109 protein-coding genes (1 of these 109 running past the window's edge) are annotated in these 115343 nt (G+C 42.0%); 56 read left to right on the top strand and 53 right to left on the bottom strand.

Translation table 11 applies throughout. The features are described 5' to 3' along the window. Positions 1 to 217 precede the first annotated feature (217 nt). From aspA to FTU44_RS03275, 5 genes are all read left to right on the top strand, one after another. The gene (aspA, locus tag FTU44_RS03295; protein ID WP_180049508.1) at positions 218 to 1660 is read left to right on the top strand and encodes an aspartate ammonia-lyase; all 1443 of its coding nucleotides are present in this window, start codon (positions 218 to 220) and stop codon (positions 1658 to 1660) included. Positions 1661 to 1790: 130 nt separating this feature from the next. Beyond that, on the top strand, positions 1791 to 2156 hold the full coding sequence (locus FTU44_RS03290) for a hypothetical protein (RefSeq protein ID WP_005171129.1): 366 nt from the start codon (positions 1791 to 1793) through the stop codon (positions 2154 to 2156). A 123-nt stretch (positions 2157 to 2279) separates the two neighbouring features. Further along, entirely contained in the window at positions 2280 to 5738 is a 3459-nt protein-coding gene (gene mfd / locus FTU44_RS03285) for a transcription-repair coupling factor (RefSeq protein ID WP_180049491.1), read from the top strand. A gap of 229 nt (positions 5739 to 5967) precedes the next feature. Continuing rightward, the gene (locus tag FTU44_RS03280) at positions 5968 to 6402 is read left to right on the top strand and encodes an HIT domain-containing protein (protein ID WP_004646760.1); all 435 of its coding nucleotides are present in this window, start codon (positions 5968 to 5970) and stop codon (positions 6400 to 6402) included. A gap of 56 nt (positions 6403 to 6458) precedes the next feature. Then, complete coding sequence (locus FTU44_RS03275; RefSeq protein WP_179999929.1) at positions 6459 to 7949, top strand: adenylate/guanylate cyclase domain-containing protein; 1491 nt, start codon at positions 6459 to 6461, stop codon at positions 7947 to 7949. A 66-nt stretch (positions 7950 to 8015) separates the two neighbouring features. Here the strand turns inward: FTU44_RS03275 and fdx are convergent, their stop codons facing one another. The 8 genes from fdx to FTU44_RS03235 all read right to left on the bottom strand — a co-directional run bounded on the left by fdx (position 8016) and on the right by FTU44_RS03235 (position 14187). Continuing rightward, entirely contained in the window at positions 8016 to 8354 is a 339-nt protein-coding gene (gene fdx / locus FTU44_RS03270; protein ID WP_005171126.1) for an ISC system 2Fe-2S type ferredoxin, read from the bottom strand. A 15-nt stretch (positions 8355 to 8369) separates the two neighbouring features. Beyond that, positions 8370 to 10229 carry a Fe-S protein assembly chaperone HscA gene (gene hscA / locus FTU44_RS03265; RefSeq protein ID WP_100355018.1) on the bottom strand — a complete coding sequence of 620 codons (1860 nt, stop codon included), beginning with the start codon at positions 10227 to 10229 and terminating at the stop codon, positions 8370 to 8372. Between the two features lie 34 nt (positions 10230 to 10263). Beyond that, on the bottom strand, positions 10264 to 10779 hold the full coding sequence (gene hscB / locus FTU44_RS03260) for a Fe-S protein assembly co-chaperone HscB (RefSeq protein WP_100328683.1): 516 nt from the start codon (positions 10777 to 10779) through the stop codon (positions 10264 to 10266). A 103-nt stretch (positions 10780 to 10882) separates the two neighbouring features. Beyond that, complete coding sequence (gene iscA, locus FTU44_RS03255) at positions 10883 to 11203, bottom strand: iron-sulfur cluster assembly protein IscA (RefSeq protein WP_005096766.1); 321 nt, start codon at positions 11201 to 11203, stop codon at positions 10883 to 10885. A 34-nt stretch (positions 11204 to 11237) separates the two neighbouring features. Next, a complete protein-coding gene (iscU, locus tag FTU44_RS03250) occupies positions 11238 to 11624 on the bottom strand; it encodes a Fe-S cluster assembly scaffold IscU (RefSeq protein ID WP_005096767.1) in 387 nt (128 codons plus the stop codon). Positions 11625 to 11731: 107 nt separating this feature from the next. After that, the gene (locus FTU44_RS03245; protein WP_100535016.1) at positions 11732 to 12949 is read right to left on the bottom strand and encodes an IscS subfamily cysteine desulfurase; all 1218 of its coding nucleotides are present in this window, start codon (positions 12947 to 12949) and stop codon (positions 11732 to 11734) included. A gap of 1 nt (position 12950) precedes the next feature. Further along, entirely contained in the window at positions 12951 to 13424 is a 474-nt protein-coding gene (locus tag FTU44_RS03240) for an Rrf2 family transcriptional regulator (protein WP_005096769.1), read from the bottom strand. Between the two features lie 112 nt (positions 13425 to 13536). Beyond that, positions 13537 to 14187 (bottom strand): hypothetical protein, encoded by a 651-nt coding sequence (locus tag FTU44_RS03235; protein ID WP_005171121.1) that lies wholly within the window; start codon positions 14185 to 14187, stop codon positions 13537 to 13539. Between the two features lie 203 nt (positions 14188 to 14390). Here FTU44_RS03235 and FTU44_RS03230 point away from each other — a divergent pair, with 203 nt between their 5' ends. From FTU44_RS03230 to FTU44_RS03220, 3 genes are all read left to right on the top strand, one after another. Further along, positions 14391 to 14870: a phasin family protein gene (locus FTU44_RS03230; RefSeq protein WP_180049489.1), complete on the top strand. Its 480-nt coding sequence runs from the start codon at positions 14391 to 14393 to the stop codon at positions 14868 to 14870. A 157-nt stretch (positions 14871 to 15027) separates the two neighbouring features. After that, the gene (locus FTU44_RS03225) at positions 15028 to 15300 is read left to right on the top strand and encodes an HU family DNA-binding protein (protein WP_004786051.1); all 273 of its coding nucleotides are present in this window, start codon (positions 15028 to 15030) and stop codon (positions 15298 to 15300) included. A 130-nt stretch (positions 15301 to 15430) separates the two neighbouring features. Then, on the top strand, positions 15431 to 17296 hold the full coding sequence (locus FTU44_RS03220; RefSeq protein ID WP_180049487.1) for a SurA N-terminal domain-containing protein: 1866 nt from the start codon (positions 15431 to 15433) through the stop codon (positions 17294 to 17296). Between the two features lie 63 nt (positions 17297 to 17359). Here the strand turns inward: FTU44_RS03220 and FTU44_RS03215 are convergent, their stop codons facing one another. Continuing rightward, on the bottom strand, positions 17360 to 18229 hold the full coding sequence (locus FTU44_RS03215) for a DUF2797 domain-containing protein (protein WP_005096774.1): 870 nt from the start codon (positions 18227 to 18229) through the stop codon (positions 17360 to 17362). Between the two features lie 34 nt (positions 18230 to 18263). Between FTU44_RS03215 and FTU44_RS03210 the strand changes: the two genes are divergently transcribed. Next, positions 18264 to 18734 (top strand): DUF6231 family protein, encoded by a 471-nt coding sequence (locus tag FTU44_RS03210; protein ID WP_180049485.1) that lies wholly within the window; start codon positions 18264 to 18266, stop codon positions 18732 to 18734. Between the two features lie 98 nt (positions 18735 to 18832). Then, complete coding sequence (locus tag FTU44_RS03205; RefSeq protein WP_180049483.1) at positions 18833 to 19513, top strand: YidB family protein; 681 nt, start codon at positions 18833 to 18835, stop codon at positions 19511 to 19513. A 64-nt stretch (positions 19514 to 19577) separates the two neighbouring features. On the opposite strand, the gene FTU44_RS03200 is transcribed toward FTU44_RS03205, so the two are convergent. From FTU44_RS03200 to FTU44_RS03190, 3 genes are read right to left on the bottom strand one after another with little or no spacing between them, the layout of a single operon-like run. Next, complete coding sequence (locus FTU44_RS03200; protein WP_180049481.1) at positions 19578 to 20192, bottom strand: OB-fold-containig protein; 615 nt, start codon at positions 20190 to 20192, stop codon at positions 19578 to 19580. 20 nt (positions 20193 to 20212) lie between these two features. Further along, positions 20213 to 20521, bottom strand: coding sequence for a Rieske (2Fe-2S) protein (locus FTU44_RS03195; RefSeq protein ID WP_171063348.1), 309 nt, complete (start codon positions 20519 to 20521; stop codon positions 20213 to 20215). Between the two features lie 14 nt (positions 20522 to 20535). After that, on the bottom strand, positions 20536 to 21540 hold the full coding sequence (locus FTU44_RS03190) for an adenosine kinase (RefSeq protein WP_005171110.1): 1005 nt from the start codon (positions 21538 to 21540) through the stop codon (positions 20536 to 20538). Positions 21541 to 21817: 277 nt separating this feature from the next. Here FTU44_RS03190 and FTU44_RS03185 point away from each other — a divergent pair, with 277 nt between their 5' ends. From FTU44_RS03185 to FTU44_RS03175, 3 genes are all read left to right on the top strand, one after another. Continuing rightward, the gene (locus FTU44_RS03185; RefSeq protein WP_005096782.1) at positions 21818 to 22270 is read left to right on the top strand and encodes a GNAT family N-acetyltransferase; all 453 of its coding nucleotides are present in this window, start codon (positions 21818 to 21820) and stop codon (positions 22268 to 22270) included. A 165-nt stretch (positions 22271 to 22435) separates the two neighbouring features. Beyond that, entirely contained in the window at positions 22436 to 25375 is a 2940-nt protein-coding gene (locus tag FTU44_RS03180) for an insulinase family protein (protein ID WP_005171109.1), read from the top strand. Positions 25376 to 25396: 21 nt separating this feature from the next. Next, positions 25397 to 26539: a phospholipase A gene (locus FTU44_RS03175; RefSeq protein WP_180049479.1), complete on the top strand. Its 1143-nt coding sequence runs from the start codon at positions 25397 to 25399 to the stop codon at positions 26537 to 26539. Between the two features lie 73 nt (positions 26540 to 26612). Here the strand turns inward: FTU44_RS03175 and FTU44_RS03170 are convergent, their stop codons facing one another. From FTU44_RS03170 to ilvA, 3 genes are all read right to left on the bottom strand, one after another. Then, entirely contained in the window at positions 26613 to 27953 is a 1341-nt protein-coding gene (locus tag FTU44_RS03170) for a TrkH family potassium uptake protein (protein ID WP_074382832.1), read from the bottom strand. After that, positions 27950 to 28606 (bottom strand): TrkA family potassium uptake protein, encoded by a 657-nt coding sequence (locus tag FTU44_RS03165; protein ID WP_005171105.1) that lies wholly within the window; start codon positions 28604 to 28606, stop codon positions 27950 to 27952. Before FTU44_RS03165 ends, FTU44_RS03170 begins: the two co-directional genes overlap by 4 nt. A gap of 162 nt (positions 28607 to 28768) precedes the next feature. After that, entirely contained in the window at positions 28769 to 30307 is a 1539-nt protein-coding gene (ilvA, locus tag FTU44_RS03160) for a threonine ammonia-lyase, biosynthetic (protein ID WP_180049477.1), read from the bottom strand. A 104-nt stretch (positions 30308 to 30411) separates the two neighbouring features. Between ilvA and rpiA the strand changes: the two genes are divergently transcribed. The 7 genes from rpiA (at position 30412) to FTU44_RS03125 (ending at position 37163) form a co-directional block, all read left to right on the top strand. Next, complete coding sequence (rpiA, locus tag FTU44_RS03155; protein ID WP_005096791.1) at positions 30412 to 31083, top strand: ribose-5-phosphate isomerase RpiA; 672 nt, start codon at positions 30412 to 30414, stop codon at positions 31081 to 31083. Between the two features lie 149 nt (positions 31084 to 31232). After that, positions 31233 to 31910, top strand: coding sequence for a M48 family metallopeptidase (locus FTU44_RS03150; protein WP_074382831.1), 678 nt, complete (start codon positions 31233 to 31235; stop codon positions 31908 to 31910). A 202-nt stretch (positions 31911 to 32112) separates the two neighbouring features. Next, entirely contained in the window at positions 32113 to 33168 is a 1056-nt protein-coding gene (argC, locus tag FTU44_RS03145; RefSeq protein WP_171304333.1) for an N-acetyl-gamma-glutamyl-phosphate reductase, read from the top strand. A gap of 77 nt (positions 33169 to 33245) precedes the next feature. After that, a complete protein-coding gene (locus FTU44_RS03140) occupies positions 33246 to 33995 on the top strand; it encodes a DUF6776 family protein (protein ID WP_180049476.1) in 750 nt (249 codons plus the stop codon). An 18-nt stretch (positions 33996 to 34013) separates the two neighbouring features. Further along, positions 34014 to 34427, top strand: a complete 414-nt coding sequence (clpS, locus tag FTU44_RS03135; RefSeq protein WP_180049474.1) for an ATP-dependent Clp protease adapter ClpS — start codon at positions 34014 to 34016, stop codon at positions 34425 to 34427. Between the two features lie 9 nt (positions 34428 to 34436). Further along, positions 34437 to 36713 (top strand): ATP-dependent Clp protease ATP-binding subunit ClpA, encoded by a 2277-nt coding sequence (gene clpA / locus FTU44_RS03130; RefSeq protein ID WP_005171089.1) that lies wholly within the window; start codon positions 34437 to 34439, stop codon positions 36711 to 36713. Positions 36714 to 36809: 96 nt separating this feature from the next. After that, a complete protein-coding gene (locus tag FTU44_RS03125; RefSeq protein WP_005096798.1) occupies positions 36810 to 37163 on the top strand; it encodes a YnfA family protein in 354 nt (117 codons plus the stop codon). Positions 37164 to 37267: 104 nt separating this feature from the next. Here FTU44_RS03125 and FTU44_RS03120 read toward each other — a convergent pair whose 3' ends face one another. The 3 genes from FTU44_RS03120 to FTU44_RS03110 all read right to left on the bottom strand — a co-directional run bounded on the left by FTU44_RS03120 (position 37268) and on the right by FTU44_RS03110 (position 39526). Beyond that, positions 37268 to 37741, bottom strand: coding sequence for a hypothetical protein (locus FTU44_RS03120; protein WP_005171087.1), 474 nt, complete (start codon positions 37739 to 37741; stop codon positions 37268 to 37270). A gap of 103 nt (positions 37742 to 37844) precedes the next feature. Next, a complete protein-coding gene (gene argF / locus FTU44_RS03115; protein ID WP_005171086.1) occupies positions 37845 to 38765 on the bottom strand; it encodes an ornithine carbamoyltransferase in 921 nt (306 codons plus the stop codon). Positions 38766 to 38878: 113 nt separating this feature from the next. Continuing rightward, complete coding sequence (locus tag FTU44_RS03110; protein ID WP_005171084.1) at positions 38879 to 39526, bottom strand: TetR/AcrR family transcriptional regulator; 648 nt, start codon at positions 39524 to 39526, stop codon at positions 38879 to 38881. A gap of 231 nt (positions 39527 to 39757) precedes the next feature. Between FTU44_RS03110 and prpB the strand changes: the two genes are divergently transcribed. Next, positions 39758 to 40642: a methylisocitrate lyase gene (gene prpB, locus FTU44_RS03105; protein ID WP_005096803.1), complete on the top strand. Its 885-nt coding sequence runs from the start codon at positions 39758 to 39760 to the stop codon at positions 40640 to 40642. A 4-nt stretch (positions 40643 to 40646) separates the two neighbouring features. Further along, on the top strand, positions 40647 to 41786 hold the full coding sequence (gene prpC, locus FTU44_RS03100) for a 2-methylcitrate synthase (protein ID WP_180049472.1): 1140 nt from the start codon (positions 40647 to 40649) through the stop codon (positions 41784 to 41786). 52 nt (positions 41787 to 41838) lie between these two features. Here the strand turns inward: prpC and FTU44_RS03095 are convergent, their stop codons facing one another. Together FTU44_RS03095 and FTU44_RS03090 are read right to left on the bottom strand one after the other, a co-directional pair. After that, positions 41839 to 42459 (bottom strand): aminotransferase, encoded by a 621-nt coding sequence (locus tag FTU44_RS03095; RefSeq protein WP_220387178.1) that lies wholly within the window; start codon positions 42457 to 42459, stop codon positions 41839 to 41841. 98 nt (positions 42460 to 42557) lie between these two features. Beyond that, positions 42558 to 43031, bottom strand: coding sequence for a CinA family protein (locus tag FTU44_RS03090; protein WP_005171076.1), 474 nt, complete (start codon positions 43029 to 43031; stop codon positions 42558 to 42560). A 259-nt stretch (positions 43032 to 43290) separates the two neighbouring features. Between FTU44_RS03090 and FTU44_RS03085 the strand changes: the two genes are divergently transcribed. Together FTU44_RS03085 and FTU44_RS03080 are read left to right on the top strand one after the other, a co-directional pair. Continuing rightward, positions 43291 to 43521, top strand: a complete 231-nt coding sequence (locus FTU44_RS03085) for a hypothetical protein (RefSeq protein ID WP_004280185.1) — start codon at positions 43291 to 43293, stop codon at positions 43519 to 43521. A gap of 646 nt (positions 43522 to 44167) precedes the next feature. Continuing rightward, positions 44168 to 44404 carry a hypothetical protein gene (locus tag FTU44_RS03080; RefSeq protein WP_005096808.1) on the top strand — a complete coding sequence of 79 codons (237 nt, stop codon included), beginning with the start codon at positions 44168 to 44170 and terminating at the stop codon, positions 44402 to 44404. A 172-nt stretch (positions 44405 to 44576) separates the two neighbouring features. Here FTU44_RS03080 and FTU44_RS03075 read toward each other — a convergent pair whose 3' ends face one another. Then, on the bottom strand, positions 44577 to 44918 hold the full coding sequence (locus FTU44_RS03075; protein WP_159138137.1) for a hypothetical protein: 342 nt from the start codon (positions 44916 to 44918) through the stop codon (positions 44577 to 44579). Between the two features lie 1292 nt (positions 44919 to 46210). Between FTU44_RS03075 and FTU44_RS03070 the strand changes: the two genes are divergently transcribed. The 3 genes from FTU44_RS03070 to FTU44_RS03060 all read left to right on the top strand — a co-directional run bounded on the left by FTU44_RS03070 (position 46211) and on the right by FTU44_RS03060 (position 47256). After that, complete coding sequence (locus tag FTU44_RS03070; protein ID WP_180001698.1) at positions 46211 to 46501, top strand: type II toxin-antitoxin system HigB family toxin; 291 nt, start codon at positions 46211 to 46213, stop codon at positions 46499 to 46501. 1 nt (position 46502) lies between these two features. Then, the gene (locus tag FTU44_RS03065; protein ID WP_005096813.1) at positions 46503 to 46904 is read left to right on the top strand and encodes a type II toxin-antitoxin system HigA family antitoxin; all 402 of its coding nucleotides are present in this window, start codon (positions 46503 to 46505) and stop codon (positions 46902 to 46904) included. Between the two features lie 211 nt (positions 46905 to 47115). Beyond that, positions 47116 to 47256, top strand: coding sequence for a hypothetical protein (locus FTU44_RS03060; RefSeq protein WP_005096816.1), 141 nt, complete (start codon positions 47116 to 47118; stop codon positions 47254 to 47256). 40 nt (positions 47257 to 47296) lie between these two features. Here the strand turns inward: FTU44_RS03060 and FTU44_RS03055 are convergent, their stop codons facing one another. Beyond that, the gene (locus FTU44_RS03055; RefSeq protein WP_005096817.1) at positions 47297 to 47932 is read right to left on the bottom strand and encodes an SOS response-associated peptidase; all 636 of its coding nucleotides are present in this window, start codon (positions 47930 to 47932) and stop codon (positions 47297 to 47299) included. Between the two features lie 458 nt (positions 47933 to 48390). On the opposite strand from FTU44_RS03055, the gene FTU44_RS03050 reads away from it, so the two are divergent. Continuing rightward, a complete protein-coding gene (locus FTU44_RS03050; RefSeq protein WP_100357158.1) occupies positions 48391 to 48660 on the top strand; it encodes a hypothetical protein in 270 nt (89 codons plus the stop codon). A 438-nt stretch (positions 48661 to 49098) separates the two neighbouring features. On the opposite strand, the gene FTU44_RS03045 is transcribed toward FTU44_RS03050, so the two are convergent. Next, positions 49099 to 49275, bottom strand: a complete 177-nt coding sequence (locus tag FTU44_RS03045) for a hypothetical protein (protein WP_005096822.1) — start codon at positions 49273 to 49275, stop codon at positions 49099 to 49101. Between the two features lie 679 nt (positions 49276 to 49954). Here FTU44_RS03045 and FTU44_RS03040 point away from each other — a divergent pair. Continuing rightward, complete coding sequence (locus FTU44_RS03040; RefSeq protein ID WP_074382824.1) at positions 49955 to 51124, top strand: MFS transporter; 1170 nt, start codon at positions 49955 to 49957, stop codon at positions 51122 to 51124. A gap of 19 nt (positions 51125 to 51143) precedes the next feature. On the opposite strand, the gene FTU44_RS03035 is transcribed toward FTU44_RS03040, so the two are convergent. Both FTU44_RS03035 and FTU44_RS03030 read right to left on the bottom strand, forming a co-directional pair. Continuing rightward, complete coding sequence (locus tag FTU44_RS03035) at positions 51144 to 52634, bottom strand: amidase (RefSeq protein WP_005171060.1); 1491 nt, start codon at positions 52632 to 52634, stop codon at positions 51144 to 51146. 48 nt (positions 52635 to 52682) lie between these two features. Continuing rightward, on the bottom strand, positions 52683 to 54113 hold the full coding sequence (locus FTU44_RS03030; protein WP_180049470.1) for a diguanylate cyclase: 1431 nt from the start codon (positions 54111 to 54113) through the stop codon (positions 52683 to 52685). A gap of 315 nt (positions 54114 to 54428) precedes the next feature. Here FTU44_RS03030 and FTU44_RS03025 point away from each other — a divergent pair, with 315 nt between their 5' ends. Then, positions 54429 to 54872, top strand: a complete 444-nt coding sequence (locus FTU44_RS03025) for a hypothetical protein (protein WP_005096827.1) — start codon at positions 54429 to 54431, stop codon at positions 54870 to 54872. Between the two features lie 59 nt (positions 54873 to 54931). Here the strand turns inward: FTU44_RS03025 and accC are convergent, their stop codons facing one another. The 3 genes from accC to aroQ are packed head-to-tail and all read right to left on the bottom strand — an operon-like array spanning position 54932 to position 57206. Beyond that, positions 54932 to 56299: an acetyl-CoA carboxylase biotin carboxylase subunit gene (gene accC, locus FTU44_RS03020; RefSeq protein WP_100535033.1), complete on the bottom strand. Its 1368-nt coding sequence runs from the start codon at positions 56297 to 56299 to the stop codon at positions 54932 to 54934. Between the two features lie 18 nt (positions 56300 to 56317). Continuing rightward, on the bottom strand, positions 56318 to 56734 hold the full coding sequence (gene accB / locus FTU44_RS03015) for an acetyl-CoA carboxylase biotin carboxyl carrier protein (RefSeq protein ID WP_005096830.1): 417 nt from the start codon (positions 56732 to 56734) through the stop codon (positions 56318 to 56320). A 16-nt stretch (positions 56735 to 56750) separates the two neighbouring features. Next, complete coding sequence (gene aroQ, locus FTU44_RS03010; protein ID WP_005096831.1) at positions 56751 to 57206, bottom strand: type II 3-dehydroquinate dehydratase; 456 nt, start codon at positions 57204 to 57206, stop codon at positions 56751 to 56753. Positions 57207 to 58120: 914 nt separating this feature from the next. Between aroQ and ybaK the strand changes: the two genes are divergently transcribed. The 3 genes from ybaK (at position 58121) to FTU44_RS02995 (ending at position 60562) form a co-directional block, all read left to right on the top strand. Continuing rightward, a complete protein-coding gene (gene ybaK / locus FTU44_RS03005; RefSeq protein ID WP_074382819.1) occupies positions 58121 to 58588 on the top strand; it encodes a Cys-tRNA(Pro) deacylase in 468 nt (155 codons plus the stop codon). 172 nt (positions 58589 to 58760) lie between these two features. Beyond that, entirely contained in the window at positions 58761 to 60014 is a 1254-nt protein-coding gene (locus FTU44_RS03000; protein ID WP_180049468.1) for a YncE family protein, read from the top strand. A gap of 62 nt (positions 60015 to 60076) precedes the next feature. Beyond that, positions 60077 to 60562, top strand: a complete 486-nt coding sequence (locus tag FTU44_RS02995; RefSeq protein ID WP_100535036.1) for a hypothetical protein — start codon at positions 60077 to 60079, stop codon at positions 60560 to 60562. 130 nt (positions 60563 to 60692) lie between these two features. Here the strand turns inward: FTU44_RS02995 and FTU44_RS02990 are convergent, their stop codons facing one another. Genes FTU44_RS02990 through tusD form a run of 4 tightly spaced genes read right to left on the bottom strand, consistent with a single transcriptional unit; the run spans position 60693 to position 62086 of the window. Then, entirely contained in the window at positions 60693 to 61004 is a 312-nt protein-coding gene (locus FTU44_RS02990; RefSeq protein WP_005171043.1) for a TusE/DsrC/DsvC family sulfur relay protein, read from the bottom strand. A gap of 14 nt (positions 61005 to 61018) precedes the next feature. Further along, complete coding sequence (locus FTU44_RS02985; RefSeq protein ID WP_005171040.1) at positions 61019 to 61303, bottom strand: DsrH/TusB family sulfur metabolism protein; 285 nt, start codon at positions 61301 to 61303, stop codon at positions 61019 to 61021. Between the two features lie 19 nt (positions 61304 to 61322). Then, entirely contained in the window at positions 61323 to 61673 is a 351-nt protein-coding gene (locus FTU44_RS02980) for a hypothetical protein (RefSeq protein ID WP_005096837.1), read from the bottom strand. Positions 61674 to 61717: 44 nt separating this feature from the next. Further along, positions 61718 to 62086 (bottom strand): sulfurtransferase complex subunit TusD, encoded by a 369-nt coding sequence (gene tusD / locus FTU44_RS02975; RefSeq protein ID WP_005096839.1) that lies wholly within the window; start codon positions 62084 to 62086, stop codon positions 61718 to 61720. 71 nt (positions 62087 to 62157) lie between these two features. Between tusD and FTU44_RS02970 the strand changes: the two genes are divergently transcribed. The 7 genes from FTU44_RS02970 (at position 62158) to FTU44_RS02940 (ending at position 68888) form a co-directional block, all read left to right on the top strand. Continuing rightward, positions 62158 to 63168 carry an NAD-dependent epimerase/dehydratase family protein gene (locus tag FTU44_RS02970; protein WP_159138133.1) on the top strand — a complete coding sequence of 337 codons (1011 nt, stop codon included), beginning with the start codon at positions 62158 to 62160 and terminating at the stop codon, positions 63166 to 63168. 135 nt (positions 63169 to 63303) lie between these two features. Further along, on the top strand, positions 63304 to 64698 hold the full coding sequence (gene fumC / locus FTU44_RS02965; RefSeq protein ID WP_100357163.1) for a class II fumarate hydratase: 1395 nt from the start codon (positions 63304 to 63306) through the stop codon (positions 64696 to 64698). Positions 64699 to 64824: 126 nt separating this feature from the next. After that, positions 64825 to 65316: a hypothetical protein gene (locus FTU44_RS02960; RefSeq protein ID WP_100357164.1), complete on the top strand. Its 492-nt coding sequence runs from the start codon at positions 64825 to 64827 to the stop codon at positions 65314 to 65316. Positions 65317 to 65778: 462 nt separating this feature from the next. Continuing rightward, the gene (locus tag FTU44_RS02955) at positions 65779 to 66381 is read left to right on the top strand and encodes a nitroreductase family protein (RefSeq protein WP_180000770.1); all 603 of its coding nucleotides are present in this window, start codon (positions 65779 to 65781) and stop codon (positions 66379 to 66381) included. A 131-nt stretch (positions 66382 to 66512) separates the two neighbouring features. Next, entirely contained in the window at positions 66513 to 66875 is a 363-nt protein-coding gene (locus tag FTU44_RS02950) for a hypothetical protein (RefSeq protein ID WP_005171032.1), read from the top strand. After that, positions 66876 to 67244: a hypothetical protein gene (locus FTU44_RS02945; protein WP_005096846.1), complete on the top strand. Its 369-nt coding sequence runs from the start codon at positions 66876 to 66878 to the stop codon at positions 67242 to 67244. It abuts the gene before it with no gap. 882 nt (positions 67245 to 68126) lie between these two features. Next, positions 68127 to 68888, top strand: a complete 762-nt coding sequence (locus FTU44_RS02940) for an alpha/beta fold hydrolase (protein ID WP_180049466.1) — start codon at positions 68127 to 68129, stop codon at positions 68886 to 68888. A 7-nt stretch (positions 68889 to 68895) separates the two neighbouring features. Here FTU44_RS02940 and FTU44_RS02935 read toward each other — a convergent pair whose 3' ends face one another. From FTU44_RS02935 to tssH, 5 genes are all read right to left on the bottom strand, one after another. Next, entirely contained in the window at positions 68896 to 69852 is a 957-nt protein-coding gene (locus FTU44_RS02935; RefSeq protein ID WP_051064991.1) for a M15 family metallopeptidase, read from the bottom strand. 167 nt (positions 69853 to 70019) lie between these two features. Beyond that, positions 70020 to 70832, bottom strand: coding sequence for a type IVB secretion system protein IcmH/DotU (icmH, locus tag FTU44_RS02930; protein ID WP_035337934.1), 813 nt, complete (start codon positions 70830 to 70832; stop codon positions 70020 to 70022). Positions 70833 to 70840: 8 nt separating this feature from the next. Then, positions 70841 to 72205, bottom strand: a complete 1365-nt coding sequence (gene tssK / locus FTU44_RS02925; RefSeq protein ID WP_180039987.1) for a type VI secretion system baseplate subunit TssK — start codon at positions 72203 to 72205, stop codon at positions 70841 to 70843. A gap of 8 nt (positions 72206 to 72213) precedes the next feature. Next, positions 72214 to 73323 (bottom strand): type VI secretion system protein TssA, encoded by a 1110-nt coding sequence (gene tssA, locus FTU44_RS02920; protein ID WP_180049464.1) that lies wholly within the window; start codon positions 73321 to 73323, stop codon positions 72214 to 72216. 46 nt (positions 73324 to 73369) lie between these two features. Further along, complete coding sequence (tssH, locus tag FTU44_RS02915; protein WP_180049462.1) at positions 73370 to 76036, bottom strand: type VI secretion system ATPase TssH; 2667 nt, start codon at positions 76034 to 76036, stop codon at positions 73370 to 73372. A 347-nt stretch (positions 76037 to 76383) separates the two neighbouring features. Here tssH and FTU44_RS02910 point away from each other — a divergent pair, with 347 nt between their 5' ends. The 12 genes from FTU44_RS02910 (at position 76384) to FTU44_RS02855 (ending at position 91088) form a co-directional block, all read left to right on the top strand. Beyond that, positions 76384 to 77067: a hypothetical protein gene (locus tag FTU44_RS02910; RefSeq protein ID WP_180049460.1), complete on the top strand. Its 684-nt coding sequence runs from the start codon at positions 76384 to 76386 to the stop codon at positions 77065 to 77067. 14 nt (positions 77068 to 77081) lie between these two features. Continuing rightward, positions 77082 to 77591 (top strand): type VI secretion system contractile sheath small subunit, encoded by a 510-nt coding sequence (gene tssB / locus FTU44_RS02905; RefSeq protein ID WP_180049458.1) that lies wholly within the window; start codon positions 77082 to 77084, stop codon positions 77589 to 77591. Continuing rightward, the gene (gene tssC, locus FTU44_RS02900) at positions 77578 to 79059 is read left to right on the top strand and encodes a type VI secretion system contractile sheath large subunit (protein ID WP_005096859.1); all 1482 of its coding nucleotides are present in this window, start codon (positions 77578 to 77580) and stop codon (positions 79057 to 79059) included. The genes tssB and tssC overlap by 14 nt, the downstream gene beginning before the upstream one ends. Positions 79060 to 79111: 52 nt before the next feature. Continuing rightward, complete coding sequence (locus FTU44_RS02895; protein ID WP_005096861.1) at positions 79112 to 79615, top strand: type VI secretion system tube protein Hcp; 504 nt, start codon at positions 79112 to 79114, stop codon at positions 79613 to 79615. 78 nt (positions 79616 to 79693) lie between these two features. Next, positions 79694 to 80185, top strand: a complete 492-nt coding sequence (tssE, locus tag FTU44_RS02890) for a type VI secretion system baseplate subunit TssE (protein WP_005096862.1) — start codon at positions 79694 to 79696, stop codon at positions 80183 to 80185. Beyond that, entirely contained in the window at positions 80182 to 81987 is a 1806-nt protein-coding gene (gene tssF, locus FTU44_RS02885) for a type VI secretion system baseplate subunit TssF (protein WP_005096863.1), read from the top strand. The genes tssE and tssF overlap by 4 nt, the downstream gene beginning before the upstream one ends. After that, positions 81951 to 82946, top strand: coding sequence for a type VI secretion system baseplate subunit TssG (tssG, locus tag FTU44_RS02880; protein WP_100354989.1), 996 nt, complete (start codon positions 81951 to 81953; stop codon positions 82944 to 82946). Before tssF ends, tssG begins: the two co-directional genes overlap by 37 nt. Further along, positions 82943 to 84385 (top strand): hypothetical protein, encoded by a 1443-nt coding sequence (locus FTU44_RS02875; protein WP_180049456.1) that lies wholly within the window; start codon positions 82943 to 82945, stop codon positions 84383 to 84385. Before tssG ends, FTU44_RS02875 begins: the two co-directional genes overlap by 4 nt. Before the next feature lie 31 nt (positions 84386 to 84416). Next, the gene (gene tssM / locus FTU44_RS02870) at positions 84417 to 88244 is read left to right on the top strand and encodes a type VI secretion system membrane subunit TssM (protein WP_180049454.1); all 3828 of its coding nucleotides are present in this window, start codon (positions 84417 to 84419) and stop codon (positions 88242 to 88244) included. Between the two features lie 93 nt (positions 88245 to 88337). Continuing rightward, on the top strand, positions 88338 to 89114 hold the full coding sequence (locus FTU44_RS02865; protein ID WP_180049452.1) for an OmpA family protein: 777 nt from the start codon (positions 88338 to 88340) through the stop codon (positions 89112 to 89114). 749 nt (positions 89115 to 89863) lie between these two features. Continuing rightward, entirely contained in the window at positions 89864 to 90733 is an 870-nt protein-coding gene (locus FTU44_RS02860; protein ID WP_074382801.1) for an SDR family oxidoreductase, read from the top strand. A gap of 184 nt (positions 90734 to 90917) precedes the next feature. Beyond that, entirely contained in the window at positions 90918 to 91088 is a 171-nt protein-coding gene (locus FTU44_RS02855; protein ID WP_180049450.1) for a hypothetical protein, read from the top strand. Positions 91089 to 91177: 89 nt separating this feature from the next. Here the strand turns inward: FTU44_RS02855 and FTU44_RS02850 are convergent, their stop codons facing one another. The 6 genes from FTU44_RS02850 to FTU44_RS02825 form a co-directional block, all read right to left on the bottom strand. Continuing rightward, a complete protein-coding gene (locus FTU44_RS02850; RefSeq protein ID WP_005096872.1) occupies positions 91178 to 92239 on the bottom strand; it encodes an enoyl-CoA hydratase/isomerase family protein in 1062 nt (353 codons plus the stop codon). Positions 92240 to 92259: 20 nt separating this feature from the next. Further along, positions 92260 to 93033: an enoyl-CoA hydratase gene (locus FTU44_RS02845; protein WP_005096874.1), complete on the bottom strand. Its 774-nt coding sequence runs from the start codon at positions 93031 to 93033 to the stop codon at positions 92260 to 92262. A gap of 19 nt (positions 93034 to 93052) precedes the next feature. Continuing rightward, positions 93053 to 94180 carry an acyl-CoA dehydrogenase family protein gene (locus FTU44_RS02840; protein WP_180049448.1) on the bottom strand — a complete coding sequence of 376 codons (1128 nt, stop codon included), beginning with the start codon at positions 94178 to 94180 and terminating at the stop codon, positions 93053 to 93055. A gap of 59 nt (positions 94181 to 94239) precedes the next feature. Next, a complete protein-coding gene (locus tag FTU44_RS02835) occupies positions 94240 to 95889 on the bottom strand; it encodes an AMP-binding protein (RefSeq protein WP_159515782.1) in 1650 nt (549 codons plus the stop codon). 86 nt (positions 95890 to 95975) lie between these two features. After that, on the bottom strand, positions 95976 to 96866 hold the full coding sequence (mmsB, locus tag FTU44_RS02830) for a 3-hydroxyisobutyrate dehydrogenase (RefSeq protein WP_180049446.1): 891 nt from the start codon (positions 96864 to 96866) through the stop codon (positions 95976 to 95978). Positions 96867 to 96877: 11 nt separating this feature from the next. Beyond that, positions 96878 to 98407 (bottom strand): CoA-acylating methylmalonate-semialdehyde dehydrogenase, encoded by a 1530-nt coding sequence (locus tag FTU44_RS02825; protein ID WP_180049444.1) that lies wholly within the window; start codon positions 98405 to 98407, stop codon positions 96878 to 96880. Positions 98408 to 98583: 176 nt separating this feature from the next. Here FTU44_RS02825 and FTU44_RS02820 point away from each other — a divergent pair, with 176 nt between their 5' ends. Together FTU44_RS02820 and FTU44_RS02815 are read left to right on the top strand one after the other, a co-directional pair. Continuing rightward, positions 98584 to 99468 carry a LysR family transcriptional regulator gene (locus FTU44_RS02820; protein WP_005096883.1) on the top strand — a complete coding sequence of 295 codons (885 nt, stop codon included), beginning with the start codon at positions 98584 to 98586 and terminating at the stop codon, positions 99466 to 99468. Between the two features lie 168 nt (positions 99469 to 99636). Next, positions 99637 to 100314 (top strand): type 1 glutamine amidotransferase domain-containing protein, encoded by a 678-nt coding sequence (locus FTU44_RS02815; protein WP_180049442.1) that lies wholly within the window; start codon positions 99637 to 99639, stop codon positions 100312 to 100314. A gap of 86 nt (positions 100315 to 100400) precedes the next feature. On the opposite strand, the gene aliA is transcribed toward FTU44_RS02815, so the two are convergent. The 4 genes from aliA to badH form a co-directional block, all read right to left on the bottom strand. After that, positions 100401 to 102056, bottom strand: a complete 1656-nt coding sequence (gene aliA, locus FTU44_RS02810) for a cyclohexanecarboxylate-CoA ligase (protein WP_180049440.1) — start codon at positions 102054 to 102056, stop codon at positions 100401 to 100403. A gap of 52 nt (positions 102057 to 102108) precedes the next feature. After that, a complete protein-coding gene (gene aliB, locus FTU44_RS02805) occupies positions 102109 to 103266 on the bottom strand; it encodes a cyclohexanecarboxyl-CoA dehydrogenase (protein ID WP_100357179.1) in 1158 nt (385 codons plus the stop codon). A gap of 12 nt (positions 103267 to 103278) precedes the next feature. Then, complete coding sequence (gene badI, locus FTU44_RS02800) at positions 103279 to 104061, bottom strand: 2-ketocyclohexanecarboxyl-CoA hydrolase (RefSeq protein WP_180049438.1); 783 nt, start codon at positions 104059 to 104061, stop codon at positions 103279 to 103281. Between the two features lie 62 nt (positions 104062 to 104123). After that, the gene (gene badH, locus FTU44_RS02795; protein WP_005096889.1) at positions 104124 to 104891 is read right to left on the bottom strand and encodes a 2-hydroxycyclohexanecarboxyl-CoA dehydrogenase; all 768 of its coding nucleotides are present in this window, start codon (positions 104889 to 104891) and stop codon (positions 104124 to 104126) included. Positions 104892 to 105338: 447 nt separating this feature from the next. Between badH and FTU44_RS02790 the strand changes: the two genes are divergently transcribed. Next, entirely contained in the window at positions 105339 to 105830 is a 492-nt protein-coding gene (locus FTU44_RS02790) for a MarR family winged helix-turn-helix transcriptional regulator (RefSeq protein ID WP_005170960.1), read from the top strand. A gap of 81 nt (positions 105831 to 105911) precedes the next feature. Here FTU44_RS02790 and FTU44_RS02785 read toward each other — a convergent pair whose 3' ends face one another. Further along, positions 105912 to 107183: an MFS transporter gene (locus FTU44_RS02785; protein WP_180049436.1), complete on the bottom strand. Its 1272-nt coding sequence runs from the start codon at positions 107181 to 107183 to the stop codon at positions 105912 to 105914. A 332-nt stretch (positions 107184 to 107515) separates the two neighbouring features. On the opposite strand from FTU44_RS02785, the gene FTU44_RS02780 reads away from it, so the two are divergent. Then, positions 107516 to 108739 carry a CaiB/BaiF CoA-transferase family protein gene (locus tag FTU44_RS02780; RefSeq protein ID WP_005096893.1) on the top strand — a complete coding sequence of 408 codons (1224 nt, stop codon included), beginning with the start codon at positions 107516 to 107518 and terminating at the stop codon, positions 108737 to 108739. A 78-nt stretch (positions 108740 to 108817) separates the two neighbouring features. On the opposite strand, the gene FTU44_RS02775 is transcribed toward FTU44_RS02780, so the two are convergent. From FTU44_RS02775 to FTU44_RS02755, 5 genes are all read right to left on the bottom strand, one after another. Beyond that, positions 108818 to 110500, bottom strand: a complete 1683-nt coding sequence (locus tag FTU44_RS02775) for an AMP-binding protein (RefSeq protein ID WP_100357182.1) — start codon at positions 110498 to 110500, stop codon at positions 108818 to 108820. A 76-nt stretch (positions 110501 to 110576) separates the two neighbouring features. Beyond that, complete coding sequence (locus FTU44_RS02770; RefSeq protein ID WP_180049434.1) at positions 110577 to 112073, bottom strand: NAD(P)/FAD-dependent oxidoreductase; 1497 nt, start codon at positions 112071 to 112073, stop codon at positions 110577 to 110579. Between the two features lie 12 nt (positions 112074 to 112085). Then, positions 112086 to 112925 carry an alpha/beta fold hydrolase gene (locus FTU44_RS02765; protein ID WP_064096781.1) on the bottom strand — a complete coding sequence of 280 codons (840 nt, stop codon included), beginning with the start codon at positions 112923 to 112925 and terminating at the stop codon, positions 112086 to 112088. Positions 112926 to 113054: 129 nt separating this feature from the next. Beyond that, positions 113055 to 114857 carry an acyl-CoA dehydrogenase C-terminal domain-containing protein gene (locus FTU44_RS02760; protein WP_180049432.1) on the bottom strand — a complete coding sequence of 601 codons (1803 nt, stop codon included), beginning with the start codon at positions 114855 to 114857 and terminating at the stop codon, positions 113055 to 113057. Positions 114858 to 115067: 210 nt separating this feature from the next. Beyond that, positions 115068 to 115343 carry the final stretch of a nitronate monooxygenase family protein gene (locus FTU44_RS02755; RefSeq protein ID WP_180049431.1) on the bottom strand. 705 nt of this gene lie beyond the right edge of the window, so the window shows 276 of its 981 coding nt (coding positions 706-981); its start codon lies beyond the right edge, outside the window; its stop codon occupies positions 115068 to 115070.

The following is a 115343-nucleotide window of genomic DNA, read 5'->3' as shown; positions in this document are numbered from 1 at the left end:
GGATTGAGGCAAAACAAGCTAATTCAGGATAAGCGATTAAAAGATTTAAATTTTAGCTTTTTATTTACATGATCTTACAAAACTCACAGCTTTACTGTATTGGTAATAAATCGTAGCAAATTTAGGTTAAAGTCCTCCTATTCGCTCTGTATTTGTTTGCTCATATTGAGACCACACCAAATACGGTGCATCGCCAAGGTATTTTTTAGTGGACAATATGCTGCAAATCGAACCGACCCGCATTGAACGTGACTTATTGGGGGAAAAACAGATCCCATTACACAGCTATTATGGGATTCACACTTTACGTGCCATCGAAAATTTCCAGATTTCAGGATTGGCGATAGGGCAACAATCACATTTTATTTGTGCATTGGCCCAGGTCAAAAAAGCTTCGGCACAGACCAACCTGCATTTTCAAAAAATATCCGAGCAAACCAGTACTGCGATTCAAAAAGCATGTAATGAATTGATTCAGCATCCTGAAAACTGGCAAGCTGCATTTCCGCTCGATCCTTATCAGGGTGGTGCCGGAACATCAATCAATATGAATGCCAATGAAGTCATTGCCAATATTGCCTTAGAGATTTTAGGTCATCATAAAGGCGAATATCACATCCTGCATCCAAATGATCACGTCAATACTTCGCAATCGACCAATGATGTTTATCCGACGGCTTTGCGTTTGGCAACTTATAGCAGTCTGAATGACTTATTGGCCGTACTCAAAGCATTGATTGACTGTTTATATACGAAGGCAGCCGAATTTCAGTATGTGATCAAGATGGGGCGTACCCAGTTGCAAGATGCCGTCCCGATGACCATGGAGCAGGAATTCCGGGCTTTTGCGACTTTATTAAAGGAAGATTTAAAACTGATTGAGCAGATGCGCCAGTTATTGCTGGAAGTCAATTTAGGTGCAACAGCGATCGGGACTGGGGTAAACACGCCGCCGGGTTATGCCAAGCGCGTTGTAGAAACGCTGGCTCAACTCACAGGACTGCCTTTAAAAGGTGCAGAAGATTATGTCGAGGCCACCAGTGATTGTGGTGTCTTTATTATCTTGTCGAGCAGTTTAAAACGCCTGGCAGTGAAACTGTCCAAAATCTGTAATGACTTGCGCTTGCTTAGCTCGGGACCACGTACAGGTCTGGCTGAAATTCGCTTACCGGAATTGCAAGCAGGCTCATCAATTATGCCGGCAAAAATCAATCCTGTGATTCCGGAAGTGGTCAATCAGATTGCCTTCCGGGTCATCGGTAATGATTTGACCATTACTATGGCAGCGGAAGCTGGGCAGTTACAACTGAATGTGATGGAACCTGTGATTGCCCTGACCATGAATGAGTCGATTCAATTGTTGACTCAAGGCATGCAAACCCTGAATCAGAAATGTATTGCTGGCATTCAGGCCAATGAAGAAATCTGTTTAAGTTCGGTCATGCGCAGTGTCGGGATTGTGACCTTACTTGAGCCGATTCTGGGGCATGCCAAATGTGATGAAATTGGTAAACAATGTATGCGTGAAAATAAAACCGTGCCGCAAGTGGTATTGGAACTCGGTTTATTAAGCGAAACACAATTAGAAGAAATCTTTGCATTTGAAAATCTGGTGTCTGAAATACCTGTAGCAGAGAGTCAGCTCGAACAGGTTTCTTGATAGCATAAATTGTCTTGAAACAGCTCAACTCAACTGATTGTTGTGATTTTGACAATTTGCCTCAAGTTCGATATGTGGATTTGAGGCATTTTCATCTAGACTAGGGTCTGAACTTTATTTGGCTGGGTAAATGGCGATGTTTGATAAAATCAGTGCATTATTTAAAACTAATAAACCGACTGCTGCACAGTTATATTTAGACGAGCAGAATATCCAGCATGTCGAAGGCACAGGTTATATCGTGGATGGCATTGACTTAAATCAGGAACTGGCCGCACGCTTAGAATATTTGTCCAATCGCCGTCTAAAACAGTTTGATGATTTAAAAGCTTTATACGACACCGCGATGCTGATCAATGAAAAGATTGATCTGGAAATTGCCCATCAGCGTTTTAATGTGACTTTGGGAAATACCGAAGAGAACCTGCTGCAATTTAAAATGATCCTCAAGAAGTTAAATGATTATTATCGTAACTTTCTGCGAGAGAAAAAATAAGTGTTAAAAGTGGCTTGAAATCGAAGCGTATGGATGTGGCAAGACTGCATAAAAATAACAAAATATCCTGAGATCATCGTGCTAGTATAAGCCTCAGGTTATTTAGACTTTAAAGCTATATCCATGTTCCAACAAGAAATTTCCCAACTCAATTTACCACAACTCAAAGCAGGCGAGAAACGCTGGTTAGGCAATCTGCAAGGTTCCTCGACGGCATTGTTGCTCAAAGAAATCGTGCAGCAGCAATCGCGTTTATTTATTGTGATTGCACGCAATAACCAGCATTTGGGTCAACTGGAAAGTGAACTGGAATTTTATGGGATTAAACCCACGATTTTTCCAGATTGGGAAATTTTGCCTTATGACCGCCTGTCTCCGCACCAGGATATTGTCTCGGAACGTCTGGCGATTTTATCCAATATGCCAAAAACTGGCGTACTGTTACTTTCTGCCTCAACCTTGGCACAGCGTGTCGCACCGACTTCATGGATTTTGGGTGAACATTTTGATATTCACGTCGGACAGAAATTCGATCTGGAACAACAGAAGAAAAAGCTGATTCAGGCCGGTTATTATCTGGTCGATACGGTTTATGATCCGGGTGAATTTGCGGTACGCGGCAGTATCATGGATATTTATGCCTCGGGGCAGGAAGCACCGATTCGGATCGACCTGTTTGATGACGAAATTGAAAGCCTGAAATTTTTTGATTCCGAAACTCAGCGCACCACGCAAAGTTTGCAGCAGTTTACCGTATTGCCGGCACAAGAATTTCCGCTCAAGGAAGGCCGTGCGACGTTCCGTGACCGCTATGCCGAATTTTTCCCGACTGCCAATCCAAAGAAAAACCCGATCTATCTGGATGTGATGGAGGGCATTGTTTCACCGGGAATCGAGTTCTATTTGCCCTTGTTTTTTAGCGCTGAAGCCATGCAAGGTCAAAGTTCGCTGATTTCGTACTTACCTAAGAATGGCATTGTCATTACAGATCGGGCTTTAGATGAGAGTTTGACCCAATTCTGGCAAGATGTGGTGCGCCGTTATGAAGATCGTCGCCACAATGTCGATCAGCCGATCATGCCGCCTGAAAGCCTGTTCTTTCAGACCAATCAGGTTCTGGAGCAGCTGAATCAATTTGCACGTATTATTGCCGCCCAAACGCCTTTTGACCAAAAAGCCGGCGTATTGAACCTCGATACCCAGTTGCCACCACGTCTGCCTGTCGATCCAAAACGTGAAAAACCATTTATTGAAGTCAAAAAATATATCGATCAGGCCAATCATCCGGTGCTGCTGGTGGCCGAAAGTGCCGGACGCCGTGAAAGCTTAAAAGATGCGTTACGACCAAGTCTGGGTGATATTCCGACGGTTGATAACTTTGAGAGCTTTATCACCTCCCTGTATGCGATTGCGATTACCAATGCGCCATTAGAGCGTGGTCTGGTGCTGACCGATCGTGTCAGTATCATTTCTGAAAACCAGCTCTATGAACATCGCGTGGTACAACGCCGCCGTAAACGTCAGCAGGAAGTTTCAGAAGAATTTCTGATCCGCAGTCTGACTGAACTGACCATGGGCGCGCCTGTGGTGCATATCGATTATGGAGTGGGGCGTTATGCCGGTCTGGTCACTTTAAGTATTGATGATCAGGATCATGAATTCTTGCAGCTGGATTATGCCGATGCGGCCAAAGTCTATGTGCCGGTGACCAATCTGCATTTAATCAGCCGATATAGCGGTGGTGATCCGGATCTGGCACCATTGCATAAGCTCGGGACAGATGCATGGAATAAAGCCAAACATAAAGCGCTGGAACAGATTCATGATGTTGCGGCCGAGTTGCTGCATATTCAGGCACGCCGTGTCTCTAAACCCGGCATCAGTTTTGAAATTGATCAAAGTCTGTATATGCAGTTTGCCAGTGGCTTTGCCTATGAAGAAACGCTGGATCAGGCCAATGCGATTGAAGCCACGCTGCATGACATGCAACAAGCCAAGCCGATGGATCGTCTGGTCTGTGGTGATGTCGGCTTTGGTAAAACGGAAGTGGCGATGCGTGCTGCATTTGTTGCGGTACAGAATAACCGGCAGGTGGCGATTCTGGTGCCGACCACCTTGCTGGCACAACAGCACTATGATTCATTCAAAGACCGCTTTGCCGACTGGCCGGTCCGGATTGAAGTGCTGTCACGTTTCGGTTCTTCCAAAGCACATAGCAAGACCATTGACGACCTGATCGAAGGGAAAGTGGATATCGTGATTGGTACGCATAAAATTTTGCAGGAAAATGTCCAGTTTAAAAATCTTGGCCTGATGATTGTCGATGAAGAACATCGCTTCGGAGTACGTGACAAGGAGCGGATCAAGGCGATGCGTGCCGATGTCGATATGTTGACCCTGACAGCCACTCCAATTCCGCGTACACTAAATATGGCCTTTAGTGGCATGCGTGATCTATCGATTATTGCCACACCGCCGGCACGCCGTCTTGCGGTGAAAACCTTTGTGCAAGAACATACCGATGACACCATTAAAGAAGCGATTCTGCGTGAACTGTTGCGTGGTGGTCAGGTCTATTTCCTGCACAATGAAGTCGATACGATTGACCGTGCCGCAGCGCATATTCGTACATTGGTGCCGGAAGCCCGGGTGATTGTGGCACATGGCCAGATGCGTGAACGTGAACTGGAGCAGGTGATGCAGCAGTTCTATCACAAGGAATACAATGTTCTGGTCTGTTCGACCATTATTGAAACCGGGATTGATGTCCCAAATGCCAATACCATTTTGATTGAACGTGCTGACAAACTGGGCCTGGCACAATTACATCAGCTCCGTGGCCGAGTCGGGCGCTCGCATCATCAGGCCTATGCCTATTTAATGGTGCCGTCTTTAAAAGCCTTAAAAGGCGATGCCGAAAAACGTCTGGATGCGATCCAGCGTGCTTCGACCTTGGGGGCCGGATTTATGCTGGCCACCGAAGATCTGGAAATTCGCGGGGCAGGTGAATTACTCGGCGAACAGCAGAGCGGTTCAATGCAGGCGATTGGTTATAGCCTGTATATGGAAATGCTGGAAAAAGCCACCAAAGCCATTCAAAAAGGTAAAACCCCAAACTTCGATGCACCCTTGTCATTGACCGCAGAAATTACCCTGCATATGCCAGCGCTCATTCCGGATGATTATCTCGGAGATGTGCATCAGCGTCTGTTGTTCTATAAGCGTATCAGTAATACTGATACTCAGGAGAAGCTGGACAATATTCGGATGGAATTGATCGACCGTTTTGGCATACCGCCACAACCGGTCAAACAGCTCTTTGCCGTGCATCAGATTCGTCTCAAAGCCGAGCAGCTTGGCATCACCAAAATTGATATTAGTGCTCAAGGTGGGCATGTGGAATTCGCGCCAGATACCCCGGTTCAGGCCATGACCATTATCCAGATGATGCAGAAACATCCAACCTATTTCCGGATGAATGGCGGGCAACGTCTTAAGGTCATGGTCATGCTGGAAGATTACCAAAAGCGGATTCAGTTTATTCAGGATTTGCTGGACAGTCTATTGAAAGAAGTGGGCTAATTTGATTTAGACTAAATCAGTTTGAAAGTTCATGATACATTTCATTTTCATTGAAATTTTCAGGAATGATAAACCAGCTTTTTTTAATGAAATGTTCGAACAAATTCTCGTGATGCGCCTTGCAACAAATCATGAGAATTTGTCTTTAAACCCATTGCTTTCAATATTCAGCTTCGGTTGGATATGTTAGTATTAGCCATCATTCTAATTTTGCATCATTTATAAAGATATGTTTAGTTTGCATCCACAACTTGCTCAAGATACTTTTTTTGTAGGCGACTTTCCTTTGTCAACATGTCGTTTGATGAATGATATGCAATTTCCCTGGCTGATCCTGATTCCACGTGTGCCGGGTGTCTCTGAATTATATGAATTGAGCCAAGCTGACCAAGAGCAGTTTTTACGTGAATCAAGCTGGTTATCAAGCCAGCTGGCACGTGTTTTCCGTGCGGATAAAATGAATGTCGCGGCATTGGGCAATATGGTTCCGCAATTGCATTTTCATCATGTGGTTCGTTATCAGAACGATGTAGCATGGCCGAAGCCTGTTTGGGGTACACCAGCTGTTCCTTATAGCAGTGAAGTATTAGCACATATGCGTCAAACACTCATGCTGGCGCTACGTGGTCAAGGCGATATGCCATTTGACTGGCGTATGGACTGATTAGCCCCAAGTATTCCGAGATCTATGAACGATTGCGGATTTCAGGGAGTGACTGAATGCAATTAGACGACTGGATTCAAAAAGAACCACAACAGTTTGAATATTTTCATCGCTTGATGGGCTATATCATGCTGTCTCTGGTTCTGGTCGTCTTTCATTACACTGAACCGGATACCCAGTATCAGCTCTTTGTTCCTGTATTTTTATTCCTGATTTTATTGATTAGCTCGAAACTGTCGCGCTGGTTAATCTATCGCCATGATTATCGTATTCGGCGCAATGTTCTTTTTCTGATTGATGTTATTGTCATTGTAGTGGTTTTAGCCGCAGTACAGCTGGATCTGGTATTGTCCTTGCTGGGTTTGGTGGCAATACTCTATACCGCAATCAGTAATAAAATTTCATTGATGATGGCTTCTCTGGCCAGTCTGGTCGGGATCACCGTTTTTTATCTGGCCAATATTCTGGTCTTTGGTTTTGGAACTTATTTTGAACCGACCAGCAGTGAACTGACGGTTTTAGGCTTCATCTGCCTGATTACCTATTTTGGTGTCGGAAGTTTTTATCAGAGTGGTCGTGTGCAGTATATGACCCAGAAGAAAAATCATTATTTTGAACAGATGAACCGTTATATGGAATTTGCCAATCAGCTGAGCCGTTATGCGCCTGTGCAGTTGTGGCAATCCATCATGAAAGGTGAATCTGAAGCGAAAATTGAATATAAACGTAAAAAGTTAACAATTTTCTTCTCGGATATTCAAGGCTTCACAGAACTGTCTGAAACGCTTATTCCAGATGATTTAGCATTCTTGCTCAATGATTATTTGCGGCATATGACCGAAATCGCCAAAAATTATGAAGCGACTGTCGATAAATTTATGGGTGATGCCATCCTGATTTTCTTTGGTGATCCAAACTCTGAAGGCGTAGAGCAGGATGCCAAGAACTGTATGGAAATGGCGATTGCCATGCGTCAGCAAATGAAACTGCTGCGTGAGCGTTGGATTAAAATGGGTTATCCGCCACTGCATATCCGTATGGGTATTTCGACCGGTTATTGCCACGTTGGGAATTATGGTGCGACGCATCGGATGGCCTATACCATTGTAGGACGGGATGCCAATCTGGCAGCGCGCTTACAGAGCGCAGCTGAAGTGGATGAAATCCTGATTTCAGAAGATACTCATAATCTGATCAAAAATGATTATTTATGTGCGCCGAAGAAACCAATTTTCTTGAAAGGCATTAAAGCACCGGTAAGAACCTGGCAGCTAATGGAAAAATATGCATCGCAGAAAGTTGAGTATCAACGTTGGTTCGACTATGAATATAAAGGCTTTCATTTACTGCTCAATCTGGACGAAGTACAAAACTTTGAATATCCAGAATTGATTCATGTACTGGAAAAAATGATTAAACGCATTGAAACTCAGCAGAAATTGACCAACTCTCAGGGCATCGTCAAGCTTAAACTTGAAGATGAAGTGATTGAGCATCTTCAACCACAAGACGAATTTGAATCACTCAAAGACTCCAAAATAATTTAATCATTCTCATAAATATAAAAAACCACGTCTAAGCGTGGTTTTTTATATGATCTTTCAAGAAAAATCTTAATGATTTTCCGAAGCGTGATTGATGGTGTATTTTGGAATTTCAATTTCCAGATCTTCATCGACCAGTGTGACCTGACAAGAAAGACGCGAATCAGGTTCCAGACCCCAAGCGCGATCCAGTAAATCTGCTTCTACATCATCCATTTCTTCGAGGCTGTCGAAGCCTTGACGTACCACAACGTGGCACGTTGTACATGCAGCTGACATATCGCAGGCATGTTCGATTTTAATGCCATTTTTGAGCAGGCTTTCGCACAGGTTGGCATTGTGTTCGACTTCAAACTCAGCACCTTCGGGGCAAATCTGCGCATGTGGAAGAACTTTAATACGTGGCATAGTCGTTACCTTAAATTAGTTTGAGTTTGACCAGTCGTCGAGTTTAGTGCCCTTAAGAGCGGCATCAATATGTTGATTCATACGTGCTGCTGCAAAAGCATCACTATGTATTTTAAGCTGTTCAACTGCAGATTCAATCGCTTTGATGTCTGAACCTTGAAGCTCGGTTTCAAGTTGTGCCTGTGCAGTTTGCAGTGCTGCCAGTTGCTCTTCAGTCAACAGAGCGGCATCTACTTTTAGTGCCTGAACCAGTGCTTCCAGCTCACGCTGGGCTTCAACTTTGGTTTCATTCAAATGACGCAGATTTTTATCTTCCTCGGCAAATTTATAACCGTCAAGCAACAGGCGCTCGGTATCTTCACCAGATAAGCCATAAGATGGCTTAATATCAATTTGCGCATGCACGCCAGATGTTGTTTCTTTGGCAGATACCGTCAACAAACCATCAGCATCGACCTGGAAAGTTACTTCGATACGTGCCTGACCGGCTGTCATTGGTGGAATGCCATGCAAGACAAAACGACCCAGACTACGACAATGTTCAACCAGATCACGTTCACCTTGAACTACATGGATCAACATGGCAGTCTGGCCATCTTGATAGGTAGTAAATTCCTGACGACGTGCTACAGGAATGGCAGTATTACGTGAAATCAGACGTTCCACCAGTCCGCCCATGGTTTCTAAACCTAAAGACAGTGGGGTAACATCCAGTAATAAGGAACCATCAGTCGAGTTGCCAATCAGTTGGTTTGCTGTAATCGATGCGCCAATGGCAACCACTTCATCCGGGTTAATCGTGCACAGCGGTTCTTGGCTAAATACGTCACCAACTGCTTTTTGTACGGCATAAGAACGAGTTGAGCCACCCACCAGAACCACATTTTGAATGTCATCCAGTTCAAGCTTGGCATCACGCATCACACGTTTACATACGCTGATGGTTTTGTCCAAAGCAACTTTAATGATTTCTTCAAAGGTTGAACGGTCAAGGTTTAAAACTTGATCGAGTAATTGAATCTGAACAGTTTCAGCATCTGAAAGTGCTTCTTTGGCCTTACGTGCTGCCACAATAAAATGTGCATATTCAGCATCATCTAAGGTTTCGATGTTTAGCTGTTTCTTGGCCCATTTCAGAATTAAACGGTCCAGATCATCACCACCGAGGGCAGTGTGGCCGCCAGTCGCCAGCACTTCAAACACGCCTTGAGAGAAGCGCAGAATCGAAACGTCGAAAGTACCGCCACCCAAGTCATAAATCACATAGTTGCGATCTGTACTCAAGTTGCTTTCCTGATCGAGGCCATAAGCCACAGCAGCAGCGGTTGGCTCATTCAATAAACGTAAAACATTCAAACCGGCAAGCTGGGCAGCATCTCGGGTTGCCTGACGCTGTGCTTCATCAAAATACGCTGGAACGGTAATCACTGCACCATTCACCGGATTTTTCAGACTTGCTTCAGCACGATCTTTGAGCTGCTTTAAAATTTCTGCAGAAATTTCAACCGGAGTTTTACGACCTTGTGCGGTTTCAAAAGCCGGCATTTCATTCGCTTCGCCGACCAAGGCATAAGGATGCTGGAATTTGATATCCGCTTGAGAGCGACCCATGAAACGCTTGACTGAAACGATGGTATTTTTAGGATCGCTGGTAATAAAAGGCGCGGCTTCATTACCATATTGAGTCTGCTGTTCTGCATAATGCACGATAGAAGGAAGTAGCACACGACCTTGTTCGTCATTCAGCACTTTGGCTTTACCTGAAAGAACCGTGGCAACCAAAGAGTGGGTGGTGCCTAAATCGATACCAATCGCAATGCGGTGTTCATGTGGTGCACTTGATTGACCTGGTTCTGCAATTTGCAAGAGAGCCATAGTGTTACATCCTTTGCACGTTAAATATTAAAAATTAGAAATCATCATCAAGGTCAAAGCTGTCATCGTCCAGGAAGCGGTCTTCCGCCTTGTCGATATCTGCCATGACTTTGACAAAGAAGCGTAGTTTACGCACTGTATCGCGTGCTTCAGCCCAGTCTTCATCGGTATAGTCAATTTTAAACTCACGAACCAGACCGTCAATCCATTGCTGTACTTCAACTTTCAGTGAAGTTAAATCTTCAGCAGAGGTGGCATCGTCGAGTTGTTCACGAATTTCCAGAGCGTCCTGCAAGAATTCAAAATCACTGATCGATTGATCTAAGTGATAATCCTGTTTCTTGAGGGATAATAAATACGCTGCACGGCTATCGACCGCTGACAAAACTTTAAAAGCCTGATTGATATCACTTGATTTAATCAGGGCCTGATCTTTGTCTTCAGCTTTATCGGGATGATATTGTTGCTGTAACTTTAAAAATTCAGTTTTTAAAGTTGTCAAATCAATATCGAGTGCTACTGGAAGATTGAACAGCTCAAAATGATTCATGGGAGATGGGGTCCGCGATTAATGTGCAAAAATAACTGTATAAATGCAATTAAAACAGTGTGAAACACACTGTTTTAATGTCAAAAGAGAATAACTGCCGGGTTTATACAGTGAAGGATTCACCACAACCGCATTCGCCTTTTTTGTTGGGGTTGTTAAATTCAAAGCCTTCGTTCAAGCCGTTTTTAACATAGTCCATCTCCATACCTTCAAGATAAACCAGACTTTTCGGATCAATGAATACTTTAACCCCAAACTGCTCAAATGCTTGGTCATGTGTATCGACTTCATCAACAAACTCGAGTACATAAGCCAGACCAGAACAGCCTGAAGTTTTCACACCAACGCGAATGCCTTCACCCTTACCGCGATTTTTTAAATAATTGCTGATATGAGTTGCAGCATTTTCAGTTAAATGGATCATGAAAACTCCGTTAAAATTTCAAAACGTGGAACAATTAAGCTTTAACTTTCTTGCTACGGTAGTCTTCTACAGCTGCTTTGATTGCATCTTCTGCAAGAACAGAGCAGTGTACTTTTACTGGTGGAAGTGCCAGTTCAGTTGCAATATCGATATTCTTGATTGCTTGAGCTTGATCCAAAGTTTTACCTTTGAGCCATTCAGTCACCAAAGAACTTGATGCGATTGCTGAACCACAACCATAGGTTTTAAAACGTGCTTCTTCAATCACGCCTGCATCGTTGACTTGAATCTGTAAACGCATCACGTCACCACATGCGGGTGCACCAACCATACCGGTACCAACGTTTTCAGCATTTTTATCTAAAACGCCAACATTACGAGGGTTTTCGTAATGATCAATTACTTTTTCGCTATAAGCCATGTTGCTTCTCCAAACCTCGGGGTCAGCCTTAGTATTATTAAATATGGGGGTTAAAAAACTTTTCTCAATGAGATAGTAACCGATTGGTCACTATCTCAGAATGAAGATTAGTGCTCAGCCCATTCAACTTTAGAAAGGTCGATACCTTCTTTAAACATATCCCAAAGCGGAGAAAGTTCACGTAACTTCTCAACAGCAGCTTTAGTGATACTCAATACATGATCGATATCTTCTTCAGTGGTGTATTTACCAAAGCTGAAGCGGATCGAACTGTGTGCAAGCTCGTCTGAAAGACCCAATGCACGAAGTACATAAGAGGGTTCAAGTGTTGCAGAGGTACATGCTGAACCTGAAGATACCGCAGCATCTTTCAAGGCCATCATCAGTGATTCACCTTCAACAAAGTTGAAGCTGACATTCAAGTAGTTTGCTACGTTTTGTGTAGGATGACCATTCAAGAACACCTGTTCAAGGTCTTGTACGCCATTCCAAAGCTTGTCGCGAAGTACACGTAAGCGGGTTTGTTCAGCTTCCAGATTCTTGCCTGCAAGTTCGAATGCTTCACCCATCCCCACGATTTGATGCGTTGCCAGCGTACCTGAACGCATACCACGTTCATGACCGCCACCATGCATTTCAGCTTTAAGGCGTACACGTGGGCTACGACGTACAAACAGGGCACCAATACCTTTAGGGCCGTAGATCTTGTGCGCAGAGAAGCTCATCAGGTCTACTTTTAAAGTTGAAAGATCAATTTCAACTTTACCTGCCGCTTGTGCTGCATCGACATGGAAGAAAATTTTGTTGGCACGAGTGATTTCGCCAATCGCTGCAACATCAGTAATCGTACCGATTTCGTTGTTCACCATCATCAGTGAAACCAGAATCGTATCTGGACGAATTTCTGCTTGAACCATTTCCGGAGTAATTAAACCGGTTTGAGGTTGTGGTTCAATATAGGTAATCTCAAAACCTTCAGACTCTAACTCACGGCACGTATCTAAAATTGCCTTGTGTTCGATTTTAGAGGTAATGATATGTTTACCTTTCGATGCATAGAAATGAGCCACACCTTTAAGCGCAAGGTTGTCTGATTCGGTTGCACCTGAAGTCCATACGATTTCACGTGGATCAGCTTTAATTAAATTAGCGACCTGTTCACGTGCATATTCAACTTTTTCTTCTGCTTGCCAGCCATAAGCATGTGAACGAGATGCAGCATTACCGAAGGTACCTTCGAATGTTAAACATTCCATCATACGTTCAGCAACCTGAGGATCTACCGGAGTCGTAGCTGCATAATCAAGATAAATCGGACGTTTCATGTCAAATACCTGTAACCGATAAAAGGGCTGAATCAAAGGGTGCTGAATTTTGGCGTAATGACACTGTTTGTACATTGTCACGTGCAACCAGATCAGCAAGCGAGATTTTTGCTAAATAATCGGCAATGTGGTGGGAGAGTTCCTGCCATAAATCATGAGTCAAGCACATCGCACCATTCTGGCAGTTGCCTTTATGGTCACAGCGAGTCGCATCAACTGTTTCGTTTACAGCTTCGATAATTGCTAACACAGTAATTTCATCTGCATTACGTGCTAAATGGTATCCACCATTTGCTCCACGAACACTTGAAACTAAGCCATGGCGCTTGAGTTTCGCAAATAACTGCTCAAGATACGCAACAGAAATAGTTTGACGTGCCGCAATTTCGGCGAGCGTAATCGTTTTTTCAGAAGGCTGCAAAGCTAGATCAAGTAGAGCAGTCACAGCGTAGCGACCGCGAGTGGTTAGGCGCATGATTCGATACACATGGTTAGACTAGATGTGTCGATTTTAAGAATCCCGACTAAATTAGTCAAGTTATTTTTAGTAGACCTTAGTGGGATTTAATTTTTTCATAATGAAAGATTTAGATACTGAGCCAATTATACACTAATAACGTAATCAAAAGTATGCTACTCAGGCCAAAAACAATATTAATGCGCTTTTGACGGCGTTCGATCCGTTTCAGGCGGTTTTTATACTGTTTGACTTCTACTTGCAAGGTATTGATCTTGGAACGCTGCTCTTCAATTTTCTTTAAGAGTGGTGCTATACGCTTTTTGGACGCAATAATTTCCGTTTCATCCGTAGGTGTTTCAGACAGCCAGTGTTTCCAGTCGGCTAATACTTTTGGCAAGCTGAATACGGTTAATAAATCACGAAATTCGTCTTTCAAAACCTGATGACCATCAATGCGCATACTACGAATGCTACGACGATTGCCAAAAATAAAAATTTTGATCAGATCGGGAAGTGTGGTACGCACATCCAGATCTACAATGCGACCCGGTGCTTTATGGTCAAATAAAAGACCATTTGTGGTGAATTGCACATAAAAGTCGAAATATGGAATATAGCTATTGATTTTAATCGAGATATTTTCATCTACAAACTTCTTGGCTTGTAATGCAACGACACGATCATGCTTGAGAATGAAGGTAAATATTGTTTCTAAAACAATTAACGTCATCGTAAGCAACAAATGCGGTTGATTTTGACTTTGTTGCGATTCGCTCATATACAACCAATCCTTACCTGAAATATAAAGTGAAAAAGCTTCCTGCCTGTGAAGAGATTTCAGGGTTAAATCAAATTAGACTTGAAATAAATTGCTTTGTAGAACAGTTTAGCAAATCTATCAAGTACTAAATTTGCTATTATGCAGTGATTTTGTAGAATAATTTATAATAATTGCGCAGAAAACAAACAGGAGCCGTGCACATGGACAAGTCAAAAACAGCACAAGACTCAGCTGAAGCTTTAAACCAGAAAACAATGAAAGCCAAGTCCAAATCTGCTTCGGAGCGCAAATCGGCTCTTGATTTTCGTAAATATACCAAACAGATCTGGCTGGCTGGACTGGGAGCATTTTCACGTGCCGAAGAAGAAGGCAATAAACTGTTTGACTCACTGGTCAAGGTTGGAGAAGAACTGGAGTCTAAAACTGCAGATATTGCAGATCAAACTGTAGAAAAGGTCTCAGAAAAGGCCAAAGAGTCGGTCATAGAGACCAAAGATAAAGTGGAAAAGCTGATCGACAACTCTGTTCATCACTCATTGAATCGTATAGGATTAGTCACACTCAAGGATGTACAACATTTGGAACGTTTAATCCTTCAGTTACATGCCAAAGTTGATCAGTTGACTGCGGAACAAGAAAAAATGCAGGAAGAATTGTCGAAAAAAACACAAATAAAATGACTTTATTTATTATTCAATGTTTTTTTCGCATATTTTTTGAAAAAAAAGAGGTTCTTAAGTATTGCGTTTATACCTAAAGCATTGCTATAAAGGCGTTATGGCATGTTAAACAAATTCTTGAACCTTAAATAAACGATATTAAGAGGACGTAATCTTCATGAATAAATCAGAATTAATTGATGCAATTGCAGAGAAAGGGGGATTATCTAAGGCTGACGCAGGTAAAGCTTTAGATGCTACAATTGCTTCTGTTACTGAAGCTTTAAAAGCGGGTGATACAGTTACTTTGGTCGGTTTTGGTACTTTCGGTGTAAAAGAACGTGCTGCACGTACTGGCCGTAACCCACAGACTGGCGCTACTCTTGAGATCAAAGCAAGCAAAGTGCCTAGCTTCAAAGCGGGTAAAGGCTTAAAAGACGCTGTAGCTTAAGCTTACCCAGCGATGAAACGCGCCTTCTTTGGCGCGTTTTTTATTGATAAAATAAATTGTGATGATTAACACATTCATTCAATGGGTATTTTCGGTTAAAATCCTTTGCAAATAAAATATTGGAATACTTATGGAAGCTTTTCGTAAAGTTATTAAGGGTTGGTTGGGTAAAGTTTTACTCGTTCTGTTTTTGACCCCGTTAGCGCTTGTAGGTATTGAAGGATATTTTAGCGGCGGGAGCTCTGATGCGGCAAAATCCGTGAACGGAACTGAAATATCTCAAAAAGAATTAGAGTCACTGACGAAATCATTTAAAGAACAATATCTCAGTTATGCCAATGGTGATGAAACCTTGCTGAATCAAAGCTTCATTGACCAGAAAGCCATGGATACTTTGGTTTCACGTACCTTATTGCTACAACAGGCAGAAGAATTAGGCATCAGCCTGAGTGACCAGCAAATTGTACAGATGATTGCCCAGCAGCCGACTTTCCAGCAAGATGGTAAGTTCTCTGATGCTTTATATGAGAACTATCTTAAATCAATTGGCATGACCAATCGTGCTTTAGTCGAAAGTTTGCGTAAAGATCATGCGCTGAAAATGCTGTCTTCGACATTCTTGGACTATCCACTGGTGAGTCCGGTCGAAATGCAGCAAATTGCCGATTTACAGACTGAACAACGTCATATTCATATTTCCAGTATTAATCTGGACAGTTATAAACAAGATGTCAAAGTCAGCGATGCTGAAGTCGCTGCCTATTATGAACAGCACAAGGCATCGTTTACACAGCCGACCAGTGTAGATGTGGACTATGTGGTGTTGAAGCCAAATGATATTCAAGCACAGGGTTTGGCAGTGACAGATGCTGAACTTCAGGAAGCGTATACAGCCTTTGTTGCGACACAAAAACAGGCAGTTAAACCAGAGGTGAAGCATATTTTGATTACGGCGGACAGTCGTAGTGATGCTGAAGCACAAAAACTGGCTGCAGAAGTGGCAGCGAAAATTAAAGCCGGTAACACTTTTGCACAGGCTGCAGCACAATATTCTGAAGATCCTGAATCCAAGTCTAAAGGCGGAGCAATTGCAGTCTATGAAACTGGCGTATTTGGTAGCACATTTGACCAGACTGTTAGCTCTTTAAAATCAGGTCAGGTCTCTGCTCCTGTGAAAACAGATTATGGCTATCATATTATTTCTGTGCAATCACCTGATGTGGCTGTGCCATCTTTTGAGTCACAAAAAGCACCTTTATCTGAAGAGGTTTTGGCTGCTAAAAAATCCAATGCATTCTCCGATACGGTGAATAGCTTGAATGATATGGTGGTGGGAAGTGATTCTCTGGATGTTGTTACACAAGAAGTGAAAGGCGTGCAGGTTCAGAAAGCCCAAGGAGTAAAACTTTCAACCCGTGACCCAGTGTTGAGCGATGCCAACCTTAAAGTCAAACTGTTTAATGATGATGTCAAAAATGGTGATCGTAATGCTTCATCAAGCATTCAGTTGGCCAATGGTGATGTGGCCTGGATCAAGGTGCGTGACTATCATGCAGCTGGTGAACAAACACTGGCAGAAGCGAAACCGCGTGTTCAGGCTCAATTGATTAAAGACAAAGCCGCTGCTTTGGCAAAAGCAAAAATTCAGAAAGCTCTGGATGAGTTCAAAACCAAACCTGCTGCATCAGTCGCCAAAGGTGCTTTGATTTTTGAAGATGCTGGCGTGTATACCCGTGCTGAAGGTTTGCTAAAACGTGATGTACAACGTGCCGCTTTTAGTCTTCCGACACCAAAAGCAGGCCATTGGTCAGTGACCACAGCGAAAATGCCAAATGAGCTGGTCGTGGTTGCGGTATCAGAAGTAAAGAAAAACCCGGTGGATGTATTGAGTGCAGAGCAACGTAGTGAGTTGGTGAAGTTGTATCAGCAACTTCGTGGTCAGCAAGAATTTGATGACTATACGCGCTACCTGAAATCTCAGGCAAAAATCAAATAAGACGCTCTTAAATAAAAAAACCAGCCTGCGGGCTGGTTTTTTATGCTCTAGCCAAATGAGGGTTTAAGCACGAATAATCAGTTCATAACCGGTATATTTACGCATATTGATTACACCGGTATCCAGAATTAAATACTGACCTTTAATACCCTGTAATTTGCCACGAATCACCGGAGTTTTATCCAGATTATGTGATTTAATCTTTTCTGGATATTGCTCGACCGGATAAATAAACTCGCGTGCCAATTCCTGCTCAAGCACTTCAATATTTTCATTAAACTCAAGATTCTGATTAAATTCTTCACGAATGCTTTGAATTTTAGGTGCAAATTCTTCTAACAGCTGTTCACGGACTTCAATCAGATTCAGTGGTTCTGCTTCACCTTTGAGCAGCTTGCGCCAGTCTGTTTTGTCTGCGACCTGCGTACCAAACATGACTTCCAATTTGCCAGAGAGGCGACGTGAGCCAACTTTCATAATCGGCAGGGCTTGGGTTGCGCCCTGATCCAGCCAGCGGGTCGGCATTTGGCTGGTACGGGTAATCCCGACCTTTAATGCACTGGAATTGGCTAGATAGACAATATGCGGTTGAAAGCAGACATTCTGGGCAAATTCATCTTCGCGGCAAGTGCCTAAATGATAATGACAGGTTTCTGGCTTCATGATGCACATATCACATGAAGCATTGGTCTTAAAACATTTAAAACAGTGACCTTGCGAGAAAGATTTTGAGGTTTTATTGCCACAAGATACGCAATAAATTTTCCCTGTCCATTCAATCTCGATGTCTTGGCCCAAATTAAATGGAAGATCGATTTCTGCACGATCCAGAATTAATTTATACTCAACATTTGCCCGCTGTATCTGTTGATCAGTTACACTAAGGTCTTTGAGGCCGACATGCATTTTATGGCAAATGCCCTGAAGTTCCATAAAGATTACTCACTTAAATCATAAGGATGCAGTTATGGCTGAGCAGAATGTCATTACTTCAATGCTAGACGATTTCGCACAGGAACAGCCAATTCATACTGCTATTTGTATTGGGCAGGACTTAAGGCAAGTCCAGTTTCAGCCATCTATTCAATGGCACTATTTTAGCGTATCTGGCTTTTTAAGTCTGCCTTTTCAACAACGTTATGACCTGGCTGTGGTAATGCTAGATACGATAGAAACCGAAAACTTGTCTGAACAGATCATGAGTCGAATCTTGGTGAAATTGCGTGATTTATTTGCTAAACGTCTGGTGGTGATCAGTCGGCTGCAAGATGAAAAACTATTGAGAGCTTTGGGATTTACCCAGCTGATTGACAAGACCACGCACGGGGCGGATTTTGCGCTGTGGCAGTTTAATATTTTAACCTATAAGCATGTGCCCGACTGGTTTAATTCCAAGTTCTGGGCCAATCCGGAAAACTGGGATAAATTTCGCTGGTAAGCCTATGCCTGCTTAATTGCAAATATTAACACAATCCTGCCTAGACAATATGAGGACAGACCGTATTCTGTAACTATGATGCATACAGGATATAGAGCATGACGAATCTGAGTAATATCGTGGAAATATTGGCCAAGCAGGCATTGGGTGGCGGGCAGTCTCAAAAGCAATCTTCACAGCAGGGTGGTCTGGCAGATATCCTGGGATCGGTACTGGGTCATTTGAATAAATCTCAGACTCAACAAGATCAGAGTCAACACAATCAGTATCAGCAGAATCAAGCCGGCCAGCAGACCCGACAAAATGGTTTGGGTGCAATTTTAGGTTCAGTTCTCAGTCAGTTAGGTGGGGCAAATCGTCAAAGTACTGCTCAACCCCGTTCAGGATTGGGAGGAGGTTCGACTGGCAAAACCTTATTGATTGCGGTGCTACCTCTGGTACTGGCCTGGATTCAAAAACAGGGTGGTTTACAGGGTGCATTGGATAAGCTTAAAGGACAGGGGTTGAATAGTCAGGTTGATGACTGGGTGTCGACTGGCCCGGGTGAAAATGCCAATGTCGATCCGCAGCAGGTGCAAAACCTGTTTGATGATCATGAGGTGGAACAGGTAGCAGAGCAAACACATGTTCCTAAACAGGATGTGTATAGTGCCATTTCACAAGTCTTACCGCAGATTATTGACTCACTGACACCACAGGGTGAAAAAACCAGTAAGCAGGAAGCCAATAATGATATTCAAAATGTTCTGAGTATGGTCTCGGGCCTGCTGAAAAAATAAATTCCATGATGTAAAAATCCCGATCTCAGTCGGGATTTTTAAGCTTATACCGACTTGCAAATTTCTAATCCAGTTTCAGGCTAAACAGCTGGTTAGAGTCGCAGATTTTTTTGGCAATATAATGAGATTTTCGGGTGCGAATTAAAATAATTTGCGATTGAAAACCCAGTTCACCAAATTCCGGTTCTACCTGTACATAATGCAGTTGTCCATATTCATCTCGAACCCGCGCTTGAGCAGAAAATCCAGGGCGGGCATTGCCACTTGAAATCGTTGCCAGTCGGCCGAGCAAATTGACATTGTTCTTTTTATATTTGGGTGGAATGACCTGATCGAGACAGTGAATCATAAAAATCGTGAAAAAGGTCGCAATGATCAAAGCGGGAATAATCAGGTAATAAGCGGGGAGAAACTTGAATTCCTGAGAATAAATCAGAAATTGCAAGACATAGCCGGCAAAGCTGAAATTCATCAGGAAAAAAAATACAATCAATGTTTTTGAAAATTTCACATTTAACAGATCAACATGCTGAAAATCATAGGGTGAAATTTTTTGCAGAATTTTACTGGGTCTCAGCCCAAAATAGAAACCAATGGTTTTCACCACGCCGAATAAAATAATCGCCAATAAACTGAGATGAAAAGGCATCAGATTATAGTCTAGAAAAAATGCAGGCATGGTGAAGTCCGTTTTAGGTCTTATTCTGTGAGGTAAATTCCACCATCAGAATGCACGGTAATTTCTACTTTTTCAAGTGACTGACCTTGGCAAGGCCCGGAAATACATTCACCGCTTTCTACCAAAAATAGTGCACCATGCGTTGAACATTCAATAAATTCCTGATCACGATCCAAAAACTGGTTTTCCAGAAATTCCAGCTCGACTTGCAAATGCGGACACAGGTTTTGATAGGCATAAAAAGCTCCATCGCGCTGGGTAATAAAAATAATATCCCCATTGTCCAGTTCAAAAGAGCGTGCTTCACGCTCTGGAACATCTTCGGTCATACAAATTTTAAACATTAAGCACATTCCTTCTGAAAGTCTTGTAATAATGCCGCATAGTCTTCAATCGCTAAACGTGGGCCAAATTGCGAAACCACCTGACTGGAAATTAAAATCGCCAGTTCAGCCGCAGTTTTAAGACCTAGGTTGGCATTCAAGGCATACAGGAAAGCCCCGGCAAATGCATCACCGGCACCATTCGCATCTACTGCAGTAACTTTGCGGCCAGGCACTTTAAATGTATTGTCGTGATCCGAAATAAGTGCACCCTCGGCTGACAATGTAATGACAACGTGTTGACTGAGTGTTTTTAATTTAACTAGAGCCGCGTCAATATTATCGGTCTCTGTATACATCAGGGCTTCTTGCTGGTTACACAGCAACAGGTCGACACCTTCTGCAATCATTTCATCCAGACCGGCACGCGCATATTGCACCATGGCAGGATCCGATAAAGTTAAAGCAATTTTAACTCCGTTAGCGCGGGCAATTGCACGTGCCTGTTTGACGGCATGGCGTGCTGTTTCAGAAGTCGATAAATAACCTTCGATATATAGCCATTTCGCAGTATTTAGCGCACTAAAATCAATTTGTTGATCCGTGAGTTCAGCAGTAATACCTAGATAAGTATGCATGGTACGTTCAGAATCAGGACTCACCAGAACCATACAAGTTCCCGTTACACCTTCGCTGATCGACTGGATTGTGGTCTGAATGCCTGCATCATTTAAACCTTTCAGATAGATTTGCCCCAGTTCATCATTACCAACACGGCAACCATAAAATGCAGAACCGCCAAGTGCAGAAAATGCCACGGTAGTGTTGGCTGCTGAACCGCCTGAAGCCTGACCCTTATAAACTTGAGTCGCTTGAAGATTTTGATAAAGTCTGGCCTGAGTATCACCATCTGTCAGCTGCATGGTGCCTTTTTGCAAGTGATGTGCAGTTAAAAAGTCGTCAGACACTTTAAATTCTTGGTCAATCAGCGCATTACCAATTGCAAAAAGATCAACATTTGCCATGTTCAAATATCACATTAAAAATGAAAGTGCCAAGTTTACACGATTGCTTGGGATTGCTGTAGTTTGCTGAATCATTTTCAAATATTTTCCAAAAATGCTGTATTTTATTCAGTGACTATCTTTGGTCTAAGATTTGACTTATTTTTATGCACTACGTTGCTGTAGCATTGATTTAAGCATCAAATTTTATTTATAAGGATATATCGCGTTCGACATGATACTTTAAAGTCGTTCTGCGAAGATCATTCTTCACAATCATTTCAAATAGTGTGCGTATATGGATATTAAAATTGTAAAAGTTGAACAACTTCCTGACCAGGTCGAAACGCTAGCGACCCTTGCGCGTAAAGAAGGCTTAGATGTGTTGGATAAGTTAATTGAAGAATATCGCACCGGTAAAAACTGCTTTGCTCAAGCCAATGAACATTTACTGGTCGCGCATGATGGCAAAAAACTGATTGCCTGTGGTGGCCTAAACCAGCAATGGGGCGATAATGGCATTGAAGAGCGGATTGGTCGTGTGCGCCGTTTTTATGTCCATCCAAAATACCGGCTGCATGGGGTCGGTAAACAGCTTCTGGCTTATCTGGAACAGTTGGCAGCTCCGCATTATTCGGCCTTATGTCTGCAAACAGATACCCGACTGGCTGCCAGCTTCTATCAAAAACAGAATTATGTATTTGTGGAAAATAATCCAAGTTATAACTACTTCAAATATTTGATTTCGTGATCTTGCGGCTGTTGAGCCAGACTTAGCCAGTAAATTTGATGATTTAATTTTCAAATGATCAAGTTTACTTAATTCGATCAAAATCCTCGGTTTTCAACGTGAATAATTCAGATAACTAAAGCTATAATGTCCTTAGTTATTTTAATTAAAGCATTAGGAGATCGCATGACTGTAGATGTCACTGAAACCATTTCTCAAACTGTACATCCTGCGTTTCAGTTGTTACGTCAACAACATGTTGAAGCTTTAGACATTTTTGTGTCTGAATATAAACATAAAGTGACTGGTGCCACACATTATCACCTGGCGACCAATCACGATGAAAATGTCTTTCTGGTGGCGTTTCGTACCCAGCCGATGGATTCTAAAGGCGAAGCACATATTCTGGAACATACGGCACTTTGTGGTTCAGAAAAGTTCCCGGTGCGCGATCCATTCTTCCTGATGATCCGCCGTTCATTGAACACCTTCATGAATGCTTTTACTGCGGCAGACTGGACGGCTTATCCATTTGCAACGCAAAACAGCAAAGATTTTCAAAACCTGCTTGAAGTGTATATGGACGCGGCATTTGCAGCGAACCTGAATCCACTGGATTTTGCACAAGAAGGCATTCGCATTGAGCTGGAAAATGGCGAGCCAGTCTATAAAGGCGTGGTCTTTAATGAAATGAAAGGGGCGATGAGTTCGCCTTCAGACCAGCTTTATCATACGCTGGCGCATCATTTATATCCGCATACCACTTATCATTATAATTCTGGTGGTGATCCTAAAGATATTCCTGACTTAACTTACCAAGAGTTAGTCGATTTCTATAAGTCACATTATCATCCAAGTAATGCAGTCTTCATGACTTTTGGTAATCAATCTGCATTTGAACTGCAAGAACAGTTTGAAAAACTGGCATTGTCCAAATTCGAGCAGGGTCAGACCTTATATCCAACGCCTGAAACCCGTTTGACTGCACCATTGACTGTGACAGACAGCTATGCGGTCGATGCTGAAGATTTGCAGGACAAAACCTATCATGTGCTGTCATGGTTATTGCCAGAAGCCAGCAATATTAAACTGCGTTTGGGTATGCGTTTAGTCGAAGGGATTCTGCTGGAAGATTCAGCATCACCACTGCGTCATTATCTGGAAACCTGTGACTATGCACAGTCTAGTGGTCCATTTATGGGCGTGGATGATTCTAATTTTGAAATGACCTTCTACTGTGCGGTGCAGGGTTCAAATCCTGAACATGCAGAAGAATTTAAAAATGGCGTGTTTAAAGTTTTAGAAGATGTCGCCTCTAAACCGGTCGATCAGAACATGGTCGATGCAATTTTGCATCAAATTGAATTGCATCAGCGTGAAATCAATGGGGATGGCACGCCTTATGGTCTGAGCCTGATTCTGAGCGGTTTGGGCAGTGCGATTCATCACCGTGATCCGGTGGAAGTCTGGGATGTGGATTCCGCGATTGCTGCGGTGAAAGAAGAACTACAAGATCCAATGTGGTTATCCAACCTGATTCAAGAGCATCTGCTGGATAATCCGCATCGTGTACAACTGACGCTGGTTCCGGATGCGACCAAATCTGCCAAAGAAGCGGCCGATGAAAAAGCCCGTCTGGCTGAAATTGGCAAGAATCTGACCGAAGAGCAGAAAGCAGACATTATTGCCCAGACTGAAGCATTGAATGTGCGTCAGGATACACCGGATGACTTGAATTTATTGCCAAAAGTCGGTCTGGAAGATGTACCTGCGGAATTACAGATTGTTCAGGGCCAGTTACGCGAGATTATCTGTAATCAGGTCGATACGCCGTTGAACCTGTATCATGCCGGTACCAATGGTATTTATTATCAACAGGTTTTAGTGAATATTCCAGATGACGTGGTGCAGTCGCCATACTTCAACCTGCTTTCGATCCTGATGGGCGAAGTCGGTGCGGGTGAATATGATTATCTGGAATTCCAGCAACTGCAAACTGCAGTAAGTGGCGGTCTGGGTATGGGCGCATCGCTGCGCTCTAAAGTCGATGACAAAAACAAGATCACGGCTTGGCTGACGCTGACCACCAAATCACTGGTGAATCATTTAGATGCCATTCGTCTGTTGAAAATCGGTTTTGAACAGCTACGTTTTGATGAAAAAGACCGTATTATTGAACTGTTACAACAGCGTAAAACACGTTGGCAGTCACGTGTTTCCGGTTCGGGGCATAGCTATGCGATGCAATCTGCATCTCGTCAGCACAGTGCCTTGGCATTGCGTGATTATCACAATACTGGTCTGGGTGCATTAAACTGGCTGATCGAGCTGGTCTCTAAAATTGAAAAAGATCCGGCTGAATATGATCTGTTGATTGACGAGTTAAAACGAATTCATCGTGTCCTGTTGCAAGCACCGAAGCAGTTCCTGCTGGTGTGTGAAGAGCCACAATCTGATAGCTTGATTGAAGAAATCCAGAATGTCTGGGACAAACTGGCGGTTGATCCTGCACCGGTTGCATTGACTCAAATCGAAAAAGTGACGCATGATCAGCATGAAGCCTGGTTAATTCAGGCCAATGTCCAGTTCTGCGCGGCTGCTTATCCGGCGGTCGAAGTGGCGCATCCTGATGCTGCTGCCTTGATGGTGCTGGCAGGATATTTACGTAATGGCTTCCTGCACAGTGCAATCCGTGAAAAAGGTGGTGCTTATGGCGGTGGTGCCAGCTATGACGGCAATGCCTGTTCATTCCGTTTCTACAGCTACCGTGACCCGCGTCTGGCAGAAACTTTCCAGGACTTTGATGCCAGTATTCAGTGGTTACTCAATGCGCCGCAACAGCCACATCAACTGGAAGAAGCGATTCTGGGTCTGATTGCCAGTATGGATAAACCGGGTTCACCAGCGGGCGAGGCAATCACTGCATGTTATGCCTATCTGCATCAGCGTACACCAGCATTCCGTAAGAAATTACGTGAACGTCTGTTAAATGTCACACTGGATGACTTAAAGCGTGTTGCACAAACTTATCTGCTTGAGCAGCAGGCCACTAAGGCAGTCGTGGCGCCAGTGGCAAAACGTGAAACGCTGGAGCAGCTTGGTTTTGTAATTCAACAAGTTCTATAAATAAAAAAATGAGGATAAGGGATGGCGCTTAATTCGTTTAGGCGCTCAACTCTGCAGCTGAGCGTTGTGCTGGGCTGTACAGTTGGGACGCAAGTGAATGCGGAAGAAAAAATAGTGGTGAATAGTCCCATGCCGGCAACGGCTGAAGCTTGTGCAGCACTGGAAATCAGTGCAGAACGTCTGGCCTGTTATGATAGCTTGTTTAAAATAGTGGTTACCGATAAGCCGGTGATCGTTTCTGAACGTCGTGCAGCAGCAGAAATTGCGCCTGAACCGGATAATTTAAAAGCCAGAATGGGACAAACCGTTTCCAATATTTATGCTTCTGAAGGATCAAAGCTGACACCAAATCTGTCTTTGCTGGATAGCCGCTGGGAATTGTCTCCGGAAAGTAAACTGGGTACCTGGAACATCCGTTCTTATCAGCCAATTTACCTGATGCCCGGTTTTTGGACTTCAAAGAAAAATGAATTACCCGAGAGTGAAAATCCCAACAATATAGAGACAGAGAAACAGAATCTCACCTCAACTGAAGCTAAGTTTCAACTGTCTTTAAAAACCAAGGCCGTTGAAAATATTCTGGGGAATAATGGGGATCTCTGGCTCGGTTATACTCAGTCTTCACGTTGGCAGGTCTATAACTCGGAAGAGTCACGTCCGTTTCGTGAAACCAATTATGAACCCGAAGCAAGTTTTGTTTTGCGTACCAATTATGACCTTTTTGGTCTTAACTGGCGTATGTTGGGACTAACCATTAATCATCAGTCCAATGGCCGTTCTGACCCGTTGTCGCGTAGCTGGAACCGCGTCATGCTGAATCTGGGCTTTGAAAAAGACAATTTTGCCCTGATGGTTCGCCCTTGGTATCGCTTTGAAGAGAATCGTGACGACGATAACAATCCCGAGATCAAGAACTATATTGGACGCGGCGACATGACGGCTTTTTATCGTCATAACGAGCATGATTTTTCCTTGATGCTGCGTCATACCTTAAAAGGCGGTGATGACAATCGTGGTGCAATCCAGTTTGACTGGTCATTCCCGATCAGTGGCCGTTTACGTGGTCAATTTCAGCTTTTTGATGGCTATGGCGAAAGTTTGATTGATTATAATCATCGTGCCACTTATGTGGGCTTGGGTGTTTCCTTAATGAACTGGTTCTAAAATTCCCATTTTGAATCATCTTGCAATGAAAATAAAAAAACCATGCTGTGGCATGGTTTTTTTATTGGGTGGTTTAACCAATCTGGATTTCTGAAGGCGGATGTTTGATTCGGCTCTTTTTCGGGGTAGCAATGAAATAAGCTAAAGTCAGTGGCCCTAAACGTCCTGCAAACATTAACAGCATCAAAATAATCAAACTGGCAGGTTGCAGTTCTTCGGTTATTCCTCGGGTCAAGCCGACCGTACAGGCTGCTGACACGGCTTCAAATAACAGATCGAGAAATTCATGTTCAGGTTCCAGAATTAATAAACTCATAAAACCCATCACAATTAAGGCTGCCGTAATACAGACCACAGCCAGTGCCTTAAACGTAGTTTTTTCGGGAATAGAATGATTAAACAGACGGATTTCATCTTCACGTCTTAAAAAACTGATTACGCTAATCAATACAATAATAAACGTGCCGACTTTAATTCCGCCCGCCGTACTTAAGGAGCCGCCGCCAATAAACATCAGAAACATGGTGACGAGGGTCGATGCATCACTCATTTGCTCCATCGGTAAGCTATTAAAGCCTGAAGAGCGGGGAACAGTGGCATGGAACCAGGCATTCACGGCTTGATCGCCTAGACTCATCAGGCCCAAAGTTTGCGGATTAGAGGCTTCGAGCAGCCATAGCACAATAAACGCACTTAAGTTAAGACCCAGAATCGTCGAAAGAATGAGCTTGCTATTGGTACTTAACTTGCGCCAGCGTCTATGTTGCTTGACATCCATCAGCACCAGAAAGCCGATACCACCAATGATATACAGCATACTGATGGTAAAGGTGATCAGATACTGCCCTGAAAAGCTCATCAAGCTATTTGGAAAAAGCGAAAATCCACCATTATTGAACGCTGACACACTATAAAAGGCAGCATAAAAGAGTGCTTCACTGAACGGATATTCTCTGAGCCAGGACAAGGTCAGAATCAGCGTACCGATAGCTTCAAAAAACAGGGAATATAAAAATACCGCTTTAATGGTAAAACTGACTTTTTTCAGGCTGGTCTGGCCAATCGATTCCTGTGCCATGACTTGCTGTTTGAGCCCCATCTTGGGTGCCAGACTCATCACTGCCAGAATGGCAAAGGTCATAAAACCCAGTCCACCGCATTGCAGCAGAAACATAATGACAATCTGGCCAAATACCGTATAGGCTTCACCGACATTCACTACGGACAGTCCGGTAATGGTCACCGCAGAAGTAGCCGTGAAAATGGCTTGCAACCAGCTGATATCACCCTGATGGGCAATAGGTAACATCAGTAGCAGTGAACCGATCAGGATTAATCCGAGAAAACCCAAGGCCAATAAACTCGGCGGGCTGAGATTAATGGTTCTATGTTGCTTTAAGTCAGAACTTCTCATAGCGCTTTAAAATATCTGGCGAGATGGCGTAAAGGCTCCAGTAATCCTTCAACCACAAGAATATCGCCTTCCTGCAGAATCAGGTCGGATGCGACCTGGTATTGCACCACTGATCCGCGCTTATGTAATAAGGTGGTGATTTCAGGGGCGTGCTTCATCAGTTGGTTGAGCGGCGTAGCATGATGATCGGCATGAATCTCAATTTTGACAATATAATGATCATCTTCCAGTGCCATATAACGACTGACCATCGGGTAGCTTAAAGACTGAGCCACACGCACGCCCATATCTTCTTCAGGATGAATGATTTTCTCGACATTGAGATGGGTCAGAATCATGTGATGGGATTTGGATTTGGCTTTTACCCAGATTTTTTTGACGCCCATATTTTTCAGGTGCAATACACACAAAATACTGGCTTCAATATCTTCTCCGATCGCCACGACTACGGCATCACAACGCTGCACATTCAGTTCATCCAGCACATGCTCATCGGTTGCATCGGCAATTACAGCATGGGTCAGTTGATCAGAAATATTTTCTACATATTTTTTATTCAGATCGATTCCGATCACTTCATGATTCAGACTGATCAGTTGCGTGGCCACAGTCGCACCAAAACTACCCAGCCCAATCACTGCAAATAATGCCATGAATATTGTCCTAACTATTTTTATTACATCTCAACTTTAGTGTAAGAGAATTTCGTAAAAATTGCGCTGCTATTCAGCAAGCTATGCCGAGATAAATAGTATGATCATGATTTTGAGTTGCACATAAAAAACCGCCTCGAAAGGCGGTCTATATTTTAACAATTACTTCAGGAAGCGCTGATAGCCCAGATTATTGGTAATTTCCTGATATGGATATGTAATGGTTTCAAGGGTTTCAATCAAGCCATCCGGATTCTGCTGCGCATCGGTCGCCTCCAGACCCACCAGAACACGCCCTTCCGCAGCGCCGTGGTTACGGTAATGGAACAGGGTAATGTTATGCGTTGGGCCAAGACGTTCCAGGAACATTAATAAAGCACCAGGACGTTCTGGAAATTCCACCCGGAACAGGCGTTCATTTTCAATATCGGCATGACCACCGATCAGGTAACGAATATGCAGTTTTGCCACTTCATCATCAGACAGGTCATCGACGTCATACTGGAATTTTAGCGTTTCATAAATTTCCTGACGTTCTTTTTCACCATTTTTTAAGCTGATCCCAACAAATACTTGAGCAGCAGAGACATCACTGGCACGGTAATTAAATTCGGTAATATTGCGACCTTGCAAAGCACGACAGAAGTTGAGGAATGAACCTTTCTGTTCCGGAATCGTCACGGCAAAAATCGCTTCTTTACGTTCACCGAGTTCGGTACGTTCGGCGATATAACGCAAACGGTCGAAGTTCATGTTGGCACCGCATACAATCGACACCATATTTTTGCCTTCGATTTTATGTTCTTCGACATATTTTTTAATGCCGGCCAATGCCATAGCACCTGAGGGTTCGACAATGCTGCGGCATTCGTCATAAGTATCTTTAATGGCTGCACAAATTTCGTCGGTATTGACCAGTACCACATGTGGTTCTACGATCGGGCCAGAATTATCTGACTTTTGCAGGCGAATCACTTCAAATGGTTTTTCACCAATTTGTGCAACGGCTGTACCGTCAGCGAATAAACCCACAGAAGGTAAAATGACACGTTCATTGGCCTCTAAAGCTGCTTTTAAGCATGCCGATTCGTCATATTCCACCGGAATGACTTTGACATGCGGGGCAACATCACCTAGGTAGGCTGCCACACCTGCGATCAGGCCACCGCCACCTACCGCTACAAATACATAATCAACATCGCGCCATTGACGCAAGATTTCATTGGCAATGGTACCTTGACCCGCCATCACCAGCTCATCATCATAAGGCGGAATAAAAGTCATGCCATCTTCTTGAGCGTGTTGAATTGCATATTTGTTGGCAACGTCGAATGAGTCACCATGCAAGACGACTTCACCACCCAGACGTTTTACCGCTTGGACTTTAATATCTGGTGTTGTTTTTGGCATTACGATAATGGCGCGAATACCCAATTTTTTACCCGATAATGCCACGCCTTGCGCATGGTTGCCTGCTGAAGCTGTGATGACACCACGTTCCAGTTGAGATTTAGGCAATTGACTAATGCGGTTATAAGCACCGCGTAGCTTGAATGAAAAAACGGGTTGTAAATCTTCACGTTTAAAGCGGATGTTATTATTGAGTCGTTCGCTAATTCGTGGTGCTGCTTCGAGTGGAGTTTCGATTGCAACATCGTAGACCGTTGCTTGTAATATTTGTCGAACCAAACGAGACAGCATGTTAATTTTCCATCTAACAGTTTAAAATAGGCGCTTATTGTAACAAACCATACGGCTTTGCGGTTCGAAAATACTGCAAAAGTCCAAAATAGTTGAGTGAAGCCATGAGTCTATATGCAACCCAAGATGAGAAAAAACAAGCAGCGGCCCGTGCTGCTCTGAAACACTTACCAAAAGGCGGCATTTTAGGCGTAGGTACCGGAAGTACGGTTAACTTTTTAATCGATTTATTGCCAGAACTTCAGTTAGAAGCGGCTGTGGCAAGTTCTGAAGCAACGGCGCAACGTCTTAAGAAGTTAGGCATTGAAGTGGTCGATATGAACTCTGTCGGCGGACTAGATGCTTATGTCGACGGCGCAGATGAAATTGATCGTCATTTGCATATGATCAAAGGTGGTGGTGCAGCACTGACACGTGAAAAAATTGTGGCATCGATTGCGAAAAAATTTGTGTGTATTGTCGATGATTCAAAATGGGTCGGACAATTGGGACACGATTTCCCGCTGCCAGTTGAAGTGATTCCTATGGCACGTTCTGCGGTTGCACGTAAAATTGTCTCTTTGGGCGGTGATCCTGCATATCGTGAAGGTGTCGTGACTGACAATGGTAATGTGATTTTAGATGTGCATAATCTGAATATCTTAAATGCACTTGAGCTTGAAAAAACGCTCAACAACATTCCTGGCGTGGTCTGTAACGGAATTTTTGCGATTAATAAAGCGGACATCGCAATTGTGGCAACCAATGACGGTATTGAAGAACGTACTGCGGTTTAATCCTTTAATTTTATAAATTAAATTCCCCTAAATCTCCCTGAGCGAAGTTTTAAAGCACTGCTTTAGAACAAGTGCAAGAAGGGAGACTTTTAAAAGCCCCTCTTTGAAAAAGGAGGGTTAGGGAGGATTAAAAATAAAATCAATAAAATATGACCCCAAACCTCCCTGAAATCCAAATTACTCGAAAATTACGCGCAACACGCTTGAGACTGCGTGTAGAGCCGACGCAAATTAAATTAACTGTGCCGCAGTTTTGCACACAGCGCCAAGTTCAAGAATTTTTAAAACAATCAGAACAATGGCTGATTAAAACCTGGCAATCGCAGCAGGAAAAATTCCAAAAAATAGACCGAACGCTACCAACTGAGCTGCAGCTGTTTAATTTAAACGTACCAGTTCAGATTCATTATCAAAGCCAGAAACATAACTTTGTTTTCGATTCTGAGAAGTTACAGCTCTGTGTCAGTGATCGACATCCTGAAGAATATTTAAAAGCCTTTGTCATCAGCTATGCCAAAGAACAGCTTCCCCTATATTTAAATCTTGTCTCACAGCAATGCAATCTGCCTTTTAAAAAGTGCAATATTCGCCAACCCAAAACCCGCTGGGGCAGTTGTTCTGCTCAGCATGACATTATGCTGAATAGTGCTTTGGTGCTATTTCCCGAAGAAATTACCCGTTATGTCGCGGTACATGAACTGGCACATACCCAATATTTTGATCATAGTTCACTTTTTTGGGCGGAAGTTCAGAAACATGATGCAAATTTTCAACAGCATCGGAAAATGCTAAAAAATACGCCGTTGCCATATTGGTGGGAAGCTTAAAATTGAACTGAATAGAGAATGAGAGGGAAATAAAGGCTTAAAATAGCCTAAGCAATATAGATATTACTTTTCCATCTCTCTTTAATTTTAAAATTGTGTTCAGTGCTTATAAAAAACCAGTAATCCCCGCTGAAACAGTTTAGAAAACCTCAACTTCCTGTCATACTACGCAGTTATGAAATGGAAACTTTGATTTGAGGTAGTGATCGTGATTACTGTTGGTATTGTCGGTGGTACAGGTTATACAGGCGTTGAATTGTTGCGTCTTTTGCTACGACACCCAAATGTACAGGTGAATGTACTAACATCACGTACCGAAAATGGTCGCCGTGTAGATGATATGTTCCCAAGCTTACGCGGACATACCGATCTTCAATATTCAGATTTAAATATCGATGAACTTAAAAAATGTGATGTCGTGTTCTTTGCAACGCCGCATGGTGTCGCAATGAAACATGCCGAAGCGCTTGTGGCTGCAAAGACCAAAGTCATTGACCTGGCTGCAGATTTCCGTTTACAAGATCTGCAACAGTTTGAAAAATGGTATGGCATGCAACATGCTTGCCCAGAACTGTTGAAAGACTCTATTTACGGTTTATCTGAATTGAATCGTGAACAAATTAAACAGGCCAATGTAGTTGGAAACCCGGGTTGTTATCCAACCACGGTTCAGTTGGGGCTGGCGCCAGTATTAACATCAAGTGACGCATTAGTGAAACCTGAAAGCATTATTATTGATGCGAAATCAGGTGTGTCGGGTGCAGGTCGTAAAGCAAGCTTGGGCGGCATCTATACTGAAAATGCCGATAACTTTAAAGCCTATGGCGTAGCAGGTCACCGCCATCACCCTGAAATTGTCGAAGCCCTGGAAAATATCTCAGGTCAAAAAGATGTGTTTGATCACATTTTATTTGTTCCGCATTTGGTGCCAATGATCCGTGGTATGTTGTCGACCATCTACATCGATCTCACTGAAGCAGGACAAGCAGCAGATTTACAGGCATTGTATGAACAGTTCTATGCCAATGAAACTTTTGTCGATGTCATGCCAGCAGGCAGCTCACCAGAAACCCGTTCAGTGCGTGGTGCCAATCAGTTGCGTATAGCCTTGTACAAGCCGCAACCGACCAAGCTGGTAGTCCTGGTTGTACAGGATAACTTGGTGAAAGGTGCAGCAGGTCAGGCCGTACAAAACATGAACCTGATGTTCGGATTTGCCGAAGATGCTGGCTTAAATAATATTGGTTTATTACCATAAGAAACGTATTAGAACTTCACACACATTTAGATTTGGATTTAAATGTGTGTCTTGAATAAAGCAAACAAGAGATCAAAATGCCGAATAACGAGTCAAATACGACCATTCCTCAGGAACCAGCTGCAAAAAAATCTTTGATGAAAGGCAATACGCCCTTGGTCATTGGTGCGGCTGTATTGATCTTGAGTAGTGGTGTGCTCGGATATACCGTAGGACACCGTCAGGGTTTGACTGCGGCGGGTTATGATGCAGATGCAGAGCAACTGGTCGATGTGGTACAGACACAAAAAGCCAGTCTGGAAACATTAAATAAGAATCTGAATACTGCGGTTCAGGAGCGTGATCTGGCGGTGAGTAATGCCAATGATCTCTATCTGGCCATGACCAAGGCGCGTGATGAACAGGTGCAGGCTGAAAGTGTCGGAACCATTTATCGCGAGGTCTTACGTCAGCGTGGCGGTTTGGCTTTGGCCGTGCAAAACCTGTCGATTAAGCCTTTGCCTGAAAATGCCTTTGAATATCAGATTGATCTGGTTCAAGTTAGTCCGGGCAAAAGTCGTGCCTCAGGGAGTGTTGAATTACGCTTGATTAAAGGGACTGAAATTCTGGTGGTGCCACTGGAAGATAAAAACTTTAATTTTGAAAATTATGAGCGTTTAACCGGTCGCTGGAGCATGCCAAAAGGCTTTAAGCCAGAATTTATTGAGATACGTCTCAGCGGTGCCAAACCGGTGATCCGTCGTTTTAGCTGGGAACAGGGCAAAGCAGTTGAAAATCAGTCTGCCGCCTTGTCAGAAATTCCGAAAACCGAAGCAAATGCAAATTAAGTGTGAAATATAAATCTTATGCCAAGCAATAAACGTCAAATGTGTTTAAGTGATATCAAAAATTCTTTTTATGAATCTGGAATTGTTGATTGGCATATCAGCCCGCGTTTAGCAAATAAACCTCTGGAAGGTGATGATTCTGACCTTGCTGTGCAGACTGCACCGCCAGAACTGAAACGTCCGCCCTTATATGCTGTCGTTTTAATGAACGACAACTATACCCCGATGGAATTTGTAATTGAAATTTTACAACAATACTTTGCAATGAATCTTGACCAAGCTACACAAGTAATGCTAACTGTACATTATGAAGGAAAGGGTGTAGCTGGGGTCTATCCTCGAGACATTGCGGAAACCAAAGCGAACCAAGTCAATAATTATGCTCGATCACAAGGTCATCCATTACTTTGCCAAATAGAGCCTAAAGATTAAGGGGGTTACATGCTCAGTCGTCAATTAGAAGTATCACTACGTTTGGCTGTCAGCATGGCTCGTCAAAAGAGACATGAGTTCCTGACCGTAGAACATTTATTATTAGCCTTGCTTGACAATGACTCTGCCGTAAATGCGCTTAAAGCATGTGGCGCAGACATTATCGTGTTGCGCAAGGAATTAGAAGAATACGTAGAACAGCATACCCCTAAGCTTGGTGAAAATAGTGATCAGGCACCACACCCAACAGAAAGTTTTGACCGGATCTTGCAGCGCGCGATTTTTCACGTGCAATCTAGCGGTGGTGATCGGACTGTAGAAGGTGCTGATATTCTGGTTGCGATGTATTCTGAGCGTGACTCATTTGCCGTCTATCTATTGAAACGTCATCAAATTAATCGCCTTACGCTAACTCAGTACCTGTCTCATGGTACGCGTAAAGAAGAAGTACAGGGTGAAGAAGAAATTGAAGACCTCGATGGTGAGTCTGCATCTTCAGCCAGTTCAGGTCCGCTTGAACTGTATACGACTAATCTCAATATCGAAGCGCAAAAGGGCAAGACCGATCCACTGATTGGTCGTGAAAAAGAAATTGAACGTGCCGCTCAAATTCTGTGCCGCCGCCGTAAAAATAACCCACTTCTTGTCGGTGATCCGGGGGTCGGTAAAACCTCGATTGCAGAAGGTTTGGCATGGTTGATCGTTAATGGTAAAGCGCCAAAACCACTCGAAAATGCTGAAATTTTCAGTCTGGATATTGGAGCATTAGTTGCCGGAACAAAATACCGTGGTGACTTTGAAAAACGCTTGAAACAGCTTTTAAATGCGCTGAAAAAGAAACCTGAAGCTGTGCTGTTTATTGATGAAATTCACATGATTATTGGTGCAGGCTCCAGTATGGGCAGCACCATGGATGCATCGAATCTGATCAAGCCTGCATTGGCCAATGGCACTTTACGTTGCATTGGTTCAACCACTTTTCAGGAATACCGTCAGGTCTTTGAGAAAGATCATGCTTTGTCACGCCGTTTCCAGAAAATCGATGTGAATGAGCCATCTATTTCTGAAACCATTGATATCCTACGTGGCCTGAAATCCAAGTTTGAAGATTTCCATCATGTGCAATATGACGATCAGGCATTGGTATCTGCGGTTGAACTTTCTGCGAAGTTCATCAATGACCGTTTCTTGCCAGATAAAGCCATTGACGTGATTGATGAAGCAGGTGCGCAGCGCCGTTTAAAAGCTGAACAAGATGACAGTTTGATCACGGTAGAAAACATCGAAGATATCGTGTCAAAAATTGCGCGTATACCACCAAAAACTGTCTCTAAAGATGACAAGAGCGTACTGGAAAATCTTGAGCGCGATCTGAAACGGGTGGTCTTTGGTCAGGATGAAGCGATCGAAGCTTTAGCGTCTGCCATTAAACTGTCTCGTGCTGGTTTGAAATCTCCAGATAAACCTGTGGGCAGCTTTGTTTTTGCTGGCCCAACCGGTGTCGGTAAAACTGAAGTGACCAAGCAGCTGGCTAAGCAGATGGGCGTAGAGCTGGTTCGCTTTGATATGTCCGAGTACATGGAACGCCACGCGGTGTCGCGTTTAATCGGTGCACCTCCGGGCTATGTCGGTTTTGATCAGGGTGGTTTGTTGACTGATGCGATTCACAAAAATCCACATTGCGTGCTATTGCTTGATGAGATCGAAAAAGCGCATCCAGATGTCTTTAACCTGTTATTGCAGATTATGGATCATGGTTCCTTGACTGACAATAACGGACGTAAATCGGATTTCCGTAATGTTGTCCTAGTCCTCACCACCAATATTGGTGCTGAAAGTATTTCACGTATTAGCATTGGCTTTATGGAACAGGACAATAGCAACGATAACCAGGAAGCGATGAAGAAAGCCTTCTCTCCGGAATTCCGTAACCGTCTTGACGGCGTGATTCAGTTCAAGGCATTGCCAAGCAGCATCATTGAAAATGTCGTGGATAAATTCCTGACCGAACTTCAAGCGCAACTTGATGATAAGAAAGTCATGCTGGAAGTGGATCAGAGTGCGCGTGAATGGATGTCAGAGCAAGGCTATGACCGTTTAATGGGCGCACGCCCAATGCAGCGTCTGATTCAGGAACACCTGAAAAAACCATTGGCAGAAATGATCCTGTTTGGTGAACTGGCTGAAAATGGCGGTAATGTTGCAGTGTCGGTGAAGAAAGAAAATGGTAAAGCTGTTGGCTTAAAACTTGAAGTCTTTGAAGACCAGACTGCTGAACCTGCTTAATCAATATGAAAAAATAAAACCCGTGCAAGCACGGGTTTTTTCATGCACTCATATTTTAAATCATCAAATTCATTCATACAGTTCAAAAGACAAATCATGGATATTCAAATTACCAAGCTGCTCACCACTTTTTGCCTGTTTCTGGTCACGGCATTGATGGAAATTTTAGGCTGTTATTTTCCCTACCTGATTTTAAATCAGGGGAGAAGTCACTGGTTGTGGATTCCGACAGCTCTGGCTTTGGCGGCTTTTGTCTGGCTACTCACCTTGCATCCGGCTGCTTCTGGACGGATTTATGCCGCTTATGGTGGCATCTATATTTTTTCGGCGCTAATGTGGTTGCGCTTCGTTGATCAAGTCACACTGTCACGTTGGGATTTGCTTGGCGGGATGGTGGTAATACTGGGGGCACTGATTATAATTCTACAGCCGCAAGGTTTGGTGCGTTAGCAGGATATAACAGCAAACCTCATCAAAAAGAGGTAGCTATAGCGACCTCTTTGTTTTCTTGATGTTTTAATCCTGAATAAAAGCCAATATCTTATTTCTTTAGACTATTTCAATTTGCAATCTTTCTGGGAAATATCAGTTTTATAGGTTTGTGTTTGCGAGCTCAGGCTGAGCTCGACCTTGTATGGGTTTTCAATCTGATAGCGATGCTCAAAGAAAATCTCGCAATTATTGAGCAGATTATTCCGGATCATTTTCATCACTTCTTTGCGGCCCAGATCTTTTTCAAATTGGCTAAAATCCGGTGTGGTGATTAAACCTTTCAATGTGGTTTTATTGGCACTTAATTGTAATTGTTCAATAATTGTATTCTGATCGATCTGTAAAGGTAAAGTTCTGGAATCTTCTGCACTGAGTACCGCGAGTAATTCATTCAGTTCAGCTTTTTTCTGAATTTTAAATTTGCTGTCAATAATATTTTTTTCCTGAAGATATTGATCAAATTCAGAAGCATGAACGGAGAAGGTCGCACTGCTAAAACCTGCCAATAGTGCCAAGGCCCAATATTTATTTTGCATTGTATAACATCACTTTTTATTCCATTTCAATCATGATTATAAGAGCTGAGACAAAAAAAGCACCAGAGATTGGTGCTTAATTTGTGAAGATTCAGCTTTTAATTTAGTCTTTTTTCAGATTTTCATTAATCAGGAATTCAACCAGAGCTTTTTGCGCGTGCAAGCGATTTTCAGCTTCATCCCAAACCACGGCATTTTTATGGTCAAGCAAGTTTTCTGAAATTTCTTCGCCGCGGTGCGCAGGTAAGCAGTGCATAAACAAACAATCCGGATGCGCAAGATCCATCAGGCGTTCATTCACTTGATAGTCTGCAAAGGCTTTCTCACGGATTTTTTGTTCTTCTTCCTGGCCCATGCTTGCCCAAACGTCAGTCACAATCAGGTCAGCATTCACGGCTGCATCTTCCGCGGTATCGACCAGTTCAACACAATGCGCAAATTCAGACAGGAATTTTTCTTGTGGTTCATAACCTTTTGGCGCTGCAATTTTCAGATTAAAGCCCCACATGTGTGCTGCTTCAATATATGAATTACACATGTTGTTGCCATCACCGATCCAGGCAACAGTTTTACCTTCGATTGAGCCGCGTTGCTCTACATAGGTCTGCATGTCAGCAAGTAACTGGCAAGGATGGTGATCATCTGTTAAAGCATTAATCACAGGAACTTTTGAATAAGATGCAAAACGTTCCACGATATCATGACCGAAAGTACGGATCATCACGATATCTAGCATGCTTGAAATCACGCGTGCAGAATCTTCAATCGGTTCACCGCGGCCTAACTGGGTATCGCGAGAAGACAGGAAAATTGCGCTACCACCAAATTGGCTCATGCCAGCTTCAAACGAAACACGCGTACGGGTACTCGATTTCTCAAAAATCATGCCCATCACTTTACCAACAAATGGTTGGAACACTTCATTGTTATGCTGTTTGCGCTTAAGCTCAATTGCGCGTTGCAAAATCTGGTTAAGTTCTAAAGTTGATAAATCGCGTAAGGTGAGAAAGTGACGGAGAGCCATTCGTTACTCCACAATAATTGCCGAAAAACTCGATCAACAATCAGTTGTTGGTTAGTTTAAGAAAAAATACGGAATCGGCTAATATACTATAAGCAATGAAAAATGCAAAAAAACTAGACTTTTTGATGACCGTCTAAAAAGCGATCCACACAATAACTGATGTATTTGTCGATTTCCTGATCATCTTCTTGTATGGAAATTCCCATCAGGATGCGCCATTCCAGATTACGCAAAATACCAAAATATAGCTGAGCCGAATATTGCGGATTTTCACAATGCAATAAGCCTTGTGCATCTGCCTGTTCTAATGCAGTGGCAATCGCACTCTGGACATGTACAGGACCGTGTTCATGAATATGCTGAGCCAGTTCTGGATTACGCTGACTCTGTTCCAGAACCAGACGCATGAAGGCCGAGTTTTCAGGTTGCATGATCTGATGATAAAAATTCAGCAAGGTGTGAACCAGATAACTACGAAAATCCAGTGCCATCAGTTCGATCGGAATGCTGATATCTTCAAAAAACTTGATACGACGATAATCACAGATGGCTTTAAACAAGCCTTCTTTATTGCCAAAGTACTTATAAATGGAGGCTTTGGAGCCACCTGCATGCTGAACAATATCATCGAGAGACACAGCATCATAACCCCGTTCCAGAAACAGCTCGGTTGCACTGTTCAGCAGCGCAATACAGCGCTCATGACCACGTTTGGTCTGCGGCAGGTCTTTGGCGAGCGGTTCTAGGACGAGGTCTTGCATAGGAGATAATACATCAACATGTCAATAAAGATTGAAATGCCATCATAGCAAATATATGTACATATTTCATAATTGCACCGCATAAGCGCAGTATTTGCCGGATTAGGTAAAGTAAAACTTAAAAATTTGACTAAAGTTTTAGAGTATTTGTTCTATCAGATTGTGGAATGAGCAAGCCAAATGAGTATACTCGAGTTTCAATAATTATAGCCAAGACTGTGGAAAAGGAAGATGACAGAACAAATGTCTGCAGGTCTAAGATTTAGACAAGCACTTGAAGTCGAGAAACCATTGCAAATTATGGGTACGGTAAATGCCTATGCTGCCATGATGGCCAAACAAGTCGGTTATAAAGCCATTTATTTATCAGGTGCGGGTGTCGCGAATTATTCTTATGGTTTGCCTGACCTGGGCATGACCAGTCTGGATAATGTTCTGGAAGATGTACGCAGGATTACAGAACGTGTTGATACACCTTTATTGGTCGATATCGATACCGGTTGGGGCGGTGCATTAAATATTGCTCGCACGATCAAACAGATGATTGCAGCTGGTGCAGCCGCGGTGCATATTGAAGATCAGGTGGCACAAAAGCGTTGTGGTCATCGTCCAAATAAAGAAATCGTGTCACAGCAGGAAATGGTCGATCGTATTAAAGCGGCGGTCGATGCGAAAACCGATGCAAACTTTGTGGTCATGGCGCGTACCGATGCGCTACAAAAAGAAGGCCTGCAAGCGGTGATTGATCGTGCTTGTGCCTGTGTTGAAGCGGGTGCAGATGCAATTTTTGCCGAAGCGATGACCGATATCACCATGTATCGCACCGTATGCGATGCAGTTGGTGTGCCAGTCTTGGCAAATATTACCGAATTTGGTGATACACCGTATTATACGGTAAATGAGTTGGCAGAGCAGGGTATTGGCATGGTGCTGTATCCATTATCAGCGACACGTGCCATGCAAAAGGCAGCCCTTGAAGTGATGCGTTCGGTGCGTGAACACGGCACTCAGGTGAATGTGCTGGATATTATGCAGCAACGCAAAGAACTCTACGAATTTTTAGATTATCACAGCTTCGAAGACACATTAGATAAACTGTTTAAACAGGAGAATTAAAAAAATGGCTGAAGGAAAAGTACTCACCGGCGCAGGATTGCGTGGACAAGTGGCAGGGAAAACTTCACTCTCAACTGTAGGCAAAAGTGGCGCAGGTCTGACCTATCGCGGTTATGACGTACAGGATCTGGCTGAACATTGTCAGTTTGAAGAAGTGGCTTATCTGATTTTCTTTGGCGAACTGCCAACTTCAGAGCAGTTAGTTGCCTATAAAGCCAAATTAAAATCTTTGCGCACGCTACCTCAAGCCTTAAAAGAAGTGCTAGAACGGATTCCTGCCGATTCTCATCCGATGGATGTGATGCGTACTGGCGTATCGATGCTGGGCAATCTTGAAACTGAACTGTCTTTTGAACAGCAACAGAATATTGCAGACCGTATTCTTGCCACTTTACCGGCAATTATCTGTTACTGGTATCGTTATAGCCATGACGGCGTGCGTATTGAAGAAAATACCGATGATGATTCAATCGGTGCACAGTTCCTGCATTTATTACGTGGCGAAAAGCCAAATGAACTGCATGAACAGGTGATGAATGTCTCTTTGATTCTATATGCAGAGCATGAATTTAATGCTTCGACCTTTACGGCGCGTGTATGTGCATCGACTTTATCTGACATGCATTCTTGTATTACCGGCGCAATCGGCTCCTTGCGTGGCCCTCTACATGGCGGTGCTAACGAAGCTGCAATGGATATGATCGAAAACTGGACCTCGCCTGAAGAAGCTGAACGTGAAATGCTGGGCATGTTGGAACGTAAAGAAAAAATTATGGGCTTCGGTCATGCGATTTATAAAGACAATGATCCGCGTAATGGCATCATCAAAATCTGGTCTGAGCGTTTAGCCAAAGATGTCGGTGATACGGTACTTTATCCGGTCTCAGTGCGCTGCGAAGAAGTGATGTGGCGTGAGAAGAAATTATTCTGTAATGCCGATTTCTTCCATGCTTCGGCTTATCACTTTATGGGCATTCCAACCAAGCTGTTTACCCCGATTTTTGTCATGTCACGTGTCACAGGCTGGGCAGCACATGTGATGGAACAGCGTGCAGACAACCGTATTATCCGTCCAAGCGCGGATTATACTGGGCCGGAACTGCGTAAAGTAGTACCGATCGCCGAGCGTTCTACAGCGGCTTAATATTTATTAATATCTTGAATAAAAAATAAGGTCTCAATCGAGACCTTATTTTTTATCGACTTAACAGGACTGGATCTTCAATGCTATAGCCTGTTTCAAAAGGAATCCCCAAATACTTGACTGTCACCAGCGTTTTATTCTGTTTAGGAACTTTATAGGCCTGGCTAATTTTTAGACCTTGCTGATAACTGACCGCTTGATGGGTCGGACTTTTTTGTGAGCCAGATTTGACTTGATATTGATAAGTCCATTTTGGCACTTTTTCTTGTGGATCGTACCAGGCAGCTGCCGTCCCTGTTGTGGTTTTTAAAATTTTAAGTTGTGGCTTTGAACTTTGAATCGGACTCAGTGGAACTAAACGCTTTTTGATTTTGGCAATGTCCTGATCAAACTTGCGACTGTCTTGGTCATAATCAATACGTTTGGTTTTTGGATTGATATATAAGGAGTTGACCTGAATCAACTGATTCGGTTTTGCGGATTTAAAATTATAATAATACAGCTGTGGCAAGCGCCCACGACCATCAAGGTAATGACGCATGACATAGAGCTTTTGCTCTTTGACTTCATAGCCTAGAATTTCAATATTTTGTGGGCCACCGACCGTAGCAAAAGCCAGACTGGGCAAGCCAAGAGGGAGCAGAAACAGCGCAGTTTTAATATTCATGGTTATTCTACCCGCAAAAAATAGATTAGCATTTGATCATGCTAATCTATCTTAAAATACAGTAGAAATAATGAAGCTTGTTGCGGCGTAATTATAAAACTAGATTAATGATTGAGTAGATTAATCATATCGTGTGCAACCACGGCAGACAGTTTATTCAGACGTTCGAGTGGAGTACCTTTCAAATAATACTGGAATTGATGCACTTGAGTACCATCATTAATTGCTACAAAAAAAGTCCCTTCCGGTTTCTCTGGTGTCGCACTACCACCGGGTTTAAGCAAACCTGTACAGGCAATAATCCAGTCTGCATCCCGGAACATCTTTTTACCCGCTTCTGCCAAGGCAACAGTAACTGGCATGGATTCGGCAGTGTAACTATTGATCAAAGTCTGGGGAATGTTTAATACCGAAGTTTTTACACCAACATCGTAGCAGACCAATCCGCCAGCCAGAATTTCGGCGCCGTCACTTTTACAGATGGAAAACTGGCTACATAGATATCCAGAGCTCGCACTTTCAATAAAGGCAATTTTTATATTTTTCTCTTCGAGTAAGTTGCAACAGGTCTTTATCATAGTCTCTATATTTTCTTTATGATCCGAGTGGTTTTAGCTTAATTTAGACAGATTTTTTCTGTCGTTCAACTCCGAGTATATTTATATTTTTATGAAAGTTAAAATTTTTCATGGATTAGTACAATTTGATACTGATTTGATCACAAAACCTGAGTGGTTAAAGCTTAGACTATTTTTTCAAATAGAGGTTTCTTCTCAAGCTGAACAGTGGTAAAAATAAAAATAAAAATAAAGTGCTTAGTGAAAGTAGGGCGTTAGAATGAAAACCACAGTAAAATATGTAGTCTTAAAAAGTCTTGACTACCAATTGGGTACACCATTATTTCAGGAAGAAATTGATGCTGATGGTCAATATTTTGATCAGATTCCAAGCACGATTTCTTATCAGAATTTACAGTTCAAAGTAAAAAGCAAAGAGCTTAAACGTTTACATCTGGCTGAAGAGCAGGAAGATACCCAAACGATTATTGTTAAAGTTGTGAATATCTAAGATAAACCTTAAAGTGAATAAGCCTCTTTTTTTAAGAGGCTTATTATTTGGCTAACATTAAGTTAATAAAAGCTTTTTAAAAATAAAAAATTACCAAAATTAATGTCAGTCTGATTGATAAATATCTTTTATTAAAGTCAAGATAAATTGGAAACAACTTAGTCGTTATACGTGATTCAATGTTACGTATCGTATATTCGTTTATTAAAAAACTGTTTAGAAAAATTACCTTTTGCATGTTTTATTCCATTTTTAAAAATATTAATACTTAGGCTGAGTTATTGAATTTAATCATAAATATCATGAGCATAGATTTTTAATATATTTTACTTGATAATATATTGTTATTTTTTAAAATATTTTAAATGTCTTTTTTATATATTTTACTCAGGTTAAGTTATTCCTTTTATTGAATAATAAAAATTTCGAAACATATTATCTTTCATCATGTGTCTATTTTATTGGATAAAGTAATTTATGTTGCTTATTAATCTTGATTTCAACTACTTGGCTTACCATTTTTTACATTGAATTAATCTGTAACAGGTTATAGGTTGGAGAATTCTGAAAAATGCATAGAGTAGATATTAAGTCGAAACTCTATCGGCTTTTAATTAATTTAAAGCAAATAGTAAGGAGTTACACCATGGCTAATAATCAACAGCAAGACCAACAGAAACAGCAACAACAGCAAAACCAACAAGGCACGCAAGATCAACAGCGTCAGCAAAACAACCAGCAAAACCCAAACCAGCAACAAAATAACCAGCAGCAACAACAGCCGCAGGGACAAAATAACCAACAACAGCGCGATCAGCAGCAACAACAGCAGCCACAGCGTAATCAGCAAAAAAACCAGCAATCTCAACAAGATCTGGAATAATCAACAGAACTAGCAGCCATAATAGAATTAACTAGCAGCGTGGGTATGATTCATAAGATCTGCCAAAACTGTAGCGTTAATTCTGTTTAAGCTGTACGTTCATAAAAAAACCGCCTGAATCAGGCGGTTTTTTTAGGGTAAAAATTTGGTTATAGACGTTAATCAGTATGAATTAACACTGGATATTGGCTTTCTGCTTATAAAAGCTTAAGGCATTGTCTAAATCTGTAAGCAGTCCTTTTTCTGTATATTCCTGAGGCATAAGTTTTAATAAAGCCGGCATATAACGAGTTTTATATTCTTTAGGATATTGTTCACAGAGTATGCGTGTTCTTTCTTCTGGACTAATACTGGAAGAATCTAGTTTGTCCAGATAAGCACTGAGTTGATTATCTGATTGTTCAAATTGGGCTTTGAGGACTGGATCAGGTTCCGCTGAACTGTCGGCTTGCTGCTTTTGGCAGCCACTTATTGTCAGACTTATCAATAAAGTAATCAGTATACGATTTATCATGATGTCAAAATCTTGTTATTTATCATATCAAAAATTATAGAGAGAAATAGCCAAAAAGAAAGCAGTCATCTACCGACTTTAGAAGAAGTCAAAAATTCCTGATATTCACATACAGTACAGCAACAGGGAATTTTATCCTAAAAAATGAACAAATTTATTGTTATGCATCTTGATCTAAAGTGTCCATCTGTTTTCTCTTAAGCATAAAATTTAACGAATAAAATATATTTTGCCTAAATTAAAGCCATTCAATTAAGAAAAGTAACGCTTATTGCACATTTAGAAACATAGCCTCTATATATCACACACAGATTGACTGCTGGGCCAGTGATATCTTGGCTTCATTCCAAGAACTTAATGAAAATAATTAGAAAATCAGCACATTATAAAGCCTGCTTAATTTAGGAGAGTTAAGCAGGCTTTTTCTTGTTTATAAACACGGATTGCTCAATGAGAGCTTTTTATTTTAATTATTCTCTTTCACATAAGTTTTCATATACAACATAAAGCCTGAAAATTCTCTCAAGAGTGAAACATGAATAGATGGTATTTATTATCTCTTTTTATAAAAAGACAGGGCAAAGCTATGATGAGATGTATATGTGCATTTGGCATGGGCGTGATGGTAGGTTGTTGTTTTAAATCTTGCAAAGAAAAAATGTGTCATATGATGGGCAATGATCATTGTAAGAAGGATCAAAAGACTAAAAGTGAAGAGCCTGCACGAACTTAAATGCCAGAAATTTAACTTTGCTTGAATTGCGAAAGGCATTCAGGCGGTTAAGTTATTACTCAGGTCGTGATCCGATTATTCCGTATCGAGTTATTGAGTCTTAAAATCAATACAAGCTTAATCACTGATTAAGCTTGTTACACTCAGGAGAAAAGCATGATCCAGTTTATATTTTGTTTATTTGGCCTTCATGGTGCGACTGAAATCAATTACACCTGTGATCATGAAGAGGTGAAAGAGTGTCGTGATTGCTTGAAAGATATTGAATAATGCTCCAATTTACCGGATGTGTTAATGAAGCTCAATCCCCGTTCAATCATCAGTTGGCGGGGGTTTTGTTTGTGGGTGAAATTTTTACAATAAAAATCCAAGATAACGATTGAACTCAACTGGATTTAAATGATACGGGGCACAATCTATACTTTATGAGAGTATGATTTAAATAGGATTACATGCCGATAAATGATTAAAATTGAGAACTAAAATAGCCGGATAAGAATATATTGCAAAATGCGATAATTTATATATACTAGAAATATAGCAAAATGCGATAAAATATATGCATGTGATCACCCACGCTCGAATTCTTGAAGCAACGCAAAAGTGGCCACAGGCTGGAACGGCATTAGATGGTTGGTATCGACTGATGAAGGCCAATCATCCTAAGGATTTTGCTGAAATGAAGAGACTCTTTCCCGCAGTAGATAAGGTTGGAAAGTTTCATATATTCGATATCGGTGGAAACAAGCTTCGGCTGATTGCTGTGGTGATGTATCAGGCAAAACGCGTTTATATTCGCCATGTCTTGTCTCACCATGAATATGATAAAGGTCATTGGAAGGAAGGTTAGAATGAATGCAATGATTAAACAGGCCGTTGATCACTGGCGTTATGTTGCACCATTGCTCAGCAAGCCGGAAAATGAAGATGACTTTCATACACTAACTGAAGCCCTGGATGAGCTTTTGGACATTGTCGGCGATGATGAATCACATCCTTTAATGGGGCTTATTCATCAACTGGGTGATCTGGTTTCAGCGTATGAGCATGAACATCTACCCATGCCAGAAGGTGATGGACGAACGGCCTTGGCTTTGTTGATGGAGCAACACGGGCTTAGTCAAGCAGACTTGTCTGATGTCGCGACACAATCAGTAATTTCAGAAATATTGAATGGCAAACGTCAGCTGAATATCCGTCATATCAAGGCCTTGTCTGAGCGCTTTGATGTATCGGCAGATACTTTCTTTTAATCGATGCCCGCCTAAGCTGATATTTCCATGCTGTGCTGTCTAATCAGGTAGCGCTGCTCATTTGATTATTTAAATTTCAAGTGTCGTGAAAGGTGAGAGCGCCTCCAGAAAAGTTTGCTTTTCTAAAAAGTGAATGTGAAACATAAATAATATTGATGTTTAGGATCAGATGTCATATTTATTTCTTAATGGATCGATAAAGGAGATACACATGACCAATAAATCAGAGCAAGAATCAAATCCGCAAAAAGAATCTAATGATGATAAAGGCAATCAGGATTCGTATAAGGGCGTGAAGCCAGAGAAAAAACCCAATGCAGAACCGGAAAATCCATTGAGAGAACAAAAATAGCTCTTTCACATTTTAAAAGCCCTAACTTGCTTTAGGGCTTTTAGTTTTTCGACAACCGGTGATCTCTGGGTTTCGCTCTAAACTCATCTCTCATTTCAAAGAAAAACTCATGAGCTTGTTCATGATCGCAGCATAACCAATCATGGCGTGATTCTTCAGGAATCACAATAATCGAGCGCTTCTCGTCATCTGGATGGTGGAACTGTTTCATCAATAGGTGTTGATCGGAATTTATAGTCAGCATCGAAAATGATCTGATTTTTTCACCCTCAATGAGCACATCATCATAAATGGCTGCAACGGTAAAAGGATTGCCATCTTCACGTGAAATACCAAACCAGTGCGGTTTTCCATCGATATATTTAGGTTCATAGAAAGTATCCATGGGCACTAAAGCAAACTGGTTGTTTTTCCAGGCATGTCGAAAACTTGGCTTGGACGCTATTGTTTCAGTTCGGGCATTATAAGTATGTCGACCATATTTTAATTCTTTCGCCCAAAAGGGAATCAGTCCGAAACGTGCAATATCTAACTCAAACCCCTCAGCACCTCGCATCATGATAGGAGCAGGTGCTAAGGGGTAAACATGTGATTTCATGTTCAATTCAAGTTGTTCTGCATGAAGATCTAATAAAGAGAGCTGACTTTTTGAGGGGAATTCATAGTTTGAACACATGACCGACCTCTTTGCTTAGCATTCTGATCTGCGATAACAATTAAACTATAAGAATGATGACCTCAAAACAATTCGAAATCGTAAATGGAGTTGGGTCTGGAAACGGAATTTTTATGGTGAATATGAATGTAATTTTTCGCCAATGGATGAAAAATAATCTTCGATAAAATGAGCGCCCAGATTCCATTGCTATAGTTTTATTTCCAGTTTTGCCTCCTTTGCCTGAAGGAGCTATCTTTTGCGGAGAAAGGTCATGCTGCATTTTATCTTTTGTTTATTCGGTCTTCATGGTGTCACGGAAATCGAATGCCAAGCGGATGGTAAAGAAGCGAAAGTATGTCGTGACTGCTTGAAAGAGGAAAGGGTTACATAAACGGTAAGAAAAGCTTAAACATTCTTATCACTATTAATTCAGAATAGGCATTCACAATAAAACTCATAATTTTAGAGAATATAGAATGCCTAGAAATAATTATTTACCCGCTCTAGAACAAGTTTATGAGTTTTTAAAAGAACGTCCTGGCTTTAAAGAGAAAAGTGAGTTTGATAAGTCAGTAGAGTATTTTAGAACGCTGCACGAAGGAGAGCCTCAGGAATTTAGAGTCCAAGCATTCCATAACATTAGTGGTAAATTTGGAAATAAAGAAATACTGAGCATAACTTCTGCACCTAAATTTACGGATAGAAACAGCTTCCTTAATTGGGTTGATATGCACATCAACAATTAGGCTTTGACGTTAGCACAGCTTATCTAATGGTCAGCTTTATTGTTTTCTACCCATACATTAATTAACATGGAGTACAAAAAAAACTCTAAATTAAGTTGGAAAGCTACACATTTGAATGCTAATTTTGTATTCAAATCTGACAGTTAATGAGGTGAGCAATGAAGTTGTTGACTTTGTTTGGTGTAGGCGTAGCCGCAAGCTATTGTTATAAATCTATGAAAAATGGCAAGCTCGCTCTTTCCAGACCAAATTTTGATGAAAGTGTAAAACGATTTGTACTGCAAGAATTCGCAGCTTGTAAGAATTAGATCTATTGGATTAAAGAGCTCATCATAGGATGGGCTTTTTTATTTCTCAGGCTTTTATGGAAAATGTTTATCTTTTGAATGCAAAAAGCCTATCAGGGAGATAGGCTTCTTTTATTAATTCAACATAATATTATGAGTTTTTCTTATCCGCCTGATTTTTTTGATCATTTTGCTCTTTGGTTATAGGAGCTGGCTCTCCTTGATTCGGTTTTTGCTCTTGCTCATTTGGCTTAGGTTTGTTCTCAGTCGCATTATTAGAAAATTGATTGAAAGACGCTTTTTGAGCAGTATTTGTATTAACTAACATAAGTTTCTCAATTTTAATTGTCGAAGATTCGACCTGCCTAGAGTGGCATATTAAAAGCACTTACAATGAGATGATTTAGAGATGCGAGTGTAGCGATATGTAGGATTTCGAGATTTATATCTTATTTATATTTCGGCATATTTTTGAATTATGGTGCAGGTAGATGATTTGTCTACTAAAGTGCGAAGTCAGTGGAATTATCGGATATTGCTTCGATACCTAAACTCCACAATGAGTATTTTAGTTCTAAAAATAGGCCTCTTAAATAGAGGATTGAAGATTTTAAATCAGTGGCTTAGCTATTTGGAGAGAAGATTTAAAGCGTGTTTTTATTTCAAAAGTATTCAATATTCCCGTAACTTTGCTTTATTAAGTATCAAAGGTGAATTGAAATAACTCCTTCTTAAAAATATTCCCATTTTTATCCGAGGTTGCTCTATAAAAATAGATTCATGTTTTACGCATTGTAAATGCCTTTCAATATTGATTTTTTACTTTAGCCACATTTAGCCATAAACTTACGAAAATTTCGTTCCTTAGGGTGCACTCTACAAATTTTTTTAAAATATATTTTCTGTGGATTTGTAGACCTTTGAACAGCAAGTAAGGGCAATTCAATGCAATATGACGCAACTATTAGTATTTATAAGCCATTGAAGATGCAAGGGAATACAATTTAATGCAAGCACTTGCAATCAGTACCAGACTGGGAGGATTCTATTTTTTCTACTATGCGATTGTGGGCGCATTCATGCCGTTCTGGAGTCTGTATCTGGAAGATCAAGGCTTTAACTATCAGGAAATCGGTATTTTATCTTCTATTGCGATTCTCACTCGGTTTTTTGCGCCTTTTATTTGGGGCTGGATTGCAGATAAATCTGGTAAGCGCATGTTGCTGGTACGGATTGCCACCTGGATGGAAGCCTGTATCTGGTTGATGATGTTTATCATTCCTAACAGCTTTCAGTCAGTGGCTTTACTGATGCTGATTTTCAGCTTTTTTCAAAATGCGATTTTGGCACAATTTGAAGGCGTGACTCTATTCTGGCTCGGGGAAAAAAGAGCAGAACTTTATGGCAAAGTCCGGAAATGGGGTTCGGTTGGATTTATTATCGGTGTATTCGGCTTGGGCGCCATCTTTGAAATTATCAGCATTAGCATGCTTCCAGTTTTATTGCTGTGTATTTCATTTCTGGCTTTTCTCTGGTCTTTTAGCATTAAAGAACCTACGGCGGCGCCTACTGCACAGAAAAAGCTGGAAGCCCTCTGGCCGATTTTCAAGCGCCCGGTTGTATACAGTTTTTTTCTGATTGAACTGATCATGCTGTTTTCACATGCGCCGTTTTATAGTTTTTATAGTAATTATCTTAGTCAGGCGGGATTTAGTAGCAGTCAGATCGGATTGCTTTGGTCCATTGGGGTTATTGCCGAAATTATTATGTTTGCTTATGCTACCTTCTTTCTGACACGCTGGTCATGGCGTCATTTGGTGATACTTTGCCTGTTGATGACTGGCTTAAGATGGCTGATTGTAGGCGTATTTCCATCTGCATTTGTGGCACAATTTTTTGCCCAAACGATTCATGCCTTGAGTTTTGGTTTATTTCACATGATCGCCATGCGGGTTATTTTCCAGAATTTCTCTGCTGCACAGCAAGGCCGTGGACAGGCTTTATATAGCACCATGTGGGGCTTAGGCGTAGCAAGTGGCAGCATTCTGGCGGGCTATTATTGGGATAAAATTGGCGGAGAAACCATCTTTATGTTTGCCGCCGCATCGACTTTGTTTGGTTTGTTATTGATTTTTGGGTTGCCCAATACAGTTGAGCAATCAAAGATATCTTCATGATGCCTCTGATGCTTAAAATTTAGATCCGAATTTTGGCGTACTGATTAACCCAAGGCTGTGCCTGTTCCAGTTGAGCAGCTAATTGCAATAGCCGGTCTTCACGGGCAAAGGGTGCAATAAACTGCGAACCGAGCGGCAGGTTTTGTTCATTCCAGTACAAGGGCACCGACATGGCTGGAAGCCCGGTAATATTGGCAAGTTGAGTAAAAGGTACCCATTTCAGGTTTTCTTTGACAATCTGATCGACCAGTTTACCTTGTGCCAGCAGATGGGCCTTACCTATACCCAATAAAGCCTTTAAAATTGGCTTCTGCCATGCAGGTGTTTTGACTTCGCCATTTTTCGGTGCGACGGTTGCGGTTGCAGGCGTCAGATACAGATCATAATCATCAAAGAAATGATTCATCTGGGTCACGTACTGGCCCCAGTTATTCAGGTTCTGGATATAATCAAGTGCGCTGGTTTTAGCCCCAAAAGCCGCCAGCGCTAAAGAGTCCAGTTCAAAATCCTTCGCTTTAGACGGGTAGCCTTTCTGGATTTCATCCAGCATAAATGAAAACTGGCTAAACCAGGTGGTAATAAAATCCTTGGCCAGTTGCATGCCATCGATGGCCGGACGGTCTTCAACCACCTCATGTCCCAAAGATTCCAGCAGTTTGGCCGTCTGTTCGATGGCTTTCACAGCATCCGGAGAGACAGGCGTGCCAATGGTAGAATGGGGATTAAAGGCAATTTTCAGTTTTTTAGGTGGTTGCTGAATTACATCCAGATAATGATGCTGTGGACGCTGAATCTTAAATAGTGAGCTGTGATCTTCACCATGCGTGGCATCCAGCATTGCAGCACTGTCTCGCACTGTTTTGGTCAGGACATGCTGAATCGCTGCACCATGCATGGCCTCACTCATTTGCGGCCCCCAGGGGGTACGGCCACGACTTGGTTTTAGACCAAACAGCCCGCAATATGAAGCGGGGATACGTATCGAACCGCCGCCATCGCCTGCACCCGCAATTGGCACAATGCCGGCAGCTACAGCAGAAGCCGAGCCACCCGATGAGCCGCCGCTATTATGTTGTAAATTCCATGGATTTTTACAGCTACCCCAGGCATCTGGTTCGGTAATCCCTTTAATGCCAAATTCAGGCGTATTGGTACGGCCAAAAGTGACAATTCCAGCTTTTTCCCAACGATTGACAATCTCGGCATTGGTTTCGGCAATATAACCGATCCGTTTTAAGCCCTGACAGCCATAAGAGGTTGGATAACCTGCATATTCCTGAAACAGGTCTTTGACCAGAAAAGGCACACCGGCAAAAGGTCCGGATAAATTCTGCTGGGTCCGTTTTAATGCATGCTCATGCATGGGAATAATAATAGCATTCAGTTCGGGATTGGCAATTGAGCTACGCTCTAAGGCAGCGGATAAAAGTTCACTGGAATGTACCTGTTTATTGGCGACCAGTTCAGCCAGTCCTAAACCGTCATATTGTAGATATTCTTCTAATTTCATTGCCATTCCCTAGCGTTAATGCTGTTCAAGGTTGTAGATGATTTTAGTTTAAGATGCAAGTACCACCTGATTACGTCCACGATGTTTGGCCTGATATAAGGCTTGATCCGCAATATTGATCAGGTGTTGCAGGTCTTGTGATTGTGGTTCATTTTGATGGGTAATCCCTACACTCACGGTAATGTAGAGATCTGAACCATCTGATTGATGCATCGGGGTTTTTTCTACACGTTTACGTATGCGTTCTGCAATATCCTGAGCCTCAAAAGGCTCGGTGTTCCAGAGTAACAGCACAAATTCTTCCCCACCAATTCGTGCAAACAGATCTTCAGCACGTAAATTGCAGCGAATGATTTCCGCAAAATGTTGCAGCACTTTGTCACCGACATGATGGCCAAAATCATCGTTCAGACGTTTGAAATGATCAATATCCAGCATGATGACCGAAAATTCCATTCTGTTGGCATATTGCAGTAAATATTCACCTTTCTGAAAGAAAAAATGACGGTTCATGGTGCGGGTCAGACTGTCATGATTGGCCAGATAGAGAACCCGTTTAAACAGCTCATTGCGGTTTTGACTAATAATACAAAGAATAAGCGGCGATAAGGCCAGCATAAACAGCCCGATCCGGAGCGAAATATAAATCGTAGAATCTGCCAAGGTGTCATGCGTTGTGGCATAAAACCGCGTCAGGCTGTAATAGGTCAGGATAATCACAAAAGCGTTGATCATGGTCATGGTAAACAGGCGATAGGTCAATGCAGCCCAGATCAGTGCAGCCAGAGGGTAGAGCATTGCACCCGGGCCTGCAAAAATATTGGTAATGATGACACAGGCCACGACTGAAGATGCAGGTAAAAAATAGCTGAAGTAATTACGTTTTTGACGACGGTTTTTAAATAAGTACTGCATGTCTTTTATTCTTGGGAATGCCAAGATTAAAGGAAGAAACACAATATAATTCACCATTTCACCGGTCCACCACAGACCAAAATCAATCCATAAATTTTCTTTGGTCATGAATGAATTGGGTAGATTGGGCAAGGTGATAACTGCAAAAGCCGCACTGGCCAGGCAGCCTGCAAAAGCGAAGATGCCAAATAAATGAACGAAGGTATAACCGGTATTATAGTATTTGTAATTAATCTTGAAATATCGAATAAAAAATATCGAGACAATAGTACTGATCAGATTAGACAGGGTAAGAAACAGGCTTTGCAGCAGACTGTTGCCTGTGACCAGATCTGCAAACATAAAAGCACTGAATGCACCCAGCCAACCGCCCATATTATTTAAATGTGGAAAGCGTAAGAACAGGGCTAACAAGGCAGCATTGGCCGGCCACAATAAGGCCAGGTACTCAATCGGTCTGGTTGCGATCCCAATAAAACAACAGACTAAAACAGCGAAAACAATGACAAAATAAGCATAGGTTTCATGATTTAATTGTTGTTCTGTTATTCGAGCTAATTGCAAATTTAAAATCCTATTCAAATTTTTAAGTGTGAATGATCACTTTGTTCAGCAACTAAGTTTGACCCAAAATATAATTTTATTGTTTGATTAATCTGTTATTAATACGAACTATTAAGATTCTTATATACGAAATATATACAAAATAAACTGGAAAAGAAATCCATGTTTTTAAACAATATGATAAAAACTTTATGGACTCAGATTTAAACTGCTCCAGAGTGGGATACGATTCTGAAAAAATATGCTAACTTAGAATCAATTGTTAAAACGATGCCGGTAAATATGAAAAAAATATGTCTTAGCCTTATCTTACTCATGAGCTCACCTTGGCTAATGGCGACAGAAAATAAAAAACCAGCGGAAGTTTCTGCTAAAGCTGCTGAAATCCCAAATACATTTACCGTGAAAACCCGGCCTGAAATTGTGGGGTTGTGGGGGATGGAAATTCCGGATAATAAAAAATGTATCGAATATTATAATTTTAAAAGCAATAATAATGTCGTAATTAAAAGTGGTGAAGAGTGGACTTCAGGATTATATGATTATCAGCCTGCACAGGATCCGACCGTTCAGATTCCCGCACTGATTCTTCAGGTTAAATATGATAATAATGAAAAAGACTGCTCAGGCAATCAGGTTGATCAATCCGGTGAAATTTCCCAGTATTTTGTGAAATGGCAAAATCCGTACACGATTAATTTCTGTGCCAATGACAAGGCCGAGCAATGCTTTGCGGTACTCAGACGTGTATTACCATAAATGAGTCATCAACATAAAAAAACCGCTGAATTTCAGCGGTTTTTTTATAAGCTTAAAGCTTATTGAGCTTTGTCTTCAGCACCTTCTAGCTGTTTCAACAAATGTTTTTCCAGATAATGAATGTCCATCGCCTGTTTGCAGAAGTTTTTATCCTGAAGGATTAAATCTTTGTGCAAAGGAATGTTGGTTTTAACACCAGTCAAAATCATTTCTTCCAAGGCATTTCTCATGCGAGAAATAGACGTCTCACGGTCCTTGCCATGCGAAATCAGTTTGGCGATCATCGAGTCATAATACGGCGGAATGCTATAGCCTGGGTAGATGTGCGAGTCTAAGCGGATACCTGCGCCGCCTGGTGCATAGAAGCTCTCAATCTTGCCGGGTGAAGGCAAGAAGGTTGATGGATCTTCTGCGTTAATACGGCATTCAATCGCATGTCCTAAAACCTTGACATCTTCTTGCTGAATATCGAGACCTAAGCCACCAGCAATACGCAATTGCTGTTCGATAATATCAATACCGGTTACCATTTCAGTTACCGGATGTTCAACCTGAACACGCGTATTCATTTCAATGAAGAAGAATCCATCATCTTCAAACAGGAATTCGAATGTACCTGCACCACGATATTGCATCAGTTTACAGGCATTGACACAGGCTTCTAGAATATCGGCACGTGCTTGCTCTGGTAAGTTCGGTGCTGGCGCTTCTTCCAGTACTTTTTGATGGCGACGCTGTAGCGAGCAGTCACGATCATAGAGATGAATCGCATGGCCATTACCATCAGCCAGTACCTGTACTTCAACATGACGTGGCTTTTGCAGGAAACGTTCCATATAGACCGTATCATCACCAAACCACATTTCTGCATCACGCTGTGCAGCCTGAACAGATTCCAGCAGGGTGTCGACATTTTCGACGATACGCATACCACGACCACCACCACCAGAAGCAGCTTTGACAATCAGCGGGAAACCGATCTCTTTCGCTTCAGCGAGTGCATTGTGAATGGTTACGGCATGGTCGCAGCCCGGTACAGTTGGTACACCCGCTTTTTTCATGGCAATAATGGCAGAAACCTTGTTCCCCATTAAACGAATATGTTCTGGACGTGGACCGATAAAGATAAAACCAGAATTTTCTACGATTTCAGCAAATTCAGCATTTTCAGCGAGAAAACCATAACCAGGATGGATGGCATCTGCGCCAGTAATTTCAGCAGCTGTAATAATCGCAGGAATATTCAGGTAGCTGTCACTGCTCGCACCCGGACCGATACAAACCGCTTCATCACAGAAACGCAAATGCATCAGGTCTTTGTCTGCGTCAGAATAGACACCTACGGTTTTGATCCCTAAAGTTCTGCAAGCCCGGGTGATGCGTAAAGCAATTTCACCACGGTTTGCAATTAAAACTTTTTGCAACATTATAAATCCCCGGGGTGATTAAGCGCGGTAGCGGAAAAGTGGTTGGCCGAATTGAATCACTTCACCATTTTTCACTAGAATTTCTTCGATCACACCACTTTGAGTTGCTTCAATTGGGTTCATGATTTTCATTGCTTCGATAATACCTAAGGTATCACCAGCAGAAACGGTTTGACCCACTTTGACAAATGTCGCTTCGCCTGGGCTTGGTGCAGAGTAAAACACCCCAACCATTGGAGATGTTTCAACAGCACCGCGCGGAGACTTCGCCGCAGGTACTTCAGCTGCAGGTGCAGGCATTGCAGGAACAGCCGCTGCAACCACTGGATTACGACGAGTTAATGCAATCGATTGATCGCCTTCTTTAACTTCGATCGCCTGTAAGTCAGATTCAATCATCAAGTCGATGAGTTTCTTGATTTTACGGATATCCATGAGACAGTATTCCTAATTAAGATTTTGTAGAAGATTGTATTTTTTCAATGACATAGTCGAGCGCAGCAGCATAGCCTTTTGCACCCAGACCACAGATCACGCCGATGGCTTTATCGGACAAGTACGAATGATGTCGAAATGCCTCGCGTGCATGGACGTTTGACAAATGGACTTCAATAAAAGGAATGGCGACACCAAGCAGGGCATCGCGAACCGCAACAGAACTATGTGTCAATGCTGCCGGATTGATAATGATATATTGTACGCCGTCGAGTTGGGCTTGATGAATTCGGTCAACGATTGCGCCTTCCCAGTTGCTTTGGAAGGTATCGAGTTGTAATGTGGCCTGTTGAGCCTGAGCAGTCAGTTGCTGATTAATATCGCCAAGCGTAAGATGACCATAAACTTCTGGTTCGCGCTTTCCAAGCAAATTTAAATTCGGTCCATGAATAACCAAAATGGTCGAACTCATCCAGCATGCTCCAATTAAAAAGTATCGAGGTTTGTTTGCAAGATAGCTGCAAACTCTGCTTATTATTGCATGATTTTCTACATGACTATTTATAATTTCTTTGAATTGACGTAGAAAGCATATCCTAAACAGTGGCGCTATAATGAAAACTTTGCAGAGATTTGGCAATGTTAAAAAATTACAATTCGCAGGGTATTCAGATCGTTTTCATTGTAAACCCAATTGGCAAAAACAGTTAATATCCTTTATGTAACTGTATCTTCATGTTAAGGATCAGCTCTGCTGTTTGATCATATTTTAATCTTGCAAAAATTCATGTCTGGCCAAAACGATTAGGACATTCAATCGAGAGATCCTTGACTTGCGTGAGAGGATGACTAGCCTAACTTTGCCTTTAACCGTGCTTCCCTTAATGTCAAAATCTCATCTTGAAAAGATGGAGAAATACTTAAAAAGGCAAGATAAGACAATATGTTAATAAGCTTATTTTAATATTTTAGTCTGTGTTTTTATATGCATTTTATTACAAAATACCAGATAAAAATGAGTTACTTCAATTTAGAGATCAGTTTTATGTTCTGTTTCTAAATTTATAAAGCTGACTAAGAAACAGACATCGAATTTAAAGAGATTTATAGCGAAGGGTTTGGAAAAATTTAGATTGTCGCTATCTTGATGAAATGACGAATATGTTCATTTCAAAGCATTCTAAATCGCTAGGCACAGGCGCATCTGATATCTAGATAGTGGCAAAAACACATATCTTTGTTGGTATTTTGCACGCCACTTTCTTTGCAAAAAATCTCAGAAACAGCTTGTAGTCATGCATATGGAGCAGAGGTATGGGGCAAAAACATTAACTTCTTGAGCGAATATTTATATACTAAGGTGATCAGACTTGAGCCAGAAGTATTATGACACCTGCATGTAAACTCTTAAAAACTCAAAAAATTGAATATAGTATTCATGAATATGAACATGATGCCAATGCGAAAAGCTTTGGTTTAGAGGCTGCAGAAAAATTAGGATTACAAGTCGAAGAAGTCTTTAAAACGCTATTGGTAACGGATGAAAAACAGTATTTCGTTGCCGTGTTACCAGTCAATCATCAGCTTAATCTAAAAAAAGTAGCGGCAGCTTGTGGTTGCAAGAAACTACAAATGGCAGATCCGAAACATGCCGAACGTTTAACCGGTTATCTGGTCGGTGGAATCAGTCCAATCGGACAAAAGAAGCGTTTAAAAACAGTCATTGATGTATCGGCAGAAAAGCTCAATAAAATATATGTGAGTGGCGGTAAAAGAGGCTTGGATATCGGACTGAAACCGGCTGATCTTGCCAAAGTGCTGAATGCACAGTTTGTCGATGTGCTGGATGTATAAGGTCAAATTCCCCTGAAGATTTAAATGAATAGCGTTTGAAGTGATCTTTTTTTGGTCGGAAAAATCAGCAAATCATTTTATACCTTTGTATATTAGATCACGAATAAGCACAGCGGAAATGTGCGCAATAAAGAATTAAAAATAATAAAAATGATTATGCGGAGCATAAAGGATGAAAGTTCAAAATAAAAAATGGCCACAATTCTGTCTGACCTTATCTGCAATGGCGATGCTGTCTGCGTTTCCGAGTGTACAGGCCGCTTCTGCGCCTTCAGCTGCACCTGCCAATTCACAGCAGGTTTTTTTTGTCGGAAACAACTGGGATGGCACAGTGACTGTGATTCGTCCATCGGGTGATTTTGGCAAAATTGGCGTCATTAACATGATTCCTGACCGTAAAGAGCGTCTCAAAGAAATTCATCTCAATCCTATCAAGCTGATTGCCTATACCTATATTCAGGCCACAGCGGGTGAAGGTAATGATCAGTTGGTAGATGATATGTACTCGACGCCAGATGGTCAGTCCATCGTGGCATCGCGTCCAAGTTTCGCCGATGTGGTCTCTATTAATATCAAAACAGGCAAGATGAACTGGCGTACACCGGTTGAAGGTTTTCGCGCCGATCACATGGCGGTTTCGCCAGATGGTCAACGCGTGGCGGTGTCAGCATCTTCAGGCAATGTGGTACATGTCCTGGATATTCACACTGGCAAAGAGTTAGGGCGTTTTGCTACGGGTGATAAACCGCATGAAAATATCTACTTCGATGATGGTAACAAAATCCTGAACTCCGCGATTGGCAATGTTGAAACGTCAATGGATGCACAGTGGCAGGATTTCACCAAAGGAAAACGCTACATTAGCATCGCGGATGCCAATACCTATCAAGTGCTGAGAAAAATTGATTTCAGACCTGCACTCGATGCATTTGGTCGCAAGGATTTATCCAATTCAGTTCGCCCAATGGTATTTAGCAAGGATGAAACGAAACTTTATGCCCAGGTTTCATTTTTTAATGGTCTGATTGAGTACGATCTGAATCAGAACAAGATTAGCCGGATCGGACAGCTCCCTGGCAGTGATAGTATCCCGAAAGACCGGACAAAATGGGTCAATGATTCGCGTCATCATGGTTTGTCAATCAGTGCTGATGGTGAAAAGCTCTGTGTTGCAGGAACCATGGATGACTATGCCACAATTGTAAATCGCAAGACGCTGACTGCGGGCAAATTGATTCCTGCCGGCAAACCCTATTGGGCAACGCGTAGTCCAGATGGTAAAAGCTGTGTGATTTCCGAAAGTGAAACCGATGTGGTGACCGTGATTGATTTTGCCACAGGGGATAAAGTGCTCAGTGTACCAGTTGGGAATCATCCACAACGTGTCCGGATCGGCTATGCACCAGTAGACTGGTCAACGCCGTAGTCGAGCAACGATACAGGCAGCGTTTTGATAAGAGCTGTCTTTATTGGGTTGAGGAGATCAAGATGAAAGATAAGACCGTTCTTTTATATCTCATCATCGGATTACTCTTGTTCGGCATTTTGGTGGCTATTGCTTACCAGATACGACAAGACATCTATCGGACTGATTTTTCCAATCAAGCCCAAGCCCATCGTGATCAGGTTGCCCGACTTGAAAAATCACCCAGCTATATGTCTCTGAGTTTTAAGAGCAATAGCCAAAATACACAGGCTGAACCAAATAATGTAGCTACAAAGCAAAGCCTATTGTTAAAGCAGCAACAGTTATATCTAGACTTTGCTCAAATCCTCAGTGCTTTAGGTCAGGGGCAACAACCAGATCCTAGACAGGTCAGTTTGCTGGTTAGTCTACAGCAGACGCTGGTAGAAGCTAAACTGGTGACTCGAGACGAGGCGAAAGCACAAATTGAGTTTCTGCTGAAAGTTCTGCCAGAAATGGATCATGAATTGCATCGGGCTTTGCGAACCTTAGAACAAATCCGAAGTTGACGAATTCAAGCCACGAAGATCTTTTATTATTTTAGATGTGAAAATTGCTTTCATAAAAAAGCCCAAATGAGAATTCAGGCGTTTAGATATAAGTATTGAATACAGCGTAAGTATTGAATACAGCGTACTTTTATAAACAATTCGCAGGCTTGGGTACGCCGGCCAAACGGCTTAAATGCCGCGCGACCAGACCCGTATTAAACTTTTCCTGAAGCATGGCATTGTTAATGTCAGCACTAACCGTTTTCATTAGGAATTTAATTAAGGGACGTGTGGCCGGTGAATGGCCAAACTGCTGATAGAACTGACGCACTGCTTGCAGAATTTCAAAATGCCACGGGGTTAAGTTCAGTTCCAGGTTATTGGCCAGGACTTGCGCGACTTCTTCACTCCAAATGGTGTAATCGATCAGATGACCATCTTGATCTAGTTCTAAATTCATATTTAACTCATTGATTATTTCATTGAAATACAGCGATTAAACCCGAGGCAAAGATCTGCAAAATCGGCAAAATTGACAAGCTTGACTTGATCCGGCAAAGGCTGTGTCAAAAGCTCTGCATCATTTTCCAGCATGTAAATTTGCGGCAAATTTTGTAGAAATGAATGCTCCAGCTGTAATACGGCTTCACCCATCAGTATGATCTGATCAACTGGGGTATAAATTTGAGCGAGTTGTTCCAGAATCTGCGCCGTTGCCGCATAGTTCGATTGGATCAGATAAAGTGTGTGATTTGACATTTTATATATCCTTTATTCCTTACCAATACAGCACATGATCAAAGCCTTGAATAAATGCTGGGCTTAGCTCAATAAATTCAATCTCTTGTTCGCTCTGAGCCACAAAGGGCGAGTTCTGGTTTTTCTGTTCAATCAGAATTGGAGTGAGGTCATAAAACTCAAAACTGTCGACCATATTCGAGGCCAGTTTAAAGGCATGTTGTAACTGATCAAATTGCAGTTCTGAGCGTAGAAGACTAAGGCCTGCACCTTGTAGCAGAACTTTCACTTCCGCACCAAATGTCGCCAAAACCATGGTCGCAGACAGGCTTTCATGCACTTGCAGGCTGGTCAGATTGGCTTGGGTTAATATAACAAGTACAGATTTCACACAAGATTCCTTGGAAAAGCAACACATTCTAAAAAATGGAACATCTAGAATTGAATCAGACGTTGTGAGGATTGAACAGCATCGGCAAGTTCACCTAAACCGACCAATTCAAAGGCATCCGCCAGATTATGCTGCTGAATATTGTGACGTTGAGCATTGTCCTGATCTGTAATCCCTCGCGCCAGTGCTGCACTTACACAGACCGGTAGGCGAATATTGAGTGCTTGCCAGGCATGTGTAAGATGACGTTGATCGTCGGGCACCCATTGCAGTGCATTTGCGACCGACACGCCGTCCTGATAAAAGAATACGCGGAATTCTTGGTTTTTGTTGTGTAATGCCTGCGCCAAACCAAGGGCATGCCAGGCATAAATAGAAGTTGGTGCGGAGGTAACAAGAATTAAGGTGCTCATCGAAATTCACTACAGGCTTGATCAATAGCAACAGCTTGATCTGGGCTTCATCAGAAAGTAGGTAGTATACAATGATTTTAGTGACGGGTGGATTAGGCTTTTTAGGCTCACATATTGCTTTAAGTCTGTTAGCACAAGGATTAGAGGTCATTGTGGTCGATAATTTGGCCAATGCTAACTTACAGACGCTGGAGCGACTTGAATATATCTCCGGGATGTATGTGCCTTTTATCAAAATTGATATTCGCAATACGCCTGCATTAAATAAAGTATTTGAACAGCATTCGATTCAGGCTGTAGTACATGCTGCCAGTTTTAAGTCGCTAGAAGAATCAGTATTAAAACCCCTTGAATATTATAATGATAATGTCAGCTGTATTATGAGCTTAATGCGCGCCATGCAACGTACCGGCGTACGGCATCTGGTGCATTTATCCAGTCTGGCAGTCTATGGACAATCCGGTACGGATCTCAATGAAGATCTACCTTTTAACTATACTTATCCCAATCCCTATATTAAATCGCAACAGATGGTTGAGGAAATTATTCGGGATACTGTCAAAACAGATAACGAGTGGCGCATTGCTATCTTAAGACTATCTAATATTAGCGGCGCCTTCGAGCATGGTGTCCTAGGCGAGGCGGTGCCACCTTTACCGAAAAATATTGTGCCTTTGGCAATGCAGGTCGCTGCGCAGCAGCGTGAATATCTGGAATTACGCCGTCAGGCTTATACTGCGGATGGCACAGTAGAGCGGAGTTTTCTGCATGTGGCAGACAGTTGTGATGCGGTGATTAAATCCTTGCAGTGGCTATGGCAACAACAGGAATTAAAATGTGAAGCCTTCAATATTGCTGGAACGCTCATTTCGATACAGGATTTGTTGGATCAACTGGCAGAAGTGACCCAGTCTGTAATTAGAACAGTCGATGCCTTGCCTTATCCTCATGCAGAGCTTGACCAGCTAGGCGCGAATATTGAAAAGGCACAGCAGATTTTGCATTGGCAACCGCAGCGTTCACTGAAAAAGATGCTTGAGGATGAATGGCTATTTTATCAAAATATACTGAGAGGACAGTAAATGAGATAAGTAAAAAATATTTGATAATAATTATCATTTATATATTTAATATAATCGATTACTTTTAATTAATCTAGCAAAGTATCGTGATAGATGCTTTTAAAATCAGCGATATGTAAAAAATTGAGGTTGAACATGCAAACACGTATTGAACATGACACCATGGGCGAAGTGGCCGTACCGAGTGAGGCTTTATGGGGCGCTCAGACCCAGCGTAGCTTGCAAAACTTCAAGATCGGCAATGAACGCTTGCCACGGGCAATGATTGGTGCAATGGGACTGGTAAAAAAAGCTGCAGCCTTGACCAATGCTAAACTGGATCAGATTCCTCAAGAGCTGTCGGGCTATATTGTGGATGCAGCAGATGAGGTGATTAGCGGGCAGTGGGATAGCCAGTTTCCACTGGTGGTCTGGCAAACCGGTTCAGGCACGCAAAGTAATATGAACTGTAATGAGGTGATAGCCAATATTGCCAATCAAAAATTGGGCAATCATTTAGGTGCGCAAAAACCGGTTCATCCAAATGATCATGTCAACCGTGCCCAATCGACCAATGACTCTTTCCCGACTGCGATTCATGTCGCAGCGAGTTTGCAGATTAATCAACTTCTTATCCCAGCGCTTACCCGTCTACGTGATACCTTGCATGCAAAATCTTTAGCCTTTGCCGATATTGTCAAAATTGGCCGGACGCATTTACAGGATGCGACACCTTTAACCCTAGGTCAGGAATTTAGTGGTTATGTATCCCAACTTGATCATGGCTTGATTCGCTTACAGCAAGCTTTACTGGGTTTGTATGAATTGCCATTGGGCGGGACGGCTGTGGGTACAGGTCTAAATGCCCATCCTGATTATGCAGTTCAGGCCGCAGAGACACTGGAGAAGCTGACAGGTCTACCATTTGTCACTGCTCCAAATAAATTTGAAGCTTTGGCCGGCCGTGATGCTGCGGTATTTGCTTCAGGCGCATTAAAAACCCTTGCAGTCAGCCTAAATAAAATTGCCAACGATATTCGTTGGTTAGCCAGTGGGCCTCGTTGTGGATTTGGTGAACTGCGTATTCCTGAAAATGAGCCAGGTTCAAGCATTATGCCGGGTAAGGTCAATCCGACGCAAAGTGAAGCCATGACCATGGTGGTGGCGCAAGTGCTTGGAAATGACACCACGATTAATGTGGCAGGTGCATCGGGTAACTTTGAGCTGAATGTGTTTATGCCTGTGATTGCCTATAACTTACTGCAATCCATCCAGCTCTTGGGTGATGCCTGTAATAGTTTCAATGATCACTGCGCCGTAGGTATTGAGCCGAACCGTGACAAGATTGATCATTTCTTGCATGACTCATTAATGCTGGTCACTGCATTAAACCCGGTGATTGGTTACGAGAATGCAGCCAAGGTTGCCAAAACTGCCTATAAAGAAGCTAAAACCTTAAAGCAGGTGGCTGTCGAACTTGGTTTAGTCACAGCTGAACAGTTTGATGAGGTGGTGCGTCCTGAACAGATGGTCTCACCGAATACAAAATAAAGCGTTTAAGGCTTTTATTTTCAATCTTTCAGCCTGTTTTATCATGGAATCGTCAGCAGTGGTTTTTATCTCAGGCAGAGTTGCGTACAATAGAACTCGATGAGATTAACCACTGATGATTGTTTTATGCTTGATATTTATTTAACAGATGTTCAAAGAAAGGTGCAATTCAAGGATTATCCAGGTGAGCATCCTGTTAAATTTATTCTGAATTTTAAAAAGATTTTTCCAAGTGTCATGGAACTTCTTTTGCCGGTGCTTCCAGATGATGAAAATCTGGAAGAAATGTCTTGGGAATCGACCAGCGATGACTTTGAGACTTTCCAAATGTTGTTAACCGGTTGGGGCATTATTGAACTGCGTTTAAAGGCGATTAGCCAGTTTAAAGATAAAGCATTTGCGGATCGTTTGGTTAAACAAGCCCAGCAAAAACGTAAGGACTATCAAAAGCAGCAGGCAAAACTGAGCACAGTTGAACTGGACTATCTGTTTATGCAGGAAATGCATGCACTGATCGATGCAGAACTGGTTGAACTAGGTGAGAAATTCTATTTACCGACACTACGTGAGCTGTGGAAAAGTAAAGTATCAGCTCAAATTTTGAATGCAAAATTTTAATTTAAATTTATAGTTTTCATTGATAAAAATTAGTCCTCCATTCTTGGGGGATTAATTTTATCTGTAGCCTAAGCTTTCCTTCATGATCGGAGATGCTTGGAAATAGCCTAAGCTATATTATTAGATTCTCTTTAACAGGGATCTTCAAAAAATAAACCTTATAAAAATAATGATTCCTAGAATTTCGCCCGAGAACAAAGCAAGATAGCCCACTATTTATCCTAAAGTATTTTGATTGGGCAGTAATTTTAACCTTTGTTTAAAAAATAGGTGAAAAGAATTAGTTTTAGCTAAAAAATATATAAAAATATCAAGCAAATAGCCTGGTAATTCTGTCTATTATTTTTTAATGTATATAAGTTTTATTTTTAGATAAGCTAAAAGTTTAATTGATTAGCTATGCTTCACAAAAATAGCTAAAGGTTCCAATTTTCCCGAAGATATATCCCAGGATTTTTAAAAATGTCGAATCAGTTTTTAGATTTAATTACTAAACGCCGTACTATTTATGCCATTGGCAAGAATATTGAACAATCTCCTGAACGTTTAACTGATTTAATTCAAACTGCAATTAAACAAAGTCCATCTGCTTTTAATTCTCAGTCTTCACGCGCCGTCATTTTATTCAACACAGAACATGAAAAGTTTTGGGGCATCGTTGCAGATAAATTAAAAAGTTATGCAAAAGACGAAGCAAGTGCAGCAAAAACCACTGCTAAAATGGCCAGCTTCGCTGCTGGTGTAGGTACGGTACTGTTTTTTGAAGATCAAACAGTGGTACAAGCGTTGCAGGAGCAATTCCCGTCTTATGCGGATAACTTCCCCATCTGGGCAGAGCATTCTACTGCGATTGCGCAATTTGCCACATGGACAGCATTACATACTGAAGGCCTAGGTGCATCTTTACAGCATTATAATCCGATCGTAGATGAGCAGGTGCATGCTGAGTGGGACATTCCAGCCAACTGGAAGCTTCGCGCACAGCTGGTCTTTGGTTCAATCGAAGGCGAAACACATGCCAAAGATTATCTTGCGGACGAAGAGCGTTTTAAAATTTTCAAATAAGCCTGAAATTCATATCTGCGCTTAAATAATTTTAAGCGCAGATATTTTATAATATCTCGACGAAATCCTCATCAGCATTGCTAAAATTCAGTTAAAATAGCGTGCTAATGCAAATAAATGAGTAATATCGAATGTCGAAAAACACGCAAAATCTATCACCTTTACAAGAACTAATCGCAGAGCAAAAGTTACTTTGTGAAGAAGTAGGCTCAGCTTATGTTGAAGTCACGGGTGATGATGTTGTTGCTGTGGCCGTACATACCTTAAAGCAGGATCCGATAGTTGGTATTCGTAAAAAGCCTGAGACAGCGGAAAATATCAGCTGGTATATTTATGGCGGAGAACCTTCAAGTGAAGATGCTTTTGAAACGATGACCGTACGTGAATTACAGGACATCGCACCAGAAGTATTACCATATCTGGCTCTGGAAACAGGTTTTCGTTTCATGATTGATGCCGATGATTATGAAGATGTCTGGAAAGAAGAAATCTAAATGCTAAAAAAATCATCTTTCATTTGTGCAGGATTGTTATTCTTACTGAATAGCATGGTCTTTGCAGAACCACTTTCACAAAGTGCGTATGACCAGTTTATTTCAGAACAGACTAAAATCGTCAATGAAACCAAGCACATTTTAGATGAAGATGATCCAAAGGCCGATGCCAAAACCCAACGTCAGGCTTTTTGTAATCGACTGAAAGCCTATCAGGACATTCAAAAAGTTTCTGAAGAAAATAACAGTCTGGATATGGCGCCCATGATGGCTATGGTCGCCAAAAGTTTTCTTGATCGACAGGATCAGAGCCTGAGTAAATCAGGAATGACCACCACCTTATTCTGTAAAAATAGGGATGTTGAATAGGGCGAGTGGTACTTCTTCTCATCACGCATTAATGAAAATAAAGAGAATATTATTATTTTAATCTTGGCTGGATTTTGACCAAAAAATATCATCTTAAATAAGATGCATCTATCTGTAGGGTTTTTTGTAAAGTTAAACTAAAGTATAAACATGATTGTTACTCATTATCCCGGGGATATATCCGGGAAATAAGAAAATTGATAACTATAATTTAACAATTAAACTTTAATATTTTTCTAAGCTTTGTCGAGAGATCTTTTAATACTGCATAATATTGTTGCTTGATCATGTCACACATAAGCATTATAGAAATGACTTCATAACGAATAGCGTGAATTTTGTCTTCATACATAAATGAATGGTACTCCAAGCAGGGTAGTGAAGTTATATCTTATATTTATGCTACAAAACTAATCCTGTTGTATTTATAAAATAGCCTAAGTATTTTATATATTTTAGCGGCAAATATCCCTGTTAATTTATTACATGTTCTAAAACGAAAAAAGGAATGTATGTACAAATTTCTGTTATACAAAATAATGGGCTAACTTTAAAAAGTAGTGGGATGGTAATCTATTTGTTCTAGTATCATCCTTATTCTGAAATTAAAAATAAAATATGGGTGCGATTTCTCTTAATCCCAAGGCTATTTTAAAAATGTATTAGATCGTCTTTTATATTGATGGGGCATTTTTCTTTAATTCAAATTAATAATTAAGCTTTGAACACTTTTAATCTGATGATGAATTTAGCCTAAGCAAAATTGATCAATCTGCTATAAATAGCCTAAGCAAATTTTTTATTTTAAAAATTTGGCAATTGATTAATTTTCAATATGAACCCACTATTAACATTTAAATCAAGAAATCACGGAATTCTCAAATGGTCCTTAACTATCAATTACACCATCATGAAACTTCAACAGTATCTCCAATGATCTTTATTCATGGTTTATTTGGTAGTTTGAGTAATTTAGGAATATTAGCTCGACATTTTTCTGAACAGAGAACCGTGATCCAAATTGATGTGCGTAATCATGGTCTTTCTGGTCATAGCTCTGATATTAACTATCAGCTCATGGCAGAAGATGTATTGGAAACTTTATCCAGTTTAAATGTTCATAAGTTTGTCGTTGTTGGACATTCCATGGGTGGGAAAATTGCTATGAAACTGGCAGATTTAGCTCGTGAACAGACTGAAAAACTCGTCGTCCTTGATATTACACCGATCCAATATCATGAAAATCATCATGCTGAAATTTTTCAAGCCTTATTTGCAGTACAGCAAGAAAATGTTGCTTCACGACTGGAAGCAGCAAAAATTATGCGTAAATATATTCATGAAGAAATGGTGATTCAATTTTTATTAAAATCCTTTAATAAAGGGCAGTGGCTGTTTAATGTTCAGGCTTTATTTGATCATTATCCAGATATTATGGCTTGGGAAAAGGTCGAAAAAATTAATCGGCCAGCCTTATTTCTGCGTGGTGGTGATTCTTTTTATATCTCAAAACCAGAACATTTTGCAGCAATTAATGAACAGTTTTCTCAGGCAAAAATTGAAGTTATTGAAAATACCGGTCATTGGCTACATGGTGAAAAACCAGATGAAGTCATTAAATACATGCAAGCATTCCTTAATTAAGTAATATTTACGGATGTAATGTATGTACCTGTAATTGACCTTCATGGATCAGTTGATGCGCCATCTCAGCAGTTTTCTTTAAACCGGGCATACGATATTCAGTATGTCCGAAATCTTTAATGGATTTCCAGCGGCCGCCCCAGGTCAAACCCACCGATTCAGCGACCTGACCATATAATTCATAACCGCGCATGGCCCAAGGATCACGTTCTGTAATGACTACTTTGCCATGCCGTTTAAAGGCAATATCTGCAGCCAATCCAAATTGATGATAACTCTGAAAGCCTTTAGCCTTGGTAATATTACTATCGGCTGCCAACGAATTTTGCCGTTCCGGACTCCGATAGCCTTCAAGTAAAACCAGCTCATAATCATGCTGTTCTTTCATGATTTTAAATACCATCAGTAAACGTTGCTTAAATCGTGGATTCATCTTATGCCATTTACGGTCTGCTGTACTGATATCTGAATGCGTAGGCATTGCTGATCTATGAATATCTTCAAGATTTGAATTAAAGCTTTGTGCTGAAATAGCCGGATGATCTGGAAAATGCTCTTGTTGAAGGGCTTCTATAATGAGGCGGTCAGCAACTTCAGGCGGAGCTGTCAACATTTGCCCATCCAAAAGAGCATAAATTTGTGGATCAACTTTCCTTAAATATTCAGATTCAAATTTTCTGGCAGTTAAGGGCTGGGTAAAAGCGAGTAGCAAAATACTGCCAAATAATATTAATCCGGTAATCAAAATCCACCACTGCTGAACATACCAATGAGAATGCAGATGTTCAGGCGAGGCCGCCCGATAAAATTTACGTGAAAAATGTATTGCTTGAGTCAATTGCTGTTTACTTTGCGGAATGAATCTGAGAAAAACAGCCTGTATCCTTCGTCTAAATTCATAGGACAGCAGGGCGAACATTACCAAACTCATTAGGGTGAAGCTACTCAATATGATAAAAATCATAAGTGAAATACTTGATCTAGTTCAGATTCCAACCCAATCTTTTCTTAGGCGATATAAATTGCACAACGGCGCAATTCTTCGCAAAGATTGCATTCAATTTTTCTGAAGTAAATACTTTTAAGTTTTTATTTTTATGAGCTTTCATGGTATTGATCTGAAAAATTTAATTAGGGTAAATGAATCGTAATATAAGCTTGCTCAGCAGGAGCGCTAATCAGATTCTGATATTGAGCAAAAATAGTTGTTTGTTCTGTCGATAAAACATATTTAAAAGCGACAAAGCTGAATACTGCAAATAAAAACAGGAAAATTAGAATCCAGAAAAATGGTAATTCTCGATGAATTATATGTCTGATTTGATCGGGAAGTGCGGAAAAAGGAGAGAAGGCCGTTTTATTAGCTTTGAGATAATCAATCTGATCTCCGACTCGAGCCACCAAACTATTCAAATGTTCAATCGATTCAATCCGGTATTTTCCCTGAAAGCCTAATAATAGACAGTAATGATAAACCTCTAATACTGCCAGTCGATCCTTGTCTTTATGACGGATGTTTTCCAGATATTCAAAGAACTGATAGCCAGCCAGTTGTGAACCAAACAGACTTAATTGCAACGGGCTCAACAGCCAGAAATTCTGCAAATCAAAAAAGCGCTCATCCTGTTGTGTGACAATCGTTTCGTCCAGTAAAGCACAATAGGCATATTTGGCATCTTGAATATCTTCAGCTAAAAATTGTACCTTACGTGCCTGGCTTTCAAATTGGCTGAGCATTTGCAAAACTTTCTCACGGAATAATTCTATATCAGCAGGTATGTAGTTATTTTTTACAAGAAAAACGATATAAAAACCATCATGCAATAAATCTAGCAAACTTGCCCCGTATGAGATATTGGTTTCGATAGATTGTCTTGCTATATCGCCGATTCCGTTCTGATCCTCTTCAAACAGTGAAGAAGGATTATTTGTGATTGTATTCATTTGAATATTCATCCATTCATAACCGCAATGAGTTCAATCGCAATATCCTGAAACCCATTCGGGATATAAACACAAATTGCTTCTGAATCCAGCATGCGCTGATACAGTTCATTATTTGGTTCGATCTCAAAATAATGAACACCGGATCGCACCGGAATTGCTGTAGGAACCTGCATAAGATGCTGCAATGGCACAGCAGGCAAAGCTGCAATTACGCGTTGTTCAACATCGATGGTACTGCCGACCTTGAAACGGACCGGAACATGCGCAATCAGATTATGCGCTGGCATTACGCTACTCGATACAGCCAGATATAACCTGGTATTTCGGCTGATTTTGTCTGTTTCTAGACTCCCAATCCAATAGGATGGACGTGTTTCTTTTAAACTGATACTGATATAGCGATTCGAGATAATCGTATCGAGTAAATCTCTGAGAATAATATCCAGCTGATTAAAGCTGTCGTAAAGTTGATGGTGTTGATACTGTGGCAGTTGATCAATCTCATAAGCAGTCGAGAAGGTGAGTAAAGATCCAGTAAGTCGTAGCAGTTCCGCATATAGTCGCTCCGGATGAATTTGCGGATACTGCAAAATATGGTTCAAGCTTGCATGGGCTGTATTTAAGGCATTTACCAGCCAGAAAGAGACAATATCTCCCGAGCGAAATTCAATCAATTTCTGTTCATTTTCACGGTTATTGGATTGAATCGTCTTAATTTTGGCTCGAATGATATTTAAGCTTCGCTTTAAATTGTCTAGCAGATACTCACATGCCTGGATATGTAGAATGGGAGGAATAAACTTATGATTGAGAATAAAATTTCCTGAACTTTGTCTCTTGATTTGAGCAACCGGGATATATAAATAGCCATCCAGATGCTGTTGAGGTATTTGTCCGAGTTCAAATAGCTTAAATTCAGCACGACGGCGTAACAGGGTGATTTCTGCAGTCGTTGCATCGGTAAATAAGTCGTGGGTTGAAATTAACTGCGAGTGATAGCGGCCAGCCTGAGTACTTTCGGCATGACTTACATTTTGTTTATTCGGTTGTAGCATCGGTAAAGCCAAATAAACCTGCATCTCTCCATGCAGGTTTAAAGCATCCAGTTGCACGGGTTCCGGTAATAAATCCTGTGCTGGTGCCTGATAAATTTCACCATCCTGCCAAATCATTTCAATTTTACTTAATGCCAGTATGTGCATATTGAACTGTGCTTCATCAAATTGGATGGACTGAATTCCATGAGCAAAAGGAAATGTCGCACGAATCATATGACTCAAACGTTGCTCATGATAAGCATCTTGTAATTGAAAATGTTGCGGTCTTAAAAATAGACCTTCGCCCCAAAGTACTTTTTCTGCTCTGAACATTTTAATATTTACCATTCATTCTTTGATTCATTATTGGTATGTACACCCAGTAATTCATGGACATGCTCTACAGGATTCTCATTTTTGATGACTTGAGCCAGCCATTCATGTAAGGGCAGCTGACTCCATTTAATTGTTTTTTGTAGCATATAGCTCACTGGGCTATGTGGTTCATTGATCTGAAAATACTGAGCAATCTCTTGTAATAACTGCATTGCCTGTTGACGATTGGCCAAATGGTTTTGGGCGTGGGGCTGAAATTTTTGCAGATTTGAATTTGCATGCGAGATATTCATCACAACTGCTTCCGAAGTATGAGGTTGTGGTGAGTTCACCTGATCTAATATTATTTCGGAAGGTTGCTCAAATGTTTCGATTTTATAGATTCGCTTGATACTGGTGAATATTGCTTCGAGCTGAGAGTCTGTGGCTGCAAAACTTGGTGCATCCAGACCCAACAGTTGATCCAAAGTGGTTTTAAGTTTCTGCCACTCTGTCTGAATCTCCAAAAGATATTGATTATTTCGGCTCAGTATAGATTTGTCAGTATTTAGCAATAGTTGCTCAAAATATTCCAAGTCCTGAACAGGATCATTTTCAGAAGAATAATCCTGTTGTTTTAGTTGCATATTGCGCTGATGTAAAAGTGCTTCATATGTACTTAAACTATAAAAAGGTGCGGAGCTGACCAAAGGAATCTGTTTCATTAGTATGGGGAATTGTGCAATCAAACCTTGCAACAAACCCAAACGCTGATCAAAATTATCCTCTTCAATAACAGGATGTATCTCTAACCAGTAGCGCCCCAGACTTTGTTGGCTTAGTTCTAATCCTCGAGCAATACCTTCAAAACCATATAGATGACTCCATGCCTGAATGAGCCAAGTATATAATCGAATATCCTTGGTTTTTTCGCACAATAATTCAATTATTTTGTCATTCACAAATTGCCAATCCGCTTGTTTGGGTTCAGCGATCCAGTCACCTTGATCCAATAGGGGATCATCCCAAGTTTTGGCTTTTTTAATCGCATGAAAATCATTTGAAAATGAACAATCCACACCACATGGCTGTTCAATGGAAATTCCTTGCAATAAATATTCAAATTTCAGTGTCATTTCTATACCCATTCTTATATTTATTTGTTTTTATTATTTAATCTGATCATACAACATCAGCTGTATTGCTTTTAAAACGAAATTTTTTAACTGTTTTAATTTTTGGATCTACACTGTAAAGGATTTCATCTTGCTGGACATCAATATGAATTAATTTAGGCAGCTTTTCTTCACTCATGGCCATGAGTATTTCTGTAGCCAAAGCAGGCAATATGGAAGCATTTAAAATATGATCAATATTACGTGCACCGCTATCAACTTCAGTACAGCGGCTGAGTAGTAGTTCAAGCACGTCTTCATTATAAGTAACTTGCATGGCATATTGCTGCTGGATGCGTTGGATAATCTTTGCTAGTTTATGCTGAATAATCCGGATTAACAGTTCATCGTGCAAAGGATAATAAGGCACGATCTGCATACGTCCTAGAAAGGCCGGTTTAAATTGCTGATATAAGCTTGGTTTTAATTGATTTATCAAAGTATTGGCATCTGGCCAGTTTTCCCTAGGTTGATTTAAACAAGCCTGCATCATGGCACTGGAACCCACATTCGACGTCAGCAGAATCGTAGTGTTTTTAAAATCGATTAGTCGGCCTTCGCCATCTTCCAGCATTCCTTTGTCAAAGACCTGATAAAATAACTCCTGCACATCAGTATGCGCTTTTTCGATTTCATCCAGTAAAACTACGCTATATGGATTACGGCGCACAGCTTCCGTCAATACGCCTCCTTGACCGTAGCCGACATAACCTGGAGGCGCACCCTTTAAGGAAGATACAGTATGAGCTTCCTGATATTCCGACATATTCACCGTAATCAGATGTGACTCACCACCATATAATTCCTGCGCCAAGGCGAGGGCAGTTTCAGTTTTCCCTACACCACTTGGGCCAACTAACAAAAACACAGCTTGCGGTTTGTTCGGATCATCCAGTTGAGCTTTAGACGTTTTAATGCCTTGTACCAGCTGTTGTAATGCATCATCCTGGCCCATGACACGTTGTGATAATTTATCTTGGAGCGTTAATACTTGCTGGATCTCATTATTCATCATTTTTCCTACCGGAATTCCAGTCCAGTCTGAAATGATTTGATTAATGATAAGCGTGTTCACACCTTCAAAGACCAATGGATCCTGAGCCTGAATCTGGGCTAAATGTCTGCGTAATGTTTTTATTTGATTCTGCTTCTCACTCTGTTCGGGTTGAGCTTGTAAAGATTTGATTTGCTGAATTAACTCTAGTTCTTGCTGCCATTGGCATTTTAGCTGTGAAATTTCCTGTTCTAAGTTGGAAATTTTTTCTGATAATTTAATTAAACGCTCTTGATGCATAAGATGATCTTGATGCTCTTTGTGTAAAAGGCCATATTCTAGTTGAGAATTATGTAACTGTGCCTGTAACTGATCTAACTTGACCGGTTGCGAATTTTGGCTCAAAGCCACCCGTGCTGCTGCCGTATCCAAAACACTAATGGCTTTATCTGGTAATTGCCGCCCACTGATATAACGATGCGAATTACGTACCGCAGCAATAATGGCTTCATCATCAATGTGCAGCTGAAAATGCTGAGTCATGACCGGAATCATGGCCCGTAACATATTGATAGCCACTTCTTCAGTCGGTTCTTCTACTTTCACGACCTGAAAACGCCGACTAAGTGCAGCATCTTTTTCAAAATATTGTTTGTACTCAGCCCAAGTCGTTGCTGCAATGGTGCGTAGTTCACCACGTGCCAAAGCCGGTTTTAACAGATTGGCTGCATCATTCTGACCAGCTTGACCTCCCGCACCAATCAGGGTATGGGCTTCATCAATAAATAAGATAATAGGATAACGACAAGACTGAACTTCCTGAATGATTTGTTTGAGTCGATTTTCAAATTCACCTTTGACACTGGCACCCGCTTGTAATAATCCAAGATCCAACATATGCAGCTCTACATTTTTAAGTGGATCAGGCACTTGATGGGTGGTAATTTTAAGTGCCAGTCCTTCTACAACGGCAGTCTTTCCTACTCCTGGCTCGCCAGTAAGAATAGGATTGTTTTGACGACGGCGCATCAGGATATCTAGCATCAAGCGGATTTCGAATTCACGACCAATCACTGGATCAATCTGGCCTAGGCGCGCTTTTTCAGTTAAATTTATTGTGTATTGATCGAGTGCTGGGGTTTTATTAAATTCTGGCTGTTGAGCGGGTGAATTTTCTTGTATGTTGCTGCAATGAATATGATCTGGGCTTTCAATACTTTGTTTACAGTGCTCTAAAAATTGGTGCTTCATGCTATCAATTGGAAATAGCTCAAATAATGCAGAGGCACGAATCGCAACTTGATATAGATCCGGTGCAGTAAGCAAAGCAACCAGTAAATGTCCACTCCGGATCATCGGATTTTTTTCTGCTGAAGCCAAAAGCCAGGCTTGTTCTAATACACGAATAATCGATTTAGCAAAGATAGGAGTGCGAGAATTCCCTTTATTCAGTTGTTGAATACTCAGACGAAGCTCATTAATCAGATTATCTTCATCAATTTTATATTTTTTCAGCAAGAACTTTATATCATTTAATTCATTTTGTTGTAGCAATTCTAAGAAAAAATGCTCAATTTCGATTTCATAATTTTGATTTTTAATGCAGGAGTTCGCCGATTTTTCAAGGCAGAGGCGCGCATGTTCGGATAATTTTGTAATCAAAATTTTTAAATTACTCATATTTTTCTCTTTTCAATATATAGCCTGATATTTTGGGAATTTATAGCTATATGATTCTTATTATTAAGTTTAATTTTTATTTATTTAAGTTTATCTATAAGCTATCAAAATATTTTGACGCACTATTTTTGGCATATTCTACTCAAATCCAATAAAAAGTCTGCATTCATTGATCGGAATTTAGCAATTTTAGCAAATTACATAAAATTTTTAACTAAAACTCATTTTCGTATTGACTTTTTGTGATCATTTTTTGTTAAATCCACATCACGATTTTAAAATTATAAGAATAGAAAAATCATTTTTTAATATTCAAAAATAAAAAACAACAAAAAATGAGGCTCACTTTGAAAAACAATTTAAGTTTTATCGTATTGCTCATCTCAGGAATGGCACAGCTATGTTTTGCTCAAACCCACGCTGCAGAATTAAATCGATCATGTATCAAGGCCTATCCACAGGCAAAGGATGTTACTGATTTAGCACTGATCGGTTTATATCAGCAGCTGTGCGACAAATCGGTGAAGAAAAATATTCAGCTACAGCATCAACTCAATACCCAAATCGCCAAGCGCTATGTCGAACTAGGATATAACCTGAAGGCATTGAATTTAATCGAGCAATTACATCAGCAGAATTACCATCATCAGGATTTAACTGATCTTGGTTTTTTGGCCGGTATTGGAATCTCTGCCGGAAGTTTAGAGCAGATGCGTAGTACAGAAGTTCGTGCTTTAAACGAATTTACCTATCCGCAAGCCAAATCACTGACTGAACATATTTATCTGGCACAACCCGCACCGAAATTTTCTGAATCTTCATCCCATACAGCGTTGAATTCGAAATCAAAACAGATAAAAACCAAGGCAAATACTACGCTAAAACAAAATGTTAATCTAAAGAAAAATAAAACATCGAGTAATAATACGAAAGTGAATACAGCAGCCATGAACAATAAGAAACCAGAAAATATAAGCACTCAAACCCATGGCCTCACTACCAATCCATTTGGATCATTAAAAAATAATTAACAAGGAAAATCATGATGGCTAAGCGTGAAAGTGTACAAAAAAAATTACAACGCATTCGGCCGCCGCGTGTGCAATTGACCTACGATGTCGAAGTCGGGGATGGCCGTGAAGTCAAAGAATTGCCATTTGTGGTCGGAGTATTGGGAGACTTTTCAGCAGCCTCTGAACTGAAAAGCAGCAAGCTTAAAGATAAAAAATTTATCAATGTAGACCTCGAAAATATTGATGAGGTAATGCAGTCCTTAGCACCCCATGCCAGTTTTCAGGTGGACAATAGTTTAACCGAAGAGGGCGGCAAAATTTCGGTAGATCTGATGTTCCATGCTATGGATGATTTCCTGCCGGAACAGGTAGTACAACAGGTTGAACCTTTGCGAAAACTGGTTGAAGCAAGAGAACGTTTAACTGATTTGCGCAATAAGATTTCCAATAATGAACGCCTGGAAGATTTGCTGGATGAAGTTTTAAAAAATACCAACCAAATTCAGAAAATGAGTGTGGAGGCAGACAGTGAATCATTCTAATGCTGCAATTGTCCCAGATGTATCTATTCAGGAATACTCGGTTCTGGATTCTATCGTTGAACGTAGTCGAATTGCCCGTACCGAAGAGGAACATGAACGTGCTAAAAGCCTGATTGGTGAATTGGCCAAGGAGGTTATGGCCGGTACGATTATAGTCTCTGAAAATATGACACTGGCTTTAGATAAACGTATTGCAGAAATTGATGCCTTAATTTCGACTCAGCTCAGTAAGGTTATGCATCACGAACAGTTTCAAAAAATCGAATCTACTTGGCGTGGACTATACTATTTTTGTCAGGAAACGCCATCACATTCTTTAATCAAGATTCGCATGCTGAATACCACTAAAAAAGAACTGGTTAAAGATTTTCAGAGTGCAACTGACTTTGATCAAAGTACATTATTTAAAAAAATATATGAAGAAGAATATGGTTCTTTTGGTGGAGCGCCTTATGCCACTTTAATTGGCGATTTTGAATTTGATCGCACACCGTCAGACCTGTATCTGCTAGAGCAGATTTCACATGTGGCAGCCGCCGCACATGCACCATTTATCTCTGCGGCAAGTCCTTCAATGTTTGGACTGGAAGCTTTTACCGACATCGATCGTCCACGCGATGTGTCCAAAATCTTTGAAACAGCTGAATATGTACAATGGCGTTCATTCAGAGAAAGTGACGATGCCCGTTATATGGCATTGACCATTCCGCGAGTATTAGGCCGTTTACCTTATCATCCGAAAGAAGGTACTGCGACAGCAGGCTTTAACTACGTGGAAGATGTTTCCGGTAAAAATCACAATGAATACCTCTGGATGAATGCTGCTTATGCCCTGGGTACACGGTTAACCAATGCCTTTGACATGCATGGCTGGTGTGCGGCAATTCGTGGTGTTGAAGGTGGCGGTCTGGTCGAAGGTCTACCAGTACATACATTTAAAACCAATGATGGGGAAGTCATTTTTAAATGTCCGACGGAAATTGCCATTACAGATCGTCGTGAAAAAGAACTCAGTGATCTTGGATTTATTCCGTTGGTACATTGTAAAAATACGGATTATGCTGCCTTTTTCGGCGCTCAATCTACACAAAAACCAAAGAAATATGCAAATGACCTGGCCAATGCCAATTCTGCATTATCAAGTCAAATTCAATATATTATGGCAGTTTCACGTATCGCCCATTATTTAAAAGCCATGATGCGTGACAAGGTGGGAAGCTTTGCATCAGCAGGAAATGTCGAAGCATTTCTAAATGATTGGCTGTCTCAATATGTACTCTTGGATGACGGCGCTTCACAGGAAGCCAAAGCACAGTATCCACTACGTGAGGCTTCTATCAAAGTTGTAGAAAATCCGGCAAAACCTGGACACTACAAGTCTGTGGTCTTTTTGAGACCACACTTTCAGCTAGACGAGTTGTCTGTCTCTTTGCGACTGGTCACTGAGCTGCCGCAGTCAAGCAATTAAAGCTGTTGGCAAAATTATAATAACGTTTATAACAATAGGAAAATTATTAAAAATGAAAGATATTTACGTCCAATTTCGAGGCAAATATAAAGTCGATGGTGAATCTCGTGATTCAGAACATAAAAGCTGGTTAGAAGTGAACTCTTGGTCTCACAATATTCGCCAGCCAAAATCGGCAACCTCTTCCAGTGTAGGTGGTCATACTGCAGAACGGGTTGAACATTCTGACATGATTTTTATGAAAGATCTGGATGCAACCAGCCCAAAACTTTGGGAAGCATGTTCAGCAGGTTATACCTTTGATGAAGTACAAATCGATTTTTATCGAGCGAATGGCGATAAACGCATTAAATATCTACAAATTAAATTAAAACATGTGTTGGTTTCACAAGTGACTCCAGTAGTGAATCAAGAAGGTGTTCCAACAGAAGCTTTTGGTCTGAAATATGCAGCAGTTGAATGGACTTATAATCAACAGGATATTAATGGCACGCAAAAAGGTGCAGTGACCAAGAAATGGTCATTGGCAAATAACACTGCATCTTATGCAGCATAATTTGCTCCTTTAGAGGCTGATCCTGATCAGCCTCTCTCAGAATATTTAAAATAATAAATAAAATTAGAAAATAACAATATGAATTTGGATCAGCTCCATCCTTACGGATTTAGAACAACATTATTTGACCGTCTCTTGCCTCAGAACCTAATGAGTGTACAAGGGCTTTCTTTGCAGGCCTTAAGAGAATCAGTCGCTACTGATCTGGAAGATCTATTAAATAGCCGCATGGCTAATCTGGAGGGCAGGGTTGATCGCTATGATCAGGTCAAAGGTTCCATTCTTCAATTTGGCATTATAGATTTTGTCGGTCTTTCAACGGCGAATCCACTGGATCGGGACAAAATCTGCCGTTCTATTGAGCAGTCTATTCATGTTCATGAACTACGTTTAAAACAAGTTAATGTAGAGATGCTGGTCGATGAGCAGAATATGGGGAGCTTGTGTTTGAGTATCCAAGCTTATTTAAATATTTATCCACTCTATGAGCCGGTGATTTTTGATGCTTTTCTCAACCCCACAACACAACAATACGTGATTTTGCCTAGAACATCAGCAGGTGTGCTGTGATTGAAGAATTATTACCGTATTATGAAAAACAATTACAGGAATTTGGACAACAATCACGAGAATTTGCCAAAAAATATCCGAAAATTGCTCAACGTCTTGCTCTCAATCAGGAGCAAATTGATGACCCGCATATTGAACGATTGATTCAGGCATTTTCACTCATTTCCGCCCGCATTGATAAAAAGTTACATGACAGCTACGAGGTATTCACTCGCTCTATTTTTGAGGTGATGTTTCCGCAGTATCTGAAACCTTTTCCAGCATGTTCAGTGGTCAGTTTTGAGGATTGCAATAAAATCCGACAGCTTAAAAGTAGCCAGCAGATTCCTAAAAAAACTGTACTAAAATCAAAAAGTACCCGTGGAGTACAATGCGAATATCGTACGGTAAAACAGGTTGAACTATTACCCATCGGATTAAAATCGCTCAGTTTTAAAACACATGCTTCGGCACATATTCATTTAAATCAGAACGCAACTCTAATCTTTGGTTTCGAGATTTTTAACCAGCAGCAACGACTGCTAGACCAACAAAAACTGCCGATTTATCTTGATGCAATTTCCAATCTCCCCTTGCAAGTACTGGATTGTATTTTTAAACCCGAGACCCGTTTTTCTATAAACACACAGACCCAAAAGATTGATATTGAAAATCCATTTGAGTTGCAGGGTTTTACTGAGACAGAAAGTGTATTACCAATCGATCAGCATACTCACCATGCTTATCGTTTATTAATTGAGTATTTTTGCTTTCCAGAGAAATTTAATTTTCTTGATTTGAATCTGAATTTTCTAAAAAACCTGAATATAGAAACTACAGAATTTGAATTAAAGATTCACTTTAAAATGAATCTGAATGATCAGGCAATGATCCGAAACTATTCAGAATTAAATAGCGCCAATTTTAAATTATTTGCAACTCCCATAGTGAATTTATTCCCTAAACAGGCTGAACCACAGAAAATTGATCATCAACGCCTTGAGTATTCACTCATAAGTGATATCCATCATCCTGAATATTTTCAGGTCTATGCAATCACTGAGATGAATATATTACGAGAAAAAAATGAAAAAAATCAGATGATTTTTTCAGTCTTACCTTTTTTTGCTATGAGTCATTATCATCAGGCAGATGGGCAGTTTTATTATCATCTACTCCCTGAGGACAATAATAACCGTACAGGACTAAAATATTCCATTATTTCAAAATCTTTAGAACCGCATCAAATTTCATCAGACTTTGTCAGTATCCAGTTACTATGCTGTAATCGGGATCTGCCTTATGAAAGTTACCATAAAGATCAAAACACCTTATCTTTAAATGACAGTAGCTTGATGCGGAAGGCGACCTTAGTCAAAAGACCTAATTTACCCTATTATTTTGATCAAAAACTGCAGGAACAGTGGCGGATTATTTCGCACTTATCATTAAATAATCTATCTTTAATGCAAGGGGATGCGGTCAGCTATATTAAAGAATTACTTGAACTTTATAACTTGCCACAATCCAAAGAAAATCGCCTCATTATTAACTCAATTCAGACTGTACAATTTTCCCTGACGCAGAAACTGCGTGAGCATAAACCGTTTCCACTATTTGTACGTGGTGTCAAAGTTGAAATTCAAATTGATACCGAAATATTTCGGGGAGCTAGTCTCTATATATTTGTGCAGGTTTTAAATCATCTCTTTAATTTAAAGGTTCAGATGAATAGTTATGTAGACATGCACGTTATTGATTCAAAATCAAAACAGGAGTTATACCAATGCGTACAGCAGATTGGTGGCAAAAGGCTTCTGTAGTTGACCGGCTTTATCAGCAACCGACCAGCTTTGAATTTATTCAAGCCACGCGATTATTAAGGCATGCGCCTGAACAGAAAAACGAGCAGGAATGGAGTAAAGCCTTTCAATTTATCAGTTCACTGAATCTTAATTTTCCAGTCTCTGAAATTGAATCCCTACAAACTCAAGATAAGAAAGTGCAGATGACCAATTTAATTGTTGGGCTAACTGGTATTCTGGGAGAATTGCCTTATATCTATACGGATAAAATTAAACAGGGCACACGGGCACAACGAGAAGAAAGCTTGCATTTTCTGGGATTATTCAATCATAAGCTTACTGCACAATATGTCGATGCCTGTCTGAATTATCACTTAGCCTTACGCTATGAAATTGAGCAGGAAAATCATTATCTGAACCTGCTACATGCTTTGAGTGGCTATATGAGTCAGCAGCATGAACAGCAGAATATAGATGATTATTTTGCTGAATTTTCAGGTTTGATGCAGGGTCAAAATAATACACATTATGCCTTAAACAGCGTCCTGTCCTGTATCTTTAAGTTTAACTTTCAGATCAATGAGTTCATTCCAGAAACCTTTCAGCTTAATGAACAGCAAAGAAGCTGTTTGGGAGAATCACGACCGGTTCGGCTGGGAATCAATAGTTTTTGTGGCGAAAGACTTGAGCAAATTGATGAAAAAATTGAAATTGAAATCGGCCCATTAAAACGTGAAGACTATCTGAATTTTTTATCTGAAGGGATCCATAGTGTCAAATTAAAAAAGATTCTTCAAATCTGGTGTAGCCCAACCTTATTGGTAGATCTCCGGCTGATTCTAGAAAAAGATGAATTATGTTCAGTCCAGCTCGGACAAGCGAATCCTATGGGTTTGGCAAAAGGGGCGGTATTGCTGGCCAATCAGGCGACACATAATACGCAAACTTGTTATAGCCTGATAGGAAGCCTGTCATGATCAAGCCTGTCATTCAGACTTTTGTAGGCTTATTTGTGCTTACGAGTGGTCTTGTCATTTATTACTGGAGAGACATTCAGTACGATCCATCCAATATAGAGTTGACATTGTATTTCGGTATTTTACCTTTACTACTTTGCCTGCTGTTATTTACACCTTATTTGATCTATAAAGCGCTAAAAAAGTATCAGCAAAGAAAACAAAAGCAGCAGGATCAAGCAAATTCATTGGCTCAAATACGGCAGCAAGATTCTGAAAATACAAAAGAAACCTTAAAGCCGATTGAAGATTACCCCCTTAATATTTTTTCAGCTGCGGCTTGGCACAGTTTTGGTAAAAATGCAGAAATTTTAGAGAAAATGATGCAGTTTAGTAGTCCAGAATTAGACCCCAAATTGCTGAATTATTTTGGTCTGCCGCTATTGGCATATCGTATTCATGCCATAGATTCATTGCTCGAAAAAGACCAGACTGAGCAAGGAATAATGACAAGCTTAGGTGGACGGCGGATTCAACACCTCATTCAAAATCAACTGGAGCAGCATCAGGAAAGCCTGAGCTTAATATCCAGACAGTTAAAACATTCTGCATTATTTTATGATCAGGAGCTGGCTTATCAATATCGAATGCATCCGGGATGGACACACGAAAATTACCAAGAAGATGAGAGTCATATTACACCTCTTATTACCGTACCAGTCGTTCGCTTAAATCGACTGAATCTTCATATTTTGTTAGCCGATCATTTGATTGATGATTGGAATGAAATATATCAGGAACAACTCTTAAGCCAGATTGAGCAGCAATATTCAATAATTCCTGCTCAGATTCATCTCCAGTTGCATTTCTTGCCAGCTGATCGTGCTTATTCCAACTGGTTGAATTTAATACAAGAAAGCGCAGGGCAATCCCATGAGGCCAGTCTTATTATCGTGGCAGATTCTGAAATTGATCAGGACTATCTCAATGATCAACTTTGGCAAAATGAACACTATATTGCGTCAGAATATGCTGCCAGCTGGTGTCTAGCTGCGCCTGAGTTAGAAATTGAAGGAATGATCCCGTTGCAAAGCCTGCAAGTAGCTAAGCATGTCACGCATTTGCAGGAATATCTGGCTCAGCATCAAGTTGATCTCTCTACTCAGCTAGAATGGCCTCAACCTTTTTTAGTTTTATTGGATGAAGTCACGCATTCCAAAAAAATGAAGAAAATACAAAAAAGTTTCGAAAATATTGACTTCGAACCAGATCATGTTGTTTATCCTAAAATTTATTTGGGGCATACGCAGCATTTAGCCACCGTTTTTGCTGCGATGTTGTCAGCACATCTAGTAGACAATGTCATTACAATAACCTATGGCCTACAACAAGAATCTACCTATTTATATTTTACCAATACAAAAAATGATCAACTCAATCAAAGCACATTAGTCGCTTAATTATTTATAAAAATTAAAATAAGAGATAACCGTGAATACACTATTTTATACCGTCTTGGGCTATGTCTGGCAGTACATTGGTAATCCTAAAGCGATGATGGCCTTATCTTTTTTAGTGGTCATTATTTCCATGAAGAATACGGTCGCTGATCGAGTCTTCTGGATTTTACTGTTGGTCTATGCTGCTATTTTAATAGGTTGGGGGATTTATGCATTTATCCAGCGTTATCGGTCTGCTAAACAGGACGAAAAAATTGCAACGGCCTTAGCTCAAAATACCGAGGCTGAAAGCAAGAATAATAAAGTAGAACTTCAGTTGATCAGTCAACAGGTCAAAGAGTCCATCCAGCTGATTCGTAAATCTAAACTGGTCGATTGCAAGGCTAATGCTGCACTCTATGAACTGCCTTGGTATATGGTGATTGGTCATCCTGAAGCAGGGAAAAGTTCTGCCATTTATCATTCAGGTCTACGCTTTCCATTTGAAGCAACCCATCAGAAAATGCGATCTGCCGGGCTCAATGGAACTCGAAACTGTAACTGGTTTTTTTCAACACAGGGTGTGTTGCTGGATACCGCTGGGCGGTATTCGGTCTATCCTGAAGACCATCCGGAATGGCTGGGATTTTTGAATATTCTCAAGAAAAATCGTGCTAAAGCCCCAGTGAATGGATTGATTGTGATGGTCAGTGTGGCCGAACTGGTCAACCAAAGTCCGGAGAAGTCTATGCAACTGGCCAAAAGTCTACGGGCGCGTATACAGGATCTGACTGAACGTCTAGAGGTATTTGCTCCGGTTTATCTGGTATTTTCCAAGATGGATCTGATTGCCGGATTCACGGAGTTTTTTGATTGTTATCATGAGCAGGAATTTGATCAGGTTTGGGGTGCCACCTTGGCCTATGAACCAGCTTCCAGTGAAAATGCTGTTCAGTTGTTTGAAAAGCATTTCAGTATTTTATATGACGGACTCAAAAATGTAAGTACGACCCACTTAACCCGTCGTCATTCGCAGCAGATATCACCCAGCGTGATGACCTTTCCTTTGGAATTTAAGAGTCTTAAACCAGTATTCAAGACCTTTATTGCAACCTTGTTTCAGGAAAATCCTTACCAATTTAAACCGGTTTTTCGTGGCTTTTATTTTACCAGTGCCTTACAGGAAGGCCAGATTGAAAGTCCAATGACAAAACAGATTGCTAAGGATTTTCATCTGATTCGCAGTGATGATGAAATTGCGCTATCCACTCCATCAACATCCCAGAATCAAGGTTATTTCCTGAAAAGCCTATTTTCTGAGGTCATCCTTAAAGATAAGCATCTGGTAAAGCAGCATATTAATCCGGCACGAAAACGTCAGCGCTTTATGGCTTTTACCGGGGCTTTACTCACAGTATCAATTGTACTGAGTATGTGGATATGGTCTTATCGGAATAACCAGCAGTTAATGGCTGAGGTTCAGGCTGACCTGAATAAGGTGGTGCTGATGCAGCAACAGTCAGGAACTGAACTGGCCACACAAACGGATGCATTATTAATCCTGCAAGCGCATTTACAACAGTTGGATCAATTTGATCAAAGGCTTCCATTCAAGTATCGTTTTGGTCTGTATCAAGGGCATCAGATCCGGGAAAAACTGCAAGCTGAATATTTGAAAGGAATTGAGCAATTAATCTTGCAGCCTACCCAGCAGAGTATTGCAGAATATCTACAACGGGTAAAACAGCATTCGGCGACTTTAAAAGAAAATCATATCAATGTACAAGTTCAGCCGGTTGCACAAGTTCAACAACTGGCCTTAGCGCCATCAGACCAAAATCCACAAGATGCCTATAATGCGCTTAAGACTTATTTGATGTTGAGCAACCGCCAATATATAGATTCAAGTCATTTGAGTGACCAGCTGACACGGTTCTGGCGAAACTGGCTTGATCAGCATCAGGGGCAACAGCCACGTACCGAAATGTTGCAAAAGGCCGAACAATTACTCAGCTATGCCATGACTTTGACAGGTTCAAGTTCATTTCCTCTGCTTAATCCTGATACTGTTCTGGTGGAACAGACCCGTCAGGTTTTGTCAGCACTGACGACAGGCGTATCCGCACGTGACCGTGTGTATAACGAAATTAAAATGCGGGCTTCGGTACGTTTTCCAGCCTTAACCATCAAGCAGATGGTAGGGGAAAGTGCTCAAACAATAATGTTGGGAAGTTATGCCTTACCCGGTTTTTATAGCTATCAAGCCTGGAATGATTATGTACAACATGCCATAGATACGGCAGCTCAAAGCTCAACCGAAAGCAAAGACTGGGTATTGAATACCATCCAATCAGATGACCTGAGTTTCAGTGGGAGTCCGGAACAAATTCGACGCCAGCTGACTGAAATGTATAAAAAAGAATATATCAGTGAATGGCGTAAATTTTTAAATGCAATTCATTATGCCAAGACAACCGATTTTAATCAGCATACCCGTCAGATTGATATTCTGGGTGAGCCAGAAAACTCACCCATCCGCAAGGTCATTCAACGTGTAGCACAAGAAACCAGCTGGGATAATCCTGTGGTGCAAGCTGAATTGGCAGTTCCACAAAAAGGTTTTATTGCCTGGTTTAAACGTAAAGTATTGCAACGTGATGATGTGAAACTGGCACAGAATTCTGCATCACATTTATCTCATGGCGTGATTTCTAAAGATTTTCAGTTGTTTTATCAGATTGTACGCTCGCGAGACGATCTGCAGAACCGGTCGCTGCTAGATGAGTATATGCAGTCCATGGCCAAGGTTCGAAGCCGTTTCAATGATTTAAAAAGTTCTGGCGATATTGGTCCTGCCAGCATGATCTTAGTCAAACAAACCATTGATGAGCAGAACTCTATCTTTAATATCACACAGAAATTTGTCGATGAAAAAATGTCGGTGGGAAGCAATGAGCTGGATCAACAGCTGATTAAAAAATTATTGAGTGTGCCGCTGACACGTTCCTTTGAAAGCCTGATGATTCCGGCCCAGGCTGAAATGAATAAATTATGGCAGATACAGGCCTATCAACCATTTAGTGGAAATTTGGCACAAAAATATCCGTTTAGCAGTCAGGCCAGTTTGCAGGCAAGCTCTCAGGAAATTAATCAGATTTTTGGTGAAAATGGCAGTATTGCACGTTTTGTCAAAGAGCATCTGGATCCTCTGGTGATCCGTCGCGGCTATAGTCTGACTTCAAAAACCTGGCAAGATTTAGGCATTAGTCTAAATCCTGCCTTTATTGCAAGTTTTCAGAATTATGTCGCACCGGTACATGGTCTGGCGACTGGAGAGTTAAACCATACCAATTCAAAAACCGTGAACCTCAATCAATCTAATTTTCAGTTTTATCCCTTAGAACAGTCTCACTTACTAGCGTATACCATTGATATTGATGGACAAAGAATGCTATTTGAAAATGGTGTTCAACAATGGGTGAATTTTATCTGGCCAAATCCTGGCACCATTCCGGGCGCTCGAATCACAGTAATCGATCTGGAAGGGAAGACCCATACCATATTTGATGAACCAGGTGAATATGGCATCAACCGCATGATTGATAATGCACAACGTACTCAAAAAGGCAATATTTTTGAAATGGTGTGGCGCAGCGAAGATCATCCTGAACTATTTGTGAAGACCCATTTCCGGCTGGTGAGTGGTAATAATTCAAGTTCTATCGGAGGTCAGCCAAATTATAGCAATTTGCAACTGGTAGATCAGATCGTCTCGAATAAATCGGTACGTGTGGTCGCTGCACAGCGTACTGCGGTGTCTGGACAAATAAATCAAACATCTATGCTTCCGGTAGGAAAAACAGGAGCGACGACGCCATGATCTTTTTAATCCAAAATAAATAAATAAATGAATGTCAGATGAGCTTAACTCACGATATTAAACTATAAAAAACACATGGGGTAGAAACCTGAAATGAAAATAAAAAAAACCTGCTTAAAATTGAATTATATAAATAAAATCATAATTTTATTATCTATATGTTTAGGCGGCGGCGTACAGGCCCAATCCATTATTGTTGAAGGTGTTGTACCGAATGACAGTACACAACAGGAAATTTTGAATAAACTCTATGCAACTTATGGCCAGAAAAATGTGATAAATCGCATTCAGATCCGTCAAGTGACAGCACCAATTGGATGGTCGAATGCGGTAAATAATGTGATTAATGATGATCTTAAAAAGGTAAAACAAGGTAAATTAACGGTCAAAGGGTCTAATATTCAGTTGATTGGTAAGGTTTTGAATCTTCATGAAATGGATATCACTACTAAAAAGTTTCAAGGTTTAATACCAGCAAATTATCATTTAAATGCACAGCTCACTGTAAATCAGGCAGAACAGCAGATTATTGATGCGGTATTAAAGAATCGCATTGTTGAGTTTGAATCTGGTAGTGCGGTACTGGCAGCGTCCGGTGCAAAGATTCTGGATGAAATGGTCATAGCTTTAAATAAGGTGAGCGGAAAGAAGGTACGGATTATTGGACATACTGATAGTTCCGGTGATGCCAACAAAAATATAGTACTGAGTCAACAGCGCGCAGAAGCCGTAAAGAATTATTTAATCAGTAAAAATATAGCAGCTGAAAATTTAAGTGTTGATGGTTTAGGGTCAACTCAACCTATAGCTAATAATTTAACAGCTGAAGGTCGTAAGAAAAATCGCAGGATTGAATTTGAAGTGCTTTAAAGCCTAGGTTGCTTGAGCATCATATCTATTTGTGGCTTACAGACTGATTTCGTATAATGTATATTATGTTAAATTGAGTACATGATACTTTAAGTTCATCTATCTTCTACTGTTCATAAAAGTTAATTTTGAAATTTTCAGCTTCATTACTTTTTAATGTCAACAGCTCATTTCTTTATAGAGATATGCCTCAAAATCTTAATGAGGTAAATCTCATATTTCCTTTTTTTCAAATGAAATTTCTCATACGCTATTACGTTAGCTATTACATTTAGTGTGATCATGTTAGTTTGGCTGCTTCAACACCTTCATGTAATTTTACTGGTGTATCTTCTTGCTAATATATTTATTGACCCTGCCAAACTTGGTAAAGGCCTATCCTTATCTAAAGCATTTTTCTGCTATTTATTAATCAGATAAATTTTGATGAATATCATAATTATTAATTTATTCAATAATTTTAGATGCTTAATTAAATCTAGAGCCATATCCTAAAAGGACATAAAAACTCTGATAGAAATGGTTGCTCAAAATGTGAGAGATAGAATGCTGTAAACCATAGGCGGTATTCTGTTCTATTAAGATTTAGACAATGGCGGTATCTAGTTTTACTTAAAATCATGTCAATCACAGCTCTATGAATAATTGATAAATCTCGAATGCATTCTGTTATTAAATGTTGAGACCGAATGCATAAAGCTAGAAAGCCTCTAAGATATTTCTAAACTTTGTACAGAAAAAGGGAAAACATGAATAACTATCCTGAAACCCCTGCTTCAACTGAAACTCAAGATCATCAACCTGGTGTGCAAACCAAAATGGATCCTGCACCGGAAGTCATCAAACCGAATTATAAAGGTAGCGATAAACTTAAAAGTAAAATCGCCCTGATCACAGGTGGCGATAGCGGTATAGGTCGGTCAGTCTCGGTCTTGTTTGCCCGTGAAGGTGCTGATATTGTGATTTGTTATCTGGATGAAGATCAGGATGCTCAAGATACCAGAAAGATGGTAGAGGATGCAGGACGGCGTTGTTTACTGATCAAGTGTGATTTACAAGATCAAGATGAAATCAAGAAAATGGTTGAGCAGACGCTTCAGGAATTTAAAACCATTAATATTCTGGTCAATAATGCCGGGGTTCAATATCCGCAAAAAAGTATTAGCGATATTTCTCCTGAGCAACTTTTTAAGACCTTTAATGTGAATATTCTGTCGATGTTTCACTTGACTCAGGCTGTGATTCCGCACATGCAAGAAGGTGACAGCATTATTAATACCACCAGTATTACCAGTTATCATGGACATGATGAACTGATTGATTACTCAAGTACCAAAGGTGCCATCACCACATTTACCCGCAGTCTTTCCACCAGTTTGTTAAAAAATAAAACCGGGATCCGGGTCAACGGCGTAGCACCCGGCCCCATCTGGACTCCCCTCATTCCAAGCAGTTTTGATGAAGAACAGCTCAAAGAGTTCGGTAAACAGACACCCATGGGTCGGATGGGCCAGCCTAGTGAAGTCGCACCAGCGTATTTATTTCTAGCGAGTGAAGAAGCCAGTTATATTTCCGGTCAAGTCATTCATGTTAATGGAGGCAGTATCATTAACGGTTAATTAGAATTTGAAGATAACAGTCAGTGAGAACCGTTATCTTCATTCATTTATTCTTCAGGTTTTCTATCACTTAAAAGATGCTGGTTTTATAAAATAATTTCAACAAATACATGACAGATATTTACCGCCATAGAAACAGGTCATTGTTATAGTAATTTCAGCCAACCTTGATGAGGACAGCAATATGCCTAGAGGTGACAAATCAGCCTATACCTATAAACAAAAACGGCAGGCCGAACATATTGAAGAAAGCGAAAAAGAACGCGGTCATTCTGAGGAGGAAGCCGAACGTATTGCCTGGTCTACTGTCAACAAGCAAGATGGCGGTGGCAAGAAAAGGAAAAAATCCCATTAATAATAGGAAGTTAGGGTAAAATACTATGTTGAAAGCTCGGCGAAAAACCCTCTCATTACTGCGTATGAGAGGGTTTTTAATCTGAATCTTTAATATGTATTTTCTACGCGCTGTTGAGTCCAAACCGGCCAGAGTTTTTCCAGCGTTTTTTCAAATTTCGAATTATCGGTTTGCCATTGTGGATTTTTATCTTTATCAATAATCAGTGCACGTACACCTTCAATAAAGTCGCCTTGCTCCAACCAGACATCCTGCAGATCTCGCTCCAGTTGCATACATTTTTCCAGCGATAAATTTTGTCCTGCCTGCTGTAACTTCAGACTCGTTTGCTTGGCCATGACTGGACGTTGCTGCAAGATGACCAGCATTTTATTGGCCCACTCCTGATCGGTAGCACTACTTGCATGTGCCAAACTCTGTTCGATCTCATCGAGGTTTGGATGGCCAAAATGCTGACTAATCAGATCTGCACGTTTTTGCAACTCGCTTTCTACCGGATGGGTAATGTACGCACTGATGATTTTCTGGATTTCAATCTGATTTAATACCGGTGCAGCAATCAATGCGGTTTCCAGTTCAGCAAAATTTTCACTCGGTACATGATAATCGACCAGATCCAGATATAGCGCATCACTGCTGCTGATCTGCTCCCCTGTCAACGCCATATAAATGCCTACATCATCCAGTCGGGAGAGAAAGTGGGTGGCTCCCACATCCGGGAAAAATCCAATCGCGGTTTCTGGCATGGCAAAGCGTGATTTTTCACTGCTCACTTTAATATGACAGGCTTGAGCCAGACCAAAGCCGCCGCCCAGAACATAACCATCCATCATCACGATGACAGCCTTTGGAAAATTGCGCAGTGTGCTCAGCATGCTATATTCAGTGGCAAAAAAATCCTGATATTGGGTATTGCCTGCCTGATAGCTGTCATACAGATAACGGATGTCTCCTCCGGCACAGAATGCCTTGGGACTGTTAGAATTGATCAGAATCGCTTGCACCGCTGGATCATGGCGCCACTGATCTAGTTGTGACTGAATCCCTTGAATCATCCGCAGGGTTAAGGCATTTAAATGACTGGTGCGGTCCAGGCTGATAATGCCTAAACGTCCTTGTACCCGAATCGCTAAATTATTTTCATCACTCATTTTATTTTCCTATTTTTGTTTTATTGATGGGTGAATTTGGCTGGGCGTTTTTCGACAAAAGCCTGCATGCCTTCCTTTTGATCAGCACCGGCAAAAATGGAATGGAATATCCGTCGTTCAAAGCGTAGACCTTCGGCCAGACTGACTTCAAAAGCCCGATTAATTGATTCTTTAATCATCATCACGGCCGTAAGCGACTTTTCAGCAATTTTTTCGGCAGCTTGCAGGGTTTGTTCTAGCAACTCTTCTTTGGCAAAGACACGTGCCACTAACCCACTTTGCTCGGCTTCTTGCGCGCCCATGTGACGTGCAGTCAGGCACATTTCCATGGCTTTGGCTTTACCTATCGCCAAGGTTAAACGTTGGGTTCCGCCAATGCCGGGCAATACCCCTAAGGTGACTTCAGGCAAACCGAATTTTGCATTATCAGCGCAGTAAATAAAATCGCACATTAAGGCCAATTCACAACCACCGCCCAAGGCATAGCCACTCACCGCAGCAATTAAGGGCTTACGGCGCTGGGCAATCCGGTCGGCCAGACTGAAAAAATCATCCAGATAAATTTGCGGAAAGTTTAAATCTGCCATTTCTTTGATATCTGCACCTGCAGCAAAGGCTTTTTCCGAACCAGTGATGACAATACAGCCAATCTGCGGGTCTTTTTCCAGCTGATCCAGCGCCTGATTCACTTCAACGATCAATTGATTATTCAAGGCATTTAAGGCTTGTGGACGATTTAAAGTAATCAGCCCGACCCCGTTACGCTGTTCGAGTAAAATAGTTTGCCATTGCATGATAAAAATCCCTTTAAAATTATAAACTACGTGCAATTACCAGACGCTGAATATCGCTGGTGCCTTCATAAATCTGACAAATACGCGCATCGCGATAAATGCGTTCAATCGGAAAGTCTTTCAGATAACCGTAACCGCCAAAAATCTGCAGCGCTTTGGAACAGACACGTTCTGCCATTTCCGAAGCAAAGAGTTTGGCCATAGAGGCTTCGGTTAAACAGCTTTCACCTGCTTCCTTTTTACGTGCAGCAAAATGGACCAGTTGTCGCGCCGCTTCAATTTCGGTGGCCATGCTGGCCAGCCTGAACGAAATCGCCTGCTGTTCAAAAATCGGTTTGCCAAAGGCCACGCGATCATGTGCATAAACAGTCGCTTCTTCCAATGCAGCGCGGGCCAGACCCACTGCTTGTGCGGCAATGCCGATCCGTCCACCTTCCAGATTGGCCAAGGCAATTTTTAAGCCTTCACCTTCTGCACCGAGTCTTAAACTTTCATGAACGCGGACATCGGTTAAAGCAATCTGACAGGTATCCGAAGCATGCAGACCGAGTTTTTCTTCGACCCGAATCACTTCATAACCGGGCGTGTCGCGCGGCACTAAAAATGCACTCATGCCTTTTTTTCCCGCAGTTGGATCGGTCACGGCAAAGACAATAATCATCCCGGCATTATGACCCGAGGTAATAAACTGTTTGGCGCCATTGATAATGTAGTGATCGCCATCTTTCACGGCCCGGGTTTTAATCGCTGCAGCATCCGATCCGGTATGCGGTTCGGTCAGGGCGAAGGCACCAATCATTTGCCCTTGAGCCAAAGGTTTTAGAAACTGCTGCTTTTGCTGTTCCGTTCCAAACTTGAGAATCGGCACACAACCCACCGAGTTGTGTACGCTCATGATGGCGGACGTTGCACCATCTGCCGCTGCCACTTCTTCGAGGGCCAGTACATAAGCCAGCGTACCTGTACCTGAACCGCCCCACTCTTCTGGAATCAGCATGCCTAAAAAACCTAGCTCACCCATTTGAGACAAGGTCTGTTTAGGAAATATGCCTTTTTGATCCCACTCGCCGGCAAAAGGTTTAACCTGTTCCTGAGCGAAGCTTTTGGCCATATCCTGAATCAGTTGTTGCTCTTCCGTAAATTGCATGGATGCTTCCTTCAATCTCTTTATTTAATATTTTTATTCAATCTGCTGGCTTTGGCTAGTTATGCGGTCTTTACCTGCTGCTTGTTGATTTCCTGATTACGCAGTAAGAAACGCTGAATCTTGCCACTCGGGGTTTTTGGCAATTCTGTGACGAATTCAATCAGGCGCGGATAGGCATGCGCAGACAAACGCTTTTTCACAAACTGGCCTAGTTCTTCTTCCAGATGAGATGAAGCTGCAAAGTTATTCGCCAGAATCACAAAGGCTTTAATCACTTCGGTACGTTCAGGATCAGGCACGCCAATGACTGCTGCTTCAATCACGGCATCATGTTCCAGCAAGGCACTTTCCACATCAAATGGCCCCACGCGATAGCCTGAGGTGGTAATGACATCATCACTACGTCCAACAAAGCTCATACTGCCATCAGCATGAATTTCCGCGGTATCACCGGTTAAATAGTAATGTCCAACAAAGGGCGATTTACGGCTTTCTTCATAACCCGAGAACCACATCATGGGTGATTGACTGATATCCACTGCCAGGACGCCCGGAACGTCAGCCGTTAATTCATGACCTTGTTCATCGACGACTGCAATCCGGTAACCCGGGCTGGCAAAGCCTGCCGAACCTGAACGGACCGGATGTTGTAGCGCATGATGATTACACACCACCATCCCGACTTCAGTCTGGCCATAATGGTCATAAATTGGCACATCCAGCACCTCTTTAAACCAGCGGATCACTTCCGGGTTTAAAGGTTCTCCAGCACTGCTGACCACGCGCAACTTGCCCCGTAGCTGTGCCATCTGTTCAGCATCTGCTGCCATCATCATGCGGTAAGCGGTCGGCGCACCGGCCAGATTGGTAATGCCATATTGCTTGACAATGTCGCAGACACTTTCGGCATTGAAACCACCCTCATAAAACAGGGTCGAGTGTCCGAGCAATAACGGGCCGGTAATTCCATAGTACAAACCATAAGCCCAGCCCGGATCAGCAATATTCCAGAAAGCATCATCTTCGGTTAGACCGATGGCATTGTGCATATAGCCAGCAAAAGCAATCAGGGCTTTAAGTGGAACTTTTAAGGGCTTGGCCGGTCCAGTGGTTCCAGAGGTAAACATCAATAAAAATGGCTCATCGATACTGAGCATTTCCAGTTCACAACCTTCAGCCTGGCGGTTTAACACCGTCCAAAAACTGAGGTCTTGTGGATAACGCTCTGCCTCGGTTTCGACATGTACAGTGACGATCGTGGGACAAGCGCTAAGATCGGATAGTTTCTCCCGATTCGCCAGATCAGTCACTACCAGCTTGCTTTGCGCCAGCTGAATGCGATGTTCAATGGCTTTGGGACCAAAGGCAGTAAATAAAGGTTGATACACTGCACCAATCCGCCAGGTCGCTAAAATGGTAATGATCAGCTCTGGAGTCCGCGGTAATAATCCGGAAACGCGGTCGCCTTTGCCAATGCCTTGAGATTTTAAAAAGTTGGCAAACTGGCTGGAATATTTCTTGAGTTCGCGAAAACTATACTGTTCTTTGCGGCCATCTTTACCGTACCAGTGTAAAGCAATTGCATCGGAGTCAGCATGGCGGTCGCAACATTCATAACAGGCGTTCAGCGCCTGCATCGAACCGGACAGATACTGCTTTGCCACTGCATCTAAATCAAAATTTTCAATTGTTTTTTGATAATCTAACATGTTAAACCTCAGCCTGAATTTATCGTTATTACTGACAAGGTATTGTTGATGAAGCGAATCCTTGCTCCATCTGGATATTTTAAGTATTAAGCATTTGGCGTGGTGTATTGATGCATAATACTGGAGAAGTCCAGATGAGCATCGCCTTCCTGACACAGTTGTTGATAGAGTTTCTGCACCATGCTACCCAGAACCACCGGTTGGTCCACCTGTTGCGCTGCATCGACAGCCAGGCCCAAATCTTTAAGCATCAGCTGTGCTGCAAAACCATCGGTATAACCCCGTGATGACGGTGCATTGGCACAGATATCCGGCCAAGGATTATAGATTTCAGAACTCCAGCAACGTCCGGTGGAACTATTGATTACCCCGGCTAGTGCTTGCGGATCAATTCCCAGTTTGGCTCCAAGTGCCATGCCTTCTGCAACGGCGGTCATGGAAATACCCAGAATCAGGTTATTGCAGATTTTTGCGACCTGTCCTGTTCCTACAGCGCCACAATGCACCAGATTTTTGCCCATACAGTTGAGGACCGGTTTTACGGCCTCAAAGGTGGCATCGTCTGCACCCACCATAAAGGTCAAAGTTCCGTCTTTGGCGCCCAAAGTCCCGCCAGAGACTGGCGCATCACAGACACGAATTTGTCTGGCCTGCGCTGCTGCAGCAACCTCCTGAATGGTTTGCGGGTCAATGGTACTGCTGTCGATACACAAACTGCCCGCTTGAAGCACGTTCAGAATACCGTGCTCACCAAGATAAACTTCACGTACATGCTTGGCTGCAGGCAACATGCTGACCACAATATCTGCCTGTTTTGCGGCAGCTTGTGGACTGTCACAAACGATACCGCCCGCTTCGGCAAAATGCTGTAAAGCGACTTCACTCAAGTCATAACCAAAAACCTGATGCCCTGCCTTGAGCAGGTTCTGCGCCATCGAGCCGCCCATGTTGCCCAAACCAATAAATGTAATCTTCATGCTGATGCTCCTTAGCGCAGGCTAATCGTGGTATTGACGCCTGTGGTTTCCTGATCATCTTCAAACCAGCGGCTGGTAATGGTTTTGGTCTGGGTATAGAACTGCACTGCCTGCTTGCCATAAGGACCTAAATCCCCCAGTTTTGAACCACGCGAACCGGTAAAGCTGAAGAACGGCACAGGTACAGGAATTGGAATGTTAATGCCGACCTGACCGATATCAATCTGGTGCTGGAATGTGCGTGCAGTATTGCCATTTTGAGTAAAGAGTCCAACGCCGTTACCGAATGGATTGGCATTAATCAGTGCAATGGCTTGTTCTAAAGTATCAACATGTATGATCGCCAGTACCGGACCAAATACTTCTTCCTGATAAATGCGCATATCGGTCGTGACCTGATTAAAAATCGTTGGTCCGACAAAATTGCCTTTTTCATAACCCTGAACATTCACATCACGACCATCCAGCAGCAGTTCAGCGCCTTGTTCAACACCACTATTAATCAGATCGATGACACGCGCTTTGGCACGGGTCGAAATCACTGGCCCAACATCAGTATTCGGTTCATGGCCTGCATTAACTTTCAAAGTTTTGGTTTTATTAACCAGTTCATCGACCCAGTGCTTGGTGTCCCCGACCATCACGGCCACCGAAAGCGCCATACAACGCTGACCGGCTGCACCAAATGCTGCACCCACCAACGCATTCAGGGTTTGTTCTTTACTGGCATCCGGCATCACCACGACATGGTTTTTCGCGCCCATCATCGACTGTACACGTTTACCGTGCTGGCCGGCCAGATTGTAGACATGCGTACCGACCGCGGTCGAGCCGACAAAAGAAATGGCTTTGATGTCACGATGGGTACACAGCAGATCGACTACTTCTTTACCGCCATGCACTACATTCAGCACACCAGCAGGTACGCCTGCCTCAATTGCCAGTTCCACCAGCATCATGGTCGATAGCGGATCCTGTTCCGAAGGCTTTAAGACAAAGGTATTACCGCAGACAATCGCCATCGGGAACATCCACAGTGGAATCATCGCCGGAAAGTTAAACGGCGTAATTCCCGCACAGACACCGAGTGGTTGCTGCAAGGTATAGGTATCGACACCGCGTGCCACACCTTCAACATATTCACCCATTTGTAGTGAACCAATAGAACAGGCATGCTCCACCACTTCTAAGCCACGCTGAATGTCACCTTCGGCATCTGCCAGGGTTTTACCCTGTTCCGCCGTTAAGACTTGGGCAATACTTTTTAAATTGGTACGAATCAGATCCTGCAGTTTTAGCATAATCCGCATACGGGCCTGAATCGGGGTATGGCGCCAGCTGGCAAAGGCATTTTGTGCGGCAGCAATCGCGGCATTGACTTCTTCTACAGTCGCAAAAGGTACCTGACCCAATACTTCCTGAGTGGCAGGATTGATAATATCTTGCCAATGACTGGTTTTTGATTCGACAAATTCACCATTAATCAGGAGTTTGGCTGTGGTGAATCCGGTACTTTGCTGTGGATGATGAATGGCGTTCATGGTCGCTCCGTGCTGGTTTGTTATTGTCGTTGTGTCTGCCTTTACTGGCTGTTTTAAACGTATTATTTTTACGCTGTTTCAGCAGACTAACAAAGAACACTTTGACCACCAATAGAAATTGATGCACGATAGATGTGCAAATATGCACAGGGATTTAACAGGATGTTAAATAGAAGATGAAAGTAGATTGGGATCATTTACGTTTCTTTTTGGTTTTGGCACGTGCCAAAACGCTCACCAATGCAGCACGCTTGATTGGGGTGGAACACAGTACCGTGGCACGGCGGATTCAGGCGCTGGAAAATACCCTCGGCACGCAACTGTTTAAACGCGAAGCGACAGGGTATGAGCTGACCTCGGAAGGTCTGGCCTTGGTGCCGCGTGTGGAACTGATGGAACAATCCTTTATCCAGATTGACAAACGCAACGATCCCTTGCAAGGCCGGGTGCGGATTGGTGCACCAGAAGGTTTTGGTACGGCATTTTTAGCGCGCTTACTTGCCGAGTTCTCCCAGCACTACCCTTTACTGACCATTGACCTGATTCCGGTGCCGAAAGCGATCAAACTTTCGCATCGTGAAGCCGATATTGTAATTGCGATTGACCGGCCCAAATCGGGCCCCTATATCATTACCCGTCTGTCGAATTACTGTCTAAAACTGTATGGCAGTCAGCATTATTTACAGAAAAATCCGCAAATTAAAAAACTGGAAGACCTCAAGCAGCACCGTTTTGTCGATTATATTGATGATCTGGTCTATAGCTCGGCCCTGTATTCGCTGGAACGTTTACCGCTGCAATTGACTGCCTGTTTTCGCAGTAACAGTATTCTGGCCCAGCAAATTGCGGTCAGTGCCGGTGCCGGGCTAGCTATTTTACCGAAATTTTTGGCCCATGATAAAAGTGAACTGCAACAGGTTCTGGGCGATCAGGTCAGTTTTACCCACACTTTCTGGATGCTGACGCTGGTTGATCTGCAACACGAACCGAAAATTAAACTGGTCTGGGATTTTCTGCGTAAACAGGCGGACCTTCAGCAAGACCTGTTAATGGGCAGATAATTGCGCTTAAAAAACTGTTCGCTTCATAAATACAGCCTTAAGTTAATTCAACTCAAACACAAACGTATCGATACAGCAAATGAACGTATCACAACATTCCTGATGCCCGCGACTTGTTAAATTAACAAGCAGCCATTCGCAATATTTAATGAGATACAGGAAAATAACATGAAAATTCTGATCGTTCTGACTTCACATGACACGCTTGGCGATACCGGCAAGAAAACCGGATTTTGGCTGGAAGAGCTGGCTGCACCTTACTATAGCTTTGTTGACGCAGGTGCAGAGCTAATTCTGGCTTCTCCTGCGGGTGGCCAGCCGCCCTTAGACCCAAAAAGTAACGAACCGGATGCACAGACTGAAACCACCAAACGTTTTGAAGCAGATGAAGTGGCCATGCAGCAGCTTGCCAATACATATAAATTAAGTGAAGTCTTAAATCAGGATTTTGATGCCGTGTTCTATCCCGGTGGTCATGGTCCATTATGGGATCTAGCCGAAGACCAGAACTCTATTTCCTTGATTGAGCAGACTTTGCAGGCCAATAAACCTGTGGCATTGGTTTGTCATGCGCCGGGCGTACTTCGTGATGTTAAAGATGCTGAAGGTCGTTCGATTATAGAAGGCAAGACAGTTACTGGCTTTAGTAATAGCGAAGAAGACGGCGTGGGCCTGACCGCTATTGTGCCATTTTTAGTTGAAGACATGCTCAAAGAAAAAGCTGGCCAATATTCCAAAGCTGATGATTGGCAGGCTTATGTCCAAGAAGATGGTCTGCTCATTACCGGACAAAATCCTGCCTCTTCGGCTGCGACAGCTGAAGCTTTATTGAAGTTATTAAAATAACGCGATAAATCAATTTAAGGTTTGGCTTCCCATTTCAATCTATAGCAAAAACTCCTGAATATATTTCAGGAGTTTATCTTTAACGATCAATTGGCTGAGGCAAGATGACTGGCCAGCAGTTCACGAAGTTTAAACTTCTGGATTTTTCCAGACGGCGTCATTGGAATATCTTCCCAAATCTCCAGGCGTTCTGGAATATATTGCATCGCGAGATTATGGGTTTTTAAAAAGTTGACGATATCATTCAGTTCTAATGGCTGACTTGGATCTTTAAGCTTGATAATCGCACAGGCTCTTTCACCAAGTCGTTCATCGGCATAAGCCACCAGCGCCACGACGGCAATATTCGGGTGTTTATACAGCAGAGATTCAATTTCCGCCACCGGAATATTTTCTCCACCGCGAATGATTACATCTTTTTTACGTCCCCATATCCGGATATAGCCTCGTTCATCCTGATAGGCAATATCTCCGGTATCAAACCAGTCATCTGCATCGGTATCATTTAAATGGGCACGTTTTAAATAACCGCCAAAACTTGAACAGGCACGAATCATTAAGCGTCCCGGCTCATTCAGCGGTTTAATTTCTCCCGCTTTATTGACGATTTTAATCTCTACACCAGGCAAAGCAATTCCATCCGTATTAAAGGAACGCTCATCATCATCTTCAGGTCGTGTGGTGGTAATTGCGCCGCACTCGGTCATGCCCCAAGCGGAAATCACTTTGACCCCCAAAGTTTCCCGTGCTTTTTGGACCAATGAACCTGGAATTGGTGCACCTGCGCATAAGAAAGTTTTCAGGCTGCCCACCTGATCGTGCTGTTCTGCAACCGTAGTGGACAGATCATTCAGGAATGGTGTAGAGGCCATGGTAAAACTGACCTGATGCTGGTGAATTAAATCCACTGCCTGTGACACATCCCAGACATCTTGCAACACCACTTTGGCATTCAGTTCAATCGGCATCATCAGGCCATACATAAAGCCGGTTTGATGCGCCATGGGTGAAGCCATGAGTACTACATCATTTTCATTTAAATGCAGACGTTCGGCATAGGGAACGATATTTGAAAATAAGGTATTGGCAGTATGCATTACCCCTTTCGGCTCACCTGTGGTGCCAGAAGTAAAAATCAGCTGGGTAATATCATCGGGTTGAGCTTCAAGCTGATCCAGGCCTGCAATTGCTGCAGGGTCCTGCTCAAGCCCATGATTGACCAGTACCCGGTCAAAATTATTCTCTTCAAGACCATTGACCACTACCACATGTTGCAAGGTCTCAATTTTAGTCTTTAAGTGATTTGCCAGCTGTTCATGATCAAAATTACGGAAGTTTTTCGGCACGATAAATACTTTGGCTTCGCCATGTTTCAGCATGAATTCCAGTTCACGCTCCCGGAAAATCGGCATCAAAGGATTCAGTACAGCACCGATGCGGCTACAGGCCAGATACAGCAAGGTAAACTCCCACCAGTTCGGTAACTGGCACGAGACAACATCATTTTGAGTAACACCCAATTGCTTTAAGCCTAAAGCAATTTTATTGGTCATCTCCCAGAGATCCTTGTAGCTAAACACCTGCTCGGTTTTGTGTTCCATCTTAAAACTGACCAGCGCAGTTTTATCTGGATTCTTGTCGATGGCCTGACGCAGAGAATCAATAATGGTTTTGTTTAACCAGTAGCCATCTTTCAGCATCTTCTCTTTTCTGGAAGCTATAAGAACCGCATCGAATTCCATTCGTTCACTCCTAATTTTAATTATATGGGCTGAGTCTTTACTGAATAATGCACTAAGCCGGGACGGCCTTTCGACCTGCTTTTTTACGCGCAATAATAGTTTTCATAATTTGTGCAGTACCATCGCCAATCTGGAAACCCAGTACATCGCGCATGCGCTGCTCCATGACCCCACGATCATATCCGGCATGACCAAAGGTCAGTAAACATTGATGAATCACATCATAGGCTAGCTTCGGTCCCCACCATTTACACATTCCAGCCTCGGAGGTGTGTGGCAGATGATTGTCTTTTAGCCATAAGGTTTGCAGACAGAGTAAACGTGCGGCTTCTACCTGAGTTTCATACTCGGCCAATGGGTGTGACACCCCCTGAAAAGCGCTTAAAGGCTGGCCAAAGGCTTCACGTTGCGCTGCATATTCCCAGGCTTCATCCAGACTGACACGAGCCACGGCCAAAACCTGCAAACCAATCAAGGCACGTGAAAAGTCAAAGCCTTGCATGACCTGCACAAAGCCTTTGTTTTCATCACCGAGACGATGATTGACCGGTACACGAACATTATCAAAGAAGATTGAACCGCGACCAATGGCACGTTGCCCATGACAATCAAAACGCGTGGTGCTAATGCCCGGTAAATCCATTGGAACTAGAAGTGCTGTCACGCCATGTGCGCCGTCTTCATTGGCACCAGTACGGCCAAATACCACCGATGCATCGGCCTGATCGGCAGCCGAAATCGAGGTTTTTTCGCCGTTAATGATATATTCATCGCCGTCACGTTCAATTTTTAAACGTAGGTTGGCGGCATCTGAACCCCCACGCGGTTCGGTCAATGCAATTGAAAAAATCGCTTCACCCGCAGTGAGTTTTTTCAGCCAGGGCTCTACCACTTCCGGTTGTCCATGTTCAGCCAGAATCTGGCCATTTAGCGAAGCGAGCAGATTGATATAAGAAAAACTTAGATCTGCCTTGGCCACCGCTTCATGAATGACCCCTGCAGCCAGACGTCCCATGCCTTGACCGCCATACTGTTCAGGCAGTTCCGGCGCAATAAAACCCATTTCACCCATTTTCTTGACCAGATCACGATCAAAGATTCGGCTCTGATCACGTTCTAAAAAGCCGGGGGCAATATATTTTTGTGCAAATTTTTCAACGGTTTCTGCTAAAAATTCGAGCTCTTCCGTGATATAAGGATTTTTAGTCATCAGTCATTTTCCTTATTTATAAAATTTACGAAATTCAGGCTGACGTTTTTCCTTCAGGGCATTGACGCCTTCGCGCGATTCTTCCGTATCATAATAAAGTTTTAATGCATACATCCCCATGCCGGCAATTCCTGCCTGATGTGCCGTATCCATATTGAAGCTACGTTTGGCAATCGCGATTGCGGTCGGACTGCGCTGACAGATTTCTTCGGCCCAGGCCTGTACTTCGGCATCGAGTTGATCGGCAGGAACACATTTATTTGCCAGCCCCATTTCAACTGCTTCCTGTCCACTATAACGGCGGCACATATACCAGATTTCACGGGCTTTTTTCTCACCCACAACACGAGCCAGATAAGCTGTGCCATAACCTGGATCTACTGAGCCCATTTTCGGGCCCACCTGACCAAAAATGGCTTTTTCCGAACAAATGGTCAGATCGCAAATGGTGGCTAATACATTTCCACCACCAATGGCATAACCTTGTACACGAGCGATCACCGGTTTAGGCACATCACGCATTGCGGTATGTAATTCTTCCATTGGCAAACCAATGGTGCCACGGCCATCATAATTTCCATCATGCGCGGATTGATCCCCGCCGGTACAGAAAGCACGATCACCGGCGCCAGTCAGTACAATCGCACCGACTTCACGGTCATAGCCGGCCTTGTTTAAGGCTTTGATTAATTCATCACAGGTCGTACCACGAAAGGCATTCATTTTTTCTGGACGGTTAATCGTAATCCATGCCACACCATTTTTTACTTCGTATAAGATATCTTCAAAAATCATTGTTATAACTTCCTGTATTTCTCTGTCTGACTTTATTTTCCATATTTTCTAGCAGTTTTTGCTTAACCACTCATGGTTAAACCACCCGAAACACTGAGTACTTGTCCAGTAATAAAACTGGCATCATCACTTAAAAAGAAGGCAATCGAAGAGGCTAAATCTTCAGGTTGACCTAAACGACCGAGTGGAATAGCACGAGTGAAAGCCTCACGTAATTTTTCTGGATTCGATGCACCCTCGGTGACACCTGCCAGTAAGGCTGTATCGGTTGGTCCGGGACAAATCACATTAATTTTGATGTTATGACGAGAATGTTCACGGGCCAGTGTTTTTGAGAATGAAAGCAGTCCGCCCTTACATGCAGCATAAACCGCTTCACCTGAAGAACCGACTCGGGCAGCATCAGAGGCAATGTTGACAATACTGCCAGAATTGCGCTCGACCATACCTTTCAGAACGGCAAAGTGCATATTCAGCATACCGACCAGATTGATCTGAATCAGTTTTTCCCATTCTTGCGGATTCGTTTTGATAAAAGGTTTGAAAATATCCCAACCGGCATTATTGACCAGTCCATCAATCGGCCCAAGCTCGGCTTCTACTTGCTGTACAGCCTGCTCCACAACAGTATTTTGAGTAATGTCACACTGCACAGCCAGGGCCTGGCCATTCTGCTGGTTAATTTCTGCGGCCAGTTTTTCTGCTGCTGCAATATTCATGTCAAAGATCGCAACTTTCGCACCTTCTTCCGCCAGACGGCGGCAGGTTGCTGAACCGATGCCACCTGCGCCACCGGTCACAATTACGACTTTATCCTTCAACCCTTTCATTTAACTCTCCCTGGTATATTTTTATCTGATTCTGATTAACTATTGTTCATATATCGCCTGTTATCACTAAAATAGAATTAGAATATTTTTATGTCAATATATTTACATAAAATAAGTTTATATATTTATTTTATAACTTATTATCAATAACTTATAATTTTAACAAATTAAAGATATTGACACATATCAGCTTTACTCTTAGATTTGCACTATCAATCACAGGCTCATTTTCAGAATAATGCAACCTGAATCGAAAAAACTTTTTATGTTGCTTCATTCAATCAAGCTGACTGAATAAAGAGAAAAAAATCATGATTTCTCAAGTTAATATGGTGCCAGTGTACTTGGGTTCTACATGCGCGCTGCAATCTGGAATTCGATTTATGCGAGTGAGCTCTAAGCTATACTCTTTTTTATTTAAACGTGTTGAGCTGGGTGGCTTATCAAATGAGTGATACTGTGTCAAAAAAATATGATCAATCCTTATACTCTGCCCACAATAGACTTTTTTTCAGGCTGTTTCAGGTGGGGAATACGCTGGATCGCAAATGCTCGAATGAACTGGGAATTTCTCCAGTGCATTGGGCTGTACTGGGAGCCTTGTCTCGGCCGCGGGTAAAATCAGGGATGTCATTTTCTGATTTGACCGAATACCTCGGTGTAAGCCGGCAAAATCTGGACGCAGTTTTAAAACGTCTGGAACGTGATGGTCTGGTTGAACGGATTATCAGTGAGCAAGACAGACGTGCTAAAAATGTCGCGCTGACCAGCGAAGGCTTTAAAACCTGGGATAGTTTGCAGAATGATTTTTTTGATTTTTATGGACAGGCTTTGAACAAGCTGACTTTTGATGATGCCATTACTCTGATTCACCTTCTTAATAAAGTCAATGACGGCCTGAAAAATATTCATTTGCCAAAAGAAATGAATGCAGAATAAAAAATGAGAAGCACGATGCTTCACTTTGATTCATATAAAAATGAGCCCGAGCAGGCTCATTTTTACAGACTTTATGAATAGTTATGCTTTTTGCGGATCATATTGACGGTCCTTGATAAAGATCCCGGATACAGCACCACATAAGAAATATGCACCGCCCATAATCAGGAAGCCCAAACCGATAGAGCCACCACTTGCAGCCGCCCCAATAATTGCAGGTGCAAACATGGCGCCAATACGCCCGGCATTATAAGCACCACCAACCGCAGTACCACGAATCGAGGTTGCAAAGCTTTCGGTCATGTAGGTGGCATTAATCGCATAAGGAATACCGTACAGGAAACCAAAGAAAATCAGCAGATAGGCAATATTGTCAAGGCTATTAAACAGTACAATCACCGGCAGGAAGATCGCTGTGCCAATAGCACCAAAGGCAAAGACAAAACGGCGTCCTAAACGGTCTGCTGTAAAGCCAGCCAGAACCTTGCCGAAAATCATGGCGACATAAGTCCCAATCATATAACCTGCCATCGATTTAAAATCCATATGTAATTCAGATTCTAGATAGGCCGGCATCCAGTTGTTGACGCCGTAATAACCAAACTGTAAAAAGCCAGCGGTTAAAATCCACAGGATAAACATTCTGCGGTTTCTAGGATCGGCAAAAATTTCCTTGGTGGTACTTTTTTTAACAGGTCGATTTGCCGTTACATCTGCAGGCGCATATAAACGTTGCAGTCTGGCCCGCTGCCAAGACTCTGGTTCTGGCACCAGTTTCTGGATAAAAAATGCCATGGCGGCTGGAATAATCGCGACAAAGAACAGCATCCGCCAGCCGTAGTCTGGAATAATCCAGCCAGCAAGCAAGGTCGCCACAATATAACCGACTGTCCAGCCTGCCTGTAAGGTTCCCAAGACTGTTGTCCGATATTCAGTAGGTACATATTCTGCCATCAATGTATTGGCTGCAATATATAAAGCGCCAATTCCGAATGCAGACAGAAAGCGTAATAGCGCGAACTGTTCAAAATTCTGGGTAAAACCCAGTGCCGCAGTCAATGTAGAAAAAATCAGGATGGAAATGACCACGGTGCGTACCCGGCCTAAATGGTCACAGGCCCAACCGCCCATAAATCCGCCAATGGCCATCCCGGCCAAAGTGAAACTTCCCAGTGCTCCTGCCTGTAAATTGCTTAAGCCAAACTCAGCTTTGAGACTGTTCAAGCTAAATGACAGCAATAACATGTCTGCGCCATCGACCAGTAAGGCCAGAAAAGCAAATATAAAGGCAATTTGCTGGGTTCTTTTGGTCGTGGGCTTGATTTTTCCTAATTCTGTTGCGAGATCCGTCATTGTAAATATCCTTGTTATTGCTTATTTCGTATTGATGTTTTAATTGCCATCTTGCACATAGACGGGTTGCTACAAATGCAATCCTGACAATTTTTAGCTCCTGTTTTTCTTGGTTTCTCTGAGAGATTTTCAGATCTCCTTTTATTTTTGCTGTTCCTGTCGAGCCCAATCAAGGTAATTAAGATAAGTTGAATTTTCAACAATATTTGATATTAAGTTTTGTTATACGAAATTAGTTATCGCTAATTTGATTATTAAATCATTTTAAGATATTTTGATATGAGGATTAGAAATTAGATGATATTGAATACAATAAAACAGGGAGTGTAAGGATGGGTGCTTTAACAGGCTTTCGCGTACTGGATTTAAGCCGTATTTTAGCCGGCCCGTGGTGCAGTCAAATTTTGGCCGATTTAGGCGCCGAAGTGATTAAAATTGAAAAACCTAATCACGGGGATGACACGCGAATCTGGGGCCCGCCCTGGCTAAAAAATGACAAGCAGGAAGATACGCATGAATCGGCATATTATCTTTCTGCCAACCGCGGTAAACATTCAGTTGCCGTGGATCTGTCTACGCCTGAAGGTCAAGAGATCATTAAAAAAATTGCCCAGCAAAGTGATGTGGTCATCGAGAATTATAAAGCGGGTTCTCTAAAAAAATATGGTCTGGATTATGAAAGTCTGAGTCAGTTAAATCCGCGTCTGGTGTACTGTTCAATTACCGGCTTTGGCCAGAACGGCCCACGTGCACACGAACCAGGTTATGATTTTATTATTCAGGGCATGGGTGGCATGATGAGCGTCACCGGTGAACGCGATGACTTGCCGGGAGGCGGCCCGCAAAAAGCCGGTCTGGCTTTTGCTGACCTGACCACCGGTTTATATTCTGCAATTGCCATTCAGGCGGCATTATTGTCGCGGGAAAAAACCGGTGAAGGCCAGCATATCGATATGGCACTGCTGGATACCCAGGTGGCTTCCCTCTCCGTTCTGGCAATGAATTATCTGACTTCAGACAAAGTGCCGGGCCGCTTTGGAAATGCGCATGCCAATATTGTGCCTTATCAGGTGTTTAAGGCACAGCAAGGTGAGTTTATTATCGCCTGTGGCAATGACCTGCAATTCAAGGCCTTGTGTCAGGCAGTGGGCTTGGCTGAGGTCGCCGAAGATCCTCGTTTCCTAAAAAATTCAGGACGGGTGATGCATCGTGAAGAGCTGACCACAGTGCTACAGGCACATTTCTATAAGCAACCCGCACAAACCTGGGTGGATCTGATTCATGCAGTCAAAGTTCCGGTTGGTATGATTAATAACCTGAAGCAGACTCTGAAAGAAGAACAGGTATTGGCACGTGAGATGGTTATCCAGATGCCACACACTTTACGTGAAGATTACACCTCGATTGGCTCACCGATTAAACTTTCCAAGACCCCGGTAGAGTATAAAAAAGCGCCACCCTGTTTAGGTGAAGATACCGATGTAGTCTTAAGCCAGTTTTTAAGCCCGGATGAAATAGATGAGCTGAAAAGCAAAAAAGTCATCCAGCAGCGATAAGCTAGCAAGCAATAAAAAAGGAATCTTTATGATTCCTTTTTTATTTTCACCGTAATTAGCCAGATTTTCTATTCTTTTTTAACAGGCTTTGGTATTGGGCTGAACAGTTCGAGGCAGTTCACGACGCAAAATTTTGCCGACCGCAGACTTTGGCAATTCAGATACGAATTCTATATATTTTGGCATTTTATAACTGGTCAGTTGCTGTTTCAGGAAAGCCATGACCTCGTCCTGAGTCAGGTTGGCGTCCTGTTTCACAATAAATGCCTTGGGTACCTGTCCGGATTTTTCATCCTCAATCCCGATCACGGCACATTCCAGTATTTTGGGATGTTTGGACAGTACGCCTTCCAGCTCATTCGGATAGACATTAAAACCGGAAACCAGAATCATGTCCTTTTTACGGTCTAGAATGGTGATATAACCCTGCTCATCCATACAGCCGATATCGCCTGTCAGAAAGAAGCCGTCTTTCGTAAATGCCTGAGCCGTTGCTTCCGGTTGCTGCCAGTAACCTTTCATCACCTGAGGTCCTCGAATGGCGATTTCTCCAGCCTGCTGAAACTCAACCGGCTTGGCCTCATCGTTTAAAATCAGGATTTCAGTTCCTGCCAGTGGCAAACCAATGGTGCCACTAAAGCGTCGGCTCAGCGGTGGATTAAAGGTCGCAGTAGGTGATGTTTCAGAAAGTCCATAACCTTCATAAATCTGGCAGCCTGTGATTTCATGCCATAACTCGGCAGTGCTTTTTAAAATAGACGATCCACCACCTGTGGTGGTTTTAAGACGTGAATGATCCAGCTCACGAAATCGAGGATGATGTCCCAGCGCGTTAAACATGGTATTCACGCCCGGAAAAACAGTCGGTGGGTGTTTCTGATATTGATCCAGCAAAGCATCCAGATCTCTCGGGTTCGGAATCAGGACATTGGCGAAACCGCGACTCAAACCATAACTGAACAGGCAGATAGTAAAACCATAAATGTGATACAGCGGTAAGGCACAGAACACATATTCATCTTCGGTAGCATAGCGATCTCCGAAATGACTGATAAAGACCGTACTGTTCTGCGCGATATTAAAAAGAATATTGCGATGGCTCAGTTCAGCACCTTTGGATACACCCGTTGTTCCACCGGTATATTGCAGAATGACCGTATCTTTCTGATGCTGTACAGGCGTCTTAAAATCGATCGTTTCGACTTGATCAATCGCCTGTTTAAAGTCAAAAAACCGTTTATCTGGATATTCTGCAGCCTGACGAGAAACTGTCACGGGCTGATCCTGAATAAAATCCATCGGATGCGTTGAAATCACATATTTGAGTGCAGGACATTCATCTAGTGCTGTTAATTGCTCCAAAGTCTGTCCCAGAATAATCAAGGCTTCTGCCCCTGAATCCTGTAGCTGATGATACAGCTCGCGCTGAGTGTACATCGGATTGACATTGACCAGCACATAACCGGCACGAATAATGGCAAAGGTCGCAATCGGGTACTGAATAATATTCGGCAACATTACTGCAATACGGCCACCAGCTGCCAGCCCCAACTCCTGCAAATAGGTGGCGAATTTCTGGCTATATACGTCGATGTCTTTATAGCTGAACTTGCGATTCCGATAGATAAATGCAGTTTTATCCTGAAATTTAACTAAATTATCAGCAATCGTCATGCTCAGGGTTTTCTCGGGATCTGGCCGGGTAAATTCCGGATTGATATTCCACTTTTTATATTCTTCCATCCATGGCTGATTTTTCATTACAGCACTCCTATCTTTGCTTTAAATTTATTTCGTATTGTTAAAACTCTAAGGTTTCAATTTTCCTAGCAGGCTTTTACACCAGTTTTTGCTGCATTTGCTCCAGATACTGGTAGTGATAACCGCTACGAATAAAATGCTGATTTTTATTTCTGAATGAATGCGCATAATCTGGCCAGACCAGAGTCAACTTGCGGCTGACCGGATCCAGATACCAGCTTTTACAGCTTTCCGATAGCCAGACACTGCCTTGAGACAGTTGCTGCAGCTCCTGCATATAACTATTTTCAGCATGCTGATCAGCCTCGAAAACCTGAATCTGATTCAGCTCAAAAAATTGCAAGGCATCCAGCACCAGATCAAATTGGGTTTCCAGAAAATAAAGCGCTGAATTATGACCACTGCCGGTATTGGGTCCATTCAGGATGAACAGGTTTGGAAAATTATGTACGGTCATTGACTGATAGCCCTGCATGCCGCTAGACCATTGTTGTTCCAGACTTAGGCCATGTTTACCGACGACCTTTGCCGCATAAGGTGGACGTGCTGCTTCAAACCCAGTGGCAAATACAATGATATCTGCAGGAAATTCATGGCCGGATTTGCTTATTACGCCATCTTGGCTTACTTCTGCCAAGGCCGAGTCTTCAAGCGTGACATGCGCTTTTAAAAAGGTTGGATAATAATCATTAGAGAGCAATAAGCGCTTGCAACCCGGCTCATAATGCGGAGTGAGTTTATGCTGTAACTCAGGGTCTGAAATCTGATGTTTTAAAAATTGCAGACAATTTTTCTTGACCCGCTCGATCTGGCTTTTCAGATTACGACGCTGGGAAAAATTGTATTCATTGCCCCAGAACAACGAGTGTCTGAGTGCTGACATACTGTCCGGATCTTTGCGGAAAAGCTGTTTTTCTGACTCAGAATAAGGTCGGTCTGGTCGCGGCAAGATATACGGTGCACTGCGTTGCAATACTGTCAGACTTTTTGCTGTTTTGGCAATTTCCGGTACAAGCTGGATGGCCGAAGCCCCTGAACCCACCACAACGACACGCTGATTTTCCAGATTCACTTCGTGATTCCAGCGCGCAGAATGCATCACCTGGCCTTCAAATTCTTCCAGCCCAGGAATTTGTGGGAGATGCTCATCTGCCAGATGCCCGGTTGCGGTAATTAAGATCTCAGCCTGATACAAACCTGTAGCGGTTTGAATTTCCCAGATGCGCTCTCGTGCATTCCAGCTGGCCTTTTCCAGTTGGGTATGAAAATCGATATGTGGCCGGATCTTTTCCTGATCACAGCATTGAATTAAATAACGCTGGATTTCTGCTCCTTGCGGAAAGACCCGAGACCAGTCCGGATTTTTAATAAAAGAGAAAGAATATAAATGGGAAGGTACATCACAGGCGACCCCGGGATAGGTATTGTCACGCCAGGTGCCGCCCACTTCTGCTGCACGTTCAATGATTTTGAAATCGTGGATGCCCTGCTGCTTAAGGCGGATTGCCATGCCTAATCCACCAAAACCACTGCCTACAATTAGAATCTTGCTGCGCTGTCCTTGAGCTTGCATTATTTATCTCCTTTAAGGCATATAAGGCTGGATTTTTTGGTTCGCAGTATACTGTTCTGGATGCTGGCTAAACTGGTTTACCAGTTGCACCACTTCGGCTGGCGCTTCGATATTGAGTGCATGTCCTGAAGAAATTTCGATATAGCGACTGTTCAAAATTGAAGCAAACAGCAGTTTTGCTTGCGCTACAGGCACCATGCGGTCTTCACGGCAAGCCACAATCAACGTCTCTGCACGAATCTCAGGCAAGATCGATGTAATATCAATGCGATAATTCAGTTCACGCTGTTTGGCTGCATCCTGGGATGGTTTAACAAAACGTGCCAGATCCAACACCTGCTGTTCGCTTCGTGCAGACAGATAATCATCGCTATACAGGCAATAATTGACAAAATGAGGCAAGGCCGCAGATTGTTCAGTAAATAATTGCTGCCAGATAACCGTACGCAGTTGTTGCACCGAGCTGGTCTTGGCCCAACCGGCTAACAGGATCAAACGCGCTATGCGCTGTTTTAAACTGGCTGCCACTTGTGCAGCAATCACGGCACCGAGTGAATAGCCTACCACTGTAATGGTTTCATCTTCTGCAACTACATGTTGAATCAGCGCTTCAACCTGCTGGCTAAAATCAGTCACCTTTAGATCAGCTTTATCGGGGGTATGCAAATCAATGGATAAAACCCGCTGATGAATACCCAGCATAGGAAAAATATAGCTGAAATGCTTGTCGGTATTTCCACCGGTGCCATGAATCAGAATAATGGTGGGAAATGCAGAACGCTGTCCGACTTCATGAAAAGTAAGCTGCAGGTCAGCATAAGGAAACTGTCGAGTAATCATGTCTAAATCCATATAGACTCCTGATCTTGTTGTTTTATGGTTTATTCAACACCCGAAAATAAATCTCAATATTTGAATGGAGTGAAGATGCAAAAATTATTAAAAAAAGACCCACGACACGAGTATCGTGGGTCAAAAGGTTTAATCAAATTTGAACTCTTCAGGTTCAAGTAAAAACAGGCTTTCACCACCCGCCTGAATATTGGCAAAGTGGGTTGAAGTTCTTGGCAAAATACGTGCAAAGAAGAATTGTGCCGTTTTGATCTTGGCTGCATAGAACGGATCAGTATTGCCTTCTTCAATTTTCTGCTGCGCAGTAATTGCCATTTTCAGCCACAGATAAGCGGACACGACATAACCAGAGAAATATAGGTAGTCAACTGATGCTGCCCCAATTTCATTGGCAGACTGTTGAGCTTGCTCCTGAATGGTTCTGGTTAATTCCAGCCATTGTTCAGTCAACTGGCTGACTTGTGCAACTTGCTGGCTGAACTGGACATGTTGTTGGTGCTCTTTCACATAAGCTTGGATTTCATCGGTTAATGCGGTCAGCAGACCCAGTTTTGAACCTAGAACTTTACGCGCCAGTAAATCGATAGACTGAATTTCAGTGGTTCCTTCATAGAGGCTGGCAATACGTGCATCACGGGCAATCTGTTCCATGCCATGTTCAGCTATATAACCGTGACCACCGAAAATCTGCATACCATGTTTAGCCGCTTCTATGCCAGTTTCAGTCATTAATGCTTTGGCAATTGGGGTTAATAATGCCAGACGGTCTTCAGCTGCTTTCTTTTCTTCCGGGCTGTCAGTGGCTTCAGCAATATCGGCATAGGTCGCCAGATAATATGCAAGTGCACGTGAACCTTCTGCAAACACCTTTTGAGTCAGAAGCATGTTACGTACTGCCGGATGTACGATAATCGGATCTGCAGGCTGGCCTGGCGCTTTTGCACCTTCAAGTGAACGCATCGCCAGACGGTCTTTGGCATAAGCCAATGCCCCCTGATAAGAAGATTCTGCTGCTGCCAAGCCTTGAATGGCTGTACCGATACGTGCCGAGTTCATAAAGGTAAACATGCAGTTCAGGCCGCGATTTTCAGGCCCAATCAGGAAACCTTTGGCATTATCAAAATTCAGCACACAGGTCGCATTGCCGTGAATGCCCATCTTGTGTTCAATGGCGCTACACACCACACCATTACGGGAAGCTACATTGCCAGCTTCATCCAGATTGTATTTCGGCACAATAAACAGCGAAATACCCTTGGTTCCCGCAGGTGCATCTGGCAAACGTGCCAGTACGATATGCACGATATTTTCAGCCAGATCATGTTCACCGGCTGAGATAAAGATTTTCTCACCACTGAGGCTGTAACTGCCGTCTTCATTTGGCACTGCTTTGGTACGGATTAAACCTAGGTCAGAACCGGCATGAGATTCAGTCAAGCACATGGTTCCAGTCCAGCGACCTACAATTAAAGGTACCAGAAACTTCTGTTTCTGTTCATCACTACCGTGGTGCTCTAAAGTACGCATGGCACCATGGGACAGGCCTGGGTACATCCCCCACGACCAGTTAGTTGCAGTGATAATTTCAGAAATGGCAATACGGTATAAGGTTGGGAAGCCCTGACCGCCATATTGTTCATCACCAGTTAAAGAAGTAAAGCCGAGTTCTACATATTTGTCATAAGCTGCTTTAAACCCATCTGGAGTGGTTACGATGCCATCCTGCAAACGGCAGCCCTGCTGGTCGCCTGTCGCATTAATCGGTAGAAGTTCATTTTGGCAAAAGTCCGCAGCGACTTCCAGATATTGCTCCATAATATCCATAGAAACCTTGTCAGCGAATTTTGCATAGCCCTGATATTTCTGTTCAACGTTTAACAGGTCTTTCAGGACAAACTTCATGTCTTTTAATGGCGCAATATAATTTCTCATCGTAATTCCCTTGTATGAGTTCTAATTTGTATATTTATGACAATTAATTTCATAATACGAAATTATGTTTTAAATCCACTATAATATAATTTAAAGAATAAAATCTAGTCATTCGATGAAATTTCCCATTTAAAAATAAAAAATATACAGGATGAAAAAAGCCATTCATGGTGGAATGGCTTTTCTATACAGCGACTGCACTAAGGCTAATTAACGTGGAAAAAATTGAGCTAAACGCTGATGAATGATCTGCTCTGCCTCCTGCATGATATTTTCGATCAGCGCCTGACAAGTCGGAATGTCATGAATCAATCCCATCACTTGACCTGCAGTCAGTACACCAGCATCAATATCGCCATTTTCTAAAGCGAGCTTGCCTTTTAAACCGCTGACATAGGGGCGAATCTGTTCAAATTCCATATCTGGATCTTCACTCATTTTCACCACAAGATCAGATACTGCATTTTTGGCAACACGGGCAGTATT

Source organism: Acinetobacter sp. YH12105 (assembly GCF_013419095.1).
Classification (GTDB): domain Bacteria; phylum Pseudomonadota; class Gammaproteobacteria; order Pseudomonadales; family Moraxellaceae; genus Acinetobacter; species Acinetobacter pseudolwoffii.
This window is presented reverse-complemented; position numbering and strand designations above follow the sequence as displayed.

Coding starts and splice junctions, on each gene's coding strand:
- aspA (WP_180049508.1), top strand. CDS start 218: ATGCTGCAAATCGAACCGACCCGCATTGAACGTGACTTATTGGGGGAA.
- FTU44_RS03290 (WP_005171129.1), top strand. CDS start 1,791: ATGGCGATGTTTGATAAAATCAGTGCATTATTTAAAACTAATAAACCG.
- mfd (WP_180049491.1), top strand. CDS start 2,280: ATGTTCCAACAAGAAATTTCCCAACTCAATTTACCACAACTCAAAGCA.
- FTU44_RS03280 (WP_004646760.1), top strand. CDS start 5,968: ATGTTTAGTTTGCATCCACAACTTGCTCAAGATACTTTTTTTGTAGGC.
- FTU44_RS03275 (WP_179999929.1), top strand. CDS start 6,459: ATGCAATTAGACGACTGGATTCAAAAAGAACCACAACAGTTTGAATAT.
- fdx (WP_005171126.1), bottom strand. CDS start 8,354: ATGCCACGTATTAAAGTTCTTCCACATGCGCAGATTTGCCCCGAAGGT.
- hscA (WP_100355018.1), bottom strand. CDS start 10,229: ATGGCTCTCTTGCAAATTGCAGAACCAGGTCAATCAAGTGCACCACAT.
- hscB (WP_100328683.1), bottom strand. CDS start 10,779: ATGAATCATTTTGAGCTGTTCAATCTTCCAGTAGCACTCGATATTGAT.
- iscA (WP_005096766.1), bottom strand. CDS start 11,203: ATGATCCATTTAACTGAAAATGCTGCAACTCATATCAGCAATTATTTA.
- iscU (WP_005096767.1), bottom strand. CDS start 11,624: ATGGCTTATAGCGAAAAAGTAATTGATCATTACGAAAACCCTCGTAAT.
- FTU44_RS03245 (WP_100535016.1), bottom strand. CDS start 12,949: ATGAAACGTCCGATTTATCTTGATTATGCAGCTACGACTCCGGTAGAT.
- FTU44_RS03240 (WP_005096769.1), bottom strand. CDS start 13,424: ATGCGCCTAACCACTCGCGGTCGCTACGCTGTGACTGCTCTACTTGAT.
- FTU44_RS03235 (WP_005171121.1), bottom strand. CDS start 14,187: ATGAGCGAATCGCAACAAAGTCAAAATCAACCGCATTTGTTGCTTACG.
- FTU44_RS03230 (WP_180049489.1), top strand. CDS start 14,391: ATGGACAAGTCAAAAACAGCACAAGACTCAGCTGAAGCTTTAAACCAG.
- FTU44_RS03225 (WP_004786051.1), top strand. CDS start 15,028: ATGAATAAATCAGAATTAATTGATGCAATTGCAGAGAAAGGGGGATTA.
- FTU44_RS03220 (WP_180049487.1), top strand. CDS start 15,431: ATGGAAGCTTTTCGTAAAGTTATTAAGGGTTGGTTGGGTAAAGTTTTA.
- FTU44_RS03215 (WP_005096774.1), bottom strand. CDS start 18,229: ATGGAACTTCAGGGCATTTGCCATAAAATGCATGTCGGCCTCAAAGAC.
- FTU44_RS03210 (WP_180049485.1), top strand. CDS start 18,264: ATGGCTGAGCAGAATGTCATTACTTCAATGCTAGACGATTTCGCACAG.
- FTU44_RS03205 (WP_180049483.1), top strand. CDS start 18,833: ATGACGAATCTGAGTAATATCGTGGAAATATTGGCCAAGCAGGCATTG.
- FTU44_RS03200 (WP_180049481.1), bottom strand. CDS start 20,192: ATGCCTGCATTTTTTCTAGACTATAATCTGATGCCTTTTCATCTCAGT.
- FTU44_RS03195 (WP_171063348.1), bottom strand. CDS start 20,521: ATGACCGAAGATGTTCCAGAGCGTGAAGCACGCTCTTTTGAACTGGAC.
- FTU44_RS03190 (WP_005171110.1), bottom strand. CDS start 21,540: ATGGCAAATGTTGATCTTTTTGCAATTGGTAATGCGCTGATTGACCAA.
- FTU44_RS03185 (WP_005096782.1), top strand. CDS start 21,818: ATGGATATTAAAATTGTAAAAGTTGAACAACTTCCTGACCAGGTCGAA.
- FTU44_RS03180 (WP_005171109.1), top strand. CDS start 22,436: ATGACTGTAGATGTCACTGAAACCATTTCTCAAACTGTACATCCTGCG.
- FTU44_RS03175 (WP_180049479.1), top strand. CDS start 25,397: ATGGCGCTTAATTCGTTTAGGCGCTCAACTCTGCAGCTGAGCGTTGTG.
- FTU44_RS03170 (WP_074382832.1), bottom strand. CDS start 27,953: ATGAGAAGTTCTGACTTAAAGCAACATAGAACCATTAATCTCAGCCCG.
- FTU44_RS03165 (WP_005171105.1), bottom strand. CDS start 28,606: ATGGCATTATTTGCAGTGATTGGGCTGGGTAGTTTTGGTGCGACTGTG.
- ilvA (WP_180049477.1), bottom strand. CDS start 30,307: ATGCTGTCTCGTTTGGTTCGACAAATATTACAAGCAACGGTCTACGAT.
- rpiA (WP_005096791.1), top strand. CDS start 30,412: ATGAGTCTATATGCAACCCAAGATGAGAAAAAACAAGCAGCGGCCCGT.
- FTU44_RS03150 (WP_074382831.1), top strand. CDS start 31,233: ATGACCCCAAACCTCCCTGAAATCCAAATTACTCGAAAATTACGCGCA.
- FTU44_RS03140 (WP_180049476.1), top strand. CDS start 33,246: ATGCCGAATAACGAGTCAAATACGACCATTCCTCAGGAACCAGCTGCA.
- clpS (WP_180049474.1), top strand. CDS start 34,014: ATGCCAAGCAATAAACGTCAAATGTGTTTAAGTGATATCAAAAATTCT.
- clpA (WP_005171089.1), top strand. CDS start 34,437: ATGCTCAGTCGTCAATTAGAAGTATCACTACGTTTGGCTGTCAGCATG.
- FTU44_RS03125 (WP_005096798.1), top strand. CDS start 36,810: ATGGATATTCAAATTACCAAGCTGCTCACCACTTTTTGCCTGTTTCTG.
- FTU44_RS03120 (WP_005171087.1), bottom strand. CDS start 37,741: ATGCAAAATAAATATTGGGCCTTGGCACTATTGGCAGGTTTTAGCAGT.
- argF (WP_005171086.1), bottom strand. CDS start 38,765: ATGGCTCTCCGTCACTTTCTCACCTTACGCGATTTATCAACTTTAGAA.
- FTU44_RS03110 (WP_005171084.1), bottom strand. CDS start 39,526: ATGCAAGACCTCGTCCTAGAACCGCTCGCCAAAGACCTGCCGCAGACC.
- prpB (WP_005096803.1), top strand. CDS start 39,758: ATGACAGAACAAATGTCTGCAGGTCTAAGATTTAGACAAGCACTTGAA.
- prpC (WP_180049472.1), top strand. CDS start 40,647: ATGGCTGAAGGAAAAGTACTCACCGGCGCAGGATTGCGTGGACAAGTG.
- FTU44_RS03090 (WP_005171076.1), bottom strand. CDS start 43,031: ATGATAAAGACCTGTTGCAACTTACTCGAAGAGAAAAATATAAAAATT.
- FTU44_RS03085 (WP_004280185.1), top strand. CDS start 43,291: ATGAAAACCACAGTAAAATATGTAGTCTTAAAAAGTCTTGACTACCAA.
- FTU44_RS03080 (WP_005096808.1), top strand. CDS start 44,168: ATGGCTAATAATCAACAGCAAGACCAACAGAAACAGCAACAACAGCAA.
- FTU44_RS03075 (WP_159138137.1), bottom strand. CDS start 44,918: ATGATAAATCGTATACTGATTACTTTATTGATAAGTCTGACAATAAGT.
- FTU44_RS03070 (WP_180001698.1), top strand. CDS start 46,211: ATGCATGTGATCACCCACGCTCGAATTCTTGAAGCAACGCAAAAGTGG.
- FTU44_RS03065 (WP_005096813.1), top strand. CDS start 46,503: ATGAATGCAATGATTAAACAGGCCGTTGATCACTGGCGTTATGTTGCA.
- FTU44_RS03060 (WP_005096816.1), top strand. CDS start 47,116: ATGACCAATAAATCAGAGCAAGAATCAAATCCGCAAAAAGAATCTAAT.
- FTU44_RS03055 (WP_005096817.1), bottom strand. CDS start 47,932: ATGTGTTCAAACTATGAATTCCCCTCAAAAAGTCAGCTCTCTTTATTA.
- FTU44_RS03050 (WP_100357158.1), top strand. CDS start 48,391: ATGCCTAGAAATAATTATTTACCCGCTCTAGAACAAGTTTATGAGTTT.
- FTU44_RS03045 (WP_005096822.1), bottom strand. CDS start 49,275: ATGTTAGTTAATACAAATACTGCTCAAAAAGCGTCTTTCAATCAATTT.
- FTU44_RS03040 (WP_074382824.1), top strand. CDS start 49,955: ATGCAAGCACTTGCAATCAGTACCAGACTGGGAGGATTCTATTTTTTC.
- FTU44_RS03035 (WP_005171060.1), bottom strand. CDS start 52,634: ATGAAATTAGAAGAATATCTACAATATGACGGTTTAGGACTGGCTGAA.
- FTU44_RS03025 (WP_005096827.1), top strand. CDS start 54,429: ATGAGCTCACCTTGGCTAATGGCGACAGAAAATAAAAAACCAGCGGAA.
- accC (WP_100535033.1), bottom strand. CDS start 56,299: ATGTTGCAAAAAGTTTTAATTGCAAACCGTGGTGAAATTGCTTTACGC.
- accB (WP_005096830.1), bottom strand. CDS start 56,734: ATGGATATCCGTAAAATCAAGAAACTCATCGACTTGATGATTGAATCT.
- aroQ (WP_005096831.1), bottom strand. CDS start 57,206: ATGAGTTCGACCATTTTGGTTATTCATGGACCGAATTTAAATTTGCTT.
- ybaK (WP_074382819.1), top strand. CDS start 58,121: ATGACACCTGCATGTAAACTCTTAAAAACTCAAAAAATTGAATATAGT.
- FTU44_RS03000 (WP_180049468.1), top strand. CDS start 58,761: ATGAAAGTTCAAAATAAAAAATGGCCACAATTCTGTCTGACCTTATCT.
- FTU44_RS02995 (WP_100535036.1), top strand. CDS start 60,077: ATGAAAGATAAGACCGTTCTTTTATATCTCATCATCGGATTACTCTTG.
- FTU44_RS02990 (WP_005171043.1), bottom strand. CDS start 61,004: ATGAATTTAGAACTAGATCAAGATGGTCATCTGATCGATTACACCATT.
- FTU44_RS02985 (WP_005171040.1), bottom strand. CDS start 61,303: ATGTCAAATCACACACTTTATCTGATCCAATCGAACTATGCGGCAACG.
- tusD (WP_005096839.1), bottom strand. CDS start 62,086: ATGAGCACCTTAATTCTTGTTACCTCCGCACCAACTTCTATTTATGCC.
- FTU44_RS02970 (WP_159138133.1), top strand. CDS start 62,158: ATGATTTTAGTGACGGGTGGATTAGGCTTTTTAGGCTCACATATTGCT.
- fumC (WP_100357163.1), top strand. CDS start 63,304: ATGCAAACACGTATTGAACATGACACCATGGGCGAAGTGGCCGTACCG.
- FTU44_RS02960 (WP_100357164.1), top strand. CDS start 64,825: ATGCTTGATATTTATTTAACAGATGTTCAAAGAAAGGTGCAATTCAAG.
- FTU44_RS02955 (WP_180000770.1), top strand. CDS start 65,779: ATGTCGAATCAGTTTTTAGATTTAATTACTAAACGCCGTACTATTTAT.
- FTU44_RS02950 (WP_005171032.1), top strand. CDS start 66,513: ATGTCGAAAAACACGCAAAATCTATCACCTTTACAAGAACTAATCGCA.
- FTU44_RS02945 (WP_005096846.1), top strand. CDS start 66,876: ATGCTAAAAAAATCATCTTTCATTTGTGCAGGATTGTTATTCTTACTG.
- FTU44_RS02940 (WP_180049466.1), top strand. CDS start 68,127: ATGGTCCTTAACTATCAATTACACCATCATGAAACTTCAACAGTATCT.
- FTU44_RS02935 (WP_051064991.1), bottom strand. CDS start 69,852: ATGATTTTTATCATATTGAGTAGCTTCACCCTAATGAGTTTGGTAATG.
- icmH (WP_035337934.1), bottom strand. CDS start 70,832: ATGAATACAATCACAAATAATCCTTCTTCACTGTTTGAAGAGGATCAG.
- tssK (WP_180039987.1), bottom strand. CDS start 72,205: ATGTTCAGAGCAGAAAAAGTACTTTGGGGCGAAGGTCTATTTTTAAGA.
- tssA (WP_180049464.1), bottom strand. CDS start 73,323: ATGACACTGAAATTTGAATATTTATTGCAAGGAATTTCCATTGAACAG.
- tssH (WP_180049462.1), bottom strand. CDS start 76,036: ATGAGTAATTTAAAAATTTTGATTACAAAATTATCCGAACATGCGCGC.
- tssB (WP_180049458.1), top strand. CDS start 77,082: ATGGCTAAGCGTGAAAGTGTACAAAAAAAATTACAACGCATTCGGCCG.
- FTU44_RS02895 (WP_005096861.1), top strand. CDS start 79,112: ATGAAAGATATTTACGTCCAATTTCGAGGCAAATATAAAGTCGATGGT.
- tssE (WP_005096862.1), top strand. CDS start 79,694: ATGAATTTGGATCAGCTCCATCCTTACGGATTTAGAACAACATTATTT.
- tssG (WP_100354989.1), top strand. CDS start 81,951: ATGCGTACAGCAGATTGGTGGCAAAAGGCTTCTGTAGTTGACCGGCTT.
- FTU44_RS02875 (WP_180049456.1), top strand. CDS start 82,943: ATGATCAAGCCTGTCATTCAGACTTTTGTAGGCTTATTTGTGCTTACG.
- FTU44_RS02865 (WP_180049452.1), top strand. CDS start 88,338: ATGAAAATAAAAAAAACCTGCTTAAAATTGAATTATATAAATAAAATC.
- FTU44_RS02860 (WP_074382801.1), top strand. CDS start 89,864: ATGAATAACTATCCTGAAACCCCTGCTTCAACTGAAACTCAAGATCAT.
- FTU44_RS02855 (WP_180049450.1), top strand. CDS start 90,918: ATGCCTAGAGGTGACAAATCAGCCTATACCTATAAACAAAAACGGCAG.
- FTU44_RS02850 (WP_005096872.1), bottom strand. CDS start 92,239: ATGAGTGATGAAAATAATTTAGCGATTCGGGTACAAGGACGTTTAGGC.
- FTU44_RS02845 (WP_005096874.1), bottom strand. CDS start 93,033: ATGCAATGGCAAACTATTTTACTCGAACAGCGTAACGGGGTCGGGCTG.
- FTU44_RS02840 (WP_180049448.1), bottom strand. CDS start 94,180: ATGCAATTTACGGAAGAGCAACAACTGATTCAGGATATGGCCAAAAGC.
- FTU44_RS02835 (WP_159515782.1), bottom strand. CDS start 95,889: ATGTTAGATTATCAAAAAACAATTGAAAATTTTGATTTAGATGCAGTG.
- mmsB (WP_180049446.1), bottom strand. CDS start 96,866: ATGAAGATTACATTTATTGGTTTGGGCAACATGGGCGGCTCGATGGCG.
- FTU44_RS02825 (WP_180049444.1), bottom strand. CDS start 98,407: ATGAACGCCATTCATCATCCACAGCAAAGTACCGGATTCACCACAGCC.
- FTU44_RS02820 (WP_005096883.1), top strand. CDS start 98,584: ATGAAAGTAGATTGGGATCATTTACGTTTCTTTTTGGTTTTGGCACGT.
- FTU44_RS02815 (WP_180049442.1), top strand. CDS start 99,637: ATGAAAATTCTGATCGTTCTGACTTCACATGACACGCTTGGCGATACC.
- aliA (WP_180049440.1), bottom strand. CDS start 102,056: ATGGAATTCGATGCGGTTCTTATAGCTTCCAGAAAAGAGAAGATGCTG.
- aliB (WP_100357179.1), bottom strand. CDS start 103,266: ATGACTAAAAATCCTTATATCACGGAAGAGCTCGAATTTTTAGCAGAA.
- badI (WP_180049438.1), bottom strand. CDS start 104,061: ATGATTTTTGAAGATATCTTATACGAAGTAAAAAATGGTGTGGCATGG.
- badH (WP_005096889.1), bottom strand. CDS start 104,891: ATGAAAGGGTTGAAGGATAAAGTCGTAATTGTGACCGGTGGCGCAGGT.
- FTU44_RS02790 (WP_005170960.1), top strand. CDS start 105,339: ATGAGTGATACTGTGTCAAAAAAATATGATCAATCCTTATACTCTGCC.
- FTU44_RS02785 (WP_180049436.1), bottom strand. CDS start 107,183: ATGACGGATCTCGCAACAGAATTAGGAAAAATCAAGCCCACGACCAAA.
- FTU44_RS02780 (WP_005096893.1), top strand. CDS start 107,516: ATGGGTGCTTTAACAGGCTTTCGCGTACTGGATTTAAGCCGTATTTTA.
- FTU44_RS02775 (WP_100357182.1), bottom strand. CDS start 110,500: ATGAAAAATCAGCCATGGATGGAAGAATATAAAAAGTGGAATATCAAT.
- FTU44_RS02770 (WP_180049434.1), bottom strand. CDS start 112,073: ATGCAAGCTCAAGGACAGCGCAGCAAGATTCTAATTGTAGGCAGTGGT.
- FTU44_RS02765 (WP_064096781.1), bottom strand. CDS start 112,925: ATGGATTTAGACATGATTACTCGACAGTTTCCTTATGCTGACCTGCAG.
- FTU44_RS02760 (WP_180049432.1), bottom strand. CDS start 114,857: ATGAGAAATTATATTGCGCCATTAAAAGACATGAAGTTTGTCCTGAAA.